The sequence below is a fragment of the Tildeniella sp. genome, from assembly GCF_059505325.1.
Genome location: NZ_JCACKI010000076.1, coordinates 1 through 111,417 on the forward strand (window position 1 = coordinate 1; position 111,417 = coordinate 111,417).

Consider the following 111,417-nt stretch of genomic DNA (forward strand, 5'->3'; position numbering starts at 1 on the left):
GGTAGGAGAACTGCAAAGACTCTACTTCTCCATCATTACATCTTGAGCACTACCCCAAAGGCAAAGGGTAGGTAGGGCGGATAGGTGACATCCACTAAGCCCTCCGACTGTGCGCCCTGATCCTGAGCCACACTTAACCAGGCTTCATTCAAACGCTTATGTTCCAGTGCTCCAGCAACGAATTCAAATTTAGAGAGGGCGTTAGCCATTGCGGCTAACCAATCGGATGCCACTTCATCATCCGCCTCACAGAAAACAAACGCATCTCCTGTAGCTGCGTTAAGACCGACGTTATAGGAATGGGATACTCCCAACCGTGGACCAGGCGGGGTGTAGGCATCCACAATCTGTAAGTTTGGTAGACGATCGCGGTACTGCTCGACAATTTCGACTGAGTTGTCAGTGGAGCCGTTGTTGACCACCACCACTTCCCACAAGCCAGACCATTGCTGGTTGACTAGCGCCTCAAGCTGAACAGCAATGGTTTGTGCTCCGTTGAAGCAAGGAAGAATCACACTTATTTTCATGCAAAAGCCTCTGAAAGTTAGGTGGAGTTGACACTAAACCGCGATCGTCACCGACTGAGTTAAACCGGGACTGGCTCAAAGAGTGACCACGCAGCATCTTTTTCGGAAATGACGGTTACAGGCATGGGCCATTCAATGCTAAAGACTGGATCGTTATAGCGCAGCCCTCGCTCATAACCAGGCGTGTAGAACTCACCCACTTGATAGACCACCTCAGCGTCATCCGTCAGCGCTTGATAGCCGTGGGCAAACAGTTCTGGCACATAGAGCGCCCGTCGATTCTCTGCCGTCAATTCCACGCCAATGTGTTGCATGTAGGTAGGCGACTCAGGACGCATATCAATGATGACATCATAAATCGCGCCCTTGGTGCAGCGTACCAGCTTGGTTTCGCACGCAGGTGCCACCTGGTAGTGCATCCCTCTCAACGTACCTGCCTTGTAGTTAAAGGACAGATTGCACTGAGCAACGGTTGGCTTCAGCCCATGCTCTTCAAATTCTTTGGCGCAAAAGGTGCGGGCAAAACCACCACGATCGTCGTTACGCAACTCCAGGTCAATGATAAATGCGCCTTTTAGCTTCGTTTCGGTGAATTTCATTACTTGCTCCAAAAGAAATCTTTGTCAATTTGCTGGGTGCGAATCAGATACTCAAGCTGCTTCAGACGCGTAAAGCCACGTGACTCAAAGATCTCTTTTGTCATGTCAATGCGGTTAAACAGGTCGAAAAGCTGTTGTGCGCCACGTTGGGCATTCCAGTCACACTTAAAGCCAGGTAGTTGAGTATTGATTTTCTCAAACGAGACCCGGTAGCTGCGGTTATCCGAGCCACTGTCACCAAAGCTGAGCTGGCAGCCCTTAAACACGTCGGCGATGACTTCAGCAATTTCTTTGACTCGGTAGTTGTTTGCGGTATCGCCCACGTTAAAGACCTGATTGTGCACGATGTCGCGGGGTGCTTCTAAGGCACAGGCGATCGACTTCGCAATGTCCAGAGCATGAACCAGCGGTCTCCAGGGTGTACCGTCGCTGATCATTTTAATCTCTTTCGTTGTCCAGGCAAGTCCTGACAGATTGTTCAACACAATGTCAAAGCGCATTCGGGGAGAGGCACCAAACGCAGTGGCGTTTCGCATGAATGTGGGCGAAAAATTATCATCTGCAAGGGGTCTCACGTCCCGCTCTACCAGGGTTTTACATTCAGCATACGCAGTCTGAGGATTGACAGGCGTTTCCTCAGTGGTCAGACCGTCGCCACTGGCAACCCCATACACGCTGCATGAGGACATATAGACAAAGCGGCGAACACCAGCGGCTTTTGCCAGTTCAGCTAACCGCACCGAACCTTTGTGGTTGATGTCGTAGGTAATCGTGGGCGACAGTTGACCCGTGGGGTCGTTGGACAATTCTGCCATGTGGACGATCGCCTCAATACCCGCCAGATCTTCAACCGTAATATGGCGAATATCTTTGTTGAGGGTTTTAGCCGTCAAGTCTGTGCCGTTGTAAAGCCAGCCAACTTTGTAGTAGCCAGTATCAACCGCCGTAATTTCATGCCCACGCTCCATGAGGAGGGGAGCCAGTAATGAACCAAGATACCCTTCTGTTCCAGTCACCAGTACTTTCATTGCGTCTTCCTAGTAATCGTGCTAATCAGTAATCGTGCTAAGCGTTAACGGTTGTGCGTAAGTGCTGTGGGGCAGGGATTTGGGCAACGACAGCTTTACCAATTTCAATGGATGAAGTTGCTGCCGGAGAGGGGGCATTGCAAACGTGAACGGAATTCTGACCTTTGATAATCAGAAAATCGTCTACCAGCTTGCCATCGTTCATGAGTGCTTGTGCCCGTACACCTGCATGGGTGGGAACGACATCCGCAGCCTGCACTTCTGGAATCAGGCGTTGCAGGCTATGAACAAACGCGGCTTTGCTAAACGAGCGGATGATCTCTTTAATCCCTTCGTCAGCGTGCTTGGCAGCCAATTTCCAGAAAGCGGGATAGGTCATGACCTCAGCAAAGTCACGCAGGTCAAAGTCGGTCTTTTTGTAGCCTTCGCGCTTGAGGCTGAGCACTGCATTCGGTCCTGCATGAACAGTGCCGTCGATCATGCGGGTAAAGTGGACACCCAAAAACGGGAAGTCAGGGTTCGGGACAGGATAAATGAGACCTTTGACCAGGTAGCGCTTTTCAGGGGTTAGCTCGTAGTATTCCCCACGAAACGGCACAATCTTTGCTTCAGGATCAACGTTGCCGAGTTTAGCAATGCGATCGCTGTGTAAGCCAGCACAGTTAATGACAAACCGCGTCTCAAACGAACCTTGGTTAGTTTCAAGCACCTGACCTGTAGGTGTTTCAACAATTTTGAGTACTTTGGTGTTGAGGCGTAAATCACCACCACCCTGTTGAACCAGTTCAGCGTACTTTTGGCAGACCTTTTTGTAATCAGCGATGCCAGTGGAAAAAACCTGTACTCCAGCAATACAGTTGACATGTGGCTCGATCTCCTGGACTTCTTCTGCGGTGAGTCGAGCAACTTTAATATCGTTCTGTAAGCCACGCTGATAGAGATTCTCCAGCAGTGGGAGTTCTTTTTCTTCAGTGGCAACAATGACCTTGCCGCAGACTTCATGGGGGATGTCATGCTCTTGGCAAAAGGCAACCATCGACTGGGCACCCGCGCGACAAAAGGTTGCCTTAAAGCTGCCCGGTTTGTAGTAAAGCCCGGAGTGGATCACGCCACTGTTGTTACCAGTTTGGTGAAATGCCCAGCGGCTTTCCTTCTCAAGCACCAGTATTTTTGCGTCTGGATAGCGTTGGCTCAGAGCTACGCCTGTAGAAAGACCGACGATGCCACCACCGACGATCGCAAAATCGTACATAAATTTTTGCCCTTAATTGAGTGAGAACTGCGAAGCTAACGAGTGGTTTGAGGGGCAAGCTAGTTGGGTTACCAGACCTTCCAGGGGGCTTTTCCTTTGTGCCACAAGTCTTCCAGGTAATTCTTGTCTTTGAGCGTATCCATTGGTTGCCAGAACCCATCATGCTTGAAGGCGGACAGTTTGCCATCGTGAGCCAGCTTTTTCAGCGGTTCGTGCTCCCACATCACCGTATCGTCGGCAATGTAGTCGATGACTTCCGGCTCTAGGACAAAGTAACCACCGTTAATCCAGGCACCATCACCTTCAGGCTTTTCATGGAACTGCGTAATTTTAGTCTGCTCTTTGGTGAGAGAGATTGCGCCAAAGCGTCCAGGAGGCAGCACAGCGGTCAGCGTTGCCGATACGCCTTCAGCTTTGTGAAAGTTGATTAGCTCAGTGACGTTAATGTTGCTGACCCCGTCACCGTAGGTAAAGCAAAAGGTTTCATTGCCGATATGCTCCCGCACACGCTTGAGCCTGCCGCCAGTCATGGTGTTTTCACCTGTGTCAACCAGCGTGACGCGCCAGGGTTCCGCCTTACCAGCGTGAATATTCATCTGGTTGAAGCGCATATCAAAAGTGACATCTGACATGCGTAGGAAGTAGTTAGCAAAAAACTCTTTGATGACATACCCTTTGTAGCCACAGCAGATGATAAAGTCATTGACTCCGTGGGCTGCGTAGGTTTTCATGATGTGCCAGAGAATCGGTTGACCACCCACTTCCACCATTGGTTTTGGCTTAATTGCCGTTTCTTCACTCAGTCGTGTACCTAATCCGCCAGCCAATATCACTGCCTTCATGCAACACCTCTTATAATCTGCGGCAAACAAAGTTACGCTCACTATGCTAAGCGCCACACTTACGTATGTCAGTAAAGGGATGGTGAGTCGGCTAGTTGGTTTGTGAAAAAACAAAGAAGATCTTTTGTATTGTGCTGAATGCTGAGATGGGCGCGATCGTGTTGCACCTGAATGCACTAGACTTCTGTTGTGATTCAACACACTAAAATGCCATTTGAAGCCGTGATCACAACACTTACACAACGCTTAACAGCGACTTCGGAGACGGCAGTTAGTTTAACGCTAGAGTTGACAGCAGACGAACGGACGCGATCGCGTCACCGCTTTGATAGCACCGAAGGACAGCCTGTGTATCTCCAGTTACCTAGAGGGACAATGTTGCGCGATGGTGATCTGTTGCAGTCCGATGATGGCTTTGTGGTGCGGGTGCTTGCTAAGCCAGAGCCTGTGTTAACCGTCCGGGCTGAGGCTGAACGGCATCTACTGCAAGCGGCTTATCATTTGGGCAACCGCCATGTCCCATTAGAGATTCAGCCAGCTTATTTAAGATTGTCTCCCGATCCCGTTCTGCGCGACATGCTGGAGCAGCGGGGCTTACAGGTCGTTGAAGAAGTGCAGCCGTTTCAGCCTGAAACAGGAGCCTATGGGCACAGTCATGAAGGAATGAGGGCTAAAGGCTAAAGGATGAAGGATGAAGTTGAGCCTTTTGCCTTATTGCGCTTACTGCAGTTAGCGAGTCCTGCACTGCCTGTAGGAGCATATAGCTACTCTGAGGGCATTGAGGCGCTGGTGGAGGCGGGTAAGCTGGACGATCGCACTGCTCTCGAAACGTGGATGGTACAAGAGCTACGGTTTGGTGCGATTCGCGTTGAAGCAGCAGTGATGGTCAGAGCTTACCGAGCGTGTCAAGCAGATGACTGGGAGCGCGTAAGCGACTGGAACCATTGGCTATCAGCGGCGCGAGAAACAGAGGAATTGCGGCTACAAAGCTTGCAGATGGGGCGATCGCTCTTACGGCTATGGCACGATCTGCACTTGCTCAAGCAGCCGTATATGATTTTGCAGAAGGAGGGCTGTCATTTTGCGATCGCCTTTGCCCTTGCGGCGGCTCACTGGCAAATTGATTTACGTTCAGCCATGTTGGGCTATTTGCATAGTTGGGCAACCAACTTGAGCAACGCGGGTGTCAAGCTAATTCCGCTAGGACAAACGGCAGGGCAACAACTGCTGCTGTATCTTCAACCAGTCATCCAGCTTGCCGTTGAGGAGATTCTGACGCTGCCAGACGAAGACCTGAGTAGCTGCGGTTGGGGATTGGCTCTTGCGAGTATGCAGCACGAAACCCAGTACAGTCGGCTCTTTCGCAGCTAATGAAGCCTTGAAGCAATCCTTCTCGGTTAACGTTTAAGCATAGGGGGGATCAAGTAACGAGCACAGCATCACGCCCTTGCTTCACCTCTGACTAAGCTGACGATCGCTGTGATGAGTGCAACTGGCTCTATGGGCTTGGCAAGGTGCTGCTGAAAGCCTGCTGCGAGTGAGCGCTGATAATCGATTTCCCCTGCGTAGGCAGTCAGGGCGATCGCGGGAATGTGTCCTCCTTGCTCCAGGGGTAAGGCTCTCACCTGCTGCATCAACATGTAGCCATCAACCGCTGGCATCCCAATATCGCTTAACAACACATCTGGCTTCGTTTGAGCTATGGCAGTTAACGCTGCTGCTGCTGAGGTAACGGCTGTTACGGTGGCTCCGTACTGCTCTAACAGAAAAGTAGTAAAGGCGCGTGCGTCGGCATCGTCATCAACAACTAAGACCTTAATCCCATCTAAATTCAGGCGTAGCTCAGAGGATTGGCTCACCTGATTAACCGTTAGCTGCGTTGGCATGAGCGGCAGTATGACAGTGAACGTTGCGCCCTGACCTAATCCAGGACTTTCTGCCCGAATTGTGCCGCCGTGCAATTCAACCAATTGACGCACGATCGCCAGCCCTAGCCCTAGTCCACCCACCGATCGGGTCGTCGCACCTTCTGCCTGACGAAAGTAGTCAAACACGTAGGGCAAAAAGTCTGGCGCAATGCCTTTGCCTGTGTCAGCGACGGTGATTTGAGCTTGAGCGTTTAGCTGCTCCAGACGAATATCGACCCGCCCCTCGGTCGGCGTAAATTTAACGGCGTTAGAAAGGAGGTTCCATATCACCTGCTGCAAGCGATTTGCATCACCCGCAACGTACCTTACATTTGGCTCAAGCCGCGTCTGGATCTGAATGGCTTTAGCGTCTGCTGCTAAACGGACTGTTTCGATCGCAGCTTGAATAGTCGTAGTCAAAACGACTGGGGCGACATTCAGGCTCAGTTTGCCCTGCAAAATTCGAGAGACATCTAGTAAGTCTTCAATTAATTCAGCTTGTAATCTGGCGTTCCGTTCGATGGTTTTCAGCGCCTCTGCCGTTTGCGCCTCATCCAGCCTGCTGGTCTGAAGTAATCTTGACCAACCCAGGATGGGGTTCAGAGGCGATCGCAGTTCGTGTGAAAGCACTGCCAAAAACTCGTCTTTGATACGGTTTGCGTTTTCAGCGGCTTCACGGGCAGTTTGCTCCTGCTCTAAAAGACGATCGCGTTGCTGTTCCAGGAGTTTTTGACCGTCAATATCCGTCGCGGTGCCAAACCACTTCAGCACCTGTCCCCGCTCGTCTTTCAGAGGCACAGCCTGATGCAGATGCCAGCGGTAAACACCATCTCTCCGTCGCATACGTCCTTCGGCGCGGTAATAAGTGCTGCCCGCTTGCGCTGCCAACCAGCGATCGCCGAGAATGGGCACGTCGTCAGGGTGGACAATGGTTTGCCAGCCTTCCGCTTGTGCCTGGGTGTAGGTTAGCCCTGTAAAGTCTAGCCATCGTTGATTGACATCGAGTAGAGCGCCCTCACTGCTAGCCGTCCAAACCAATTGTGGGATCAATTCTGCTAACGAGCGATAGCGCTCTTCGCTTTGGCGCAAGGCAGCTTCTACTCGTTTTTGACGACTGATATCGAGGTTGATGCCTGCCCAGGCGGTGATCTTCCCATCTTCATCCCTGACGGGCATTCCCCGTGCCAAAATCGGATGCCAATTACCATCCACTCCTCGGAAGCGGTGTTCGATGTCCCAGATGCCTTCTGTGCGAACGCATTCGTTCCAGGCAGCGATCGTTCGCTCTGCATCATCGGGATGCAACACGTCGCTCCAGCCAAACTCAGAACATTGCGCCTGAGTCAAGCCCACAAGCTGTAGAAACGAATCACTGGCATAGACATTGCGCCCGTTGGGGTCACAAACCCAAATGCCGTAATCTAGCGTTTCTCCGATCGCTCGATACAAATTTTCACTTTCACGCAGCTTCGCTTCTGCCCGTTCGCGTTCTGTAATATCTCGGATCAGCCAACGCAAGCTGGAAACGTTACCTGTAGAGTCATAGACACGACCAACCGTCAGTTCAGCCGGGAAGGTACGCTGCTGCCAAGTTTGTAGCTGCATGACCCATACCTGTGCTCGTTGCCTTGAAAGCGGCTCTGCTAGTTGGTTCAGGCGATCGCGAAACACTTCGAGATCCTGGTTGGCGACGAAGTTGAACAGTGGTTGACCCAGTAACCCAGCTAAGCCAGACGAGAGATGAGCGGTCATTGCCTGATTGGCTTCTTGAATTATTCCCGCTGTATCGGTTACCAGATAACCGTCTGGCGCGAAATCAAACAAATCTTGATACCGTTGCTGCGCTGTCCTGAGCTGTTCATTTTGCCGCAACAAGTCTTCTTCAGCGATTTTCAGTTCTTCCACAGTCGTTTCTAGCTCTTCATTGGCAACAGCCAAATCAGTACTGTGTTGCTCCAAGCGAGCGTTGACCTCCAGCAATGCCGCTTCAATTTGTTTGCGATCGCTGATGTCAAGGACGAAGCTGATCACCGTCGTCTCATCCATTAAAGCAGAACCAATCAAAGCCGAAATGTAGGTACTATCTTTGCGGCTGTATGCCGTTTCAAAGGGCGTGCTGACTCCCGCTGTTCTCAGTGCATGCAGCGATCGCTCCTGCGCCTCCAGATAAGCAGGTGGAGTGAGCGCTGGCAAGTCAACTCGACCAGAGCGAAGTTCTTCCCGCGTGTAACCAAGCATCGACAAAAAGACATCATTGGCTTCCACGAGCGCACCGTTTAAATCAGTCGTAATGATGCCGATCAAATCGGCTTCTGACAGATGGCTAAAGCGCCTTTCGCTCAGACGCAGCAGCTTCAAATTGTAATCAGCTTTGCGTTTAGCAGCCTGCAACTGTGAACAAAGCACGGTAATGAGAAACGCCACGAACAAGAACGTGAGTAGCTGTATCAGTTGCTTGGTGCTAACGATCTTGAAGGAATACAGCGGTTCGACGAGAAAGAAAAGACTGTAGAGCGTTGAGAGGGCGATCGCTAACAAGCCTGGTCTGAAGCCTCCAAACCAGGCACTCACGGCGATCGCTGCAAAAAAGAATGGGTAGATGAGCGGATTGAGCAGTGGGTACAATAATTGCGTCAAAAGCAGGGCAATGGTCGCGGCTAGAGCCGCAACAACATAGGGAAGCAAGCGAAAGCGCATAACGAACGGTCTTAAGGAAGCGTCTACTCTCATTGCACGCAATAGCATACCGCTTCATCAAAAGACATTACTGGCTTCGCAATCTTGCTCAACGGGCATCTCCAGAGTTTGATACCAAATCAAAGTGCAAGGGCTACCGATCCTTTGCCCTCATCCCCAGCCCTTCTCCCGCAGGAGAAGGGAGCTAAAGGCAAAGTTCCTCGCCCTTTGGGAGAGGGATTGAGGGTGAGGGCGGCTTGCTTGATCTGTAACGTCTATTTTTGGCTTTGGTATGAATAAACAGAATTTACCAGTCCGCTACGCAAAAACGCAAATCAAGCGCGTCTTTGCTAATGCTTTTCTATCTAAAGGTAGAGAAGGTTGAGGCAGTAGATTGAACTTAAGACATTGATAAATCTAAAATGACTGCATACTACGCGATGCGCGACTTTCCTGAAATGCTTGCTGCGACTGCCCAACCTTAAAAGTCCGAAAGCCCTTCTCCCCAAGGAGAAGGGTGGGGATGAGGGCAAATTTAGTTGTACATCGCGTTACATTGCCTTAAGAACATTTGAAAGCGCTTCATGTCCTTTTGGGATGCAGTCATCGATCGCCATCGCCCTTCGTCCTCTCGTCACTTAATCCCACTCTTCTAACTGCTGTGCCTCTGCTGCGACCAGCGTTTGCTTGAGCGCTTGCCAATTCATCTGCTGTGCGGCAACATCTTGTTGCAACACGCCCTGTTCGAGATGCAGTACGCGATCGCACCATTGCTCTGCTAACTCTAGTTGATGATTAGCCATGATCACAGTCATGCCGTGCACTTGAGCCAGTTCGCTGAGCACGTTTAACAACCAATCACCGCGACCCAAATCCAGTGACGCAGTGGGTTCATCCAAAAGTAACACCTTGGGTTCTGTGACAAGAGCACGGGCGATCGCTACCAGTTGTCGCTGCCCAACCGAAAGCTGTAGCTCAGTGCGGTGCAGCCAATCTGCTGGCATATGGAGGCGATCGCGCCATTTCTGAATGCGCTCTTGAATCGTTTGTTTCTCTAACTGCCGTAGCGTTAAGGGATAGGCAAGCGCTTGCTGTACCGTCATACCCAGGAGCTTTGACTCTTGCAGCACCAACACGACCTGCTGCCGTAGTTGCACTGCGGGTATCTCATGCAGCGCCCGCTGCTCCAAATAAATCACGCCGTCAGTCGGTTCACTCAGTCGATTTAACAGCCGCAGTAAGGACGTTTTGCCAGCACCAGACGCGCCAACCAGAGCAATGCGATCGCCCCGAAACACCTCAAAAGAGACCTCCCTCAACAGGTAGTGAACGTTTGCAGCCAAGTGTTTATCAGCACGAACTGTACCAGGGGTCACTATTTTGGGCGCAAGACTAACTCGCTCAGCACGAATTTGGGCAGATTTAGGCGGTTGCAAAGTCAGGTTTCTACTCTCGAAGCACTGTGTCAAGTGTAAAGGGTTAAATGTAGTCAGGCGGTTTACATCGCACGAATCAGCCTTATATCGGTTGGTGCAACGCTGCCCCAATCGTCCATGCATCGATCGCTAACAGCAGTAATGTACATCCCAGCAAAATAAAGTACATCCACGGTTGCGAGAGTGGACGCACGTCAGCCATATCAATATCTGTCTCTGTCTGCACACGGTTGACCATGCAGTTAAAGCCAGCAACCCGCATCGGCAATAGGTATGCCTGTCCCGATCGGCTAAGGAAGTAATAAACAAGACCTCCCTGTCCGGTAGAACGTGGCTTTAATGCCGTCACCTCTGACCATGCCAGCGACCACCCTCGACGAAAAAAGTGCGGCACCCAACCCGCGTACCTCACATGAATACCGTCCTTATCTAGCACTACCCGTTCGGTCAGCGCGGCATATAGCAGTACCCCACCCAACCCAATGCCCGTCCATAGTAAGGATGATGGAATGACGGATGCTGTCATAGCGGCTAGAAAAGGCAGCGGTAGCGTCAACGACAGATATAACAGTAGAAGCGTCAGCCGAATGAGCGGTGAAAGCTTGAAGACAGAAGTCGCAGACAATGCGGCAGGAGCGATCTGCAACGACCGATCACCCGGTTGCAAAGAAGCATCTGCTGCAACAATCAGAGACGGCTGATCACGTTCCATGAGATACCTCGACGTTTTCTTCAATTTACAGCTTTTTCCATTTAAGTATCAACTTAAGCGCGGATACACGTAGATCTCCACATAGAATGTGTCTACGTATAAGCACAATAACAAAACTGCTTGGATCAATCGTTCTATCTGTATTTATAACCCTTAGTCAATCAATACTGAGCTGCGTTAGCGCGATCGTCTCTCAGTATACTGAGCGTCAAAAACTACCGTTTTGACAAAAAGAGCATCAATGCGTTGGTAGAAATCTGCACTCTGAAACGTATCTTTTTAGCTTTTTCTATCAGTATATTCTCTAATGGTTTTCCAAACATAGGGGACTAATTCTTAGTTTAAAGACTGAAGATCACGGAAAAATTACCGCTTTGTAGTGAAGCAGCAGCAACTGTACAGGTTGTTATTACAAAGGCAATGTCACGCCTCCTACTTAAAATCATGCCTTTACATCAATGGGCTTGAAAGCTTTAGACAATGCTAATACGATTCAGCCAATGTAGCCTTTTCATCTTCAGAAACCCTGCTACCTTTACGGAAACCTTCATTGCATGTCAGCAAACCGTCTTCAAAAAGCATTAAGCCATTGTCACAAGACTCAATGCTTTTGACAAAGCTTCAAGTTTGCTAACCTTAGATCAATGCTACTGGCTTAGATAGACTGCATTTAAAGAAGTAGAAAACCGCAGTTGTGAAGAATTGATGAAGTTGGTTTAAAGATAAAGCTAATTTTTAAAATCAAGCAATTTTAAGTTCAGCTATTTAGCGGATTTGAGTCAATTTATGGGAATGTTAGGTTTGCAATGTAGTGTAAGGCTTCTACCCAACCTGGTCTGTCAAACTGCTCAAAACGTTCGGCAAAAATTAGTTGGTGTAACCTGGATTTTCTTCGCTGTGCTAAAAAGCCACTTCAAAAATGAACCATGATTTAGAACGTCAGCAGCCCACAGTTCCTGAGGTGGGGGTTTATGAGTGTGAAATTCATCTCAAGTTTAGGCTAATCGAAGAAAAGGGAGCGCTGAATGATCGTGAGCATCTTCTGGAGCTTTTGCTTGATGCCTTTACCTGTGGCACAGATGAGTATTTAGAGCCGCTTCAGATTAATGTCGAGGCGGCGGAGATTCCAGAAACTCAAGCGTCACCGCAAATGCGACGACGACTCATTCGCTTGCGGAACTCTAAAGACCTTGCTTAGACCACGCTTTTACGGGATGTTGAATTTTACGGCATGTTAAAAAGGCGATCGCAGAACGAAGCAACTCTACCCGGAGCTTTCAAGAATAGTGCTTCAGGTTGACAGATGCTGCCGCATTCGTTACCCTTATATAGGTCTGGTTGATACGCCCCCATCGTCTAGAGGCCTAGGACACCTCCCTTTCACGGAGGCGACGGGGATTCGAATTCCCCTGGGGGTATCCAGGAAGCTTACAGAGAGCGGGTTTAACAATCCTCTCTCTGTAGTTTTAAGGGGGTTTCGGACGATCGGCTTTCTGCAACAGTGCCTCATACGCCCGTTGTTGAACCGATTCCTCAATCCAGCGATGGTAAATGCGGTCATGCACATCGCGGCTATGTCCCATTTGCTTCGCAGCCAAGCTAGGGTCCAGCCCGTATTTAAGTGTGCGAATTGCCCAGCGATGGCGCATATCGTACAGGCGAAAGGGCAGTTTTACATCCCTAAAGTAGTGACTCGCTGATTCACCCACCTTAATGTTTCGTCGGGTCAGGTCAATCGGTGGCAGCTCCACTGAGAAAAGGCTGAACCGTTCGACCCATTCAGGATGGAATGCCCACACTAAGCGGCTACCCGTTTTGGTGTTGGGTTGCACGAACACAATCGGGTTGCGTTCACGAAAGCGGTCAAAGTCCAGTCTGAAGGCTTCATGCGGTCTTAAGCCGTAGGTAGCGATGACACCCAACGCCAACCGGGGTTAGTGAGCCTGTCATAGGACTGACAGATCAGCTCGTCACTGGGAATGTTACGCGGGTTGACCATCGCGGGCGAGTACTTGCCAGCGTAGGGAGCTGGGTCGTACTTCACGCCGGCGAACCGTGCAATCGCCCCGCAAACCATCGCTGCTCTCTTTCTCGTTTTGCTGTTCACTGGCGTGCTAGTCACCACCTCATGCAGCAGGTTAGCTGTCAGGGTAGCGCCTGGAGGCAAACGATTCAAGATTTTCTGATAGTCCGTCAACCATGACGTTTCTGACCGCCCACGCTGGAGAAAGTCATCCCGAAAGCGGTTAATCCAAAACTGGCAGCTATGAGCCATTCACTCTCCACAACGGTAGCTCTAACTGAATGCGTGTCGGGTCTTTCCGATGCCCTGCTAACTTGCGGTGTAGAAACCGATCGAGGGCTTGCATGTACTCCGTCTCTAACTGCCCTTCCAGCGCTGAGAGTTGTTCCAGCGTCAGGCGCATAGCGAACCTGCCCCCACTGCTGTAGAAGGGGCGATTTTGACCATTTGCCGTCCGGTTCGAGGAAACTCAACGCCGATCGCCACACCTGGATACGAGCGATCGGGTCTGAGTAGTCAGCGTGGCTATCCACTGTCCACCCCTTCCCCGTCATTGAGGGCACTGCGATCGCTGAAACCTTCTCTAGGCGTACTGTTACACCCTGTTCCCTCGAAAAGTAGGGCTAAAAACTGCCTGTAACCCTCGCTGTTACTGGTGTTACGTCCACTTGGTGCTAATAAGCTTGGAGCGCCCTCCGGTTCAGTCGCGCCCCCAGCGCTGGACTGACCGGGAAGCTTAAAAAAGTCAGGGGGGTCCGGGGGGGTATCCACAGGCAGTCGGGGTGCCACAGGTCACGGTGATGGTAGAGCGTGGAGCCGCTGAACTGGTAGCGGGTGACGAGGGCACAAAAGCGATCGCGCGCCGTGGCGGGTAGTGCTTCCCGGTTGAGCAGGTCAGCAATGGCATCACGTAAGCGTGATCGCGCCTGCAACTGCTGAAACAGATTCCAAGTGTTCCCACACTCCGGACCAACTTCACTTTCTGTCGTGTCTACTGATTCCGGTTTGGGTACGCCACAGTGCCAATAGCGGGAATTCTCGACGCAACGCGCCCAATCTTCAGCTCGCCGCCAAATTTCATGCTGATGACGGCACCAATCGCGGTAGCCCGGCAGCTGCATAGCAGTGGCAACAATGTCAGCAATGAGGCGATCGCCCTCCAACGGAGCCATTTTCTTGAGGATGTGACCGAACACATAGGAGCGCAGCGCAATGCGTCCAAGAATCAAGTTTGTTTGTCCATGACCACTCCAACCCAAATCAATGCAGCAGTTCAAATCATTGAGGAACTTGCTGGCACGATGTGACAGACGCTCATGCTTGCGCCGGGTGCGTCGAATGGCTCGTTTGAGCACGGCAGTTTGTACGTCATTTTTTAACGTACAGAACTGCCAGCGCTGGCAGAACAGGTCATCATTCGCGTTGGTCAAGTTGTAGTCAGCAGTCAGAAGATAGGAACCCGCTTGGAGCGGTAGACGGTGCCCGTTGTAGAGTGTGGTTGTCTCAGGGTCCCAGCTACGAGGATTGGGGTAGAGTTCCAGTATTCCTGGTTCGATCTTGAAACCAGCGCTTTCTAAAACGCTGCTAATGGCTGCTGCCAGCTCCCAACTTTTCTGCGGCTGCTCGAACGGTAAGTAGAGATGAACGCCAGCACTGTAGGAACTGGTGACAGCGAGATGAGCGACGATGCCCAGTGGTTCGAGCGCTGCCATAATGCGGTCGATGGCAAAGCGATCGCGTTGCGGATGGTAGATGCTGCCTGCATCGATGTCGAGCATGGCATAGCGAGTCAGCTTCCCAAAGCGCACACCATAAACATAGGCACCCTGCCGAATGAGTCGATCGCTCAAAGGATGCCTGTTCTCAGTGCGCCATTCGGGGGTGGCGCGTGGGATGGGGTGTTCAGCGTAGAGAAAATTGAAGCGGTGCGGAAACAGTGACAGAAGGGCTTCTGTACGGTCTGGAACGTAGCGAAATGAGGGCGAGTTTGGTAGAGTAGGCATAGTTTGTAAGGCAAAACAAAGGGCTAGAGGGGGGCATTCCTCTAGCCCTACTCATCAAATGCCTTTGGACTGCTGCAACGCTTTGAACATCGTTCGCAGTCGATTGAGCCGTTGTTGTACGATTCCCAAATCGTGCTCACTGACCAAGCTGGGGGCAACCTGATGCAGCCGTTGGTAGAACTGCAACTGGTCAACCGTGACGGCGATCACTTCATAGGTGAGGTTGGCAAGCGCCTAGTCTGTACGATCGCTCATCCCACCGACTCCAACCGCTTGAAGGTGCGATCGAGATAAATCCGGGCGGCGCTGGTGGAGCTGTCGCCGACTTGCATCAGGAACATGGCAAGGGCACAGGTCACAAAGTCGTCCTGGCTCCACGCGGGGTTAGCGGTCAGAAAGTCTAAAACGCGGTTGTACAGATCTTCAGGGATGTCGGTTTGGAGGCTGACATCGATGTCTGTGGGCATGGGGTAGAATCCTGGTAGTACAAAGATTTTTGTCAATCCAATATCGAGTGGGCATCCTTAGTGGCTAGGGGTGCCTGTTTTTTGTGGCTGATGGGTGAGCGTGGCGGCGATCGCTTCCATCAGCAAGTCTTTCTGGTGTCGATCCAAGGGGTCAATCAGGCTGATAGCTGCGTCTAACTGGTCGCTGATTGGGGCTGACTCTTCAAATTCAGCGAGAAACTGCTGAAAGACTTGGCTTCTCTGTGCCACCGTGTCGAGTGCGAGATAGGCGATAAGTAGGCGTCGATCGTTCGCCTCTAGGTTTTGCAGATGGCTACCATACTCGGCAGCCAGACGGTTAACTGCGTCGTTCTGAACCCAATAAGTGATTGGTTTCATGCGTCGTCGTCCTCGTCATCAAGGTCTTCATCTTCTGCAAGCACATCTAGCAAGTCCTCTTGAGCCTCTGGGGAGAGTTGCTGAAACAGGTCTGTAATCTGTTCGATGATGTCGAGTTGGCGCTGCTCTTCTACTTGTTCGGGGTTGTCTTGCGTTTGCAGGTTTTCTAAGTCCGTCAAAATTGCCTCCTGAAAGGTTGAGTGGGTTAGCGGTTGGGTCGATCGCCACTTGGGATGGATGATTAGTGAACAGCACGGGCGGCAGCGAACCAATCCCGTGCTGTTGTAGTCAACTGAACAAGAGTTCAGCTAAGATGAGTAAAGATCGTCACAATTCCGAGTCTCAGTTCATGACCTTCCTGCAAGAAAGAAACGTAACCCCAGAACAGGTTATCGACGTTTTAGGAGTCACTCCTAGAGCTTTTTTCTACTGGACTTCAGGACAGCGAGAACCACGATTTACGATTCAGCAAATTCAGGATCTCTGCAATTTGCTCGGTTGTTCTGTTCATGATTTGCCGTTAAATTTTGGACGCATCCAAACAAAAAACGCTGAAACCTAGTAGCAATAGGTTTCAGCGCTCATCAAAAGGAGGTGAATTGTCGTGTAACTAAGCCCCGTGCCCATCACTGCGATGCTGCCGAAACTCTTCGATCAAACGCTCAAAGGTTTGTTGGTGGATGGTGGCAATTTGCTGCAAGCCATCAATGCTCTCGATTAATCGATTCACGTTCTGGTTGGTCAGGTTCACATTTTGACCAACAAGCCCAATCGTTTGACTCGTTCCACCAACCGCCTGGGCTAGAACCCCAACCGTTTGAGCAAGAGTTTCAACGCTTCTTCTTGTATCTGCTAAGCCCAGTCTGAGAGTTTCAACAGAATTGTTCAACACTTCTACTGACGTTCTCAAAGTGGCATTGACTTCGACTTGAGAATCCATCTGCTGTCCAGTGCGTTCGAGGGCAGCTTCAATCCGGTCTAACCGTTCGCTCATACGTTTTCCCCTAACAGGAGGTGATTCAAACCTAACATTCAAAAGCGATGCGCCTTGAGGTAGTGGTGACACACAACCCCAAGACGACTTCCCCCAGTCCGAGTACACCGAACTAGGAGCAATCCAATCATGTCAAATTTCAAGCATCCGGCGATCGTTTCGCTGGCAGCAATTACCGGGGCACAACTGAGTGCGATCGTGCTCAGTCCCCAACCCGGTCAGACCTCAAACGTTTGTCTCCAATGGGCACAGGTGGCGATCGGTAGCGTTTACAATCAGCCTCGACCTTCCGATCAACCCCATGTCCCGGCGGGGCTGACGGTGGGCGAATACAACCAATACCGGAAATCTTCAAAACCGATGATTTCGCGTTCCCCCCACCCAATCCGAGCCATCACAGGCTGCTGTTGCTCCAACAGTTGTGGCTCCTCAGCCTATTGCTCGAACTCAAGCTCTATCGCTATCGCCTAGAGTTGTGGCACCATCGGCTCCCGTAAGCATCCCTCCGAGCGAGACAGCGGCGATCGATGCCGAAATCGATGCTGAAATCGATGCTGAACGGGGGCAAACCTTAGAGTAATATCAGGCATCGATCACAGACGGCAGCCCCACACCACAGACCCGCACCAGTTACGGATGCGAAAAAGGTCGAGATGGTAAGACCTACTGTGGGAAGGGTTAAGCAATGAAGCGACTTTTCATTGTCTTGGGACTGCTCAGCCTCACCCTGACGGCGTGTGGCGATGGTTCCGGCGAGGGGCAAATGTGGAGTGAGATTACTAGGAATGTCGGTGGAGCCGCAGGGGCAAGTAAGGCAGCTTCACAAGCACCTGCTACCGGAGCCGCTAAAATGCTAGAAGATCCAGATGCAGAGACGGTAAACGACTCTGAAGAGGTATGGGCTACCACCCAAGAGGAGGCGGAGAGGCGTTGCGCTGAAATCGCTGCACAACGCACTAACCAAGGGGGCACCCTGGTTACAGTCCAAGGTGTTTCGCGTGTCAGCAGCAAAAGGTTTTTCTGTCAATTTAGAGCTGAAACAGGAGGGCGCAATTGAGCGAAATTAAGCAAATGGAACTGGTTCCCAGAAAAGGCGAAATCAGGCTATTCATAGCTCTACATGAAGTCGATAACATGAGCGTTATGGAGATTCTCAACCTGGCTCAAGGGCTTGGTTTTAATCCTGAACTACAGTGCCGCACGTGGGAACAGGATGGCAAGACAAAGTACGGTGTGTATGCGATGTTGCACCAAGAACAGCGCGAGTACGATTCCCAGCTTGAAACCGACTATGAGACCGATAAAGCTTTTGAGCTTTTGTGGAATGCTCTAGAGCCAAACGCTCACCTCAAGGTGCATTTCTCTTACAACCTCAAATACGGTAGACAGATCGAAGCTGAGGCGATCGCTGCCTAACATCATCTGACGATTCTTATTCTCCAGTCATAAAAAGAAGCCAGAGTAGCGCAATGTTACTCTGGCTTTATTGATCTAATGCCTTCACTATGACTCAATCTAACGACACACCTAACCGTCTTGACCGCATCGAAGCCATCCTAGAACAGCTTGTTGAACGCACCAATGAGAACACCCAGCAACTGACTATCACCATGCAATCGGTCGATCGTCTGGCAAACATCCAAATTGAAGCTTTTCAAGCGATCGGCACGCTGCAACAGTTGATCGCAGATACACAACAGTCCATGTCAGAGATGCAATCAGAAGTCAGAGGGTTACAAACCGAGAACCGCCGCATCCTCGACATTTTGCAGCATCGCAATGGTGGCAACTAGTACTTAATGACGCTTCTCTTCCTCAATCGCCTCTGCCACGTCTCCCACCTGGTTGCTGATATCCAGGGACTTTTGCTTGTCCTTACCCTTCAAAAACAGGGAGGAGAGCATCCCACCCAACCGTGCAAAAAAACTAATCTTAGACGCGCTCATAAACGTAGTGTGATAGTACTTGCTCAGTGTCCCCAAACGCTCCCTACTCCTCACGCTTCAAGTACCGCATCACGGCAGTTTCACTCTGCCCTGCTGACACTAAGAGCAATTGCATCATTTGCATGAGCGTTCGTAGATCAGCCTCAATGTCTGAGGCTCGTTTCTCTTGAAAGTCATGGAGGATCGTCAGATTAGCGTTCAGAGCATCGTATTTTCTCAGCAAATGATTAAAATCTTGCTTAGCGGCATACTCCTTCGTTTTGCCTGCTGCATAGACATCTAGCTCCTTCTGGCGTTCTGCCTTCTGCCGTTCGATTTCTGCCTGTGCTCGTTCGAGTGCCTGCCGTTGGCGATCGGCAAGTTCATCCTGTCGCTTCAAAAAGTAAGTGCGAACCGTCCAATAGGCACCGAAAGCCCCGGTTGCCAAGCCGCCCACTGTCGTGAGAAAAGCGGTGTCTACCATCAGTCGCCGCCTGCCTCACTCAAAGTACCATCGTCCGCAAACACAAGCTCGACATGACTTTGCAGCACATAACTACGCCACCGTGCCACCGCCGCAGCGGGTGGAGGAGCCAGCGCGACGATCTGATTCCAAAGCGGTGCTACTAACGCGACGGCAGGCAATGGCATTGAGATTGCCTGCTGCATCGTCGTACCAAGCCAATTCCCACCACCGCCAAAAGTAGGACTCATCACCGTGATCAACATCGTGCGGTAATCAGGGTCCAGCAGCATTGCCGTGCGAAACTCACCCCATCGTGGCGCGGGTGCTAGGACGGCAGGAGTGTTGGCAAGCTCCCAAAGACGCGCGTAAGCGTCCACCTGTGAGAGGTAGCGATCGCCCTCTGCCCAGGGCAGATCCCCCGCCCATTGCTCTAGACCGTCAGAGAGAGTGTGCTTTTGTGCCTGTACATATTCGCGTCCAGTCGCGGGCGCTGGTAGCGTGTATGTCGGTTCTTGCGTCAGCCAGAAGTCGAGCGGCAACTGTAAGTCGAGCAGATAGATAAAGCCATCCGGGTGATGTCTGAACATGATCAGTAAGTGCCTGCTGCGATTAAAACATGCTCAAACGTCGTCGGTTGCACCACGTTAAAACCGTTCCCAGTGCCTGTGTTAAAAATGGGCAAGGCATTTGCTAATGAGCCAGATTGCCCAGCATAACCAGTCGCGCCACCAGTAAAGGAAACAAGCAACCGATCGTTATGAGAATGTGTAGGCATCTCAGCGATGGTCTGTACGTGCAACTCCTCACCCTTTTGCTCGTGCTGTGTCCGAGCCGTCAAACTGGAACCCGTCCCCGCACCCGCAAAGACACGTCCTCTCTCATCTGGCAGCGTGATACGTTTGTTTGCCGCATAATCAGCCGCCGCACTAACGCCCCTGGTACTGGCTCCTCCCACGCTGGTGAGTACTGGGCACCGTGTTTGGGTGTACTGGCTCCACAGATGGGTGAAGAGCGGCTCTGTCCAGCTAAACGCGATCGCCGCGCCACTGTTGGCGTTACCAACGGTACGAAAAGCATCCAACGTGAGATACAGCCATTTGCCATTGTATTTATTGAGATAGCCCTGTGCCGCGCCGTTTGTACCCGTGTAAAGCAGCACAATACCCACCGCTTCAGGTGGAACGGCATTTGCCAGCGGCATCAGGTAAACTCCCTGACCAGAGCGTTACCATTCGCGGCACTCCAAATGCCTGAGAGGGACCCTGTAAAGCCAAACGGCACTTCATAGTAACCACCCGGATCGAGCTTAGCGGCATAGTCTGCGACAGTGGCAGCCGCATCCAAATCAAGGTAAAGCGTTGCGGTGGAAGCATTTCAAATCGTGGCACCTTTGCGATCCGCGTTCGCCGCCAGAATGGCAACAGACGCGATCAATGCTGCCACTATGGTTGAAGCGACGGTAGAGGAGCTACTTGGCTGAAAAGATGGGTTTGAGCAGGAGTGTTGAATCTAGACATAAAACTTCGCATTTTATTAGACAAGCGTCTCTGGCAGCAGATCAAAACTTCAGTGAAAGATCGAGCACCGACGGCTCAATTCCAGTTGCAAATAACGCAATTTATCCAATAATTGATGCCCATAAAAAGCTGGTGTTTCTATTAACTCTAGAATTAAATAGGCAATCAAAACCATGTAGATTTGGATCGTCACGCCATTAATGTTCTTGGTGGTCAAACGATCCAGTTTAAGATACATCTTCAGAAATTTCCAAAGCACCTCGATTTGCCAGCGCTGGCGATCAGTTTCACTCACTGCTTCATTCGTCATACTATTGACGTTGGTGGCAAGACAACATTCAGTCTGACTTTCTAAGTCACAAAACCAGATAACATGATACCGTTGAAGTACATCCCACTTTTGCGATGAGTATAAGTGCTTAGGGCTGTGTTTCAAAGGAAGCGATAAACTTTGAACATTCCTGCTTTGCCCAATAGAGCAGTGTTGGTTGTTGGTGAGTGCCAACGTGTCCTATGAGTGAGCGACAGAAGACATCGCAGTCTTGACTGGGGTGAAGGTAACTCACAGCACTCAACAACGATTAGTCCATCGTCAAACCTTCTCATTACCACCCGTGGAAGGAACGGTTGAGGAGATGAGTGTAGACGGCGGCAAAGTGCGATAGAAGCGTGCTGATGGCGGGGCGCTGTGGAGGCGGCAATCGCCCTGTTTGAGGATTGGTATCACGCGCGGGTTGCGACGTTCATCGGCTACCTCAACAAGCATTGAGCATGAATTGTTAACGACGGCTATTATCAAGCCGAAGGCATCGCCATTGGTTCTGGTGCGCTTGAATCGACGGTCAAACAAGTTGGGCAGCGCATCAAAATATCGGGAGCACAGTGGGAAGAGGACAACGTACCACAGGTGCTGAAACAGCGCTGCGCCTATCTAAATGGACAATTCTCAAAATGAGTTTGACAAAACTGGGATGCACTCAGAAAGAACAATCCGCCGATCGCTCTTTAATTATTGGTAACGATGCGATCAAACTCTGTCTCTATGAAGACCCTGAAAAGGCTAAACCTGGTGGCATTGCCCATTTTGGTTTGCATGTGCAAAACTTCTCAGAGATTGTTGAGAAATGCGAATCTTTAGGTGTGCCGATGCCGTACGGTATTGTCAATTGGGAAAAATCGCGCTCCATCTACATTGTCGATCCCAATGGCTACGAAATTGAACTCAGCGAAGTCAAAGGTGGCGGCTTGTAGTCCTAAACTTATTGTCGTTCCTCCTCTCTCCCCTTTTTTTCATGCCCAAAACATTGCCTATTGCCGCTTTTCTCACTGCACCCGGAGCGCTTCTGGATGTACGAAGTCCGACTGAGCATGAGCAGGGACGCATCCCCGGAGCCGTGAGTTTTCCCCTGTTTAGCAATGAAGAACGGGCGCAGGTTGGCACGTGTTACAAACAGCAGGGGCGGGATGACGCGGTGGAGTTGGGGCTGTCGATCGCCGGACCCAAATTAGCGTCCTTCGTCGCGCAAGCTAAAGTGCTGGCAACCGATCGTACGGTACGAGTGCACTGCTGGCGTGGGGGAATGCGTAGCGGCAGCATGGCTTGGCTGCTCGAAACGGCAGGCTTTCAGGTAGCGTTACTCGATCAGGGTTACAAAGGATTTCGCCATTGGGTTCATGCAGCGTTGATGGAACCGAAGCCGATCGTGACGTTGGGCGGCATGACGGGCACTGGCAAAACCCTGATTCTGCAAGCACTTAGGGAGCAAGGAGAACAAATTCTGGATCTGGAGCAACTGGCGAGTCACCGAGGCAGCAGCTATGGCAATCTTGGCTTGCCGCCACAGCCCAGCACAGAACAGTTTGAAAACCTGATTGCGATGGAGTGGCAGACGTTGCATGTCGATCGCCCCATTTGGGTTGAAGCCGAAAGTCGCATGATTGGTTCCTGTCGCGTACCCGATACGCTGTTTCAACAGATGGTTGCAGCTCCAGTCTTGCAGGTGGAGCGATCGCGGCAAGAACGCATCAACTTACTGCTGGACGGCTATGGTGCAGTTGAACCTGAAGCACTTATTGCTGCTACGATTCGTTTAAAGAAGCGGCTTGGGGGCGAACGTACTCAGCAAACAATCGACTTTATTCGCGAAGGCAATTTAGCTGCGGCGATCGACATGGTATTGGATTATTACGATAAAACCTATCTGTACGATCTCAAACGACGACAGGTTTGTGTTGAATCGATCGACGCTAGGGGATTGAAAGAGGCTGAAATGGTCAAAACGTTAGTGCAGCGATCGCGCCAACTGAGCGACGCGCAGAAAATGATCGACAGACCTCAAAACACCATTAATGCTGCCTAGACGGATTTTTTACGAGCAGATAAAGACTTAACGTTAACCGTTAAAAACGACTGCCAGCAAAAGTTTTTCATGTTTGTGCACGCGCTGGTTAGTTGGCAGCATAAAATTACTGTTGTGTGGGAATCTGGATAATAAACTCTGTTCCTTGATCCGGTGTCGAAAGACAGACGAGTTTGCCCTGATGTTTTTCGGTAATGATTTGATGGCTAATGGACATTCCCATGCCAGTCCCTTTGCCAACAGGCTTTGTCGTAAAGAAGGGATCAAAAATGCGCTGTTGAAGCTCTTTGGGAATGCCAGAACCATTATCCGCGATCGCAATTTGTACCCATTGGTTGTCAATTGCCGCCGTCCGAATTGTAATTTGACTTGGATGGTCCTGGTTTTCTTGATACGTTCGTTTAGCACTCAGTTCTTCCAACGCATCAATGGCATTGACCAAAATATTCATAAACACCTGGTTCAGTGATCCGGCATAGCACTTTACAGATGGTAATTGACCATACTCTTGTATGACCTGAATTGCCGGATGTTCGGGTGTACTTTTGAGGCGATGTTGCAAAATTAACAGCGTACTATTGATACCTTCGTGGATGTCTACTGCTTTGCAGTCCGCTTCATCAAGGCGGGAGAAATTGCGGAGCGATCGCACAATTTCGCAGATCCGCTGGGTGCCGATCTTCATCGAAGTAAGGGTTTTCGGTAAATCTTCTTGAATAAACTCTAAGTCGAGATTTGCAGCAGCCTTTTGAAGTTCGGGTGCAGCATTGGCACTGTGCTGTTGATACAACTGCACGAAGGATAAAATATCGTCGGTATACCCCTGCACGTGAGCGAGATTGCCATGAATAAAATTAACGGGATTGTTAATTTCATGGGCAACGCCAGCCACCAGTTGCCCTAGCACTGCCATCTTCTCGGATTGCACTAAATGTACCTGCGACTGCTGCACTTGTTGTAGAGCCTTTTGGAGGTCGGCGGTGCGTTGCTCGACTTGTTGCTCTAGCGTTTGACGCAGGTGTTGCAATTTCAATTGAGTCGTCACACGGGCAAGCAACTCTGCTTCTTGAAAGGGTTTGGTGACGTAATCTACCGCGCCCAAATTAAAGCCTCTAACCTTGTCGGTTGTGTCAGACAAAGCCGTCATAAAAATCACTGGAATGTCATCGGTGACGGAAGTGGTCTTGAGGCGGCGGCAGGTTTCAAAGCCATCAATACCGGGCATCATCACATCTAGCAAAATTAAATCTGGCTGGCTTATGCTTGCCTGTTTGATCGCACGCTCTCCATCAGTGGCGATCGCCACCTCAAACCCAGCGTCACCCAAGACTTCTGCCACCACCTCCAAATTGGCGAGCGTATCATCAACCACTAAAATTAACGGCGTATCCTTCATGCTCAACCTCTTCTCAACTCCGGGTACTTTCATCGAGTAGTTGCTGAAGCAACACCTCCAATTTGGCGACCTGAAAGCTCTTGCTCAGTTCAAGCAGTTGCTCTGTCAGGGGCGCATACTGAGGGTTTTGGTGTGCTAAGCCTTTCGCAATCTCAGTTAGTTTTTTCAAGCGCCCCTGCTGGGCTAACTGAAGCAACTGTTCCAAATCTGCGGATGGCGGTATCACTAGCTGTATGGATGGAGTGAGGTTGCTGTGTGATGCAGGGATTGACGATCGCACCTGTTCCTTCCCCGAAACCGTAGATTGATAAATCCAGGTCAGTTGCAGATAGTTGCGGAGTAGCTGAAACAACTCGTCTACCTGTACCGGTTTGGTCAGAACATCATCGCCGCCAGCATCCAGGCTCTGCTGCTGATCTATGCTGGATACGGAAGCAGAGGAGACAATCACGGGCAGCGTCTTGAGCAGCTCAGTCTGGCGAATCTGTTGAAGCAACTGGTAGCCATCCATCACTGGCATCAGAATATCGGTGATGATGAGATTTGGCTTGCTGTGGATGGCTTTTGTCAACCCATCCTGACCATCCTCTGCTTCGACCACAGTAAAGCCAAGGGGTTCCAGCAAGTTGACAATGACGGAGCGGTTTTCCCATTTGTCGTCGACGATCAAAATGGTTTGCCGTTCCCCTTGATAGCCCACCAATTGTTCTCCGGTCGCATTGGTCGTGGTCTGTTGCCATTCTGTGGCGATCGGCAGTGCCACATCAAAGAAAAAGGTACTGCCCGCGCCAAACTGACTTTGCACCTGAATGTGACTGCCCATCAGTTGGACGATCGTCTGACTGATGGCTAGTCCTAACCCAGTACCTTCGGCATTCCGTTTTTGATCGCTGACCTGCTCAAACGGCTGAAAGATTTTTTCTAACGCCTCTGGACTCATACCAATGCCCGTATCGTCGATTTGGAACCGCAGGCAGGTAGTTTGAGACGAATCGGTTGCACATTGAGCCTTCTCTTCCTGCTTCAGTCCCGATGCCTCATCTTCAATGGGACTGACTTTGAAGAGAACCTTGCCCTGGTCGGTAAACTTGACCGCATTTCCCAACAGATTGATCAATACCTGCCGCAACCGTTTCTCATCGACCTCAACGCCTTCTGGCAGCTTGGCATCTGGCAAATACACAAACTCAATACCTTTTTGCTCTGCGCGAATGCTTAAAATCTCGGCAATGCCCTGTAACAAACCGGGTAAGTTAACCGTCTGAGAGTCTAATTCCAAACGACGAGCTTCAATTTTGGAAATATCTAAAATGTCATTAATCAGAGTTAACAGGTGGGAACCGCATTGGTAGATAATTTCAACGCCCTTACGCTCTTTGTCTCCCCAGTGTTGGGAACGATTGAGGATCTGGGCGTAACCCAAAATACCGTTGAGGGGGGTGCGGAGTTCGTGGCTCATGTTTGCCAGAAATTCACTCTTGGCGCGACTAGCAACCTCAGCCGTTTCTTTCGATTGCTTCAATGCTGCTGTGCGTTCCTCGACTTTGAATTCTAGTTCTTCATTGGCTAGCTCTAGCCGTGCTTTTACCTGTTCGCGCTCAATAATGACGGCTGATAGAATCAGTGTTGTCACCGTGATCGTGCCAATAAACGCTTGCAATAGCAGCAGGGATTCGTTGAGGGTACTGCGATTGAATGAACTTGTCCCTCGAATGGCACCCGCGATCGCCAACGCCGAAACTAACACGATCGCAATGGCTGTGAACCGTTGCTCAGCACGAAAGGCTGACCATACAAGCAACGGGATCAGCAAGTATTCAACCGGGTAGCCAAAGCCAAAAGCGACTGTTCCCACACTTATCAGAGCGCCAGCCCAGAGCATCACTTCCAGGATGAACTGAAGCGATCGCGGAGATGAGGGTTGCGCTTCTGTGGAGGTTGATTGATTGGCGGTGTGGTTGCGTTTGCTAAACCAATGCTCAATCCAAAACAGCAACAGCGGTAGAATAACCAGAACGCCAATGGTATCTCCTAACCAGAACGTTACCCAGCTAATGAGGTAGTTTTTCCCAGCAATAAAGCCGCAAAAGTACATGGTGGTCGCCCCAAAGGTCGGACTCACCATACAGCTCAACAGTTCAATACCAGTAAATTTAGTAACATTCGGTGCGTTGTTAAAGACCTGGTAAGAACCGATGAAGCGCTTGATCAAAAACGCGCCTGCGAGTGCCTGTAGCACTGAGCCTGTAGCAATGCCAATGCCCGATGCGATCGACATGGATAGAATGCCCGTATTTGCCCACAGGGGCCACGTTGCAGCCACTACGGCTCCTAACCAGATGCCTACCCAACCTCGATAGCCCACAAGCAAAATGACGGCAAGTGCAATGCCAGACGGGGGGTAAACGGGGGTGATAAATCCGGGTGGAATGGCAAGATATTGCCCAAGTTTTGCCGTGACATAGTAAATGATCGCGATCGAAAAGATAAGCAGAACTTTGTTGGGTCGATTAGCAAAGGCTTGTGGATCCATTACAGTGAGCCAAATCTAAAGTGCTTTGGACGAATAAGAACGACTCAAGGTTGATTCACTCTCAGTGTTCCCAATCGATCAAGCATGAGAACGTTGCTCTGTGTAATCCAAGCAGCAGCCCTCCACGTGACGTTTGGATACTGCAACACGACATACAGCCTTTCTGTAACGGTTGCTTCCTGACTCGTATGACGCAAAGAGCCATTGCGGTTTACGATGTCATGAGTGTGTTAAGGCGTTGATCAGTGAACATGAAGCGTAATTGGACGATCGCTTTCGCTATGTTGTTGCTATCGGGTTTGAGCGTTGCCTGTTCGCCACAGCCTCCAGCGGCTAATGCGCCTGAAGCCGCAAAGAATGCCGCAACGAAAGCCGTGTTTACGATCGGAGCCATTCCCGATCAAGACCCGGAGCAACTGCAACGTCTCTATGCCAAGCTATCAACCTACTTACAGCAGGAATTAAACGTGCCTGTGACCTATAAACCTGTCACCGACTACACAGCAGCGGTCACTGCCTTTAAGATTGGCGATTTGCAAATGGTTTGGTTCGGTGGTTTAACGGGTGTGCAGGCGCGGTTGCAGGTTCCCGGTGCCGAGGCGATCGCGCAACGAGAGATTGATGCCAGGTTTCACAGCATTTTTATTGCCAATAAGAACAGCGGGCTGACTCCCATCACGAATCAGAAAGGCTTAACGGCGCTGAAGGGCAAAACTTTTACCTTTGGTAGCGAGTCTTCGACTTCGGGACGGCTGATGCCTCAGTACTTTTTGCAGCAGGCGAATGTCAAGCTGACAGACTTTAAGGGAGAGGTAGGTTTCTCCAAAAACCACGATGCCACGCTCAAGCTGGTGCAGGCTGGCACGTACAATGCAGGCGTGCTGAACGAGAAAATCTGGCTCAGTCGCTTGCAAGAAGGCAAGGTGGATACCAACAAGGTGGAAGTAATCTGGCGCACCCCGTCTTACTATGATTACCACTGGGTGATTAATCCTGCGGTGAAACAGCAGTTTGGGGGAGATTTTGAAGAGAAAGTGCGATCGGCATTGCTCAAGCTCAATCCCGCTGTGCCAGAACAGAAGGAAATCCTAGACTTATTCAATGCCACAAAATTCGTGCCGACTCAAAATTCTAACTACGCCCAAATTGAGCAAGTGGGACGGGAAATTGGCAAGATTAAGTAGGCAAGATGAAGTGAATGACGACGATCGCGCCTCTGTTTGAGCTGAAGCACGTTTCCCAGCGGTTTGGAGATTGTGAAGCACTCACGGACGTTAGCCTGCAACTGTATCCCGGTGAACGCATTGCGCTGGTTGGCTCTAGTGGAGCCGGGAAAAGTACTCTTCTGCGGCTGCTCAACGGTACGCTTTCTCCCACGATCGGGGAAGTTTGGGCATTGGGCTGCAACCTTAATCAACTCTCACCACGACGCTTACGACAGGTGCAGCGACAGATTGGCACGATCTATCAACAGTTTCACCTGATCGACACCTTGCGGGTAGTTCACAATGTCAATGCTGGACATTTGGGACGCTGGTCTTTGCCCAAAGCGTTACTGTCCTTGCTGCTGCCACTGGAGGTCGAAACGGCAGTCAAGGCGTTGGCGCAGGTGGGCATTCCTGACAAACTGTATGCCCGCACCGATCGCCTCTCTGGTGGCGAACAGCAGCGTGTGGCGATCGCGCGGGTGCTGGTACAAAACCCGCTGGCAATTCTGGCAGATGAACCGATCGCAAGCCTTGACCCGGAACGCAGTCGAGAAGTGATGGCATTGCTGCGATCGCTGGGCGAGCAGGCAGGACAAACCTTAGTTGTGAGTTTGCACGATGTTGCAATGGCGCGTCACTATTGTCAGCGGTTGATCGGGTTACGGCAGGGACGAGTGGTCTTTGACGCAGCGACTGAGGCTGTAACCGCCGATATGTTCAATGCTCTGTATCAGCTTGAGCCGCAATGAGGACAATCGTACCGCGTCAACCGGGTTTCACTGCACCGCTTGGGTGGGGACTGCTGGGACTGGGGGCGATCGTCCTTTCCCTCCTGGCAGCAGGACTCTTTCAACGAGAGTTGCTGAATGTGGCTGGCTTTCCTCAGCTCTGGCAATTTCTCCAGGCAGCGATACATCCCGATCTCAGTCAAGCTTTGCTCCAGGTAACACTCAGCGCTACGGTGACAACGTTTGCGTATGCCGTTTGTGGCACGTTGTTTAGCCTGATTCTGGGCGCGATCGGTGGCATTCTGCTTTCACAAGTCTGGTGGGAGTCTGTGTTCTCACGTCGCCAGCCGCAAGCCTCTTCCTGGTGGTATGGCATCCGCCTTCTTTTAGCAGTGCCCCGCGCGATTCACGAACTGATCTGGGGTTTGTTCTTCATCAACCTTTGGGGTTTAGATCCGTTGACCGCGATTCTGGCGATCGCCATCCCTTTTGGAGCCATCACTGCCAAAGTGTTTGCTGAAATTCTGGATGAAACGCCGCGCCAGCCCTTACAAGTCTTGTTGAATAGCGGTGTGTCTGCACCGATCGCGTTTTGCTATGGCTTACTGCCGCTGGCAGGGCTTAACTTGGTGTCTTACGCCTTTTATCGCTTTGAGTGTTCCATTCGATCGGCGGCGGTGCTGGGCATCGTTGGTGCAGGCGGGTTGGGCTACGAAATTCTGCTGAGTTTGCAATCGCTCCAGTACGAGCAGCTCTGGACATTTTTCTATGCGCTTTTTCTGTTGAATGGGCTGGTGGACTTTGGCAGTGCACGAGTACGTCGCTTTTTGAACTGTGCGAATCGGTTAGATCTGCACTTGCCATCGTCCCGACGATCGACGCAGCCTCCCATGCAACGCTCCTCGCGTAACACTAGACTACAGGGAAGCACGATTGGGCTAACCATTCTAGGATTGATGCTCTTCTCGTTCTGGTCGATCCATCCCGATTACAGCAAGCTCTGGGCAACTCGAACCCGTCAACTGTTAGGAGCATTGGCGCGATCGTCCATGCCGCCGGATTGGAGCCTGCTGCCTCAACTTTTACCGCTCTCAATGGAAACGGTGGCGATGTCCATTTTGGCGATCGCGCTGGCGGGCTTGGGCGGTATGCTGCTGGCGTTTCTAGCGGCATCAAACGTCTTGCTGCCCGGTGGCGTGCTGAATCCGGGTCGTCAAGCAAACCGCTGGGTCGCTGCGGGGCTGTTTTTGCTGACACGAGCCGCCTTGCTGCTAGCGCGAGCGATTCCAGCACCCATCTGGGCATTGGTAGCGCTGTTTGTTCTCTTTCCTGGCATTCTACCGGGTGCGGTCGCCCTTGGTATCCACAACTTAGGCATTCTCGGTCGGCTGAAGGCGGAGACGATCGAAAACCTGGATACCCGTCCCTTAGAAGCCCTTAAGGCACAGGGTGCGCCCGGTTCGCTCGTCTTTTTGTATGGTGTGCTGCCGCTCAGCCTGCCTCGGTTTCTGGCGTATGACCTGTATCGTTGGGAAGTCTGTATGCGCGAAACGGTGATTGTGGGTTTAGTAGGTGCTGGTGGCTTAGGACGCTTGCTGACGGAGCAACTGAGTAGCTTTGATTATCGGGGCACGATCGTGACACTCGGTAGCTTTCTTCTGCTGACGTTTCTAGTGGATGCCATCAGTGCTCAGGTACGACGATCGCTGCGGTAATACCATTTCACTAAACTGCGGCTGGCGATCAGCGGTTAGCGGTCAGCGGTCAGCGGTCAGCAATAAGAACGAATCTGTAGGGCGATTTTGTAGCATTGGTATAAGTTCGTTTGCTTCAGTAGCGACCGTCATCAGAGTCTGGATTGCCTTGAGCATGGCTCCTAGAGGCATCGCTTGCGCGTGTAGGGGCGCTTCTTGAGTGGCGCTACCTATGGTGAGAGCGTTCGTTGAGGTGACTGATTCATTGGGCTACATTGAGTTTGCGGAGTGGTAGAACGACTGCAAAGGCTCTGCAAATTCACAACTCTGCCATCCTGGGTTCGGATGTAGCAGGGCAGCTCGTCGAAGGGGAGCACCGTTTGACTAAGCACAACGCCTGGGGTGATGAACTCAAGCAAGCCTAGCGCTGCTGTCCAACCGAGGCAGATGAGCGATCGAGCCGCATAGTTCGGTTTCAGTTTCATCGGTTTACAAAGCGGTGGACTGGAATAGGCGCTTCTCTTTTTATACAGCTCACGTTGCCGCGATCGCAATCATGCACAACACAGTCGCCGAGAGCATTAAACACCAGTGCTATTTTTACGACCAACTGAATGCAGCAGGGCGAAATTGTAGCGTTGCATCATTCGCTTTTGTGTAATTGCAAGGTTGGGTTTCTTAGCGTTAAGCGAATCTAAGAGGTGGGCGATCGCACTAACTGAGAGGTAGGTGGAAAAGCGGCAAAACTCAGAGCGTGTGACAGATAGGTAAGTCATACAAACCAGGCAAGTAAGAGAGGCAGCAATGTCCTAGTATTTCCACAGAGCGCCCCATGACTCGAATGAAGCTATTTTTTACTTTATGAATTGATCAGTTGATCGATAAAGCATTAGTTATGTCCACAGTTCACCTGCGTGTATTGATTGCTGTTGCGGTCAGCTTCATCACTCTTTTGGTTGTCGTTGCTGTGCAAGCCAAACCTGTCTCGCAACCTGACCTAACGCTGTATGGTAGCGATGCTAAGCACTTGAATGCGTTTGGCTATGCTCTGGCGATTGAACAGGAAACGCTTGCGGTCGCATCTGGAGTTGGTATTTTTGTCTTTGAGCACTCTGGCTCCACTTGGGTTGAGCGGGCAAAACTGCTGCCGAATGACATTGAAGAAGCGGGTGCTAACTTTGGTCGCAGCGTTGCGGTAAGCGGCGACATCATTGCTGTAACGGCTCCCACCGCAGAGACCAACACTGACCTCCCATATACTAATAGGTCAGGAGCCGTCTACATCTTCACGCGGGAGGGGTCAAGCTGGAAACAGCAAGCCAAGCTTTTTCCACCCAAACCAAAATCAGGCTTCCACTTTGGCTATGACGTGGCACTTGATCAGAATACAGTTGTTGTGGGGGATGACAGAGGCGTGTATGTGTTTGAGCGTGACCCCATAACAACAACCTGGTCATATACAGCGAATCTCGTTATCCCCCCAAACCCGGAGCTTAAGTTTACCGATCCAGCCACTCGTTTGGGTTCAGTCGTGGCAGTCAGTGGTAACACCATTCTAGTGGGTGGCACTAAAACCCAGTCAGCGGGAGCTGTTGGCGCACTTTTTGAGCGCCAGTCCCAAACAGGCACCTGGACTTACGAACGGGAGTTAGTATTCCCGGTGCCGCCGAAGATCATTGGTGGTACTGCGTCTGTTGGTTTGGACGGGAATACTTTGCTCCTCGGTGTGACGTTAGAAGCGTCTTTCCCCTTTATCGGCTCTGCTTACATTGCCAAACGCCCGACTGCCAGTGGTGATTGGCAACAAACGGCTAAACTAGCACCCCGCTATATGCATCGTCCGGGCGGGCTGTTCGGTTTAATCGCTGACTACGGCTTTGGTGCCAGGGTCGCTCTGAAGGGGGATTACGCAGTGGTCGCTGCCGTTGGTGCCCAGAACAACGCCCTTATCCAAAATAGTCAAGGGGAAGTGTTTCTCTTTCATCGTCAACCACGGGCAGAGTCTTGGACGCAACTTGCCAAGCTAGTACCACGAGTGGATAGAAAGGAATTCCTGCCCATAGTCAGCCTCTCAAGTCGTTACGTTGTCGTTGGTGACCCAAGGGCACTGAATGATCGGGGAGAACGAACGGGTGCTGTCCACATTTTTGCGCTACCAACGGCAGCACCCTAAAGATCTGCTTCCGTCTGTTGCGCCCAGTCGGCTACGGCTAGACATAAGCAAAGTAATCCGCATTCAAGTCGAGATTGGTAACGCCCTCAACCACCCCGATCAGTTCTTTGCCGAATCCGGCTGTCAGTAGACCGCTATTGATGGCTTGAACCAAATTGGAACTGTCGTTCGACAGTAGACGAAAGACACCCTGGTTAAACTGTTACATTTGGGCAGCAGATGGTCTTCCTCCAGGACGTTGAGGAACTACTTTGCTCACGGCTGCTACTGTGCCAGCTAGTTATGCAAAGCGCTGTATCGGCTTTAAAGGCACCGCTGCCTGTTAAAGCTTGTGCTCATGCAGGATTTCTCTATCAACTCTAGATGCGCTGCTGACCACCGATCGCGCTGACCGCTAACTGCTGACCGCTGACCGCTATTCTTAACCATTGCTTCACAAACTCGGTGTGTACTGATAATTTTGCGTTCCTGAGCAGTCTTCAGCTTTAAGCCTGTTAGCTTCTGTGTTGTACTGGAAGTCAGCAGAGGTCTCACAGTCGCTTTATTTGGCTGAGATGAACGCAAGACAAGTTTTTGGGCACTCTACGCTTAGTTCCTTGGCTGCGCTTGGAGTCACACTGATTCCGCCGGATGGAACGATCGCACGATGAATAAGGTTCTGCAATGACAAATGGTGTTGAGAGGGAGGGTGCGTGACTAGCTCACAAAACATTGGAGTCGTGGTCATTGGACGCAATGAGGGCGATCGCCTGCTTCGCAGTTTAGATTCTGTTGTGGATGCCTCTCGCCCGGTTGTCTATGTGGACTCTGGCTCAACGGATGGAAGCTGTGAAGCAGCCCACGATCGTAGCGTTACCGTGGTCAATTTGGACTTGTCGATTCCGTTTACAGCGGCGCGTGCCCGGAATGCTGGCTTCGATCGCCTCCGCGAACAGTTTCCTGATGTCGAATCTGTCCAATTCATTGATGGCGATTGCGAAGTAGTGGCTGGTTGGCTCGAAGCAGCGGCGATCGCTCTGGACGAGAATCCTACAGTCGTTGCTGTATGCGGCTGGCGACGAGAACGGTATCCCGATCGCAGCCCGTATAACCGCATTTGTGATGTCGAGTGGCGCATGGGTGCAGTCGGTGAAACGATGCATTTTGGTGGCGATGTGATGCTTCGTGCCAGTGCGTTTGCAGCAGTTGGTGGTTATGACAGCAGCGTGATTGCGGCTGAAGATGATGAACTTAGTGTGCGCTTGCGGCAGGCAAAGGGTTCCATTCTCCGTATTGACCACAACAGTACGCTGCATGATGCCAATATTCATCGCTTGTCGCAGTGGTGGCAACGGGCGAAACGTTGCGGCTATGCCTATGCTCAGGTTCATAGCCTGCATGGTGCGCCACCCGAACGCAAGTTTGTCAAGGAGATTCGACGCACCTGGCTGTGGGGCGTGATTGTACCACTAGGCGCGATCGTCCTTGCTCCCTTCACCGTTGGACTCTCGCTTCTCGCCTTCGGACGCTACCCGCTGACGGCACTGCGAACCATTCTAGGGACACGCAAACGAGGCTTTTCCTGGGGTGAGAGCATTCCCTGGGGCGTATCCTGTGGGATATCGGTGTTTCCAGAAGCGTTGGGAGTCATCAAGTTTACGAGCGATCGGCTGCTCCACAGACAGCACAAAATTATTGAATACAAGGGCGCTCAAACGTCCGCGACTGAAACCATTCAAGTAACAGGGAGATAGCCAATGACAGCCACTAACGGACAAACCAAACCCGTCGCCGTCGCGCTACTTGGGGCAGGCTACATTTCTGACTATCACTTTGCAGCACTACGTCAGTTGCCAAACGTGGAAGTGCGGGCTATCTGTGACCTGAATACGCGACTGGCAGAGCAATTCGCCCAGTCCAAAGGGATTTCGACGGTCTATTCTGACCTGGGTAAAATGCTGTCTCAAGAGCGTCTAGATGTCGTACACATTCTCACGCCACCCCATGTTCACTTTGCCACAGGATGCCAGGTGGTGGAAGCGGGGGTGGATGCCTTTATCGAAAAGCCACTGTGTCACCGGGTCAGCGACTGTCAGGAACTCCGACGACGCGCTGAGACGATCGGGCAAACAGTTGGTGTAAGCCACAATTTTCTTTACTTCCCGGTGTATGAAAAGCTGGTCGCGGATTTACGCAGTGGACGGTTGGGACGCGTTGATCAAATTGATATTGTCTGGAACAAGGAACTCGGACAGCTATCCGGCGGACCCTACGGCGCGTGGATGCTCCAGACCCCAAAAAATATTTTGTTTGAGGTCGCACCCCATTCCTTTACCCATTTGGTTCATCTGATTGGGCAACCGGATTCGCTGTCTGTGGATGTGAACGATCGCATTGACCTGCCTCGCGGACTCGAATTCTACCGTCGCTGGGAAATTCGCGGTTGGAAGGGCAACACCAGTATTCGGCTGCGCTTTTCGTTCATCGACGGCTACCCAGAACACTACATCCACGTGCGCGGCACCAATGCGGTTGCCCATGTAGATTTTGAGAACAATACGTATACCTGTCAGGAGCATACGCCCTATCTGCTGGATGTCGATCGCTTCGCCACGGTTGCCACAGTCGCTCGTGATTCCGTTGTACAAGCGACTGGCACCTTGGCGAACTTTGTCCTCTCTAAAGCTGGACTGTCCAAAGTCTCTGCGCCGTTCTCCTACAGCATTGCGCGGACGGTTGAAAGCTTCTACACCACACGCGGCAGCAAGCTGGATGAACGAATTGATGCTTCATTAGGAGAAGGCGCTATTTCGCTGGCTGAGTGGATTGCCCGCGAAACGCATTTACCAGAACCAAAAACAGATACGTTTGTGCTCAACCAGACGGCTGAAATAGAGGTACCCAAGCCCAATGTGCTGGTGATTGGCGGCACGGGCTTCATCGGTCAGGCATTGGTGAAACGCTTGCGGCAAGATGGGCATGGCGTTCGCATTCTCGCCCGCGACCCTAATAACTGCTCACCCGCACTCCGCAACCTCGGTGTTGAACTGACGAAAGGCGATTTTGCCGATGCGAACGCAGTGAGTACCGCGCTGGAGGGCATTGAATATGTCTATCACCTAGCACGTGGTAACGGCAAGACCTGGGCAGATTACCTCAAAACTGACGTGGAACCGACTCGTAAGGTAGCGGAACTATGTTTGGAACATGGCGTGAAGCGACTGTTTTACGCCTCGTCGATCGCCATCTATTACGCAGGTAGCGGTGCCGGGACGATTACCGAAGCCACGAAACCTCATGAGGGGATGCTACGAGTCGCACCTTACCCGCGATCGAAGGTCGAGAACGAACGGAACTTGCTCCAGCTTCAGCACGAAAAAGGCTTGCCTGTCGTGATCTTCCGCCCCGGTGTGGTGCTGGGTCGCGGTGGCAATCCCTATCACTGGGGCATTGCCGCATGGCCCTACAATTCGGTGTGTCGTCTATGGGGCGATGGCAACAGCAAAATGCCGATCGTGCTGGTGGATGATGTCGCGGATGCAATGGCACGGGCGATCGCGGTTCCCGGCATTGAAGGCGAATCCTTTAATTTGACCAGTGAACCCCAAGTCACCGCCAACGACTATCTTGACGAATTTGAGCAACAGGCAGGCTTGAAACTCCGACGCATTCCCACCGCTAGCTGGCGCAACTACTCGGAAGCTCTGGTGAAATGGGCAGTGAAAAGCCTCGGACGTGATCCCAATGCCGCCTTCCCCAGCTACGCCGATTGGGAAGGTCGCAGTTTCGCCGCCGTCTTCGATTCCTCCAAAGCAGAACATCAGCTTGGTTGGTCTCCCGTTAAAGACCGTGCCACCCTCGTCAAAGAAGGCATCCACGCTCCAGCAGATGAATTCTTTGCATAGCTAATCCATATGCAAGCTAAGCTAACGTGAGTTCTGGATAAGAAAAAGCGGTGCAGGTACGCTGAAATTACTAAATCAATCAGCTTTCCCCGCTGTATGTTCAGCTTAGAAGAACTTTTCTGCATCATCGATGACTTTTGTCAGACTTTTGAGCCGCAGTGGCGACAGCGATTGCTGGCTGCGGGCTTACACAGGCGTGAGCGTTCACGGCAACTGAGCCTCAGCGAAAGCCTGACCCTGATGCTCGCGCTTAATCCTCTGAGAGGCTGTTTGAAAAGTGTCTGGCGGTTAAAACCGCGACTACATTAACAAAGTCCGCCTGCGCGGACTACCTCAGCACGAGGGTTTTGGAACCTGCGTAGGCAGGTTTTGTGCGTGTAGCCGCGACTTCAGTCGCCAGAGCTACACGCATCTGGACTTTTAAAACATCCTCTGAGTGTCATTGTAGTAGTAGCAGAGAATACGACTGGTAGAGTCAGCAGTCGAGCGATCGAGAATTTGAGTCATCGTGATGCATTTTGTAGAGTGTTAAGACCATTGGAGCTTTGAGGCAATCGTACCCAGTAGTACAAGCAAACCGAGCGATCGCCGAAAATAATTAACGCCTTGAAAAAGTTCCTGCCATGCCCAAGTGAACAGGGAGCCAAACGCCACTGCCTCTAGACCTGTATGAATGTTGTCGCTTGTCATGAGCAGTGCGATCAAAGTTGCTCCAAACCAAGCCAGAAGCGGTAAGTTGGGCTTCTGAGCAATCACAATCTTGCCATCGCTATCTCGAAAAATGCGGTTAAACAGAGTATCTTCCGTAGCTTTAGGTGGATGCACTTCAGGTGTATTCATTCAACTCCTTTTACTTAAAAGAAAGAAAGCATAACGTTAAATATCAGTATGCTCCTTCACCATTAAAAATCGTGTTTGAGTTCGTGTTTTACTTACGTATAACTTAGACAAATACAACTAAACCATCCAAAAGTCATACTTGACACTTTAAACCTGGTTGACTGACAAAACTCTTGAAACCCTTATCCTGCCGTAGGTTGGGTTAGCGTTAGCGTAACCCAACGAAACCGTTACTGGTGTTGGGTTACGCTCCGCTCAACACCAACCTACATCAGAACTTTTGTCAGTCAATCAGCACTTTAAACTTTACCTAATAAGACTGCGAAATATTTTTGATGCGTTCTACTAAGCAGAAAGCATCAGACATTGGTCGTCATGTAAAAGTAATGATGCTACCTTGACTCCATCTTGCTCTTCAAGCATACGCAATGCCTAACTGCCCAATCTGCGCCTCGGTGCCAGTGGTCAAGAACGGGAGCAGGCACGCCGGCAAGCAACGCTTCAAGGTCGGGATTGTGGTCGGCAATTGGTTGAAGACCCTGCCAATCAGCTGATTCCTCAAACTACGCGGGACTGGCTTGACAAATTGCTGCTGGAACGTTTGGCGTTAGCGGCAATGGTGCGGGTGACAGGTGTGTCTGCACGCTGTACGTCAATCAGCAAGATGATCAAACACCCAAGCAGACCACAGTGATCCCAAAAAACGGTCGGTTCACGCTGCAACTCAATGAGATGTGGTCTTTTGTAGGCTCCAAGCGCTGCCAGCAGTGGCTTTGGCTGGCGCTGGATGTGGACAGGCGACGGCTGGTGGGGGCGTACATTGGCGACAGAACCCGACAAGCAGCGAAACGATCATAGGCAAGCGTCTACTTTTATAGCTTCAATTTATACCTCAAAACTCCGTATAAACCTTTAGTCTGCTAGTGCCATTAAGTCACCCGTATTTCGCGCTTGAATATTTAATGCGGAATTGTTTGACGAGGGAGTGTTTCTAGTAGTACACGCAATTGGTCAGCACTCTTAACAGAGCAGTTACATTTCACTCAGTTCAAATGCTGCTCTTAAGTCGTGAGAGGTTCCTACGCTGTAGCTCAAAATGATCCTAACGCGGCTAGACCTCTTTAATTTTGCTCGTATCAGATTGCGTGTAGAGGCGGATTCCCGTTCGCTTTATCGGTTAAAACAAATCCTGAAGAGGCACTACCAATGCTAATTATGCCGATCGCCGTTTTCTCTGCGCTGTTGCTGCTGCTTTTTGCAGAACTCAAACCGAAACCAGGCAAGTCTCCTGAGAAGGAATTGGGGGAGGCACTCACTAAATACCTTTCCGCAGGGGTCAAAGTCCGCCTTGAGAAGGATAAGGATTAGCTTGGTCTGGGCAGGTCGTTCTACTACTTAAACGCTGAGAACACTGTTGCGACTGAATGACACGCCTTCAAACGATGGATGCGTCAAGCCTAAATAGTCATTGGCAGAAGCGGACAACGAGCCATACGCCTATCGCAGTGCGATAGGCGTATAGCATGGCTTTGCAAGTACACTAGAGAATCGCTTCTAGCGGCACGTCCAGCACTGGAAACTGCGCCCAGCTAGCCGCATCAAAGTGCCACCATTCTGTTTGCAGCGGTATGAACCCGTGTTTTACCATCGCTTCTTGAAGCCGCTGGCGATTTTGCTTTGCCTGAACGCTGGCACCGTCGTAGGTAGTTGCTGCCCGTTCAGTGAAGTCGTCAAAGTCGGTTGGCATTTTCAACTCTCTGCCAGCACGATCGACCAGCGTTAGATCCACCGCAGACCCACGATTGTGCCGTGAACCATACGTTGGATTGGCGACATAGCGATCGTCTGGTACCAACTTCCACATTTGTTTTTGGACAGACAGCGGTCGGTAGCAGTCATAGACTTTTAGCCCCAACCCGATTGCTTCCAGGTCTGCTTGCACCTGAGAAAGTTGTTTCGCTGCGACCGCCCTTAGCAAACAGCGCGATTCTTTGTAGAGAACTCGATGCATAAAGTTATTCGCTGTCGCGTAGCGCAGATCCAGGTGAATAGCGGCATTGATAGAGCGAATGTCTACTAATTGAGCATTAGCAGCTTGATAACCAGGAGTGATCTGGTTTGGCTGAGCCGCCGCGATCGACTCTATCGGTTGCGGCACTGGAAGGCGCTGCGTCGTTGGGTTAGCAGTGCTTTTTGTGTAACCCTGACACGCCACCGATAACGTTAACAGCGCGATCGCCACAAACCTGAGCCAATGCTGAACGCTGCTGGAGACTTTCACCGGACTAACTTCCTATGTACAAGCGATAGCATCAGTTTTCCCGTTATGACTGATTTGCTGACATTTTTTTTGCAGCCCTTCTAGAATAGAGGTCTTAGTGAGTAAACCTGCTCCACGATCGCAGCCGAGGCTAACAATGCTTGCAACTCCCCTTCTTCGCTCTAGAGAACTGCCAACACTGGAATACACCTCCACGCGCGATCGCTTTGATGCGTCGTGGGAATCACCCCTTTCCACATTGCTAGGACTGGGACGAGCAGCAGGCGCAGATTTTGTCGAATTCTTTTTAGAGCGAGTTAACTATATTAGCTGCCTTGCTGAAGACGATGCCATCACCAGCATTTCACCACGGCTTTCCACTGGGGCAGGCATTCGCGTCTTTCGCGGTCAAACCGACTGCTACGTCAGCACTAACGACCTGACCTTTTCTGGCTTGAAAGCTGCCCTCGAAAAAGGATTGTCGATTCTAGGCTTGCAATTGCCGTCCCCGGGAGCGTACATCCCCGAAATCAACCTGGAACCGCTGCGTGACTATGCTGTGTTGCGTGGTAAAGAATCCTGGCTGGCAGAATCTAGCTCCATGCGCGAAATGGGCGAAGTGCTGCTGGATGCCAACGCTCGTTTACAAGAAAAAGCGACGCATGTTCAATCTCGTCGCGCTGTCTACTTCCGCGATTGGCAAGAAGTATTGGTTGCCTCCAGTGACGGTACGTTTGCGAGAGACATTCGTCTGACCCAATCCGTGGGCTACAACTTGCTGTGTGCCGATGGTGCAAATCGATCGTCCATTGGCGAACGTGCAGGCAACACCAGCGACCCCAACTTCCTTCGCACCTGGGATTACACTGCCACTGCCGAAAGCGTCGCCGAATCTGCTGGCAGAATGCTCTACGCCGATTACGTAGAATCGGGCACGTACCCGATCGTCATGGCAAACAAATTCGGCGGCGTGATCTTCCACGAAGCGTGTGGACACCTACTTGAAACCACGCAAATCGAGAAGCGTACTACGCCGTTCATGGACAAGAAAGGCGAAAAGATTGCTCACGAAAACCTGACTGCCTGGGATGAAGGGCTTTCAACCGATGCGTTTGGCACGATCGACATGGACGATGAAGGGATGCCAGCGCAACGCACCTTGTTGATCGAAAAAGGCGTGTTGAAAAACTTTATCGCCGATCGGGCAGGTTCCATTCGCACCGGACACCCCCGCACAGGCAGCGGTCGCCGCCAAAGCTATACCTACGCTGCTGCCTCCCGGATGCGGAATACCTACATAGCCCCCGGAGACTTCACCAACGAAGACCTGTTTGCCTCCATTGAAAAAGGCATCTACTGCAAAAAAATGGGCGGCGGCAGCGTCGGTGCTACGGGACAATTCAACTTCTCTGTGGACGAGGCATACCTGATCGAAAACGGCAAAATCACCAAGCCCCTCAAAGGCGCAACCCTCATCGGCGAGGCAAAGGAAATCATGAACAAGATTTCCATGTGCTCCAACGATCTCGACCTCGCAGCAGGCTTTTGCGGCTCCGTTAGCGGCAGCATCTACGTCACTGTCGGACAACCTCACATTAAAGTCGATTCGATTACAGTCGGCGGACGATAGGGAAAAGCTTGAAGGCTAACAAGTGAAGAGTTAAAAGTTCTGAGATAGAGATTGCTTCCTTGTTATGACGAGTAAGAGGTGAGTTGTCCAAATTTAGGGAGTTTGGTGTCCAAAATTAAGTCAGAGTCACAACTTGAGGTAACGTTCAGCCATTTGTACGCTGCTCGATTAGTTAAACCAGGCTGCAAACCCAAAGAACTGACCACGAAAAACCCGATCGAGTTGTGCCCATACCTGTTGATTGGTCAACTTACCCACTTCTAAATACGGCGCTGCTGCTGTTCCTTGTAGCCATAGCACTACATCGGTTGTGCGCGGTTCCAAAAAGGCTTTGCGGAGATTTACCCCCCTGACTTCGCGCGATCGCCAGAATGGCAGCAACGTCTTGCCTGACAGCAACCCATCAGCTTCATCCAAAAACGCCAACCAGCCGTCAATCATCGCTTGAGTGACTCGCACCCCAGGCAACACACCCGTTTGCTTAGGGCTGGGGAGCCATTCGCGATCGTTGTCGGTCTCAGCAGCAATCAACTTCCAGGATTGGCGACTGAGTGAGGTGGTAGTTTGCAAGTGCTGTAACGCTCTTGCCATCCGCTGCGGTTCGGCGATCGGGAAGCGTAGTAGATGGACAAACGTGACAATATCCACAAAATCAATGCCGCCAAAGCTAAATTGACTTGGCTCTGGGCGACCATCCACTAGAAACTTGTAAGGGGTCTCTGGTTTCGTAAAGACTACGTGCGCCAGAGCGTTGAAAAACTCCTGCCCATCGTGTGCCAGGGCAAATTCGCCGATCGCCCCTAGTAGATTGGTGTAACCCTGTAACCAGATCGCATCAGCGGCATCAAAGGCGATCGTGAAGCTCTTAGCCTGTTGTTCTGTAATGGGTAGCCGATTAATGGCAGCAAAAATGCGCCAGAGCGATTCTGTGGGTTCAATCTTGCCATTGCCATTTAAATCGAGCCGAATCAGACCGAGCCGCAACGGTAGTTTGACCCGCGCATCTTTAATTGGTGCCAGCGTTGTACGCACTGTTGCGAGATCATCCAGAAACGTTTGGAGAATTTGGCGCGTATCGTCATAGCGAATCACTTGCGGATTCGGATTTTCGGGAATCGGCAGACGTAAAAACGGCAAAATACTGGTGAGTGAATTGTGACGCAAACCGTAACGATAAAGCGGCTGGGTCAAACGCTCCACACCGCTGACTAACTGCGTCACACCTAAACTGAACCGCGCCTGATCGTCCTCTGGTTTCTCCTTTAACCGTGCCAGCATTGCCGCTTCACCGTCGGCAAACTTGCCTGCCATCAGAAATGGCTCGATCGCAGAAGGTGTTTCAACCGACCTCACATGCGGCACCCCTACTCCCCACACAAGCAAGACTAAACAAAAGACAGCGCACAAAAAAATACGGACAGGTGTTTTCAGCATAGCGATCAGTTGTCACACAGTCGGTCAGTTACACAACAGTTCTACACCGACACTACCGAGAATCACCGCTTTAAAGAGTGAAGAATGACAACGCGATCAATGGTGATCGCGTCGTTGTTTTCGCAGTTTTGCACATTCGTCGAAACCCTAATCAATGGAGGCAACGGTTACAGTAGAGCAAACGCGATCGCTAATCATCCTACAGGAATTAAATTCAGGGTGCCTTAGTACCAACGTAACGCATCAATCGCTTGAGCTAAAAAGGAGAACCTTGTGCCTGACAGAATCAGTATTGTGATTGAAAAGAATGAGCAGGGCTATGCTGCTTACAGTCCTGAAATTGCCGATTCTCAGGTTCAAGGCAGTTCGTTTGAAGACGTAACAGCGCAGATTCAGGTAAGAGCTAAAGATTATCTCGAGCACCTTCCTGCTGATGAATCGCCTCAAACAAATGACAGACCTATCTGGGAAACTTTTGAGGACTTTGCCAATAGCATTCCAGAAGAGGTTCTCGCTAAATTGCCGACAGATGGAGCGGAGCAACACGATCACTACATCTATGGCACACCGAAGCGATCGGTATGAAATTGTTATTTGCAGACACTTTCTACTGGGCAGCGTTGCTCAACGTTCGAGATGCATGGCATAGACAAGCCGTTGTATACAGCCAACCGCTGAAGCAAGTACAGATTGTTACTACAGATGAAGTATTGCTTGAATTTCTCAACTTCTTCTCATCTTATGGCGACTATATGCGATCTGGTGCCGCGCAAAGAGTGCAGGATGTTCTGCAAAACAACAGTGTCCGAGTCGTTGATCAAACCCATCAGTCTTTTCTGGATGGGTTAGCGCTTTACGCCCAACGGTTAGACAAAGGTTACAGCGTAACTGATTGCATCTCAATGAACACCATGCGGCAGCTTGGAATTGTCGAGATTCTGACGCACGATCGCCACTTTACGCAGGAAAGCTTCACGATTCTCTTTAGTGAGGAAGCTTAATCGTCAACTCAGGCAGTACTACCGAAGCCAGCGCGATCGCTCATACTAGAGAAGAACGCATAACGTTTTGAGAGAAGTTTGAGGGAATTGCTGTGCAAACCATCAATGAATTAGCGACACAGGCAAAAGAAGCTGCCGATCGCCTGGGAATCCACAAATTCGATATTTACGGTTCCACGGTGGATGAGAGCAGCGCCAAAGTCGATCAGGGCAAGCCGGATCAGGTGAAAGCCTCCAACCGTTCCAGCGTCACCGTGCGCGTGTGGAATGACGATCAGACAATGGGTATTACCTCAACGACAGATGTTGATCCCACAGGATTGGCGCTTGCGTTGAAGACCGCTTATGAAGCCAGCTTTTTTGGTGTCAAAGAAAACGTTCCCGACTTTAGCCCTGAAGCAAGGGCACCGCTGGCGCGTGAGTTCGCCGAAAAAGCACCCCAGGCTCCGATTTCAGACTTGCTGTCAAAGCTGCTGACGGCAGAAAAAGCAGTGACCGAGGCACATCCCGCGATCGCCTCCGTCCCCTACAATGGACTTGCTCAGCGCGACATCGATCACTTCTATCTCAACAGCGACGGTGCCCTGCGAACAGAAGCGTATTCCACCACATCGCTGTATCTCTATACCAAAACTGAAGAAGAGGGTAAAAAGCCTCGTAGTGCAGGCGCCTTTCGCATCAGTCGTGACTTGGAAACGTTGGATGTGGATGGTTGCCTCAAGGAAGCGGTTGAAAAAACCGTTAGCCACCTGGATTACAAAAAGATTCCCACGGGCAAATATCGGGTCGTTTTCTCACCAGAAGCATTTCTGAGCCTGTTGGGTGCCTTTTCAAATCTATTCAACGCCCAAAGTATTCTTGACAATCAAAGCCTCTCAAAGCCTGAGTCGTTAGGTACGTCGATCGCATCCCCCTTGCTCTCTGTATCGGATGATGCTCTGCATAAAGACAATGTGGCGATCGCCACCTTTGACGGTGAAGGCACACCCACTCGTCGCATTTCCCTGATTACTGACGGTGTGTTGTCCAACTTTCTCCACAGTGCTGGCACGGCTAAACGGTTTAATACCCAGCCTACAGGACATGCCAACATGGGCGCGAAGGTGACCGTTAGTCCGCACTTCTACCATGTCTCCACCACTGCGTCGGCTCAGCAGGAATATAGTCTAGACACGGCTGAAAATGTCATCCTCATTGACGATCTACACGCCCTTCATGCTGGGGTCAAAGCGCTCCAGGGTTCCTTCTCGCTGCCATTTGATGGCTGGTTGGTGAATCAAGGCGAGCGCACCAGCATTGAGTCTGCCACTGTTGCTGGTGATTTTCTAGAGCTACTCAAAACCATTCTTTATGTAGAACCAGAAGGACATCTCACCCCCGGTGGTGTTTGCCCTTATATCTGGGTTGAGGAACTGTCAATCACAGGTGAGTAAGTTAGCTCGTGGCTAAGCAGTCAGCGGTCAGCGGTTAGCAGTCAGTGAACCCTTACTGTTGGCAATGTCTTGAGCTTGTGAGCAACCAGTTCTAACCCAGAAATTGACAGATCGAGGCGTTCCCATTGGTAGTGGGTTGCCTGAATCTGGCTAAAGGCGGCTTTGGTTAGTAGCACCTCGCCACGACGAGCGAGATCTTCACCCAGTTTGCACGCCAGATTCATTTCACTGCCGTACAGATCGTTCTCGCCGACCAGCAGCGTTTTGCCGTAGCCGATACCAATGCCTGCATAAAGATCCTGCTCGTCGGGTTGTCCGGTGTTCACGGCAGCAAAGCCTTTGAGAATGTCAACAGCACTGTCGATCGCCCCCTGCACATCTGGAAAAACGGCGAACAAATTGTCTGCCTCTTGTTTCACCACGCGCCCGTGATGTTGAACCAGGGGCGTGGCGATCGCAGTCATACGGTGCACCATTGCCAGAAAATGGATGATGCCATAGCGAATGGTTAGCCTGGAGAAACCGGACATATCCAACACAAGGATGGCGCAGTCTTGTTCAAAGGTTTCGCAGATTTGGGCATCGATCGCGGTCGATCGCTCTGGATATTCGTTGCGCTCTTGCAGCAGTCGGTTGAGTTCGGCGCGAGTGTTCTGGGGGGAAAGCATGGGAAGAAAGTATAAAGGATGAAGGCTAAAAGCTAAGAGGATGTTTTAAAAGTCCTTCTGTTAGTAGCAAAAAGCTAGATCCCCCTCAATCCCGCTTCAAAAGGGGGACGACCAAAGCCTTTCCCCCCCTTTTGAAGGGGGGCTAGGGGGGATCGCTGAGTACTTAACGTTACAGACCATACCTTTTTAAACACCCTCTAAGAGTGTTCTTTATCCTTTAGACTTCCCTTCTTATCCTTCATCCTTTAGCCTTTCCTTCCTTTCCTTCCCTTTCTACAGCTTGAACGATTCGCCATACGATTCGCCAAAGCAAACTTGTTCAGTACTGAATCGACCGCCAAAGGGCTTAAACGGCTCGGCGGCGTAGCCCAGACAGAGTATGCAGCAGACATCAACCGTATCGGGAATGTTGAAGGCAGTTTTGACTTGCGTACTCACAAAGCCTTCCATCGGGCAACTATCGACTCCAAAACTCTTTGCCACAATCATCAGGTGGGCAACAGCAAGCATGGTATGGCGATTTGTCCAGGTTTCGATCGATTCAAAGCTGGGATGGTTTTCAAAGAAGGGCGGAATCTGCGATCGCATGTATCCTGCAAATTGCTCCGTCATCGCCTGATGTGCTTCACCTAGCTCGATCACAGCTTCGATATTCTCCGCGCTGCTGGCAGTGCGATCGCCACAACAAAGCAGCACCACAGGCGCTTGAGCGATTTGAGCTTGATTGAAGGCACAGCTTTTAAGCGTGTCTTTGCTTTGCTGCTGCCGTAGAATAACAAATCGCCACGGTTGCAAGTTATAGCCAGAGGGCGATCGCAGCCCCAAATGCAAAATTTCTTCGAGAATAACGTCTGGAATGGGATCAGGAAGAAAGGCACGGGCAGCACGACGCTGGTCGATCGAATCCTTCAAACCCGTCGTAGGCTGTAAATCAATGGTCATGTCAATCCTTTTACAACACAGCTTGTTAATCAGACCTGAACTCTAGACGTTAGACGATTTGGAGCCGTTCGGTTCAAGTTTTGTGCCTTAACGTCTTACAAAAGCGTCTCAAGCCAACCCGCTTAACGTCAACGTTCCAAGGGCTGACCATATCTTTGGTCAACATCATGCTCAATGCGCTGTCGAAACCAAATCTGCACTATGTTTCTATACCTCTCCAAACTACTGCCGCTTTTTCTTTACCCGCTGGGACTGACCTGTGTGCTGCTCTTTGCCTCTCTGGTGCTGCTCTGGCGACGATCGCGCTGGACTGCGCTGCCGATCGTGCTGTCGTTGGTGCTGCTGCTGGTGGGTGGCAATGGCTGGATGGGCGAATGGCTCGTGCGATCGCTGGAATTTCAGAACCTCCCCTTAACTGCATTGCCAAAAGCAGACGCGATCGTGGTTTTGGGCGGTTGCACTAAGCCAGCCTCACCCCCGCGCCCGTGGGTAGAAGTCAGCGAAGAGGGCGATCGTGTCCTGTATGCAGCCAAACTGTATCGAGACGGCAGAGCGCCGCGTGTCATTCTCAGCGGTGGTCGCATTGACTGGAAAGGGGGCGGTACACCCGAAGCAGACGACATGGCACAACTGATCGAAACAATGGGTGTGCCAAAAGCCGCGATTCTACAAGATCCGACTTCGCTCAATACCTACGAAAACGCCGTCAACGTTAAGCAGATTATGGCGACACAGAGCATTCGTCGTATTTTGCTGGTGACATCGGCAATGCACATGCCGCGATCGCTGGCGATTTTCAAGCATCTGGGGATCGATGCGATCGCCGCCCCCACCGACTTCAACACAACAGAACGCGACTGGCAGGAAATCCAGGGCAGCACTCAAGCGATCGTGCTGAACCTTTTGCCTGAAGCTGACCGCTTTAACCGCACAACCAGAGCCTTGAAAGAATATCTGGGGCTGGTGGTTTATCGCTTGAAAGGATGGCTATAAACTCAAGCGTTACTATTAGCGATCGTCACACACGTTTCAAATATTTACTCTTTCTAGAAGCAGTTTGTGCTAGTTCAGAAAAACTTGAGCATTCATTTCTAAACGGTGGGATCATTGTGTCATAGGTTATACAGCGGTTGGGAATGCTAGAGAAACGCAAAGCATTGATCAAGTTTGCTGAAACGACTCGCCCGATCGCTGTAGCCACAAACAGCCCTTCTGACCACACTGTTTGTTTTTGGCGATCGCGGCGATCGCCATGTTACTGAGAGGAAAAATAGTTATGCTACCCGGTTCACTTTTAGCCGATGCCAGTCAACGCTTAGAACGCGCCTTAAAATTTACGTCTATTTCAGAAGATGCCGTTGAAACGCTGAAATTTCCCCAAACCAGCCTGACCGTCTCGATCCCCGTGCGGATGGATGATGGGTCGCTCAAAATTTTTCAGGGTTATCGGGTGCGCTACGACGACACCAGAGGTCCAGGCAAGGGTGGTGTGCGCTACCATCCCCATGTATCGCTGGATGAAGTGCAATCCCTTGCCTTCTGGATGACCTTTAAGTGTGCCGCGTTGAGACTGCCGTTTGGGGGCGCAAAGGGTGGCATCACCGTCAATCCCAAAGAGCTGTCCAGAATGGAACTGGAGCGCTTGAGTCGGGGCTATATCGATGCGATCGCCGACTTCATTGGTCCCAACGTGGACATCCTCGCACCCGACGTTTACACCAACGCCATGATCATGGGCTGGATGATGGATCAATACAGCATCATTAAGCGTCAGATTTGCCCCGCTGTGGTAACAGGCAAACCCGTCAGCATGGGTGGCAGCTTGGGGCGAGAAACTGCGACAGCGATGGGTGCTTTTTTTGTGATTGAATCCACCTTGCCGAAGTTCGATCGCCATCCCAGTAGCACAACCGTTGCCGTGCAAGGCTTTGGCAACGCCGGGGCAATCCTGGCAGAACTTCTCTACAAGGCGGGTTATAAAGTCGTTGCTGTCAGCGATTCTCAGGGTGGCATTTACAGCAAAAACGGGCTAGACATTCCCAGCCTTCGCCAGTTCAAAGATGCCAGTCGGGGGGTGAAAGCGCTCTACTGTGACAGTACCGTGTGTCACACCGCTGCCGAAGATGTCCTCACCAATGCCGAACTGTTAGCGCTGGACGTGGATATTCTGGTGCCTGCCGCCCTCGAAAATCAAATCACGGAAGCAAATGCCGACACCATCCAGGCAAAGCTCATCTACGAAGTTGCTAATGGACCCATCACCTCTGCCGCCGATCGCATCCTCAACGACAAAGGCATCTACGTCTTTCCAGATATTCTCGTCAACGCCGGAGGTGTCACCGTCAGCTACTTTGAGTGGGTGCAAAACCGCAGCGGCTTGTACTGGACGCTAGAAGAAATTAACCAGCGCTTGAAGCTTCGCATCGTCGAAGAATCCGAGTCCATCTGGCTCATTGCTCGTGATTTAGCGATCGACCTGCGAACTGCTGCTTACGTCCATGCTCTCACGCGTCTTGGTGAAGCCATCAGCGCTAAAGGCACGCGGGATTACTATCTGAATGGTCATTAGTAGAAGCAAGGGGAGGGGAGGAGGCAAAAGGAGCGGAGGGAGCAAGCTAAAGGCTAAAAGTAGGTTAGCGATCAAAATTAACTCAAAACTTCCTTCCTTACCCCCTGCCTCCCCTGCCCCCTGCCTCCCCTGCCCCCTGCCTCCCCTGCCTCCTCTGCCCCCCTCACTCCGCACTCCTCTCCCCTCACCTCCAAGCTGTCCATCTTCACCCTAAGCGTAGTATTTTGGAGAAATACGTTTTTCAGAGCGGTACTATGCAACGCCTCCTCAACCAATGCCATTGGAAGCACATCGGTCAACGCTTACTGCTTTTTGTAGCGGTCTTTGTCCTGGCGATACAGCTTTTTGCCACACCTGCCCATGCTACAGGTGTGAGCGAAGTACCCAAACCCAAAGCCGGAACCTGGATCGTTGACCAATCTGAGGTTCTCAGTCGCTCCAATGAAGGCAAGATTGCGACCGTTCTAGGAAATCTGGCAAAGCAAACGGGTAACGAGGTGCGCTTTGTCACGATTCATCGGTTGGATTATGGCGAAACGATCGAAACCTTTACCGACAAGCTGTTTGACCAGTGGTTTCCAACAGCAGAAGCAGGCGCGAACCAAACGCTGCTGGTGTTAGATAACCTCACCAATAACGTAGCGTTGCGTGCGGGTGAAACCGTCAAAACCAAAGTAACGGATGACATTGCCGAAAGTGTCACTCAAGAAACAGTGCTCATTCCACTAAAGGAAGGAAACAAGTACAATCAGGCGCTTTGGGGTGCCAGCGATCGCCTCGCCGCTGTGCTGTCCGATCGCCCAGATCCAGGTCCGCCTTCACTCACCGATAACGTTCAGGTTGAAGGCACTTTTGCCACACCAGAGCAAACGAAAGAAAGTAACGCTACCGTCTGGGTTATCGGCTTTCTCGTCGTGGCTACTGTCGTGCCGATGGCGACTTATTACTTCTACCTCTTCCTTCAATCACGAGAAGGGTAATTTCCGAGTTTTAAGTTCTGAATGAAAGTCCACCATTTGAAGCTCAAAGCTTTAAATGGTGGAGATAGACTGCTCCGCTACTACAGCGCTACGGCAAAATCTGTATACTGCCTCATCTTTGGCTCGTGGAATGCCAGCACGATGTCCTCTTTAGGGACACCTGCACGAACCAGATCAGTTGCGATACCGTCTTCAGTCCAATCCTCTTCGATCCAAAACTTATTATCACGAATCCGAACATAAACAGTCACGCCAGTAACGCGATCGCCATTTTGCCAACCAAGATTCATCCAAAGATAGTGAGCTTTTGCCTCATCCACAATCAAAAATGTCTCAATTCCTGTGGTGGAATGGCGGTTACTCAGTTCTACATACTCAGTCAAAAGACGCTTAATTAACTGAGGATACTCGGTTAATTTATCCATTGCGTAACCTCCTCTGCCTCTATGTCTACAACAATGATTGGAAGTTGATGTTTATTGAGAATGAGTTGAGTGACATCCTGAGTAAAGAAGATGTTGTAGACAATTTCGCTGATAGCGATATATAACTTGCGGTCTGGTGCTGTTTCCTCTAGAAGATAGTAGTAAATGTCATACTGACCCAGAGCCTCTTTCAAATCTTGCATCTTTGATGCACCTATAAAGCTTTTTATTTCTACAACCAGCTTTTGCCCATCTCGTTCAGCCGCGATCGGGCGTTCAGCACCAAGATCAGCATATAGCATTGTTCTTCGATACTGAATGATGTAAGGGTCATCTGTAATTGACCAGCCATCTTTAATCAGGGCATTTTTAACCGAGTTATGAATAAAGTCTAACTTGGGCATACGCCAGGTAGCAGTCCGCCTCTCATCGGTCAAAGTATACCTCTAAACTATCAGCATAGGTTGGGCTTCATACCTCAACCCAACTTCGCTTTACTGCATACATCTGTTAAGCGTTCTATTGCCATAGATAGAATCCCCTTTAGTGTCCTACCCGTATTGCAAATCGCTTTAAGTCCTCTCGTAAAGAAGCTGCGGACTCCTTTAATTTTTCTGCATCGATCTCAACTTCCACCCAGAGATCATCCATTCTAGCCGCATCGTATGCAGCCCAACCAGGTCTAGACTCCAGTTCAAAATATACTCTAAGTCTCTTCGGTTCTTCTTCGATTAGCTCGAATCTAAGATTAGGTTCCGTGAAGCTCTCTTCCGCATTTACACGTTCACCGTCTGCTATAGATTCAAGCCACTCTATAAGACGTTCTAATTCCCAAGTCAGCAAAGAAGGATCTGTAGCAACCCAAGAAACCTCTGGGAGTTTTACTCGAATCCTTACGTTTAGCCAGTCTGAATCGTACCGCTCGTTTTCAAGATGTGGAAACTGGTAGCCCACAACCTTCATCTCAAACTCTGTATTATCACTTCCCCTCAGTAGCATAGCTTTCTATGAAAAGAATGCCTAACAACGAACAACTAGTAAATTCTTAGTCCTGCACGTACTCTTGCCCACTCAGCAGCGCTGCTTCTGCTCGTTGAAACTCTCGTCCTAGATAAGAAGCGTGATCGAGCATTGTGATTGGGCAGGGTTTTGTCTGCTCAAAAAGCTGTATGCAGATTTCTTTTGCCGTTCTGCCGCTGTAGAGATGGGTGGGCAGTCGTTCGATTTTGCCGCGTGTGGGGATGGGTTTGCCTGTAGCTGGATCGCAGGCGAGACCCCGATCGTCAATAAAGTTTGTAAAGTGCTTGGCACAGATTAAGCCCTGTTCACGATCGAGGTAGATGATAACGTAGCCACCAGGATCAAGGTCAATGTAGCGCTTAGAGAGCGTTTGATCAATTGCAGTGGCATCTGCAACTGCCTGATTCGTAATCTGCATAACGTTACAACGTGCGATCGTTCCAAATGTGATCTAGATAACCTCTTACTATCTTAAAGGGTCTTGAAGCACTGACCAAGCCCACAAGCAGAAGCCACGCTCAGTCAGATTTCATCCCTGCTTTATCCTCTTTTCACCGTTACAGTACAAAAGTTTTGGCAACAAGAGCCATCTTAGAAAGGGCAAGACGGCAGCGGTTCTGCCAAATTATGAGTAGACATTTTACCTGGTAAGGGGGCTTAAGCCACTTGCGACCGCCCACAAGCTATGTCAACTTGCTATATCACTTCATCCCTTCGAGACCCTTGAAGGAACCTTATGTGTATGCTCGACTCCTTCATTCCATTGGCACTTGCAGTTGCGCCTAACCCTCTAGGCTTGCCGTCTAACCTTAAATTGACGACGATCCCCATTGATGCGTATACCTGTTTTGAGCTTTGGCTACCCGTTGCACACGGCACACTTTCACCCGAAGAGGCGATGCTTTTACGAGGCGATCGTACCCGCCTTGAGGATATTTGTGCCAAGCTAACCGAGTTCATGGGCGCGACACTCACTCGCAGCAATGCGCCCACGCATGATGAGCCATTGTTACAAGCGCCCACTTACTACTGGCAAGAAATTCGTAGTGTACTTTATGACGCAGGAAGAGCTTTTGACGCGATCGCTGTTACGTATTTGCCACAGGTCATTTACTCCAGTCTTAGTCAGGATAGCGGTCTGCCTGCTTGGACGTTACAACAGGCAGGGTGGAGCGTTTCTTTTCTCGCCCTGCATCCGATCGCAACAGGTTTCCGTGCCGAAGCGTTGCCTTTCACTGTGACGATCGCCTTCGGACAATCGATCACCAGATCGCTTCAAACCATTCCTATTGTCGCAAGCCAAACCTGCCTGCATGGTCGCTAAGCCCATCATCATCGATTGCGATCCAGGAGCAGACGATGCGATCGCGCTGTTTCTGGCGCTGGCGTTTCCAGAGCAGCTCCACGTCTTGGGCGTGACGACAGTGGCTGGCAACGTACCGCTGAGCTTGACGCAGAAGAATGCACGTTGCCTTTGTGAACTTGCTGGCAGAGACGATGTTCCAGTCTATGCAGGATGTCCTCGTCCGTTGCTACGCCCTCTGACGACGGCTGAAGATGTACATGGCAGAACAGGGCTAGACGGCATCAGCCTGCCAGAACCACAGATGCCGCTGCAAACGCAACATGCGGTTGACTTTTTGATCGAGACGCTCTTGCAAGCGACTGAAGCCATTACGCTTGCTACGCTGGGTCCACTGACCAATATTGCCGTTGCAATCATCAAGCAGCCTGCCATCTGCCAGCACATTCAGGAGATTGTCATGATGGGCGGGGCAGTGACGCAAGGCAATATCACGCCGTCAGCCGAATTTAACCTTTATGTTGATCCGCACGCCGCGCACGTGGTTGCTACTGCTGGAGTGCCGCTGACGATGATGAGTTTGGATCTTACGCATCAGGCGATCGCCACACCAGAGCGGCTCAATGCCATTCATGCGATCAACTCGCCCATCAGCGACGCGATCCTTGGCTTACTCAACCATTACGGCGCTTATGACATGCAGCGTTATGGTTTCGCTGGTTCACCGCTCCATGATCCCTGTGTAATTGCTTATCTTTTGCAGCCTGACTTATTTACCAGTCGCCGCGCCTATGTGGCGATCGAAACCAGCAGCGAACTAACAATGGGTCGTACTGTCGTCGATTGGTGGTATGTGACCAACCAGCAACCGAATACCAACGTAGTTGAAACGATCGAGGCTGAGGCGTTTTATCAACTGCTGACGCAGGCGATCGCCAATCTCAGTCGCTAGCATTACTGCTTAACACTGCCCCATGATGCCTGTAAGCCTTGCCAACTGAGCTAACGATCGACTGTCTAGCCAACCTTACGCAAAAAAATGGGCAGTCATCTCCATAGAAATACAGACATTTAGAGAAGCGGCAGAAAAAGTTTCCGCAATCCTCACAAGGGGATTCGCTGTGGATTTTGGCATGGTTAGAGGTGGCATACCAGTCAGTGCATGAGCACCTGCGATAAGTGTTGCCCACCCCTGTTACCCGGAATCCCTATGTTTTTTTCACCATCCGCAAAGCTTAACTTTCCCGTCTGGCAGTTTCTCAGCCAGCCAATTTTCGACCCCAACTTTCATGTCGTTCTGAATCCAAGCCGCTTTTGGCGCTTTCATCAGGTCTCACTCCTAGAGCGTTGTCTATCTAAAGAATGCGCTTCTAACGATAGTCGCTGCGATTGAGATGATAACAATTTGCTTGAAGCTGCTGACGGCAGGGCGATCGCTCTGCCGTTTTGTTTTGTTTCGCAACGTATCCGTCCGGAGAATCCATGAAGTCCTCGAATGAAGTTATGAAGATAGTTGGATAACTAAGTGTAAATACAGTTGTGCGCTGGTCTGATCGCCTCCGTATCAACCACGTTGCCTTTGAGTGAGCGCTATCTGTGCTGGACGTTTTAGATAGGGGAAGCGATTCATGTTGGCACACGAGTCTACTTACTGCGTGACTGTTCCTGGAGGCACTGCTGAAGTTTCTCTGAACGGACTACGGGCGATTTTAGGACAGGTAGAGGCTGAGCTTCATCAAAGCGAAATTTATGGTCAGATGCTTTCTAGCCTGAAAGCATTGCCGGATGATTTGAATCGACAAGTGCAGTGCATGGTGAGGGCAGTGGGCAGAGAAGCCGTTCGGCTAGCGCTACGCAAAGTGGTGCGAAAGAAGCCATCAGCGATCGAGCAACCAGCCACACAGAGCGTTGCACAGTCTGCCTTACCCACACTGGCACCCAAGACACTACAACTGTCGGCACAACCACCAGCGAAGCTAACGACAGAGAAGGTGATCCCGTGCGATCGCAGCCTTCCTGAGACTGTAGCCGCCCTTCCTGTAGAGTCCCAAGCACCTCCCTCAGCACGTGAGCGCACTACCCTTTATCCGCCAACACCACCGTATATCGCCAAGCGACTCGCTGACCCGCAAAGGAAATTAACCAAGCGGGAACTGGCACTTCGGGCAGTGCTTGAAGCACGGGAGACTTGCTTACAAACGTTGGGGCAGACCATTCGCCAGGTACGGCAAGAAAAGTCCTGGTCACCGTATCATTTGCATATCAAGACCCAGATTCCACTGCATCAGTTAGAAGCACTGGAATCTGGTCGCATCGATCGACTACCAGAAGATATCTATTTGCGAGGCTTTATTCGGCAAGCGGGTAACGCGTTGGGGCTGGATGGCAATCAAATGGCTGCTTCGTTGCCTGCGATCGATGCAGCTACCGCTGTCTTACCGTCCTGGCAACAGCCAAAAACACACTCTAGATTACGCTTAAATTCGATGCACGTTTACCTGGGCTACGCAGCGTTAATGGCTGGTAGTATTGCCTGGGTTTCTCACCAATCTGCCCCTCATCAAGCAGGATCAACACCCGTGCCTGCACCAGCTACAGTAGCACCGCTACCCAAACCAGTTCCCAATCAGCCAACTAAACATAACGCGAGCCAAAAAGATGCGGCGGCGCTAAACGTGAAGCAAGGTACGGCTACTCCAGGTGCGATTTCGCCACCAGAGAACAGTCCTTTTTGATGGAATGGATGTAACCCGGATTTAGATCCCCGACTTTTACAAAAAGTCGGGGATCTACTAAACAAACGCTATTGATTGAACATCCTTTGCTTCTACCTCCCAGCGTGCGCCTGGTAGGATGGACGAGACGTTGTTTAACTCAGGATGAAGCGTGGTCGTTAAACCAGAGTGGTTGCGGGTCAAAGCACCGCAGTGGGAACGAGTCGGAACTATTAAGGACATTTTGCGGGACTTGGAGCTGAATACCGTTTGTGAAGAGGCATCTTGTCCCAATATTGGCGAGTGCTTCAATAACGGTACCGCTACTTTTTTGATCATGGGACCTGCCTGCACACGTGCCTGTCCCTACTGCGATATTGACTTTGAGAAAAAACCGCAGCCGCTCGATTCAGCCGAACCAGAGCGACTAGCAGAAGCGGTTCGCCGGATGCGGCTGAACCACGTGGTTGTGACTTCGGTCAACCGAGACGACTTACCGGATGGAGGTGCGGCTCAGTTCGATCGCTGTATCCATGCCATTCGCACTGCTTCGCCGGAAACGACGATCGAAGTGTTGATTCCTGACCTTTGCGGCAATTGGGATGCTCTGGCAACCATTCTGCGAGCCAAGCCAGACGTGCTAAACCACAATACCGAAACGATTCCCCGCCTCTATCGCCGTGTACGTCCACAAGGGAGCTATGCGCGATCGCTGGAATTACTACAGCGCACTCGTGACCTGGCTCCCTGGGTTTATACCAAAACAGGGGTGATGGTGGGTTTGGGTGAAACTGATGATGAGATCAAACAGGTGATGCACGATCTGCGATCGGTGGATTGCGATATTCTCACGATCGGGCAATATCTCCAGCCAAGCCAAAAACATCTGGGTGTTGTAGAATTTGTGCGTCCGGAGCAGTTTGATGCCTGGAGAGCCTACGGTGAATCGCTAGGCTTCTTACAGGTCGTCGCATCACCGTTGACGCGCAGTTCCTATCATGCCGAACAGGTGAGAGCTTTGATGGAACGGCATCCACGGGTAAACGGTTTGAATAATGAGTTGTAGGAGATAGGAGGCAGGCTTCGACGTGAGCGCTCAGCCGAACGAAGGCAGAAGGCAGGAGGCAGGAGGCAGGAGGCAGAAGGCAGAAGTGAAGAAGGTTTCAAAGATGGCGTTCGGACTGAGATGATGTACTTCATCTAGCTGCAACCACGTGGACAAGTGACTAAGATGCCTCTAGCTCACTCCTCACTCCTTACTCCTCTCTCCTCACCCCTCACCCTTGCCATTCTCGGTGCTGGAGCCTGGGGCAGAACGTTAGCTACACTGGCGAAGGCAAGAGGACACACTGTTAAGATTTGGTCGCGGCAAAGCCAGGAGCGTTTGCAAACCGTGATTGAGTCTGCCGATATTGTCATTTCGGCGGTTTCGATGAAAGGCGTGAGTGCGGTTGTTGAGCGGATCCAACCTGACGCGATCGCGCCTCATACCGTTTTCGTCACGGCAACTAAAGGGCTGACAGCAGACATCAGCGTTGAAACCGTCCCCCTCTTGCCCTCGCAAATTTGGCAGGCTGCTTTGCCAACTCATCCTGTTGTTGTCCTATCGGGACCAAACCTTTCCAAAGAAATTCAACAAGGATTGCCTGCTGCAACGGTTGTTGCCAGTCGTGACCTGACAGCAGCAGAAACTGTACAAACTGCGCTGTCTTCTAATGCATTTCGGGTCTACACTAACGCCGATGTGCTGGGCGTTGAACTGGGAGGGGCGCTGAAGAATGTGATTGCGATCGCGGTTGGAGCCTGTGATGGTTTACAACTGGGCACAAATGCCAAAGCGGCTTTAGTCACTCGCGGACTCGCCGAAATCATTCGCGTGGGCACTTACTGGGGCGCGAAACCGGAGACCTTCTATGGGTTATCTGGTCTCGGTGATTTGCTGGCGACCTGCAACAGTGCTCTGAGCCGCAACTATCAAGTTGGTTACGGGCTTGCTCAGGGTAAGTCGCTGAGCACTGTTCTCGACCAACTTCAGGGCACAGCAGAAGGGGTGAATACAACCCAGGTCTTGATCAAACTGGCAAACCAGCGGCAGATTGCTGTCCCTATTTCGCATCAGGTCGATCGCCTTCTCAACGGTGACATCACTCCCCAGGCAGCCGTAGAAGCGCTGATGCTACGAGACTACAAGCCAGAAACTCACTGAGTTATACCAATTTAAGGAGCGAACATGGCAGATGGAAACGGGGTGCAGGGGTAGAACCCCTTCCGCGTGAGCGCTGTTCGGCTGAGCGCTCACGTCGAAGCCCAGGTCGAAAGCTGGCTGAGGGCAACGCCTCCACACCCCATATGCAACCCTTATTTTTTAAACTGGTAAGTAGCTGGGTGAAATTAAACGTAGGGTGTGTTAGGCATAGCCGTAACGCATCAAAACCTTTAGCAGCATGGGTGACGCTTCGCTTTTCTTGAATGCCGAAGGCGATACCCGTCCGACGCAGATTTTATATTTAATTGAACCTTCCTACTTAGATCAATCGTTTTGCTGTAGAGAACGCTTTGAGCCAACGCATGATTCGTGGCACGATGCGTAAAGCGGTTTGTCTAAAGCACTGCTCTGGGTCTCAATCTTCGAGAGGATGCTTTCACACGGACTAATGGCTAGAATACGTTAAGTAATATGTTCATACTGAACTTTCTCGTTTATCCAAGGCGTAATGCCATATGCCCCGCCCAAAGTTTGATCGTGATGGCGATCGCGCTTCTGCTGACGACGCTATTGAAACGTGATAGCAGACACTCGGACTGATCCACGTTGCTCTAACAACACGATTTTTATCGATCATCTTGTAGTTGACCAACGAACCGAAAGCAGCATCGTGCGCCTCAGGACAAAAGCATTTCACATTCTAGGATTTAGTCATCGCTATGCCCATTAAAGAACAATCGACTCCTCCTCGCCCTCGCTTGATCAGCAACATTTTCCTGGCGCTCATTGGGTTATCCCTGATTGCAAACTTCGTACTGCCAATCTTTCTTGGACCTCAAATTCCAGGCGTACCCTACAGCCTCTTTATTCATCAGGTGCAGGAAGGGGAAGTTGAGCGGGCACAGGTGGGACAAAACCAGATTCAATTTCAACTAAAAACTGGAGACGGTCAGCCTGGGCAAGTGTTTACAACCACGCCGATCTTCGATTTGAATTTGCCTACCCTACTGGAACAAAAGGGCGTTGAATTTGCTGCTGCGCCGCCACCTAAGAATGGTTGGATTGGTAGTCTTCTCAGTTGGGTTATTCCACCCCTGATTTTTGTTGCCATCTGGCAGTTCTTCATTCGACGAGGCGGGGGTGCTGGTGGACCGCAGGGCGTACTTTCGATCGGCAAGAGCAAAGCCAAAGTCTATGTCGAAGGAGAACCGGGGAAAGTCACTTTTGCCGATGTGGCTGGAGTCGAAGAAGCGAAAGCTGAATTGGTAGAGATTGTCGATTTCCTTAAAACACCAGGACGCTACACCCAGATTGGGGCACGCATTCCTAAAGGGGTGCTGCTCGTCGGTCCTCCAGGAACGGGTAAAACGTTGCTAGCAAAAGCTGTTGCTGGTGAAGCAGGCGTACCGTTCTTCAGCATCTCTGGCTCTGAGTTTGTGGAGTTGTTTGTTGGGGTCGGTTCTTCACGAGTGCGCGATTTGTTTGAGCAGGCGAAGAAGCAAGCTCCTTGCATCATTTTCATTGATGAATTGGATGCGATCGGCAAGTCACGCAATAGCGGCGGCTTCTATGGTGGCAATGATGAGCGAGAACAAACGCTGAACCAGTTGCTTGCCGAAATGGATGGTTTTGCGGTAGGTGAAGCAACCGTCATCGTACTTGCAGCGACCAACCGTCCTGAAGTGTTAGACCCTGCGCTGTTGCGTCCTGGTCGCTTTGACCGTCAAGTGCTGGTCGATCGCCCAGATCTATCCGGTCGTGAACTCATTCTCAAAATTCATGCTCAGAAAGTGAAGCTGGGTGAGGATGTGGATCTGAAAGCGATCGCCACTCGCACTCCTGGTTTTGCAGGCGCAGATCTGGCAAACCTGGTGAATGAAGCGGCGCTACTGGCTGCCCGCAATCAACGCCAAACAGTGGCGCAGGAAGACTTTGCTGAAGCGATCGAACGAGTGGTCGCAGGACTGGAGAAGAAGAGCCGTGTGCTCAATGAAAAAGAGAAGAAGATTGTGGCATACCATGAGGTCGGTCACGCTCTAGTGGGTTCTCTTACCACCGGGAGCGGCAAAGTCGAGAAAATCTCGATCGTGCCGCGCGGTATGGCAGCACTGGGCTACACGTTGCAACTCCCAACTGAAGATCGGTTTTTGATGGACGAAGCAGAATTGCGAGGGCAAATTGCGACGCTGCTGGGTGGACGCTCTGCTGAGGAAGTGGTGTTTGGCAGCATCACCACTGGCGCATCCAACGATTTGCAGCGGGCAACCGACCTTGCAGAGCGGATGGTAACGACTTACGGCATGAGCAAAGTCCTTGGACCACTCGCGTACCAACAGGGGCAGCAAGCGCAGTTTTTAGGCGATGGTGCGCCTAATCCCCGTCGGGTGATGAGCGAAGAAACGGCACAGTCGATCGATCGAGAGGTGAAAGACATTGTGGAAACCGCCCATCAGCATGCACTCCATATCATCAAGCTCAACCAGGACTTGTTGGAAACGATCGCCACCCAACTGCTAGAGACCGAAGTCATTGAAGGCGAGAAGTTGCATCAGTTGCTGGATCAGGTGCAGACGGCGGGTTAAAGCGGTCAGCTATCAGCTATCAGCGGTCAGCTATCAGCGGTCAGCGGTCAGCTTGGAGCTAATGGCTGACTCAATAGTCTGCGGCTATCCTCTAGACGTCTTCAGCGTCTAGAAAAGCATCAGAGAGAGACTGAAAGTGCGTTAGGTTAACGATGAAAACCGCTATCGCTCCTACTGATGCTTTCCTTGCCTGTAGCGACTTCGATCGCAATCATCGACGTGTGGACAAAAACTAGCGGCACCTGGATCAATGTTGCCACGATTTTGCTAGGCACCTTGTTAGGGTTGCTACTGCGAAAAAGCCTGCCGTCTGCGATGCAGCAGGTGATTACACAAGGAGTCGGGTTAGTAACACTCTTCCTCGGTGTGACGATGGCTAGTAGCCTGCTCAAGGCACAGGCAGGGCGAATCGATGGCATCATCCTGGCGCTTCTGGCGATCGTCTTTGGCGGGTTGCTGGGAGAAAGCCTGCAACTAGAGAAACGCCTGTATACATTGGGCGAGTGGCTCAAAGCACGCTTTAAAGGAGAGGGCAGTTTTACAGAAGGCTTCGTCGCTGCCAGTTTGCTGTTCTGCATTGGACCAATGGCAATTATTGGCAGCCTCAACAATGGCATTGCCGGAGACAACACGGTTTTGACGATCAAAGCCACGATGGATGGACTCGCCGCGATCGCCCTCACCAGCAGCTACGGCATCGGGGTCGGCTTCTCCAGTCTGATGATTCTGCTTTATCAAGGCGGACTATCACTGCTGGCTGGGCTACTGCCTCAAGTGCTGGCAGACCCCAACACCGATCCTCACGTTCTCATCACCTCCGGCGTGGGTGGTCTGATGATTTTAGGCATCGGCTTAAATTTACTCGATATTGCTAAGGTCAAAGTCGCATCCTTTTTACCTGCGTTACTTATTGCACCTTTGCTCTATAGCATTGCCAAATGGTTCACCTAAGAAGCTGTTTGAAAAGCTTGAAGCAAATAGAAAATCGCGTTCACCACCTCCCGCAGATCCAACGTGCACGATCGCCCACCCGTTTTAGCCGCAGGCAGATAGAGTACAAGACATGCCCACTGGTCATCACTCCGGTCTGTGTCGTATGCTAGTCGTGTCATTGGGTCTCTCAGGTAGCCCCCTCTACTCTACATGACTGACTTCTCAAACACCCTCTAACGTCAAACTGTAAACTCTTGGCAGTTAAACCAGGAGAAACAGATATGTTTAGAATCGGCGAATTTTCTAAAATCGCCCAAGTTTCGGGTCGTCTGCTGCGTTACTACGATGAGATCGGACTCCTTAGTCCTGAGTTTACTGACCAGCAAACGGGCTACCGCTTTTACAGTGCGCAACAACTACCCCAGCTCAATCGTATTTTGGTGCTGAAAGAACTCGGTTTATCGCTGGAACAGATCGCTCAACTGCCCGATCGAGACACCTCCACAGATGTAATCCGAAGCATGTTGAGCATTCGTAAAGCTCAGATTGAGCAATCGGTTCAGGAAGAACTGGCGCGGCTGCGTCTAATAGAAACGAGACTACAGCAGATCGAAGTGCATGGACAGATCCAGGAACCCAACGTTATCCTGAAATCCGTTCCAGCCCAGCAATTTCTGGCACTTCGCGAAGTTCTGCCCGACATTGATGCGGTAAAACGCCTTGTGCAGAAAATCAATGGCTTTTTACCGTCTAAGGTAGGACAAAGTAGCCTTGGTCATATGGCTGTTGTCATGCATTCCCCGGTGTACGATCCCGAAGCGCTCGACCTGGAAATCGGCTACCTAATCACGGGAAAAGCCCTAGAGTCAGTCAGGCTGTCTGAGGAACGGGTGCTAACCCTACGCGAATTGTCTGAGATTGAGACCATGGCAACGCTTGTTCATGTAGGGCGAGTGGCTGACACCCATCAGACATATGGTGCGCTTGGTGCCTGGATTGAACAGCATGATTGGCAGATCGTTGGGACAGGGCGAGAAATTTTATTGCAACTGCCAGAACCCGAAAAAACGGAAGAAGCCGTGTTTGAAATTCAATTTCCCATCAGTAAAATCAGTAGCAAATTGGGGGCTTGACTTTGACGTAACGGCAACCCCTAACCTGTGCATATCCTCAGATTGAGGCAGAAATCAAGTATATGCAACGGAATTAAAGCCACAGAGAATCAATATGAAAAACCCAACGATCTTTGTTACAGGTGCAACGGGTAAAACTGGTGGTGCTGTCGCAACACAACTGTTAGCCAAAGGCTATGCTGTTCGGGCACTTGTGCGATCGCAAGATAAAAGGAGCCAACAACTCGAGCGTCTTGGTGCAGAAATTGCAGTTGCCGATCTCTTCGATCCCGAGCAACTTACCCAGGCTCTGCGCGGTACACAACGGGCTTACTATCTGCCTATCTACCATCCTTATATGATTCAGAGCGCGGTCGCCTTTGCCGTTGCAGCGCAGGAGGCAAAATTGGAGGCGATCGTGCAAATGAGTCAGTGGACTTCCAGCCCCTCGCATCCTTCGTTGCTCACCCGTCAGACATGGCTAGTAGACCAGCTTTTTGCGAACATTCCCGGCGTGGCACACACAATTGTTAATCCAGGGATGTTTGCCGATAATTATCTGCGCGTTGTGGACTTCGCAGTGATGCTCGGCTTCTTTCCCATTTTGATGGGCAAAAGTCGGAGTGCCCCCGTTTCCAATGAAGATATTGCTCGGGTTGCTGTGGCGGTACTTCTCGACCCCGAACGCCATGGTGGCAAACGTTATCGCCCCAGCGGATCTCAGCTTCTATCGGGATATGACATGGCAGCGATCGTGCAGAAGGTTCTCGGTAAGAAGATCTTGCCGATTGAGATGCCGATGTGGTTGTTTTGCAAGGTTGCTCAACAGCAGGGTGAAGATCCCTTCTTAATCAGTTCATTGCGTTACTACGTTAAGGATCACAAAATGGGAACATTCTCATGGAATGGGGGCACTAGTGATGCGATTCTGGAACTGACGGGGTCACCCGCCGAAGCTTTTGAAACGACGGTACGGCGCTACCTTGCCATGCCCTTTGCCAGACCAACCTTGAGCAATCGTTTGCGTGCCTTGGTCAATTTCCTGATGATACCTTTCTACCCTGGCTACGATTTGGAACGCTACGATCGCCGTATGCGTTTTCCCGTGCTGACTCACCCTAAATTCTGCCTAGATAGCGATCGCTGGCGTACAGAACATAGCCCCCAAGTTGCAGTTCTCAGCGATGGCAAAGTCTAAGAATGGACAAACACTCAAGGCATAACAACCGCGCTGCACCGGAATGACTCAACATGGTCGGCTGAGTTGCAAAGGTTATCTGCGGCGGGTGATTGGGAGCGTTCGGCTGCTGCGCGCGGCTTGGCGGCGATTTGGAGTGGGTGTATAGTTGTAATACCTGCATTCTTGAATCGACGATGCCGCCCTCGCCCTCATGACTCCCGACGTAGCCTGGACAAAGGCGTTCAAAGGTGGTTTTGTCCGTGGTACTGAGGAAGTCCGCGCTTATTGGACAGAGCAGTGGAGCGAGATCAATCCACACGTCGAGCCGATCGCCTTTTACCCAGAGGACGCTGGGCAGGTCTTAGTCGAGGTGCATCAGGTCGTGCGCGATCTGACCGGAGCCGTGCTTGCCGATGAACACGTTGGTCACCGTTTCACCATTGAGCATGGCTTGATTCAAGCCATGGAGGTCTGTCCACTGCCATCGTCTGGACTCGGTGCCTAACCATGCGCTGTGGTCACAACTATCACAGCCACTGGTGATTTTGCTTTTGTTTCAACGGATGTGCCTTTAGAAGCCATCTTCTGTTTAAACAAGCATCGCCACCCCATTATTAGATAAGCCGCCGAACAAAGCGCTGCACCTGACCGCCTACGTTCCAGTCGCTGCGGTTGTTTCTCTCTTCGCTCCTTTCACCCCGTCGCCGCTGATCTGAGCCGTTGGGCAGCTTCATATCTTAGTGAAGATGCAACCGCAAACTTATCTGTTAGTGTTCAGCAAGGATGTGAGCCATCTTATTAACTAACGCGATGTGCGACTTTCCTAAAATACCTGCCAAAACTGCCCTCACCCTAGCCCTCTCCCGATGGGAGAGGGAACCGGAACGGTCTGGAAGCCCTTCTCCCCAGGGAGAAGGGTGGGGATGAGGGCGAATTAGTTGCACATCTTATTAACTAGGGCTAATCCATAGTCGTGGTTATCTCGGTTAGCCAGTGCTGCGATTGTCGTGCTAAAGCCCGCCGACTTCGGAAAATGAAATGTAGCTGAGTATCCTGATCCTTCCCCTGTATGCCCTTCAACTTCCCATAGGGAGACTCTACATCTACAAATAGTCCCAACCCATAGCCTAGATTTTCAAACAACGGATACTTTCCCAGGTTGTGAATGGGGTGAGACAACAAAGTGAGCGATCGCTTCTGTCACATTGGTCAGTTATTCTTAATCAACTGAAACGGAAAGATTAACAGGAGATGTAAATTAAACAAACGCTTATGCTGAATCAATATCGGCATAAACAGATCTTATCTCCAAAACTTGTGATTCTCTTTCCCCTCAAGCTGAATCAATTGCGGCTGTTATTGAATCAATTGCGGCTACTGCTGAATCAATTTCCCCTCAAGCTGAATCAATTTCCCCTCAAGCTGAATCAATTGCGGCTTTTGCTGAATCAATTGCGGGTGGTTCTTGTAGAAGTTCGATCGCTAACGAGATTGGTGTGGATGCGGTGTTTTCCAATCATTGCTATGAAGTTCAGTGCTTTGTGAATTTTTTAGCTGAACCGTTTTCTAGCAGGGCATGTGTGAAGCATTTGTAGGGAAAACTACACTTGGCATGTAGGGTTAACCTGACTGCGTTTTGAGCGCGATCGCGGCACCATATAAATGTTCAAACTTACGTTCTTGATCCAAAAGGAGATAGGCATATGTTGGTTCGTTACTGGCAACCCTGGCGTGAAATTGAGTCTCTGCGTCGTCAGATGGACAATGTGTTTGATGAACTGACGCAAAATACAAATAGCGAAGCTTCCTGGACTCCCGCTGTGGAGTTGAAGGACAATGGCAACGCACTACTGCTGCGGGCACAGCTACCTGGCGTGGATGCCAAGGATCTAGATATTCAGGTCACGAAAGAAGCTGTTTCCCTTTCTGGTGAGCATCATCACGAGCAAAAAGCTGAGAAGGATGGCTTCTTCCGCTCCGAGTTCCGCTATGGCAAGTTTCAGCGTGTCATCCCCTTGCCTGTTGCGGTACAAAACGATCGCGTTGAAGCTGCTTATAAAGATGGTATCTTGAGCCTGACGCTGCCAAAAGTGGAAGAAGTTCGCAACAAAGCCGTCAAAATCAACCTTGCTGGAACAGAGCAGCCAGCGGCAACGCTTGAAGCAAGCAATCGCACCTAAGAAGAACTCAACGAGCGGTCAGATGATCGCTTAAGCAGGGTGAGCAATTGCTTGCCCTGTTTTTTTTGCAATCTCTAGAAGGTCATGCTGGAAAGCCTTTGATAAGAGTAATGTAATTTGTGTCACGCATCGGTGTGGTTTCAATCACACGATCGCCTAGCAAAGATCACCAGTAGGCGAGGCTTGTCATCACCTGGCTAGCTCGTGAAAAGCCCGATATTATTCATATCGCAAGCCCCCTAAAACTATGCCAGCTCAATCCTCCCTACTGCCATCGACCCCTTCAACGACTGCTCACACAGCCTCCTCGCGTTGGTTAGAAACATTACTAACTGGTGTGGCGCTGACGTGCACACTCAGTCTGGCAGTGCAAGGACTCGCTCACAGCAGCGAAGTAACTGTTGCCCAGAAACCCATTGCGCAGAAAACCTTACGTGCAAGCAGTGCGATGCCAGATGGGAACTATCTTTACGGTCAGGCTCCCAAAGCGGGACAGCTAGGAGCGACCTACCTGGTCTTTGAGGTGAATAAAGGCAACGTTAAAGGCGCGTTCTACATGCCTCAATCGTCTTTTGACTGCGTACATGGCAGCGTTCAGACTCAGCGGTTAGCACTCACTGTGGTCAACAGCTATGAACAGGCGACTTACCCCTATGCTGTAGCACTGCAAACAGGAGGCACATCGGCATCCTCAACACGCCCTGATGTTACACCGATCGCCTTAGAAGGGTTTCACCCCATTAAGCAACTGAGCGCGAACGATCGACGCATTTTATCAACGTGTAAAGCCAGCGCTCGTGGTATCTGAGTTTGTTTAACAGTGTGCATCTTTAGGCTACCGTTGCACGTCCAGCGGGATTAGCATCCAGACTGCGCCAAAGGTACCACGAGGCGATTGTGCGGTAGGGTTGCCATGCCTGTCCCAGACGCTCGACGGTTTTTTTGTCTGGCAGTTCTGCCAAACCATAAGCGCGACGGATGCCAGCCCGAATGCCCAGATCGTCTACCGGGAGAACATCCCATCGGTGCAGACGAAAGATGAGCAGCATTTGCACTGTCCAACGTCCCACGCCTTTGATGGGAAGCAGTGTTTGCACGATCGCTTCATCATCCATCGCTTCCAATTCAGCGATCGTGGGCAGTCCGTCCAGCGTTTTTTGCGCCAAATCTTTCAAATACACAATCTTGGGGCGAGAGATGCCTGCACTCCGCAGGTCGTCATCGGGCGTGTTAAGCAAATCAGCAGCACTGGGAAACGCATGTGGATACAGCGCCAGAAAGCGACGATGAATGGCGGCAGCAGCCTTACCCGAAAGCTGTTGATAAAGAATTGATTCGCACAGGCAAAACAGTAAATCGCCCTGCCGTTGTCCCTGGCTCAGCGTACAGTCACCCACCTGTTCGATCAACGTTGCCAGGATGGGATCGGCTTGCTTTAAGGTTGCGATCGCGCTGTTGAGCATATGGTTAACACGTTGACAGGTTAAAAATGGGTAGCGCTGTACTAGCTTTTAGCGATCAGCGGTCAGCTTTCAGCGATCAGCTTTCAGCGGTCAAGCCCACAACTGAACGCCTGCCTTCTGCCTCTTCGCGGAGGTGAGGTGTGAGGTGTGAGGTGTATTAGCTCTGCCTTCTGCCTCCTGCCTTCTGCCTTCTGCCTTCTGCCTCCTGCTTCCTCTAACCGCCAACATGAATAACAGGACGGCGCTCAGGGTCTTTTTCGGCTCGACGCAGCACTTCACGCGTGACCACCGCAATATCTCCTTCGCCAAACAGAATGAAGCGCATCAAATATTGAAGTGGATTGCCCTCCACCCAGCCGAAGTACGCGTGGGGCAGCTTACCCGTTTGATCTCGAAGATGTAAAAGGATCGCCGCGATCGCGTTTGGCACCGCCGCACTTTCAGCCCGCAAGATGCGATATTGTCCCACCTGTACGCCTTTGATCCGAATGCTATCGGCAAATTCAGAAGCATCGGATATTTGCACTTCTAAAAACAGCACTGCATCTTTGGGCGGAATGTGGTTGTCTTCGCGGACTTCTTTCTCCTTCAAAAAGTACTCCTGCTCATCGCCTATATTTAAGCGATTGGCAATCAGCCGCAGTTGAGTTTGGTTTGCTTCTGCAATGAATTGACAGGCAGTGTCATCCATTTCAATTTGATCGGTTCGCAGCTCTGTCGATCGCCAAACCCGTGAAACCAACGATGTGATAATGATAGTGCCAATAAAAAAGCCAGCGATTCTGATGCCTTCGGGTCGTTCAATAATGTTGACAACGGTGGTGTATAAGAACACTAGCGTAATCGCGCCAAACACCAGAACTCCTTGCTTTGAGCCACAACGACGGGCAGCTAACATCACCGCAAACGCAGCCGAACTCATCAACACCAACACACCTGTGGCATACGCTCCTCCCTGCGCTTCAACGTTGGCTTTGAAGAGGATTGTCACTGTAAAGGCGATCGTGGTGTAGACCAAAACCAGTGGTCGAGTCGCTCGTGCCCAGTTGGGTGCCATGCCATAACGTGGCAGATAGCGCGGCACAATGTTCAACAGTCCTGCCATCGCGGATGCCCCAGCAAACCAAAGAATGGAAATGGTACTGATGTCGTACAGCGTCCCAAAGCCGTCGCCCAGATAGCTGTGTGCCAGATACGCGAGGGCACGACCGTTTGCTTTGCCTCCCGACTGAAACTCTCCACTGGGAATGAGTAGCGTAGTGACCAAACTGCTCGTGAGCAGAAAGAAGCTCATGATCAGCGCGGCGGTCGTGAGGAGCTTGTGGGTTTGCTGAATGCGCCCTTGAGGGTTTGCTTCCGTATCACCGCTCTTACCGCGTACCAGCGGCATAACGGCAACGCCTGTCTCAAAGCCAGATAGCCCCAGCGCCAGTTTGGGAAAGAGCAACGCGCTGACACCCAGCATCATGAGCGGATTACCATGACTGGTGAAGAGAGCTGTACGCCAGTCACTAACGAACGTTGGTTGATTGAGAATCTGATTGAAACTAACCCCGATCGTGACTAAGTTCAGCAGCAAATAGATGCCAACCAGAAAGACGGCTATACCGATCGCCTCTCGAAAGCCTCTCAAAAACACAGCGCTCAGTAGGGCGATTAAAATAAGCGTCACGCTGATTGCTTGATCATGTAAAAAATCTGGTACCAAAGGGTTTTCGACCAGGTGAGCTGTCGCATCAGCCGCCGAGAGCGTGATTGTGATAATAAAGTCAGTGGCGACAAACCCTAGCAGACAAAGGACAAAAAGCTTGCCCTGCCACCACGGCAGCAGATGCTCAAGCATGGAAATCGACCCCTCTCCGTGCGGACTCATCGCAGCTACGCGACGGTAGATGGGCAAGGCTCCAAACAAGGTTAATAAGACCAAAATCAGGGTTGCCAGTGGCGAAAGAGCGCCTGCTGCTAGAGCTGCAATGCCAGGTTGATAGCCCAAGGTGGAGAAATAATCGACTCCTGTGAGGCACATCACCTGCCACCAAACGTGCTGACGATGCCCTCCGTCCTTGCGATGCGCCCCTCCCTTCGCGGGTTTGTCGTCTTCAAGCAGCCAACGGATCAATCGCTGACGATGCTGTGTGGTTGGATCAGTGCGTTTAGCCATGCAACCTTAACTCCTCCTTTACCCTAAAAGGCTCGACTACCTTAGCGATCGCCAAGGGGTGATGCCTCAATCTAAGCATGTAAGCTTTACAACTATGATCCACCCAGACAGCGCAAGTCGAGCAAAAATGGCACAAACAGTCACTCTGCTCCTATAAAGGTATAGGAGCAGAGTGACTGTAACAGACTGCTTCAAGAACTCAACACAGCAACAGGACAATTTGCCTGGTTCAGAATGGCATTGACACCATGACCAAAAAAAATGCGTCCGGTCATCATGCGAATATTACTGCCCAGGACGATCAAGCCTACCTGTTCTGCATGAGCAAATTTAAGAATTTCGCGCTCTGGGCTGCTCCCCTTGAGCAGGCGAAACTGAACGTTTGCCCCTAAGCTCCGGGCAATGTCTGCCTGATGTTTCACAATCTGGAGCGCAATGTCTTTCACCGGGTCTAAGGTTTGCTGATTGTAGATGTATTCTACCTGTGGCAGGTTAATGACATGTACTAGCGTCAAGACCGCGTTCATTTGAGCAGCAAGCACACTGGCAACTTCCACCGCTTTGTTGCTGTATTCTGAGCCGATCGTGGGCACCAGAATATGGCGAATGTCTGGGGGATTCGTGGCGCAGGTCTCGCCCTGTTGGAGCGGTAGATGAGATTTCACGACCAGGGTCGCACACGGCGCTTCTTGAACGATGCGATCGACCAACAGGTTAAACAGACTGTCGCTACGCCTACTTTCGCTGGCTCCCAGCACAATTAAGTCATAGCCTTTGCGGGCTTCTTGCAAAATCACGTCTGCTTTGTTGCGTCCAGCTTCTACTTTGGTTTGTAGGGTACTGGTTGCAGGTAGCTGCATCGCTTCTGTAATCGCCACCAGAGCCGCATCAGCAGCCGTATCTTTGACGGCGATCGTTGTGGCAACTGCCTGACGTGGTGGCTTCTTGTCACTCAAGGCGTACAGGGCTGTAATTTCTACTGCGTTTTGGTGAGCCAGACTGCTAATCAGTTGGGCTGCCAATTGGGCGTTTGGACCGCCACTGGTAGGAATCAAAATGCGGTTAACGTTCTTGATAAAGCTGCGACTGTCTTGTTCTTCTTGCTGTAGGCGATCGGCTTCCTCTTCACCAATCTCTACCTTTGAGAGCGTCCAGCGCAGTAAGGGCGGTGCCATCAAGGATGTGACGATCGCCACCATGACGATGATGGAATACATTTGCTGATTGAGTACACCTAGCGACAGACCGATCGTGGCGACAATGATTTCCATCGCGCCTCGGGCATTCATACCAGCACCAAGCGCCAAACTTTCCCAATGAGATAAGCCGCCGACTTTAGCGCCCAAATAGGCTCCAACAAATTTACCGACGCAGGCGACTGCCAGCACCAGCAAGCCAATTACCAACGTCTGTGGCACCAAAAGTTGCAGCAAATTAACCTTTAACCCCGCTGCCGCAAAGAAAATTGGAGCCAGGAAGCCAGCAGTAATCATCTCTAGCGTGTGACCCGCTTCACGGCTAAAGCGTCGGGATTGCCCTGCGAGAATGCCAAACACGAACGCTCCTAATGCCGCTTCAATGCCTAAAGCATGAGTCAGAGCCGCCGCAGAAAGGGCAAGCACTAAGACGATCGACAAACTAGCAGTGGCTCCACCAATATGGTTGTCTACCCAGCGCAAAATCTGATCAACAACGGTACGCCCGATCGTAAAGGCGATCGTGAGAAACAGCACCGCACCGATCACCGACTTGAACACCGTGCTGAGATCAAAATGACCACTGCTGGCTAAACCCGCCACTACAGACAACAAAATCCAGCCGATCGTGTCATCCGTCATCCCGGCTGCCAGCGTAATCTGACCAATATCCCGACGAATCAAATTCAAATCCATCAGCACTTTGGCAATCACTGGCACTGCCGAAATACTCATCGCCGTAGCAATGAACAGGCTAAAAATCAAGCGCTCATTGGGTTGTGCTAAAAAACTGTCTGGCAGCAACTCGCCCAACACAAAGCCAGTGCTAAACGGCACAATAATGCCGCCCAGTGAAATTAGCAGCGCCGTTTTACCTTTCCGCAGAATAAGATTGAGGTCTGTTTCCAGCCCGGTAACAATGAGCAAAAACAGCACACCGAGCCAGGAAACCACAGCGAGTAAATCTGACTGCGCCTGACTGTTGGGGAAAATCGCCGCTTGCACTGCTGGCAATGTCCAACCCAGCAGTGAGGGTCCTAGCAAAACGCCAGCTAACAACTCACCGACTACAGGCGGTAAGTCAACCCGACGCATCAGTTCGCCTAAGCCCCGCGAGACTAGCAGAAGGACAGCTAGTTGCAGGAGTACTAACAGCAACTCATGGTGACCTAACGGCTTGATCACACCATCCGTAGCAAGTTGGCTGGCAAAGAGAGTCTCAAGCTTTAAGGTCAAAAAAATCATACAGTCTGTACTCACACGATCGGATCAACAGCAAATCGGATCAACAGCAGAAAGGCAAGAGCGTCCGTGGACAACCCCTTCTGCGTCCCAGCAAACTCAGTGCTTTGCTTTAACTGTTATTCCTGAATCGTATGGTGGTTGGCAACTACCTTTAGATACCCTTCCTGACGAGCCAGACTGTAAGCGTTGCCAGGAAGGGGTGGCAATTGTAACGTTCTAAGCGATCGCCCTACTCCTCAGACAGCAGCGCGTAAATGTCCCGCTTCGTGCGATCGAGTAATTCACGAACCCGATTCATGCGATCGGTATTACCACTACGAGCCACTTGCATGACAGCACCTGCTAGCTCAGTCGCCGACTGTCGCAACTGGTTAAACTCTTGCGGCTTGCTGGCAGCAGCACTTCTAAACGTATCCCAGGGAGAGTCGGACGGTGCCTGCTGAGTCCGTTCTGCCAGGAATTGCCTACCTTCATCGGTAATAGTGTAAACCCGTTTGCCTTCAGTGGTTTCGCTGGTAACGTAGCCGCCGTCTTCGAGCAATTGCAGTGTGGGATAAACCGAACCGGGGCTGAGGCGACGGAAGCCACCATAGCGCGCTTCCATTTGTTTGATCAGGTCATAACCGTGACTGGGATGTTCGGCTAGAAGTTCTAGCAGCAAAAACTTAATGTCTCCTCGGCGCGTCCGGGGTTCATCACCGCCAAAACCGAACAGATCTTCCATAAAGCGTTTGCCGCGATCGTGCCTGCCATGCTGAAAGCGGTGCTGAACGATCGGTTCTTCCAGATCGACGATCGCCCATGCGGGGGCGTGAAAGTGAGAGCGAAAATGTCTAAACATGAGTCAAAAACTAAACAACTTCTTCGAGTATACGATATATCAAAAAGTATCACGATATATCGTCAGAATAGTCACCAAGATGCCCCGCTAACTCGCTCAAACCAATCTACAGAAGCCGTCCACATATTACTCAGAACAGTCAACTGCTAGTAAGCCCGCAAGATGCTGTAATTGTTGATCGGCTGTAACCAGCGTTGCTTCTGCTTGCATGGCAGTAGCGACGATCACGGCATCGGGCAGCTTCACACGATACTGCTGCCGCACCGCAACAATTTGTTCAATCAAGCGAGTTTGATCTGAGGAAAGCCCGACAACTTCAACCCGTTGTAGAAATTGGCTGAAGGCTTGACGTTCGCTTTCGGATAGTTCAGTGAACGCTAAGAATTCTAATTGGCTGATGATGGAAATACCAATCCACGCAGCCGTCTGTAACCGTTGTATTAAACGCTGATTACCTTGCAGAAGTGCAATGATCGCATTCGTATCCAGTAAATAGCGTTCACCACTCATCGCGTAAGTTTCGCTGCGCCACTACTGGATCGCCCTGCCAGCGGAGTGTGCCAGCCAGATCTGAAAAGTCGTAAGTTGCAGCGGAGTCTTGCTCTGTACGAATCGGATGGATGGTAATTTCAACTTCAACATCGCCTGATGCAAATGAAGTGGGAACATCCAGTCGAAGATGTCCATCCGTATCGATTTTTCCAGTTAAGGTGATGATTTGCATGGGAAGGCGTAGCCAACGCAACCATTTCTCGTTGCGTCAATTATACGCCTGAGTCTCTCATCCCTGCTGTTGAGTGTTTTGTGATGGGCATACTTTAGCCATGCCAGCGTTGAACAAGATCTAAAACCAATGAAACTCAAGTTTTTGCTGACGACAGAGGAAGGAACAAATCTAAGCTTTTATGAATCGATCACACTTTCTCGTGCTACTACTAATAGTTTTTCTGGCAGGATGCCCTGCGCCTCCAATGTGCTCTAAGGTAATTGACACTCGCGCTAGCTATCTCCTAGTTAGTTTAGCAAGCGGTAATAATTGTAATTATCCTGCTGCAATTTACTCAATTGAGTTCTTAGACCCCAAAAAACGTAAGGTTATTTGGAGTATTTCAGCTCCTTATGGGTCGAGCGATGAAGAGTTAGAGCTTTCCACAGTTACTTATGGAATTATTCCAAAAGGTTTCTCTGGTACTACGCCAACAAAACTACGCCCTGGTCAAACCATTGAAATTCTGATACATGGGGTCTCAACTTTTGGACAGAACTCATTAACGCTCACACTAACTGAGTAGTAAGATCGCTCACTTCACAAGTTAAATTAAAGCATCGAACTCAACGTTTCAACTGCTAGCGAATGCTTATAATTTGACGTGCGATCGCCATCACCGTCATACCTTTATTTGCGCTTTTCTGGCTTTTTTCTCTTTTGTTTGGTGCGTTGAGCAATGGCTTTTGCTTCTTGATCGGCTTCGATCTCACCCCGTAAGCGATCGCCTCTTCACAGGCTATATTCAAAGTCGATAGGGGCATTACCACAGAAAATTTTGTAAGGTGGAGTCTTTAACCAGTAGCTAGAACAGGTCTTACTGCGGTGCATTCGTAGAGTCACCTATTTGTAACGGTTAGAACCAGCGACACATGCTTCAGAAAAACGATGATCGAACCTTACTGGCTGTTTGCCTGTCTGCTGTGCTCAGCATCGCGGTTTGTGGTATGCCACCGCTGGCGATCGCTCAGGAATATCAACCGCCCCAACGTGACGTTCTCGGACGGCGGGAAGGTGCAGGGGCACGAGGCACTTGCCTGCGTGGACCCAAACTGCTGATGCCCTTAACCCCAACCGATAGGTTTAGTGCAACTGTGTCGAATAGCCCCACGTTTTTTTGGTATGTGCCTAAAGCAACCGCCCAAACAGCCGAATTTGCTCTACTAGATGAAAACGATCGCACCCTTTACAGAACCACGCTTAATTTGCCAGAGACCGCAGGCGTACTCGCCTTCAACGTACCAAAAAGTGTGGCAACGTCTGTTTTAACAGTGGGGAAAGACTACTACTGGCAGTTTTCCATTCTGTGCGATCCCAATCAGCCATCGATCAACCCTTTTGTAGAAGGTGTTGTGCAGAGAGTCAAACCTGCCACTGCTTTAACGAATCAACTGAAAAAAGCGAGTACACGTGATCGCCCGACCATTTATGCCAACAATGGCATCTGGCAGGACGCGATCGCCACCCTTGCCCAAGAACGCTGCACCAAGCCCCAAGACCAGAACCTGCTTACAAGTTGGACACGACTATTGCAATCGGTGCAACTCGAAGACTTTGCTCAGGAGCCGTTCACTTCGCCCTGTCCGGCAAAACCAGCCAAAAAATGATCCTGGTGTCGTCGCGCACGTCAGGGTAGTGTTTTTACAGGCGCTGTCATACGTTCAGCCCATATTTTTGAGTGCTTCTTTTTCTCGCATGGAGACGTGCGCGAACCGTCGATACAGCCAGTGGCATTGCAGCACAATCAAACTCCCTAACGCCAGTAGTAAGAGGCACACGATCGGCACATACGATCGTATGTGCCACCAACTCCACTTCAGCATGGAAGTACTTGTCAGCATGATGCCTGCAAAGCCGTGAGTGTCACGTCTCTTTGCACGATCGAGCCGAAGCTCAAGGGGTATCGCTCTATAAGGTTCTCCGATCGTCATGCTTCTGATTCTCACTATCGACTACAGTTCAACTGCATTCCATAATACTATAGTAAATCTATCGATTTACCGTATTTAATGCAGACTGCTCAGTAGATGGAAGGTAAGCCTGTGTGATGCGGTTTATCGCCTACTGGTTGTCAAGCGAATCTAACAAGCGAAATGATCAATGGGCGATCGCTTCCCGCTTTTTTGTGGGCACACTTTGATCAAGTTGGATAACGGTCACTTCCCCACTGGGCGAAACGAGGCAAATCGCACTTTTCCCTAGCGTTTGAGCGTCACGTTGCGGCAATCTCAGCATTGGTTTGAGCCTTTCAGCAGTAAATATCAGCATCTTTAGTCTCTTGTATCGTCCATGGGCACTACAACCGTGGAGTTACGGTGAGCGAAATGAAGCTACTGTTAACCCTCAGCGGGTCTAGAAACCAGGTTTCTTAGCGACTGTATGGCGTTGCTTGAGGGCATTTAAAAACCCGGTTTCTCTGAACCGAGATCCCCATCGACAATCTTTTAGGCTTTTTAGGGTAGCGGCTGATCAACTTTCGTCAGTCTGCTTTAGGATTAGCTGTGTATTGTGTTGGTTAGCAACCTCTCTCAAATGACACCTTCTCCTGATCCTCAATCAGACCGTAAGCGGCTCAGTGCCGATGAGCTGATCGCTGTGTTTGTGGCGCTCACTAGCATCGGGGCGATCTTCTTCTGGTCGATTACACACAAAGACGACGGCATGGGTGTGCCTTTCCTTCAGTCCCCTACAGCCTCGGTTCCGCCACCAGCACCATCGGTATCGCCCTCTGTGCCAGTCGCAGCGGTGCCATCGATCGCGACATCAGCCAGAACGGTGCCATCGCCTGTACCCAGTGAAGCACCTGCAAGCCCAACTCCAGCACTGCCATTAGCGCCATTGGTGGTAGCGGTTCCGAACGCGGCAGTTGTTCCTTCACCAAAGGCATCCCCTGCCACACCAGCAAAGCAGTTTGCTGACGTACCAAGCGGCTATTGGGCAAGTGTGCCGATCGCGGCATTAAGCGCTCAAGGTATCCTAAATGGGTTTCCTGACGGTACATTCCAGCCGAACAAGCCCATTACACGAGCAGAATTTGCAGGGATCATTCGACGTGCGTTTAATCAGCCAGCCAGTCGTGCAGCGCTTAAGTTTAACGATTTGCAGCCCAACAATGGGGCGATCGAAGCGATTAACGAAGCAACACAGACTCGCTTCATGAGTGGCTTTCCGGACGGTAGCTTCCAGCCCAACCGCCAAATTCCCAGGCTGCAAGTGCTGCTGGCATTAGCTACAGGTTTGAATCTGCAAGCCAAGTCGCCAGCAAATCAAGTGTTAAATCGCTATGAAGATGCAGCACAGATTCCTAAGTATGCCACTGACAAAATTGCAGCAGCGACAGAAGCGGGGTTGGTGCTGAATGATGCCAGTCCTCAACGACTTAATCCCAACGAAGTCACGACCAGAGCTGAAGTAGCCTCATTGGTGTACAAGGCGTTGCAGCGATAAGCATCAAAGAAGCGATGCGTCTGTGCCTCAGTGTTACTGCTTGATCGAATGAAGGAGGGCAAATTAATGCCCAAGTTGGCGATGAGCGATCGACACAAGTTTTTTCGCCCTACTTTACGAAAACTTCATACTAAGCTGATTGTACGTAGAAATACGGCTTTTTTGTAACTGCCAACACAGTGCTGTTAGGCACGGCTCCAGAAAATGGGTGTGCCGTTAGTACCCATACGTAAGCTTCATGAAGATGCGTCTGCACGTTCCCATTTTTCTTAGTCTTTTTACGCTCGTTGGTTTTGCTGCTAAAGCTGACGCTGCGCTGCTGATTGGCAATAGCGACAGCAACACTATTATTGTTTTTGATGAAAGCACAGGCACTTTTCAAGGTGACTTTATCACTCCTGGACTCGGTGGCTTGCGATCGCCCGATGACCTGACGATTGGACCAGATGGCAGTCTCTATGTCAGCAGTGGCGGCAATAGTGGCGGCAATTTATTCGCTCCTGCCTATCCTCAAGATTCTGCGGTGTTGCGCTACAGTCTCACAGGCGAGTTTCTCGGCGTAGCAGCCTCTGGTGGTGGCTTGGCTCGTCCCTACGGTAATGCGTTTGCACCCGATGGCAGTCTCTTTGTCAGCAGTTTTCGTACCAATCAGATTTTGCGGTACGACGGTACGACCGGTGCCTTTCTGGGTGTTTTTGCTTCCGACAACAACGGTGGGCTGGGGACGCTTAACGGGTTGAATGGTCCCAATGGGCTGCTGTTTGCACCGGATGGCAGTCTCTACGTCACGACCGAAGGCACCGTCAATACTGCAACGGGCGATCTGGGTTTTCTCTATGCCAGTCAGGTCTTACGCTATAGCCCAGAGCAGGTGGCAGGTTTAGCTTCCACCGAGACTCCCAGTGTGTTTGCTGATCAACCAGCGCTGCTACCAGAAAGCCCAGGCTTCATCAGTCTCCTGGGACTGGCACTTGCACCGACGGAAGACAGTCTTTATGTGAGTGATTTTGCGGGCGGCATCCGTCAATATGATCTGGCGGGCAATCTTCTCAGTGTGTTGTCTACCAACTACACAGGCACGCTTCCTGGCACTCCTGGTAGTAATTTCATTGGCAGCCTGACCTTTGGAACAGGCGCTAACAGCAATGATTTGTATGCGATCGGCTTTGATACAGCCAATCAAAACATTGGCTCGGTTTTGGCATACAGCGGCGCAGAGGGTAGCGCGGATACCTTCTCTGGCAGTCTGTTTACAAGCAGCAGCCTGGAGCGACCGATCGGTGTGGTAGCAGCGGCAGGTGTGCCAGAACCAGCAACGGTAGCAGGGTTAATGCTTGGTTTAGGTGGGTTAGGTCTTGCCCGCTTGCGCCAGCGGCGGTTACCAGATTAAGAGTCTGTGGAAGTGAGTCGCGGTTGCCTTGCTCCCTGGCAATGCTCCAGAGATGGCAGATAGAGCCGCTATGGGTTGGTTGCTGGTGCTAACAAGAGCCGCAAGCGATCGCTCAACTTAATTGCCCTCGCCTACTCAGTAAGCAGTGGAATGGTAGAAGTAGCATAGACTGGCGACAGATAAGCGGCTCTGACGCGTTGTCTATGCTTACTTGCTGATACCTGTCAATTGCTCAACCAACGCCAGCACTTTGGTTCGACTGAGCTTCGCTTCACCTTGTGCCAGCGCATCTAAGGTTGCGTGGGCAAACCCCAGAGGGAGGCGGCAAAAATCGAGCGCTGGACCGGGTGGCAAGGCGGCAGTATACGCATCTGCCAGTGCCAGGTTTCGACGCGCATAAGCGTACATTTCGTCCTGATGCCAACCGTCAGGAAAGAAGCCCACACCGCGCACTAAATCATCTGATTGATTACGCAGAATGTTGACTGCCTGCAAGCCTCTCCCAAAGCCGACCGCATGACTACGATTGGTTTTTGTGCCGTCGTACCATGCCCACAGATCAGATAGAAGTAACCCGACAGCACCTGCGGCACAAAATGTGTAGCGATCGAGGTCTGCCTGAGTCTTAATCGTCCAGTTATGTTCTGCCCAATATGCCATGCGGTCTGCCATTGCAGCGGTCGCATCCCAGACTCGGGGCGCGATCGCGATCGGTGCAAACGCAGCCCATTCGCCGATACGTGTAGTGACTTCTGGCAACAGCGTTGTATGGGTGATGAGGAGCGTTTCCAGGCTGGTCTCGTCAATGATACCGTCTGCCGCCTGAAACGAAAGGCTAATTGCTTGTAGAAGCTGAGCCTTGAGGGGGTTATCGAGGTCGGGGTGATCTTCAATCTCATCGATCGCTCGCATACAGAGATACGCCGAAGCCACCGCCTCTTGTAGCCCCACAGGGAGTCGGCTAATCGGGATATAAAATGTTCGGCTAGTTTCTGCCAAAACCTCTAAAGCTGTCTTACGTAACTCCATTCATTTGCTCCTTTTAACCACCACACCGAGTTCGCTCTAAATATATAGCAAAAAACTTAATTTTTACTAAGAAGGAAGCTGAGTGACGCTTAAGGTTTCAGAACATTGTGCTGTTCAACCTCGGTAGTGCCTTCACGATGCAACAAACCAAAGAGGCTCAATTCGTACTGCTACAGCACGTTGCCGTGCCCATCAAGGTATGCCTGAATGCGTAACTAAGTTCCGTCTGTCTCACTTTGATCAACGGTCAAAAACGCCTGGACATTTGCTGGTAACGGGTTACTCCGGCAACGTTTGACGATGACCAGGACTGATCTTTGCCAACAATTCGGTTTAACGTTTATGACCACGGTTGACAAAAAAGCTTGCCTAACGTAGCGGGTGAATGAAAAGACAATTGCATTGAATCAACAATCAATCGACTATGAGGGTGCATTAAGAAGCACGTCAACATGCCTGAAAACTGGCTGATTCACTAATAGCTTGCATTCTCATCTCATCTTGACAAAACAGAATTTTTTACGCTCAAATACTTTAAGAAATGTTAACTCCGTCACTGTAGAAACGCTGGACGATCGCGCTATTCACCGACACCTTCCTTGCTGTAAGGGATACCAAGAGCTGCTGGTGGCGTTGATTTGCCTGCTAAGCCGACCATTGCCAATAGCGCGATCGCATACGGCAACATGACTAAAAACTGATAAGGGATATTGAGATTAAACGCCTGAATTCGCAGTTGTAGCGCCTCAGTCGCGCCAAACAGCACACAGGCAAGGACTGTATACACCGGATGCCAGCGCCCAAAAATCAACGCCGCCAGCGCAATAAAGCCCTTACCCGCGCTAATATCCTCTGTAAAAAACTTCACATGCACCAGCACTAAATAGGCACCTCCTAATGCCGCTAAACAGCCACTCAACATCACACTGATATAGCGCACTAGAGGCACACGAATGCCTGCTGTATCGGCGGCACGAGGGTACTCTCCAACCGCGCGCAGAGTCAAGCCAAGACTGGTGTGGAAGAGAAGATAGGTGCTTAGCGGCAATAAGAGCAGCAGCAGGTAAACCAGAGGATCTTGGTTGAAGAGAAGCGGACCCAGGATAGGAATTTGACTCAGTCCAGGAAGGGCGATCGCAGGCAAGCCCGGCAATTTTTGAGTCGTGCTGCTGTTAAACACGATCCGCGACATAAAGGCTGTTAGACCCGCTGCCGATAGGTTGATTGCTAACCCCGATACCAATTGATTGACTTTTAGAGTGACACACAGGTATGCATGGAGCAGACCCACCAGCCCGCCACTGATCACCGCTGCTGCAATTCCTAACCAGACATTCTGATTGCTATAGAACGTTGCGGCTGCACCCACAAAAGCTCCCGTCAGCAGCATTCCTTCGAGCGCAATGTTGAGCACGCCGGATCGCTCAGACCACAGCCCGCCCAATGCCGCAAACGCCAAGGGCATCGATAAACGCAGGCTTGCAGAGAGGTAATCTGAGAGGAAGGCGAGATCGTTCATGGAAGGGGGAAAAAGGATAAAAGATGAAGGATGAAGGCTAAAAAAGTTGATCTACACCTGCGCGACCTTGAAAACCAGCGTTAGGCTTTTGTGGTGGTGGCGATCGGGGTACTAAGCTGCGGACGAGCAGCTACTTTTCGCTCCAGGACAAGGCTAATGGCAATAAAGAGAACAGTGAGTCCCTGAATGGCGTAGACAACCGTAACGGGCACGCCAGCGCTACGCTGCATCACGTTCGCGCCTCCACGCAAGGCACCAAAGAAGAGAGAGGTAAGGAGTACGCCTGCTAAGTTACCTCGACTGAGAAAGGCGATCGCGATCGCATCAAAGCCATAACCGGGCGAAAAGTTCTCAAACAGGCGATACTTTAAGCCCATCACTTCGCCAGAGCCTGCTAACCCTGCTAGACCACCGGACAACGCCATCACCAGCATGATGGTGCGCTCAACGGAAATCCCAGCATAACGAGCCGCGATCGGATTTTGTCCGACCGCTTCAATCTGATAGCCGAGGGGCGATCGAGCAAAAACGACCCATAGAACGATCGTGACTAGCACTCCCAGCAAAATCCCTGCGTGAGTCTGCGTTTGCGGCAGAATCATGGGCAACTGGGCAGACGGATCAATCAGGGCACTATAAGGGGTCGGCGCATCGGGGTCTTTCATCGGACTGCTGACCAGATAGCTCACCAGGTTTTGGGCAATGTAGTTGAGCAGCAGCGTTGTGATGACTTCATTTACGCCTCGCATTGCCTTCAAATAGCCGGGGATCAAGCCCCATAAGCCTCCCAGGAGAAAGCCACCCAGTAGCGCAAGGGGGACGTGAATGATAGGGGGCAAGCCATGCACGTAAAGCCCAACCAGCGCACTGCCCAGTCCACCCATGTAGATTTGCCCTTCACCACCAATATTGAACTGTCCGGCTTTGAGGGCAACCAGAACACCCAGGCTGGTGAGCAACAGCGGTGCCGTTTTAGTCAGGGTATTGCTAAAGCCGTAGTAGTTAGCGAGTGATTCAGTAAACAGAACCGAGTAGGCTTTGAGAGGGCTGACTCCCGCGATCGCAATCAGTCCTGCACCTACCACTAACGCAGCCGCGATCGCCAAAAACGGAGACAAAACGGGCAAAAGCCAACGAGCGCGATCGTTCACAAGCAAGTAGGCAATCCAAGAAGGAACAATGACAAGCATCCTACCCTATGTTGCCTTCTGAGCACTGTTTTCTACGATAGTGAATTCTGATGTGTGGCGAAGTAATCGAAAAACCCTTCCCGTTTATTGCCGATGGTATTTTTGATCTAGTGAAGCAAGCGGCTCCAAATCGGGTGCCTCACCGTGCGATCGTGCCAGCCGCAAAAAATTCGTTCCAAAAATGCCGCCTTGGTGGAATATTGAAGCAGGAAAGAGTTTACAAGCTTGCCTTGGCTGCTCACTCTTAGACTTGGAAGCTAACAGTGACGCAATTGCATAGTGCGTTCCCTTTCAATCCAGGTTGGGCGGATCAGATAACCCCATCAAAGGAACTAACGTTGATCAGGACTGCCATCCTCTCGGTTGCATTATGCCTCGCCACTGGCTGCACTACCACTACAACGACACCATCAGCAAGAAACTCAGCGCCAGCAGCGAACCCCCAATCATCCAGGCAGACTACGGCACTCCCGCCTAAGTCCCAACGGTTTGCTTCCGATCGCCAAAACCAGTTAGACGATCAGGGCTACCGCGATGGCTATGAGGATGGTATGGGTGGGTTTCCCTCTAATCCTGCGATCGGCATTGCGAATCAGAATTTGACCGATCCGGCTGAGCAGAAAATTTATACAGATGCTTACAACCGGGGCTACACTCAAGGCAAACAGCCCTCGCCCTCACCGTCGCCAACTGACTCGATTTCGCCTGACCGTAGAGCCGAACTGCAACGGCTTGGGTACCAGAATGGGCTTACCGATGCTCAATCAGGATTTGCAGCCAATCCTGGCAGTGGCGTTGCTGCCTTAGGGCTAACGAATGCCACGGAGATACAGATTTATACCAACGCTTATAATGCTGGCTATCAACGACAACCGTCACCCTCGCCGTCGCCAACGACTTCTCCTGGAAGACTCACTCAGTTGAGGCAGCAAGGCTATCAGGACGGCTATACGGACGCTCGCTCAAACTTTCCTCAGGATGCTGGCAGGGGTATTAGCCTTCTGGGCTTGGTCAGCGCCACAGAACAGCAGGCTTACACTAATGGCTATAACAGTGGCTATCGAGCGTATACCCCTGTTGTTCAGCCTCCCCTTCCCGATGTGCTGTGGTGATCTAGCTGTCGCCAAGACGCTTAGGATATTGGGATCAAAAGGGATGTGTGGGCGTTGCCCTCAGCCAGCTTTCGACCTGAGCTTCGACGTGAGCTTCGAAGCGAGCGCTCAGCCGAACAGCGTTCAAGCCGAAGGGGGTTCTACCCCTACACCCCGTCCTAATACCAATTCTATAAAATCGCCCTACAGATTCGTTTTTGCTGCTGACCGCTGACCGCTGACTGCTGACTGCTGACCGTTGTCGCAGCGGCAAATGCACCATTCCCGATGCGTTTGCCTGGGCATACAGCAACTTTACTCGTTCAGCATGACGGAGTTCCATTGCCTTAAAAATGGCAGCTTTGTCAGGGAAAAACTGATAGAGAGAGCTGATCGCCGTGCCTGCTTTGGCAGCGATCAGGTGGGTCGTTGCTGCTTCGTAGCCCACTTCATCAAAGACTGCTGCGTTTGTCAGGGAAAAACTGATAGAGAGAGCTGATCGCCGTGCCTGCTTTGGCAGCGATCAGGTGGGTCGTTGCTGCTTCGTAGCCCACTTCATCAAAGACTGCTGCGGCCGCATCCAAAATTTTTCGACCCGTTCTTTACCGCGCTGTTGTTTCGGCTGTCGCCGCAGATTCGCTGATTGGACACTTAACGAACGTGAAAGTTCTGTCATCTTTTGAAAACACGACAAATTTCTCGCAATTTTATCGCAAACGGAGAATAACCCACGAAAGGCTGTTTGCCTCGAAGACGAGAATACAACGACATTTCTACTCGTAGAGCCAAACCCTCAGTAGCGACAGTAACTGTTCCATATCGACTGGTTTGGTGATGTAGTCAGATGCCCCGGCTTCGATGCATTTTTCGCGATCGCCCTTCATGGCTTTGGCTGTGAGCGCAATCATGGGCAAGGTGCGAAACGTTTCTAACTGGCGAATCGCACGCATTGTTTCGTAGCCGTCCATCTCTGGCATCATGACATCCATGAGCACAAGGTTGATGTCAGGATCATTGTGCAGCAGGGTGATACCATCCCGTCCATTTTCGGCATAGACCACGTGCATCTGATACCGTTCCAACATGCTGGTGAGTGCAAAGATATTGCGCACGTCGTCATCCACAATCAGCACTTTCTTACCGACAAGAACGGGATCGGTTTGCTGGAGTTGCTCCAGCATCAAACGCTGGGAATCGGGTAGGTTTTCCTGTACTCGATGCAAGAACAACGCCGTTTCTTCTAGCAACCGTTCGGGCGATCGCACATCTTTGACAATGATCGTGTCGGAGATCCGCCGCAGTTCCGTTTCTTCTTGAGCGGTTAGTTCTTTGCCTGTGTAGATGACGATGGGTAGGCGCTGAAGGTCGGGTATTTGTTTGATCTGTTCAATCAGTTCAAAGCCAGTGACATCAGGTAACCCCAGATCCAAAACTAGACAGTCGAAATGCCCTGTCTGGAGTGCTTCTAAGGCTTCTGCACCCGTGCCCACCGCTGTACTTCTCACGTCACTGTTGCCAATGAGTTCAACGATGCTATGGCGTTGAGTTTCATCATCTTCGACGATGAGTAGATATTTAATGGGACGTTCCACAAACGCTTTGATATCGTTCAGCGCTTTTGAGAGGGTTTCGCTGCTGGCAGGTTTTTGCACAAAGGCGATCGCCCCTAGCTGTAGGCTACGCTTCTGCCCCTCTTCAACCGACATTATATGCACCGGAATGTGCCGCGTCGCCGGATTATGCTTGAGCCGATCAAGGACAGCCCAGCCCGTCATCACGGGCAACCGCACATCGAGCATGATGGCGGTTGGTTTCAACTCTTGTGCCATTGCCAGCCCCACATCACTCCGCACGGCAACTAGCCCCTTGAAGCCGTGTTGACGTGCCATATCCAGAAGGATCTGAGCAAACGCAAGGTCATCTTCGATGATGAGGAGAACGCAATCACCGGGTTGAATGGTATCGCGATCGTCGTCGATCGCGGGTTCAGCCAGAAGCGACGTGAGGATCGGTTCTTCTAGCGCTACCGTAGACGATTGACCGCTTGCAGATAGTGCTGTCGGATGCCATGCCGCAGGTTTCACTAAGCTACCAGGCTGTATTCTAAACCCGGCTAGCTGAGCCTGGGACGGATCAAACGGTTGGGTGCGATCGTCGGCGACGACATAGGATTGCGGCAAATACAGCGTAAACGTGCTGCCCTGACCTGCTTCACTCTCTAGCCGAATCTCGCCACCCAGCAGTTGAGCAATCTCGCGGCTAATCGACAAACCTAAGCCAGTACCGCCATACTTGCGAGACGTGGTGCCATCAGCCTGCTGGAATGCCTCAAAAATGACCCGCTGCTTCGCCGATGGTATCCCAACACCCGTATCGTGAACAGCAAACGCAATCACGGTATCTGCCTGATTCAGACGTTGTTGGTCGGGACTCCAACCGTTCGTAGCAACGCTGACCTGTAGACTAACCTCTCCTTGCTCAGTAAATTTAAACGCATTTGCCAGGAGGTTCTTCAATACCTGCTGAAGGCGCTTGGAATCGGTAGACATTGCGCGGGGCAAACGCTCATCAAGCTGAATTTGGAAGTCTAAGCGTTTGCTTTGGGCGACTTGACGAAAGGTGCGCTCCACATGATTGCGAATGTCAGTGAAGAGCGTCTGGTCAATCTCTACTGACATCGTACCCGACTCGATCTTTGCCAGATCGAGAATGTCGTTAATCAGGGTGAGCAGATCGCCACCAGAGGCATGAATGGTGCGAGCGTACTCGACTTGTTTAGCGGTCAAATTGCCATCATTGTTATCGCCCAGTAGCTGCGCCAGGATCAACAGACTGTTAAGCGGTGTGCGTAGTTCGTGAGACATATTCGCCAGAAACTCAGACTTGTACTTGGAGGTCATTGCCAACTGCTCGGCTTTTTCTTCCAATGACTGTCGTGCCTGTTCGATCTCGCGGTTTTTGCGCTCTACTTCTTGATTCTGCATTGCCAGCAGTTCGGCTTTTTCTTCTAGCTCTTCGTTGGTTTGCTGAAGTTCATCTTGCTGGTTTTTGAGGAGTTCTTCGGAGGCAGTCAGGGATTGCGCCTGTTGCTCCAGCCGCTGGTTAGTGCCGGTAAGCTCCCTCTGTTGCGTTTGCAGTTCTTCTGCCAGCGATTGCGATTGCTTCAGCAGTTCTTCGGTGCGCATACTGGCGGCGATCGTGTTGAGGACGATCGCGATACTTTCCGTCAGTTGGTCAAAGAACGTCAGGTGAATTTCACTGAAGCGGCGGAAGGATGCCAGTTCAACCACGGCTGTCACCTGTCCTTCAAACAGCACAGGCAAGACGACTGCATTGAGTGGGGTTGATTCGCCCAAGCCGGAACTGATTTTGATGTAATCGCTCGGCACTTCGGTAATGAGAATCCGTTCTTTTTCCAACGCGCACTGTCCTACCAGACCTTCGCCCAGGTGAAACTGATTTGCCAGATGTTTGCGCTCTCGATACGCATACGTGCTGAGCAGCTTCAGGTACGGAGGATGCAGGTCGCTGCTTTCCATCATGTAGAAGACCCCGTGCTGGGCTGATACCAGCGGGGCAAGTTCTGACAGGATCAGCTTGGAAACAGCCTCCAGATCGCGCTGTCCTTGTAGCATCCGCGTGAACTTCGCCAGGTTGGTTTTCAGCCAGTCTTGCTCGGTGTTTTTCTGGGTCGTTTCTCGCAGGTTGGCAATCATCTGGTTGATGTTGTCTTTCAGGATTGCCACTTCGCCTTCTGCGGCTACGGAGATCGATCGGGTCAGGTCGCCCTTTGTCACTGCCGTTGCCACCTCAGCGATTTCGCGTACCTGGGTCGTGAGATTCGCTGCCAGTTCGTTTACGTTGTCCGTCAGGTCACGCCATGTTCCTGATGCCCCGGGGACTTTTGCCTGTCCACCCAGCTTCCCTTCAATCCCCACCTCACGGGCTACCGTTGTCACCTGATCAGCAAAGGTTGCCAGCGTATCAATCATCTCGTTGATAGTGTCTGCCAGGGTTTCAATTTCCCCCTTCGCTTCGAGCATGAGCTTGCGTTTCAGATCCCCATTTGCCACGGCTGTCACCACCTTGGCGATGCCTCGTACCTGCGCGGTCAGGTTGCCTGCCATGAAGTTCACCGAGTCGGTCAGGTCTTTCCAGGTGCCTGCAACGCCGCGCACTTCTGCCTGACCTCCCAGAATGCCCTCAGTGCCTACTTCTCGCGCCACCCGTGTGACCTCAGAGGCGAAGGAGTTGAGCTGATCCACCATCACGTTAATGGTGTCTTTCAGGTCGAGAATTTCGCCCTTCACATCTACCGTGATTTTTTTGGAGAGATCGCCGTTTGCCACCGCTTTCGTCACTTCGGCAATGTTCCGCACCTGGGCTGTGAGGTTCCCCGCCATCGAGTTTACGTTGTCGGTGAGGTCTTTCCAGGTGCCAGCCACTCCGCGCACATATGCCTGCACACCGAGTTTTCCTTCAGAACCCACTTCCCGCGCTACCCGTGTCACCTCAGATGCAAAGGAACTGAGCTGATCCACCATCGTATTGATGGTATTTTTTAGCTCTAGAATTTCACCTTTCACATCCACCGTGATTTTCTTCGACAGGTCGCCGTTTGCCACAGCGGTCGTCACTTCGGCAATGTTTCTTACTTGTGCCGTCAAGCTACCCGCCATGAAGTTCACGGAATCCGTCAGATCTTTCCAGGTGCCTGCTACACCTTTCACTTCTGCCTGTACACCCAGCTTTCCTTCGGTGCCCACTTCTCGCGCCACTCGTGTCACTTCAGAGGCAAAGGAGTTGAGCTGATCCACCATCGTATTGACGGTGTTTTTGAGTTCCAGAATTTCGCCCTTCACATCCACGGTGATTTTCTTCGACAGGTCGCCGTTCGCCACAGCCGTTGTGACTGCCGCAATGTTGCGTACCTGTGCCGTGAGGGAGCCTGCCATGAAGTTCACGCTATCGGTGAGATCTTTCCAGGTGCCTGCTACACCACGCACGTCTGCCTGTACCCCCAGTCGCCCTTCGGAGCCTACTTCCCGCGCTACCCTGGTGACTTCAGAGGCAAAGGAACTGAGTTGATCCACCATCACATTGATGGTGTCTTTGAGTTCCAGAATTTCGCCCTTGACCTGCACGGTGATTTTTTTGGAGAGGTCGCCGTTTGCCACAGCGGTCGTCACTTCGGCAATGTTGCGTACCTGCGCCGTGAGGTTGCCTGCCATCGAGTTCACGGAGTCCGTTAAGTCTTTCCAGGTGCCTGCAACGCCCCGGACTTCTGCCTGTACGCCCAGTTTCCCTTCCGTTCCGACTTCTCGCGCCACCCGCGTCACCTCAGAGGCAAAGGAACTGAGTTGATCGACCATCACGTTAATGGTGTCTTTGAGTTCCAGAATTTCGCCTTTCACCTGCACGGTGATTTTTTTGGAGAGGTCGCCATTTGCCACCGCAGTCGTCACTTCGGCAATGTTGCGTACCTGTGCCGTGAGGTTGCCTGCCATCGAGTTCACGGAGTCGGTGAGGTCTTTCCAGGTGCCTGCAACGCCTTTCACGTCTGCTTGCACACCCAGTTTCCCTTCGGAACCCACTTCTCGCGCCACCCGCGTCACCTCAGAGGCAAAGGAGTTAAGTTGATCCACCATCACGTTAATGGTGTCTTTTAGCTCCAGGATTTCGCCTTTTACGTCCACCGTGATTTTTTTGGAGAGGTCGCCATTTGCCACAGCGGTCGTCACTTCGGCAATGTTCCGCACCTGAGCGGTTAAGCTGCCTGCCATAAAGTTCACGGAATCCGTGAGGTCTTTCCAGGTGCCTGCTACGCCTTTTACATCTGCCTGTCCGCCGAGTTTCCCTTCGGAACCCACTTCACGCGCTACCCGTGTCACCTCGGAGGCGAAGGAGTTGAGCTGATCCACCATGATGTTGATGGTGTTTTTGAGTTCGAGAATTTCGCCTTTGACATCCACCGTGATTTTTTTGGACAGGTCGCCGTTGGCGATCGCCGTTGCCACCTCTGCAATATTCCGCACCTGCCCGGTGAGGTTGCCTGCCATCGAGTTCACGTTATCGGTGAGGTCCTTCCAGGTGCCCGCTACGCCTTTCACTTCTGCCTGTACACCCAGCTTCCCTTCGGAACCCACTTCTCGCGCCACCCTGGTGACTTCTGACGCAAAGGAATTGAGTTGATCCACCATCGTATTGATCGTGTTCTTTAGCTCCAGAATCTCGCCTTTCACATCCACTGTGATTTTTTTGGAGAGGTCGCCATTTGCCACAGCGGTTGTCACTTCGGCAATGTTCCGTACCTGTGCCGTTAAGCTACCCGCCATGAAGTTCACGGAGTCCGTTAAATCTTTCCAGGTGCCTGCCACGCCTCGGACTTGCGCCTGCCCGCCCAGTTTGCCATCGGCACCCACTTCGCGCGCCACCCGCGTTACCTCAGAGGCAAAGGAGTTGAGCTGATCCACCATGATGTTGACGGTGTTTTTTAGCTCTAGAATTTCGCCCTTGACATCCACCGTAATTTTTTTGGACAGGTCGCCATTTGCCACAGCCGTCGTCACTTCGGCAATGTTTCGTACCTGCGCCGTGAGGTTGCCTGCCATCAGGTTCACGCTGTCGGTCAAATCTTTCCAGGTGCCTGCAACGCCTTTCACTTCTGCCTGTACGCCCAGTTTTCCTTCCGTACCCACCTCCCGCGCTACCCGCGTGACTTCTGACGCAAAGGAGTTGAGCTGATCCACCATGACGTTGATGGTGTCTTTCAGCTCCAGGATTTCGCCCTTTACGTCTACGGTGATTTTTTTGGAGAGGTCGCCGTTTGCCACAGCCGTTGTCACTTCGGCAATGTTCCGCACCTGTGCCGTCAGGTTCCCAGCCATTGAGTTCACCGAGTCGGTCAGATCTTTCCAGGTGCCCGCAACGCCTTTGACTTCTGCCTGCACGCCGAGCTTGCCTTCGGTTCCCACTTCCCGCGCCACCCGCGTCACCTCTGAGGCGAAGGAGTTGAGCTGATCCACCATCGTGTTGACAATGCGCGCGGTTTGAAGGAACTCCCCTTGCAAGGGTCTGCCCTCAATTTCGGTGGCGATCGTCTGCGAGAGATCCCCATTTGCCACCGCTCGAATCACCCGTGCCGTTTCTGCTGTAGGCTGCACCAGATCGGTAATCAGCGTGTTGACGGAATCCACACTCGCCTTCCAGGAACCTTTGGCACTGCCGAGCGAGGCACGTTCATTGATTTTGCCCTCTTTGCCAACCACCGTGCCAATATGCTCTAGCTCACTGGTGAGCCGCTCGTTCATGTCAATAATGTCGTTGAGCGTATCAGCGATTTTGCCTGCGATGCCCGTCTGGTCGATCGACATCCGCACCGAGAAGTTACCCTTCTTCACCTCTGCCAAAATTCTCAGAAGCTGTTTTGGGTCGAGAGTATCGGTGTCAGTGGCGGCTTGTGCAGTTGGCATGACGTGATCCTTTTAGCAGAAGAGAGGGCGATCGAAACGTGTATTAATGCATTTTCGCCGATCGCTAGAACAGCGATCAACCTAAGTACAACTTTAGAAGTATAATCAGCACCTATTATGGATAAACAAGACACCCTAGCGGGTCTGTCTTAGGATAGATGACGTGCAGACATTTCCTGGCATCTCAATAATCTTGTGCGTTCTGCTTGTGCATTTAAAGTCTCTCAGTCCGAAGGCAACCGATGCTGATCAGGGGTAGTCACGTACAGCGATCTAAATTACCATTGGGTTTCCACCAAGCTGTCAGAAAAATTTGACACGTAGCATGGATGACGTAAAGGCAAATCTAAATGAATTAATTGGGGTCGTTGTTCAGGCTGTCGTTAGTGCCTATCAAACCCAAGAACTTGAAAATGCCCTGATGATTCGTGATGAATTGCAGCGACTGCCTGATGCTATGACTACAGAAGTGATCAATGGAGTCATTCTCAGTTTGGTGGAGACCAATCCCGATCTGTGTCGCTGGTTCATTCTTGACGTTTTTCTCTGCGAAGCAGACCCGGAGGGAAAGGCTGATGTTGCAGAACGCATTAATCTCCTTATGGCTGATCTGAACGCACAGTAGGGTGTTTAGGGTTTGAGCCAAGATACGTGCGATAAAAATCGCATTGCCTTAGAATGCAGGCTGGATCGGCTCTCTAACTTTTTACCTTTGATTGCGATCGCTGAAAGCTGTGAAATGTGTCGCGTGAAGGGTGAAGCGATCAATCGCAGCGACCGTCATCACCGAATCTGTAAAGATGCTACTCCACTGACTAAAGGGTTGGTTTGCCGTCATCAACAAGCTGATGGCAGCGGGCACGAGGAGTCTCTCAAGCTGATGAGTGCACAAATCCTACCAACCCTCGCTAAAAAAAAGGCACCTGCCAGGAGTGTCGTTTTGGGCTTGACCTTCATCGTTCAGGGAGTTGGTTGATAGGATAACGCGATGTGCGACTTTCCTGAAAAGCCTGCCAAAACTGCCCTCACCCTAGCCCTCTCCCGATGGGAGAGGGAACCGGAACGGTCTGGAAGCCCTTCTCCCTGGGGAGAAGGGTGGGGATGAGGGCGAATTAGTTGCACATCGCGTAGGATAGGAGCTCGAAGTAATTTTGGCAGACGAGTCTTTCAACGTGATCGTACCGAGGATGAGTGTCGTTTACTTCGCTAACCAGTAACAGCCAGTTGACGATTGTTGGACAGGTTTGCTAAATGACAAGACTGGTCTGTTGACGCTTGCTAGCACTAAGCAGTGATGCCTTGACCACCGATCGCTCCATCGCTCACAGTGTGCCCAAATAAACAACGCTCCATAAGGTGCGATAGAGTTTGTCACTCAAAGGCAGTTTTTCCCACTCTTGCCTACAGCGCTTCACATACCCTTTCATCACGAGGTTTCGGTGTCTATCACTCCATTGCCGTCTGAAGATAACATGACTGCACCAGCGGCAAATCGTTGGCAGCAGGGACAGATCATTGACGTGACCATTACAGACCTGAGCGATAGCGGCGACGGCGTTGGTCGATCGCACGACCGCGTAGTGTTCGTGCCTGATACCGTAACGGGCGATCGTGTTCAGATCCGCCTGCTGCGCGTCAAACCTCAGTATGCTCATGGCAAACTACTAGAGCTGTTGGAACCATCGCCACACCGCATTCGTGCCCGTTGCATTGTGGCAGATAAGTGCGGTGGCTGTCAGTGGCAGCACGTGGACTACACTTACCAGCTTGAAGCTAAGCACAATCAAGTGATACAGGCATTGAGACGCATTGGTGGGTTTAGTGAGCCGCCCGTTAATCCCATTCTGGCAGCGGCAGCCGATCTGGGCTATCGCAACAAGGCGACGTATCCACTGGCGCGATCGCAGACGGGACAAATCCAAGCAGGCTATTACCAGAAGGGCAGTCATCAGATTGTCAACTTGAACCAGTGCCCTGTTCAAGATGAGCGGTTGAATCCCTTGCTGTCAGAGGTGAAGCAAGATTTGTACGATCGTGGCTGGGGCATTTACGACGAGAAGCTGCATCGCGGCAAAGTGCGCCACCTGGCGCTCCGCATTGGTCGTCGTACGGGCGAAATGCTGCTAACGCTGGTGGTGAAGGATACAAATTTGCCTGGGCTGGAAGAGCAGGCAGAGGCATGGCTGGCTCGCTATCCCGATCTTGTGGGCGTATCGCTGAATGTGAACCCCGATCGCACCAATGCCATCTTTGGGCGCGAAACCGTCTGTGTCGCCGGACAGCCCTACCTGCATGAAACCTTTGCAGGCTTAACCTTCCAACTGCGACCCGATACATTCTTCCAAATTCATACGGAACAGGCAGAAACGCTCTTGCAGGTCATCACAGAGGAACTGCATTTGCAAGGCACTGAGGTCTTGCTGGATGCCTACTGTGGTATTGGAACGTTTACACTGCCCCTGGCACAGCACGTGAGGCAGGCGATCGGGCTAGAACTACAACCCGAAGCCGTTGAGCAAGCCAGACTCAGCGCTAGTCTGAACCAATTGGAGAACGTCACGTTTACGGAAGGAGCCGTCGAAGCGCTGCTGCCTCAGTTGGAGGTGAAGCCGGACATCGTGCTGCTCGATCCACCGAGACGAGGCTGTGATGCGTCCGTCATCGAAGCACTGGTTCAACTGGCACCCGATCGCATCGTCTACGTTAGCTGCAATCCTGCAACGCTCGCTCGTGATCTAAAACTGCTATGCCAGAACGAGCACTATCGCCTGACGCGCGTCCAACCTGCCGACTTCTTTCCTCAAACGCCCCATGTCGAATGTGCCGCCTTTTTGGTACGGTAAGGGCGGTGGTGAGTGACAATCGAGGGAATGATGAAAGTTAGCGAACTGCTAGAAAAACTCAGTGCCATCAACGGTCAGCCGTTGCGGTCAGAAGTGATTGAAGACGCTGATCTTACAGGTGCAGCAGCCGTAGATGCCGCGATCGCGGGCAATATCAGCTACATTGAAGGCGCGAAATTTGCCGCTCAGGTAAAAAATACTGCTGCCACTGCGTTAATTCTGCCAAAAGATGCGGCACTTCAGGCAGAAGCGAGCGATCGCGGCATTACCTGGATTGAAGCACCCGAACCCCGCCTGATGTTTGCTCAGGCGATCGCTCTGTTCTACCAGCCGTTTCGCCTCGCGCCGTCCATTCATCCCAGTGCTGTCATTGATCCCTCCGTGCAACTGGGTGAGGAAGTGGCGATCGGCGCTCATGTCGTCATTCAGTCTGGTGTTAGCGTTGGCGATCGCGTGTGCATCCACCCCAACGTGGTGGTTTATCCAGAATCGCAGCTTGGCGATCGCACCGTGCTCCATGCTAACTGCGTCATTCACGAACGCACTCAGATTGGCGCAGACTGTGTGATTCACGCTGGGGCTGTGATTGGTTCCGAGGGGTTTGGCTTCGTTCCAACCCGCGAAGGCTGGTACAAGATGGAGCAATCGGGCTATGTGATCTTAGAAGATGGCGTAGAGGTCGGCTGCAACTCGACGGTCGATCGTCCCGCAGTCGGCAATACGCGTATTGGGCGCAACACCAAGCTGGATAACCTGGTACACATTGGTCACGGGTGCCAGATTGGACAGGGATGCGCGATTGCGGCTCAAGTTGGGCTGGCAGGTGGCGTAGAAGTGGGCGATCGAGCGATTCTAGCGGGACAGGTTGGCGCGGCGAATAATGCGAAAATTGGCGCAGGCGCGATCGCGACCTCCAAAACAGGGGTTCATGGCACGGTTGAAGCAGGTCAGATTGTCTCCGGCTACCCTGCGGTTGACCACAAAATTTACCTTAAGTCGTCTGCTGTCTATAGCCGTTTGCCAGAAATGTACCAGACCCTAAAACGGCTGCAACGACATCTAGAAGGCAGCGATCGATCGAAGAGGGGCAATCCTTCATAGTATTAAGGAGCCAGGAGAACATATCCTCCCTACTCCTTAACACTAATTAGTTGCACTTCAGTTTCAGTTGTACTGTGGTAGCAGTGATGCTTAAGCAGCCTTGTCTAATGCCCGCTTTGTAGCATTAGCACTATCGTCCACCGTGTCCTTAGCAGCATCCGCAGCGTTATCAAACGCATCTCCAGCGTTGCGCTTGACGTTTTTCGCACCACGATCGCCGAAGGTTTGTAGGTTGTCTTTAACATCATTAGCTTGCCGACGAGCATCATCGCCGAAGCGCTGGGCTTGCTTACCAGGGTTAGCCGTACGCACGTTATCGACTAAGTCATCGGGGCTATTAACACCTTTCTGGTTAAGACGACTCTGTACCTTATCTTTAAGCGCTTTTGCTTTTGTTGCCGATTCGGTGCTTAAGCGGCTAGAAGCGTCGTCACTAAAGTTATTCATGCCGCCTTTGTAAGGCTGCGACTGCCCGGGTGTGTTTGGACCAGGGTTACCAGGAACTCGGTCAGCAACCGTATCAGCGCGGCTGCAAGCGGTGCTAAATAGGACTAGAACGCCAGCAAATAGAACTACAAGAGTCTGGCTAAGCCGTAGTGACTTGAGTGTATCAATAAACATCTTCATTGTCGTACTCCAGTAAGTAATGTGAATTGTGACCGCCCATCACCCTCTTAATTTTTCTCAGTACTAAATTGGTGAAATGTGCGCGATCGCAAGAGTGATGTATAAGCACAACAATGACTTTATAGACTACACCTCTAAAATTCCTCTAGCAAAAGTTCTATTCTTTAACCCTGCGTTTATGCCAAGAGAAAGAGCTTTCGTAAAGGGACTCACAGCTACTTCCCTGAAGATAGCGCAGCAGCATAGTAAGCCCTCTATGATGAAAATAGGTAACTCTTCTCAACAGGCTTCGCGGTTTCAACATGGCGTTTTCTTCCATCACTCGTGCGCTGGGGCGATCGCCCCTCACTACAGAACTCTTAGCGAAACTCCAACAGCATCAACACCTGAGGTTGAACGGCTTGGCGCGGTTACCCAAAGGATTAGTCAGTTCGGCTCTGGCGCAAGCACAATCTCGTAACCTGCTGGTCGTCACTGCCACGCTCGAAGAAGCCGGACGCTGGACTGCCCAACTCGACGCAATGGGCTGGCAAACGGTTCACTTCTACCCCACGTCAGAATCATCGCCCTATGAACCGTTTGATCCGGAGTCGGAGATGGTCTGGGGGCAGTTGCAGGTGTTGGCGGAGTTGGTAAGGGGAGAGAGGAGAGGGGAGAGGAGTCAGGAGGAGACGGGAGCAGGGAAAGCAGGGGAAGCAGAGGGAGCAAGGGAAGCAAGGGAAGCAGAGGGAGCAAGGGAAGCAGAGGGAGCAAGGGAAGCAGAGGGAGCAAGGGAAGCAGGAGGGAATCACTTGAACCTTAAAACTCTTGCCCCACACCCTACACCCCACACCCCACACCCGCTTGCGATCGTCACTACTGAACGCGCTCTCCAACCTCACCTCCCGCCTGTTACAGCGCTCAAGCCTTACTGTCTGACGCTGAAACGGGGCACAGAATTAGATCTAGAAACGCTGGGGCATGAACTGGCGCGGTTGGGGTACGATCGCGTCCCGTTAGTTGAAACAGAGGGGCAATGGAGTCGTCGGGGAGACATTATTGATGTGTTTCCGGTTGCGTCTGAACTGCCGATGCGGTTGGAGTTGTTTGGGGATGAATTGGATCAGATTCGGGAGTTTGACCCCGCCACGCAGCGATCGCTCGATCGCGTCGAGCAAATCGTTCTCACGCCCACAAACTTTGCGCCGATCATTCAAGCCGCACTCACGGGCAGCAAAGCCGATGCGGTGAAGGCGTTTCTCTCTGAAGAAGATCAGGAGAAATTTGACCAGGGGTTAGTGCTTGAAGGCTCCCGTCGCTTCCTGGGCATTGCCTTTGATAAACCTGCTTCGCTGCTAGATTATTTGCCCGAAACCACCCTCATTGTGATCGACGAACCAGACCAATCGGAGGCACACGGCGATCGATGGTTTGAACATGCGGAGGAGCAGTATGGGGAATTGGGGAGTGGGGAGTGGGGAGTGGGGAGTGGGGAGTTGCCGCGCATCCATCGATCGTTTGCAGAGTCGCTGACAGAAGTTGAACTATTCGATCGCCTCTATTTGTCGGAATTGGCAGAGGAGCCGAAGGTTCGGACGGCGCAGGATAAAGGTGCGGCTCCGATGAATTTGGCGAGTCGATCGGTGCCTGCAATTCCGCATCAGTTTGGCAGGCTGGCAGAAACGTTACGGGATGAGCGCGATCGGGGCTTTTCGATCTGGCTGGTGTCGGCGCAACCGTCGCGATCGGTGTCGCTGCTGCAAGAGCATGATTGTCCGGCACAGTTTATTCCCAATCCACGTGATTTTTTAGCGATCGATAAGCTTCAGGTGCAGCACGTCCCGGTTGCGGTGAAATACTCTGGCTTGGCGGAATTGGAAGGCTTCATTCTGCCGACGTTCCGCTTGGTCGTGGTGACCGATCGGGAGTTTTTTGGTCAGCATTCTCTCGCCACACCCAGCTATGTCCGCAAACGTCGTCGCGCGGCATCCAAGCAGGTTGACCCAAATAAACTGCGTCCCGGCGATTATGTAGTGCATAAAAATCATGGCGTGGGTCGCTTCCTCAAACTGGAAAGCCTGACCTTGAACCACGAAACCCGCGAGTATCTGGTGTTGCAGTACGCCGATGGCTTGCTGCGGGTGGCAGCAGATCAGCTGAGTTCGCTTTCACGCTTCCGAGGAGCAGGCGAAACGACACCCGAACTCAACAAAATGTCCAGCAAGGCGTGGGAGCGCACCAAAAGCAAGGTTCGCAAGGCAATCAAGAAAGTGGCGGTGGATCTGCTCCAGCTTTATGCACAACGGGCACAGCAAGTCGGGTTCACGTATCCGGTAGATATGCCTTGGCAGGAGGAAATGGAAGAGTCCTTTCCCTATCAGCCCACGCCCGACCAACTGAAGGCAACCCAGGACGTGAAGCAAGATATGCAGAGCGATCGCCCCATGGATCGGCTCGTCTGTGGTGATGTGGGCTTCGGCAAAACTGAGGTTGCGATCCGCGCCATCTTCAAAGCGGTGACAGCGGGCAAACAGGTGGCAATGCTTGCCCCGACGACCATCCTCACGCAGCAGCACTATCACACGCTGAAAGAACGCTTTGCGCCCTATCCCATCCAAATCGGCTTGCTGAACCGCTTTCGTTCCCCGCAAGAACGTAAGGACATCATGCAGCGACTGAAAACGGGTGAACTAGACATCGTCGTTGGTACGCATCAGTTACTTAGTAAAGAAGTACAGCCGCGCGATCTGGGTTTGCTAGTGGTGGATGAAGAACAGCGGTTTGGCGTGAATCAGAAAGAGAAAATTAAATCCCTTAGAACGCAGGTGGATGTGTTGACGTTGAGCGCTACACCGATTCCGCGGACGCTGTACATGGCGCTTTCGGGTGTGCGCGAGATGAGTCTCATTACGACCCCACCCCCCTCCCGTCGTCCCATCAAAACGCATCTGTCGCCCTACGATCCAGAGGTTGTGAGGACTGCAATGCGGCAAGAACTCGATCGCGGTGGGCAGATCTTTTACGTCGTCCCCCGTGTCGAAGGCATTGACGAAATCGCGGTGCGCCTGCGGGAAATGATCCCCAGCATTCGGATTGCGATCGCCCACGGACAGATGCCCGAAGCCGAACTGGAAACTACCATGCTCACCTTCAGCGAAGGCGAAGCCGATGTTCTCCTCTGCACCACCATCATTGAATCGGGGCTGGACATTCCGCGCGTCAACACCATCTTGATTGAAGACGCGCAGCGGTTTGGGCTATCGCAGTTGTACCAGTTGCGGGGACGCGTCGGTCGAGCAGGCATTCAGGCGCACGCATGGCTGTTTTACCCCAAACAAAGCCAGCTTACCGACGTAGCACGCCAACGGCTACGAGCCATTCAAGAATTCGCGCAGCTTGGTTCTGGTTATCAACTTGCCGTGCGCGATATGGAGATTCGCGGAGTCGGTAATTTGCTCGGTGCCGAACAATCTGGACAACTGGACGCGATCGGCTTTGACCTCTACATCGAAATGTTGGAAGAAGCGATTGGTGAAATTCGCGGTCAAGAAATTCCCATCGTTGATGACACGCAGATTGACCTTAATCTAACCGCGTTCATTCCGGCTGACTACATTCCTGATCTGGATCAAAAAATGAGCGCTTATCGCGCCGTTGCCTCTGCCAGTGGCAAGCAAGAACTGACGCAAATTGCAGCAGATTGGAGCGATCGCTACGGTGCGATTCCCGCTGCTGCCCTCCAACTCATCCGCATTGTGGAACTAAAGCAGGTTGCTAAAAAGCTTGGCTTCTCTCGCATCAAGCCCGATGGCACACAGCATGTTGTGCTCGAAACGCCGATGGCAGAACCCGCCTGGAATCTCCTCAAGGCAAACTTACCCGATCATCTACACTCGCGCTTTGTGTATACTCCAGGAAAAATCACTATACGGGGCTTGGGGGCGTTGAAGGCTGAACAACAGCTTGATAGTTTACTCAACTGGCTCGGTCGAATGCAGGGTGCGTTGCCAGAACCCGCGATCGCCTGACACACGCCTGACTTTGCGGTAACTGATACCAGCGAAACTAAAACGGACACTGTTGATGCGAAGGCAGCGCTCACAAAAGGGCGTTGCTGAATGCAAGTATGATTTCCCTCATCCCCAGCCCTTCTCCCCAAGGAGAAGGGAGCCAGAATCTAGTCCCCTCTCCCAACGGGAGAGGGTGAGGGTGAGGGCGGTTTTGACCATTCATACCTCTATTCAGCAGCGCTCACAAAAGAGGATGACTACTGAAGCGCAACCTTTGAATACAGGTTACTATTAGCACAAGTATGTTGACAGCATTACTGAGTGATCCTGATCGTTGACAGCATTGTTCGTACGATGTATCTTCAGCAGTCTGTAGCAATCGCTAGTCGGATTAATCTGTTTCCTGAAAATCAATCACGCAAGCCAATCGATCTCTTTACCTGAGCTGCTCTTTGAGTGCTGGTGACTCAGACTGTGTGCGATCTTAAGGTTCTTGAGGGACGGTAGATTGGCTAGCTGCAAAGTAACAAGGCGCTATGCAAGCAACAATCGCTCCTGTATCTCACCTAAACTCCAATACTCGCATTCTGTTGGTTGAAGATAATGACATCAGTCGCCAACTAATGAGCGATTATTTGAGGCATTGCGGTTACTCAGTTCATACTCTTTCCAGCGGTTCCATGTTCGCTCAAGAAATGGCGCAGTTTCGCCCTCATTTGGTTTTGCTTGATCTAAAGCTGCCAGATATTGATGGCTTTACTTTACTAGAGCAGGCGCAACAAACCCTGGAGTGGTCGCAAACGCCAATTGTCGTGATTTCAGCGTTTGCTTTCCAAGCCGATCGAGTGCGTGCCTTGAGTTTGGGTGCCCGCCAATATTTAGTCAAACCAGTGATGCTACCTCAGATTCAGCAAGCCATTAGCGATGAATTGAGAGCGCTGACAGTGCAGTAAGCAACGATTCTCCTCCGTAGCTTGTTTAATGTCTCTAAAAGCGCGATCGATATGCGACAGCGCACCTTTCTCGCTCAGGCTCACTTAGGAATAAGAATTCAATCACACCGAATTTTGTAGGATGTGTATAGCCTACTCTTCGAGAAGCAAGCTACGGCATGGCTTCGCTAAAGGCGCTAGCCGTAACGCATCAAAGCCCGGAAGCGATCCGTTACGCTACGCTGACGGCATCCTACGCAGAATTACAGGTCATTTAATCCACGATCTTTAGACTAACTACTTGGACTGAGGCGATCGTTTCTATATCCACGGAGCGATTGCGCCAAGCTGGGCGCTCCAACCCTGTCTAAGAGGATGTTTTAAAAGTCCAGATGCGTGTAGCTCTGGCGACTGAAGTCGCGGCTACACGCACAAAACCTGCCTACGCAGGTTATAAAACCCTTACTCTGCGGTAGTCCGCGCAGGCGAACTTTGTTTACGTAGTCGCGGTTTTACCGCCAGACACTTTTCAAACAACCTCTAAGGTTAAGAAAGCAGCCATTCACAGGACAATGCAGCGCTATTGGCTTCTCTGCTGAATAACGAAGGTCTCGATGTGCTGACTAAGTACCTGCACTGTTCTGCCCGTTTGCGAGATTTGGGTTGTCAACTCTGCGATCAGCAACGTCGCTGCTTGAAGTTGATTGAGGGTTTGTTCCAGTTCCTCACGGGTTTGAGATTCAAACTCTTCGAGCGTCATATGACAAGATTCAGTGTGTGAATGTTTAATTGAATACACGCTGATCTTAGCGATTACGGAGACAAGCGTCTCTAGCTATGTTTGAAGTCTCGATAGATTCGTTTAAAATTGAGGTGAAGCCTAACAATGAAGTCTCGCCTGTGACATCTACAAAAGTTCTGACACTGGTCAACGATCCAGACCGTCTGGAAAGTCGCCTCAAGGAGATACCAGCGGAACCGGGTGTGTATTACATGCGGGATGCGAATGACCAGATTCTCTACATTGGCAAGTCTAAAAAGCTGCGATCGCGCGTCCGCTCTTACTTCCGCGATAACCAGGGGTTGAGTCCCCGCATTGCGTTGATGGTGAAGCAGGTTGCAGAAATTGAATTTATCGTCACCGATACCGAAGCCGAAGCGCTGGCGCTAGAGGCAAATCTCGTGAAGCAGCATCAGCCCCACTTCAACGTGCTGCTGAAGGATGATAAAAAGTATCCTTATCTCTGCATTACCTGGTCAGAAGCGTACCCTCGTATCTTCATCACCCGTAAACGGCGATCGGCTAAGGAGAAAGACCGCTATTACGGTCCTTATGTCGATACTGGACTGCTGCGCCAAACGCTGCATTTAGTGAAGCGGATTTTTCCCCTCCGCCAACGTCCTCAACCGCTATTCAAGGATCGTCCCTGCCTGAATTACGATATTGGTCGTTGTCCTGGCGTTTGTCAGGCGTTGATTTCCCCAGAGGACTATCACAAGATTGTGCAGAAAGTGGCGATGATCTTTCAGGGACGATCGCGTGAGCTATCCGATATTCTGACGGCTCAAATGGAAAAGGCGGCGGAGTCGTTGAACTTTGAGCAGGCAGCAAAAATTCGTGACCAGATTGCGGGCTTGAAGCTACTGGGTGCCGACCAGAAGGTATCGATGGCGGATGATACCGTTTCGCGGGATGCGATCGCCCTTGCGGCTGATGACCAGTACGCCTGTGTGCAGCTTTTCCAGATTCGTGCGGGGCGCTTGGTCGGACGCTTAGGTTTTGTTGCGGATGCTCAGTCGGGCACTCCAGGAGAAATTTTGCAGCGCGTGCTGGAAGAGCATTACCAAACCGTCGATGCGGTAGAAATTCCCGCTGAGATTATGGTGCAGCATGAATTACCCGAAGGCGATATGCTGGCAGAGTTTTTGACTGAAGCGAAGGGGCGTAAGGTGACGATCGTCACCCCTCAACGTCAAACCAAAGCTGAGATGATCGAGATGGTAGAGCGCAACGCGGAGTACGAGTTAGCAAGGACGCAACGGTTTGCCGATCGCAACGCGCAGGCAATGCTCGACCTTGCTGAGATTCTGGATCTCCCCGAACTGCCGCGTCGCATCGAGGGCTACGACATTTCGCACATTCAGGGTTCCGATGCCGTTGCATCACAGGTGGTTTTCATCGACGGGCTACCCGCCAAACAACACTATCGCCATTACAAAATCAAAAACCCGACGGTCACTTCTGGTCACTCTGACGATTTCGCCAGCATGGCAGAGGTCATCCGTCGTCGTTTTCGGAAGTATGCCGCGCTGAAAGAAAAGGGTGAATTGGTGAAAGCGGAAGTTGATTCCGTCCTGAGTCGCCATGTGTCCGCAACGGCTGATTTTCCTGACCTGGTGATGATTGATGGCGGCAAGGGACAGCTTTCAGCAGTGGTAGCAGTCTTACGCGAAATGAATCTGCTAGAAGATGTCAAAGTTGTCAGCCTTGCCAAGCAGCGAGAAGAGATCTTTTTGCCGGGAGAATCCTTACCGCTGAAGACGGAGCCAGAACAACCCGGAGTGCAGGTGTTGCGTCGTTTACGAGATGAGGCACACCGTTTTGCCGTGAGTTTCCATCGTCAGCAGCGCAGCGATCGCATGAGACGATCGCGCCTCGACGAAATCCCCGGTTTAGGACACCATCGCCAGAAGCAACTGCTTGCCACCTTTCGGTCGATCGACTACCTGCGTGAAGCGTCCCCGACTCAAATTGCTACAGTTCCAGGTATTGGTCCGCGTCTAGCACAGCAAATTTACGACTATTTTCACCCAGCGCAAGAAACCACTGAACCAGAATCCGCAACGATGAATTGATTAGCTATCAGCCATCAGCTATCAGCTACAGCACTTTCCGCAACGATATAGGACAGTTTTTGTAGAAACAAAATGAGGATGTGCCATGACAACCTGCTCTGCAGACTTTAGAGAACGAGTTGTGCGCGCCTATGAAAAAGGAGATGGCTCGATTGAACCAGCGGCTGTTAGGGCAATTTTAAGATTGTCAAGCGCCTTTCTGGTTTGTCCTTCGATCGAGTTCTCTGTAGTCTCATATTGATGATTCCAATCAACCTGACCAGAGACGAAAACTAGCCCCGATGCCGTCTCGATAGTCGCCTGAGACATGCCAAAGGCAGCACCATCGTACAGTTCCTCTGGGTTGATTAGTTTTTTGTTCATGTTGTCCTCCTGGTTAGTTTGAGTAAAATTAGCAGGACTGACGCAGGAACATCGCAGTACCCCCTCTGCGTCAGTCCTGACTATGCTCCGACCTGCAAAACGATCTTGCCGCGTGTGCGTCCGCTTTGGGAAAGTTGATGTGCTTTTTTTACTTCTGCGATCGGCAGCACCGTTTCGATGTGGATTTTCAATTTACCTTCGTCAATCAGATTGTTAATTTCGACTAATTGCTGCGCGTTCGACTTACAAAAGACAAAGGCAGCTTCTACGCCGAATGCCTGTGCTTTTTCTGCGGATGGAGGCTGCGCCGATGTCACCAGAAAGCCGCCCTTTTTCAGCGTTTGGAAGGCTCGCTCCTGGGTGTCGCTGCCGATCGTATCAAAAACGACATCCACGTCTTTAACAACGTCTTCAAACGGTTGCTGTGTGTAATCAATAAACTCATCTGCGCCCAAATTGCGGACGTACTGTTCGTTTTTGCCCGAAGCTGTGCCGATCACGATCGCGCCTTTTGCTTTAGCTAACTGAACCGCCATCGAGCCGACTCCGCCCGATGCTCCGGTGATCAAGATTCTTTGTCCGCTGCTCAGATGCGCCAAATCGAACATCGCTTGCCACGCAGTCAATGCGGCAATTGGAATCGCTGCCGCCTCTTCAAAACTGAGGCTTGCTGGCTTGAGCGCGATCGCGTCTGCTTTGGCGATCGCATATTCGGCGTAACCATCGGAGAGGTTGGAAACGGTCATCCCATAAACCGCATCGCCCTGCTTAAAATTTTCAACGCGATCGCCCACTGCTTCGACGGTTCCAGCGATGTCGCCGCCCAGAATCAGCGGCAGTTTAAAGCCGAACTGTTCGCCCATGCCATCGCGGATCTTCCAGTCCGCCGGATTGACCGCCGCCGCGTGAACTTTCACCAAAACTTCGTCCGCTTGAGGCTCTGGACGATCGACATCAGTGTAATGTAAAACGCTCTCATCACCGTATTCGTTAATCACTACTGCTTTCATTTTCTCTCCCACGTTCTATTCAATCGGTATGACAAAATTATTCCATCCTGCATCAAAACCTGCGGCACACAGCCAAACTGCGCGCCGCCGCCCAACGTTTCCAATCACTGGACACAGATCCCCTTTGCATTTCACCGATCGCTTGACATTGTTCCGGTGCATTGGGATGGTTAGCTAGAATGCCTCACCGACTTGTCTCGCTGAGTTTCCACGGTTGCTGCCTCCACCCTATTTTTCGTTTTGCTAAGGAAGTATCTATTTGAGGCATATGAACCTCAACAAGCTTTATGGTTTCTCGAACCAACACTTCAAGCTGATTGACGGCAACAGGAGCTTCATGATGAAATAAACCTTCGAGACGCTCAGCAAGATTTTCAGGCGCAACCTCCATCTGTTCGATAAATCTGCTCATTCGCTTGAATTGAAATGTTGAATAATACAAGCGGTTCAATCCCGACAACACACCCAGGATATTTTGAGCTGACTCAACAAGAATTTGCTGATACCAAAGCGTTGTATCCCGTCTAGCTAGCTTTTCCTGCATTCCCCAAATTGCGAAGAAGTTGAGGTAATGTTCAACCATTTTTTGCGCGAGTCCATCCGGATAATTTGCAATTTTAACTTTCCACTGCTGGATTAGCGGTTCGCCGTATAAGGGAATTCCGATCAGGGTTCCTGTCATCGCTTTCATCATCGGAGAAAGATCAAACTCTTCCAAGATGGTCGAAATCTCCTTTTCCCAGTTAGCGATCGTCTCGTGACCAACCTGAAATTCAACCCCATTCACAAGGTAACTTTCACCAAACGAACCCGCTTGTAAATTGCCTAAACTCCAAAGAGGCTCTGAACCCTGATTTTGCTGACGCGCCAGACGCAACTCTTCTTCAGACGGTAACTCATCATAATAAAAAATCATCTCGCAATCAGAATATTCATCGCACAGCCCTTCTGCAACTGAACCCGTAACCATTGCGGCTTTCGTTTTCGGATTGGCAATGTAAACTTCGGCATTGCGTTTTGCTAATTCCAACAAAGATTGATTTCGGTCAGTCATAGATTGTTGCAACTTGGATAAAAGTATACATCCCTGATTCAGCAGCGGATTTTTCCAGCTAACGACTATTTGGGTTGACATTTTCCCTCTGAAATCCCAAATTAGCAGAGTTAGGCAGACTATTGTCAGCCTCAGATCTCAAAATCGATCGCTAAAGGGATTGCAGCTTTCGTCCCTTCTACTACTCACAGCCATTTCAATCCCCCATATCTGATGGCACTTAACCGCTCTGTCCGATCGGTCGAACGATGATCTCATTGACATCCACATCGGCGGGCTGCTCGATCGCAAAGGCGATCGCACGGGCAATAGCATCTGCTGGGATGACGGATTGGCGAAACTCCTCCGTCCACTGTGCTGCTTGAGGATCAGTAATGGTGCTAGCGAGTTCGGATTCGGTCGTTCCGGGCGAGATGATGGTCACACGAATATCCGTTGATTCCTGCCGCAGTCCCTCAGAGATCGCCCAAACTGCATACTTGGTGGCACAATACACCGCAGCAGTGGGATAAACGGCGTGTCCCCCGATCGACGATAGATTAACAAACTGCCCGGATTGCTGCTGCTTGAAGGTGGGCAGCGCGGCGGCAATGCCGTGAAGTACGCCGCGAATATTCACATCAATCATCCGGTTCCATTCGTCAATCTTCAATGCCTCCAGTTTGGAGAGCGGCATCAAGCCAGCGTTGTTCACCACTACATCAAGGCGACCAAACTTATCTTTGGCAAAATCGACGAAGGCTTGCATCTCATCAAGGCTGGTTACGTCCAGGGCGCGATAGGCAGCGGAACCTCCTTTGTCGCGGATTTCGGAGGCGATCGCGTCCAGGCGATCGGTGCGCCGCGCTCCCAACACCACCTTCAAACCATTGTGAGCCAGTAGCCGGGCGGTTGCTTCACCAATGCCGCTACTGGCACCTGTAATCAGCACGACTTTTTGTATGTTTTCGTTAGTAGTCATGATGTATCTCCAAGTTGTTTTACGGCTGTGGGTCTAGAGAGCGGTGCTGGGATTCTGCGATCTGCGCTTCTCTGCGAGACGCGCCGCGAAGACTTCTCGCAGTACTTGTGCCGCATCAATGGAGCGTAGAAACCCAGTCGTAACGATCGCTGTCTCAGCGTAGAACAGCTTTTGCATCTATCAGCCGAGCGCTAACCATCTGGTCAAAAAGGCTTACTTAGAGTCTTCGTAGATAATCGCTCCCGCACTGCGGAGTTCATCCAGGAACCATTTGGCATCCGAGAGTAGCTCGGGTAGGTAAAGCCCTGGGCGGGCAGGAGAACGATCGTTCAGTCCCAATACCGACGCGAGAGAAAGAACGACGCTCAGACCCGTGAGTGAGGCGGTGCCCTGCTTGAACTCCAGCATCGATCGCGAATGCTTCGTTTGACCATCGGCATCGCCCTCGATCTCAACGACGATCTCGGTTGCTGCCTCACCACCCCGGCGGCGGCTGGACGATTCCCCATTCACCAGGTCGAAGCGGATATTTGGTGCCCCAGTGGCGGCATGGAGACTCACGGTATCAAACGTGGAAAATGCGGTGGCATCGAGCGATCGACCATCGACTGATTCGACCTTGCCCTTTGCGGCATTGCCAGACAGCCATACACGTCGCCCACCCTCAAATGCTAGTGCGGCGGGAGCCATCTCGTGTACCCGCTCCATGTCTTCGATCGCCGATGGACCAACTGGATCTTGCTCGTCAACGATTGCGCCGAGCCGGATGGACTGGACGATCTCGAAGCCTTTGGCACTGTTGAGTGCCAGAAACACCGCCGCACCGACCATCCAGTGACTGGCGAGCACGACGGGTGCTGCGGTCGCACGATGCGCGAACAGCGCCAATTCGGGACCGATTTCGGTGATGGTAGCGTTAATGTTCAGGTAAGGAACGCCCAAGTCCTGCGCGTAGCTCAGACCTTTGAGTCCGGCTTCGGGAGCCAACATGACCACAGCCGCAACGGCGACATCGTCACCGAGTCCCAAGCGGGGCTGATCGATATCGATGGCAACGGCTTCGGCAGCGCCCACTGCTTGAGCGACTTCGGTGGCTGCTTGCAGGTTCCGTCCTCCAATCAGCACTGGAACGTCGGGGTGCCTCTCGCGGAACCACTTGACGGCAGTGCGCCCCACGAAGCCTGATCCTCCGGCAAAAAGTACCTGTCCTAAAGCCACCTTATTTTCAAAGATCATGAATTTTTACCTCTTGTGATAAAAACCAGTTGCATTTGCTTGAGTGTAATAGACTTAAAATCCCTGATCCACCGCCCGTGGTTAGAATTGTGTTTCCTGTAATTTGCATGGTAATCCTCTAAATTTTTCCTGTTATTGGAATTAGTTTGAATTAGAGGGATTGACCCCCAGAAACTTCAATTCTCTGTCCATTCACCCAGCGATTGTCGTCTGACAGCAGGGATGCGATCGCCCCGCCAATATCATCCGGCACACCGACACGACCTAAAGCAATTTGTGACGCGATGAATTTATTGATTTCTGGATTGTCCCGTACTGCACCACCACCAAAATCGGTTTCGATCGCGCCGGGAGCCACCACGTTCACGGTGATCTGTCTCGATCCCAGTTCTTTTGCCAGGTAGCGAGTTAACACCTCGATCGCCCCTTTCGTGCTGGCATAGGCAGCATATCCCGGTAGGGTAAAACGAGCCAGTCCCGATGAAAGATTCACAATCCGTCCCCCATCTTTGATCACTGGTAGAAGTTTTTGTGTGAGAAAGAAGACACCTTTCACCTGAGTATTCATCAATTGATCGAAATCGTCCTCGGTTGTCTCTGCAAAAGGTTTATTCATTCCAATGCCCGCATTATTCACCAGAAAATCAAACTGCTCAGTCTGCCATGTTGTTTGGAGTGCCTGCTTGAGGTTTGTGGCAAAACTATCAAAGGTTTTCGTGTTGGAAGTATCCAGTTGTAGGGCGACAGCTTTACTGCCCATTTCGGCGATCGCGGCAACCACACTGTTCGCTTCCGCCTCACTGCTGTGATAAGTGACAACCACACCTACCCCTTTTTTCGCCAGCGCCAACGCGGTATTTTTGCCCAATCCTCGGCTCGATCCGGTCACCAATGCAATTTTGGTCATTGCCTTATCCTTCTGCTGTGTGATTTGAATACATTCATCGTATGTTTGTAGATCGGGACTCTCAATACACAAACCTTGCAGATGATTGCCTAATCCTCTCAAGTAGAACGTTGGCGAGGAAGAAATATTGCCTATAATGAGCGGATGAGAATGGTTAAAGCAGTCAGGAATGCAGCATGGTAATTGAGACATTGAGCCACCAGACCGCGATCGCCAAATGTGAAGAATTGGCGGCACTCGTTGCTCAACACACTGACGGTCAGGAAGACGGTGTTCACGCGACTGCGATCGACTCCTTATGCTTTACGCGCGCCTGTAATCCTGCCGCAGCCATGCCGGGTGTGAGCGAACCGCTGCTCGCCCTGGTGGTGCAGGGCAGAAAAGAACTGTTGCTGAATGAGGAAATCTATCGGTACGGCATGGCTCAATATCTCGTAGTCTCGGTAGATTTGCCGCTCAGTGCGTACGTGGTCGAAGCGTCTCCCGTTCAGCCCTATCTCGGCTTGAAACTGGATCTAGACCCTGTGCAACTCTGTGACATCATTGCTCAAACCAACCCAGGCATTGATCAGAAAGAATCGGTGAGAGGCTGGTTTGTCAGCAATGCCGAGCCATCGTTGCTTGATTGCGCGATTCGGCTGACAAAGCTTTTAGAGACACCGCAGGATATTCCGTTTCTCGCCCCGATGATTCTTCGCGAACTCTATTACCGTCTGCTGATGGGTGATCAAGGCGAAGCAGTGCGCCAGCTCGCCACATCGGGCAGCAATATGCAGCGCATTGCTGAGGTGATCAAACGGATTAAAGCTGATTTCACAGCACCGTTGCGAGTTGAGGAACTGGCTGAACAAGCGAATATGTCGGCTTCCTCATTCCATCGCCATTTCAAGGCAGTCACCTCCATGAGTCCGCTGCAATATCAAAAGCAACTCAGACTATTAGAAGCGCGTCAGCGAATGCTGGCTGAGGATATGGATGCGACGCATACTGCCTATCAGGTGGGGTATGAGAGCGCCTCACAGTTCAGCCGCGAATATGCGCGGATGTTTGGTGCGCCTCCGATGAAAGATATTGAACGGTTACGAACCGCTTGAGCAGTGTGATAATTCTCAAATTGTTAGATCCGGAGTTCAAGCTTTCATTGAGCCGCCATCACCCCACTTTAGAGCTTGCAAGTGCTTGAAAGTACTGCTGGAGCGATCGCGGTTCTCGTCCAAGAATAGTTCGCAGCGCGATCGCGTTGCCGCCCGGAAACCCATACTGATCGTAGTCTTCGTACATCACCCGCAGGTTCTCGCGCAGTCCGCGCTGACGATCGCTACCTTCCGCGCGGTTGACCATGCCCGGAGCGCATAGCTCATCGTTTGACTAGCCATCGGATTGGCTTGAGGCGGGTTTCGCCCAACCTTGTTCGCGCAAATAGGCTTCAAAGTCGATCGGTGCTGGAAAATCGCGTTTCAACTGTGCCAAATCTGCTGCGTAGCCGACATGCTCAAACCAGCGATACATGATCGTTACTTCTTCTCCCGCTTGCTGCTCAAACGCTTCAAACGGAATTTGTTGGTAGGTGACGGGTTTGCCCAAAACGTGGCTGAAGGCGGCAGCAATTTCTGGCATGGTCATCTCCACGCTGGCGAGTTCAATTTCACGGTGCATAAAGTCGGCGGGACGCTCGAATACCTCAGCAACCATTGCCCCATAGTCCTCTTCAGACAGTTGCTGCAATTTCGTCTCAGGACTGAGCGGCTGGGGCAGCGTTCCCTGTTCAATCATCGATCGCATCCCGTTGTAGTTGTAAAAGAAGAACACCGGACGCAGAATCGTGTAGGGAAACTCAATCGATCTAACATATTCTTCAACTTGAAACTTGCTGTTGAAATGTGGAATACCCGTGTTGCGCTCGGCACTACCCACCGAACTGTAAACAAAGTGCTGGATGCCTGCCGCCTTGGCTGCGTCTGCAACTGCCTTACCATCACGGATTTCGGCATCCAAGCCGCCTTCTTTGAGAAAAGTCTGTAGCGAAAAGACACCATAAGCACCTTGCAGAGCACGATCGAGGGAAGCACGATCGTTGAAATCTCCTTTCATGAGTTCTGCACCTGCTTGTTGCAGCGCCTGGGCAGCAGGCTTATGTTCATCGCGCACCAGAGCGCGAACCTTGAATCTTCCACGTTGTAAAAGATGGCGCGCCACTGCACCGCCCTGATTGCCCGTGGCTCCAGTGACTAAGATGATTTGTTCTGTGTTGCTTGGTTGCGTCATGATTATTTCCTTCATTCTGTTGGTGCTGAAATTTCACACAATGTGCAACTTTTCCGATCTCCCTCACCCTAAATCCCTCTCCCAGAGCGGGAGAGGGACTTTGATCCAGTCTTGCTCCCCTTCTCCTTTTTTGGGAGAAGGGACTGGGGGATGAGGGCTGATTTTAGTTGCACATCAGGTGAAACTTCATCTTTCAACCGTAGCTTGTGCAGAAAGAAAGAAAAAGCAGTTAAACTTCAAAACACTTGTGCAGAAACTTCAAAGATGTCGCGTGCATGGATAAGCTGAAAAGTCTGATGATTTTTATGCGCTCCGCCCAACAT

At 51.3% G+C, this 111,417-nt stretch carries 117 protein-coding genes, 1 tRNA gene and 5 pseudogenes (1 of these 123 only partly in view); 58 read left to right on the plus strand and 65 right to left on the minus strand.

Annotation, left to right across the window (positions count from 1 at the left end; all coding sequences use genetic code 11):
- Positions 1 to 35: 35 nt before the first annotated feature.
- The 5 genes from AC5JO6_RS27930 to rfbF all read right to left on the minus strand — a co-directional run bounded on the left by AC5JO6_RS27930 (position 36) and on the right by rfbF (position 4,248).
- Positions 36 to 527, minus strand: a complete 492-nt coding sequence (locus AC5JO6_RS27930) for a glycosyltransferase family 2 protein (RefSeq protein ID WP_496084323.1) — start codon at positions 525 to 527, stop codon at positions 36 to 38.
- A gap of 59 nt (positions 528 to 586) precedes the next feature.
- Positions 587 to 1,126, minus strand: coding sequence for a dTDP-4-dehydrorhamnose 3,5-epimerase (gene rfbC / locus AC5JO6_RS27935; protein ID WP_496084324.1), 540 nt, complete (start codon positions 1,124 to 1,126; stop codon positions 587 to 589).
- Positions 1,126 to 2,154: an NAD-dependent epimerase/dehydratase family protein gene (locus AC5JO6_RS27940; RefSeq protein WP_496084325.1), complete on the minus strand. Its 1,029-nt coding sequence runs from the start codon at positions 2,152 to 2,154 to the stop codon at positions 1,126 to 1,128. The genes rfbC and AC5JO6_RS27940 overlap by 1 nt, the downstream gene beginning before the upstream one ends.
- Positions 2,155 to 2,191: 37 nt before the next feature.
- Positions 2,192 to 3,406, minus strand: coding sequence for an L-2-hydroxyglutarate oxidase (gene lhgO / locus AC5JO6_RS27945; protein WP_496084326.1), 1,215 nt, complete (start codon positions 3,404 to 3,406; stop codon positions 2,192 to 2,194).
- A gap of 68 nt (positions 3,407 to 3,474) precedes the next feature.
- Positions 3,475 to 4,248 (minus strand): glucose-1-phosphate cytidylyltransferase, encoded by a 774-nt coding sequence (rfbF, locus tag AC5JO6_RS27950; RefSeq protein WP_496084327.1) that lies wholly within the window; start codon positions 4,246 to 4,248, stop codon positions 3,475 to 3,477.
- A gap of 207 nt (positions 4,249 to 4,455) precedes the next feature.
- Between rfbF and ureE the strand changes: the two genes are divergently transcribed.
- Positions 4,456 to 4,929, plus strand: coding sequence for an urease accessory protein UreE (gene ureE, locus AC5JO6_RS27955; RefSeq protein ID WP_496084328.1), 474 nt, complete (start codon positions 4,456 to 4,458; stop codon positions 4,927 to 4,929).
- A gap of 3 nt (positions 4,930 to 4,932) precedes the next feature.
- Positions 4,933 to 5,619 carry an urease accessory protein UreF gene (locus tag AC5JO6_RS27960; RefSeq protein WP_496084329.1) on the plus strand — a complete coding sequence of 229 codons (687 nt, stop codon included), beginning with the start codon at positions 4,933 to 4,935 and terminating at the stop codon, positions 5,617 to 5,619.
- A gap of 68 nt (positions 5,620 to 5,687) precedes the next feature.
- On the opposite strand, the gene AC5JO6_RS27965 is transcribed toward AC5JO6_RS27960, so the two are convergent.
- The 3 genes from AC5JO6_RS27965 to AC5JO6_RS27975 all read right to left on the minus strand — a co-directional run bounded on the left by AC5JO6_RS27965 (position 5,688) and on the right by AC5JO6_RS27975 (position 10,979).
- Positions 5,688 to 8,852: a PAS domain S-box protein gene (locus tag AC5JO6_RS27965; RefSeq protein WP_496084330.1), complete on the minus strand. Its 3,165-nt coding sequence runs from the start codon at positions 8,850 to 8,852 to the stop codon at positions 5,688 to 5,690.
- A gap of 617 nt (positions 8,853 to 9,469) precedes the next feature.
- The gene (locus AC5JO6_RS27970; RefSeq protein ID WP_496084331.1) at positions 9,470 to 10,267 is read right to left on the minus strand and encodes an ABC transporter ATP-binding protein; all 798 of its coding nucleotides are present in this window, start codon (positions 10,265 to 10,267) and stop codon (positions 9,470 to 9,472) included.
- Between the two features lie 82 nt (positions 10,268 to 10,349).
- The gene (locus AC5JO6_RS27975) at positions 10,350 to 10,979 is read right to left on the minus strand and encodes a hypothetical protein (protein WP_496084332.1); all 630 of its coding nucleotides are present in this window, start codon (positions 10,977 to 10,979) and stop codon (positions 10,350 to 10,352) included.
- A gap of 919 nt (positions 10,980 to 11,898) precedes the next feature.
- Here AC5JO6_RS27975 and AC5JO6_RS27980 point away from each other — a divergent pair.
- Positions 11,899 to 12,177: an Npun_R1517 family heterocyst differentiation transcriptional regulator gene (locus tag AC5JO6_RS27980; protein ID WP_496084333.1), complete on the plus strand. Its 279-nt coding sequence runs from the start codon at positions 11,899 to 11,901 to the stop codon at positions 12,175 to 12,177.
- Between the two features lie 147 nt (positions 12,178 to 12,324).
- Positions 12,325 to 12,397: transfer RNA gene (locus AC5JO6_RS27985), tRNA-Glu, on the plus strand.
- 48 nt (positions 12,398 to 12,445) lie between these two features.
- Here AC5JO6_RS27985 and AC5JO6_RS27990 read toward each other — a convergent pair.
- From AC5JO6_RS27990 to AC5JO6_RS28000, 3 genes are read right to left on the minus strand one after another with little or no spacing between them, the layout of a single operon-like run.
- The gene (locus tag AC5JO6_RS27990; protein ID WP_496084334.1) at positions 12,446 to 12,901 is read right to left on the minus strand and encodes a site-specific integrase; all 456 of its coding nucleotides are present in this window, start codon (positions 12,899 to 12,901) and stop codon (positions 12,446 to 12,448) included.
- Complete coding sequence (locus AC5JO6_RS27995; protein ID WP_496084335.1) at positions 12,874 to 13,254, minus strand: hypothetical protein; 381 nt, start codon at positions 13,252 to 13,254, stop codon at positions 12,874 to 12,876. Before AC5JO6_RS27995 ends, AC5JO6_RS27990 begins: the two co-directional genes overlap by 28 nt.
- Complete coding sequence (locus AC5JO6_RS28000) at positions 13,244 to 13,405, minus strand: hypothetical protein (protein ID WP_496084336.1); 162 nt, start codon at positions 13,403 to 13,405, stop codon at positions 13,244 to 13,246. Before AC5JO6_RS28000 ends, AC5JO6_RS27995 begins: the two co-directional genes overlap by 11 nt.
- On the opposite strand from AC5JO6_RS28000, the gene AC5JO6_RS28005 reads away from it, so the two are divergent.
- Complete coding sequence (locus tag AC5JO6_RS28005) at positions 13,385 to 13,642, plus strand: hypothetical protein (protein ID WP_496084337.1); 258 nt, start codon at positions 13,385 to 13,387, stop codon at positions 13,640 to 13,642. The two genes, AC5JO6_RS28000 and AC5JO6_RS28005, sit on opposite strands and share 21 nt — an antisense overlap.
- A 34-nt stretch (positions 13,643 to 13,676) precedes the next feature.
- Here AC5JO6_RS28005 and AC5JO6_RS28010 read toward each other — a convergent pair whose 3' ends face one another.
- Genes AC5JO6_RS28010 through AC5JO6_RS28030 form a run of 5 tightly spaced genes read right to left on the minus strand, consistent with a single transcriptional unit; the run spans position 13,677 to position 16,122 of the window.
- A complete protein-coding gene (locus tag AC5JO6_RS28010; RefSeq protein WP_496084338.1) occupies positions 13,677 to 15,005 on the minus strand; it encodes a hypothetical protein in 1,329 nt (442 codons plus the stop codon).
- Positions 15,006 to 15,059: 54 nt separating this feature from the next.
- Complete coding sequence (locus AC5JO6_RS28015) at positions 15,060 to 15,215, minus strand: hypothetical protein (RefSeq protein WP_496084339.1); 156 nt, start codon at positions 15,213 to 15,215, stop codon at positions 15,060 to 15,062.
- 41 nt (positions 15,216 to 15,256) lie between these two features.
- Positions 15,257 to 15,472, minus strand: coding sequence for a DUF2811 domain-containing protein (locus AC5JO6_RS28020; RefSeq protein WP_496084340.1), 216 nt, complete (start codon positions 15,470 to 15,472; stop codon positions 15,257 to 15,259).
- A gap of 57 nt (positions 15,473 to 15,529) precedes the next feature.
- The gene (locus tag AC5JO6_RS28025; protein ID WP_496084341.1) at positions 15,530 to 15,850 is read right to left on the minus strand and encodes a hypothetical protein; all 321 of its coding nucleotides are present in this window, start codon (positions 15,848 to 15,850) and stop codon (positions 15,530 to 15,532) included.
- A complete protein-coding gene (locus tag AC5JO6_RS28030) occupies positions 15,847 to 16,122 on the minus strand; it encodes a hypothetical protein (protein ID WP_496084342.1) in 276 nt (91 codons plus the stop codon). The genes AC5JO6_RS28025 and AC5JO6_RS28030 overlap by 4 nt, the downstream gene beginning before the upstream one ends.
- Positions 16,123 to 16,163: 41 nt before the next feature.
- Between AC5JO6_RS28030 and AC5JO6_RS28035 the strand changes: the two genes are divergently transcribed.
- On the plus strand, positions 16,164 to 16,412 hold the full coding sequence (locus AC5JO6_RS28035) for a helix-turn-helix domain-containing protein (protein ID WP_496084343.1): 249 nt from the start codon (positions 16,164 to 16,166) through the stop codon (positions 16,410 to 16,412).
- Positions 16,413 to 16,460: 48 nt separating this feature from the next.
- Here AC5JO6_RS28035 and AC5JO6_RS28040 read toward each other — a convergent pair whose 3' ends face one another.
- Positions 16,461 to 16,844: a hypothetical protein gene (locus AC5JO6_RS28040; protein ID WP_496084344.1), complete on the minus strand. Its 384-nt coding sequence runs from the start codon at positions 16,842 to 16,844 to the stop codon at positions 16,461 to 16,463.
- Between the two features lie 129 nt (positions 16,845 to 16,973).
- Between AC5JO6_RS28040 and AC5JO6_RS28045 the strand changes: the two genes are divergently transcribed.
- The 4 genes from AC5JO6_RS28045 (at position 16,974) to AC5JO6_RS28060 (ending at position 18,637) form a co-directional block, all read left to right on the plus strand.
- A complete protein-coding gene (locus tag AC5JO6_RS28045) occupies positions 16,974 to 17,315 on the plus strand; it encodes a hypothetical protein (protein ID WP_496084345.1) in 342 nt (113 codons plus the stop codon).
- A 214-nt stretch (positions 17,316 to 17,529) separates the two neighbouring features.
- Entirely contained in the window at positions 17,530 to 17,901 is a 372-nt protein-coding gene (locus AC5JO6_RS28050) for a hypothetical protein (protein WP_496084346.1), read from the plus strand.
- 77 nt (positions 17,902 to 17,978) lie between these two features.
- A complete protein-coding gene (locus tag AC5JO6_RS28055; RefSeq protein WP_496084347.1) occupies positions 17,979 to 18,260 on the plus strand; it encodes a hypothetical protein in 282 nt (93 codons plus the stop codon).
- Between the two features lie 89 nt (positions 18,261 to 18,349).
- Positions 18,350 to 18,637, plus strand: coding sequence for a hypothetical protein (locus tag AC5JO6_RS28060; protein ID WP_496084348.1), 288 nt, complete (start codon positions 18,350 to 18,352; stop codon positions 18,635 to 18,637).
- A 3-nt stretch (positions 18,638 to 18,640) separates the two neighbouring features.
- On the opposite strand, the gene AC5JO6_RS28065 is transcribed toward AC5JO6_RS28060, so the two are convergent.
- The 7 genes from AC5JO6_RS28065 to AC5JO6_RS28095 all read right to left on the minus strand — a co-directional run bounded on the left by AC5JO6_RS28065 (position 18,641) and on the right by AC5JO6_RS28095 (position 21,518).
- Positions 18,641 to 18,790: a hypothetical protein gene (locus AC5JO6_RS28065; protein WP_496084349.1), complete on the minus strand. Its 150-nt coding sequence runs from the start codon at positions 18,788 to 18,790 to the stop codon at positions 18,641 to 18,643.
- A 43-nt stretch (positions 18,791 to 18,833) separates the two neighbouring features.
- Entirely contained in the window at positions 18,834 to 19,253 is a 420-nt protein-coding gene (locus AC5JO6_RS28070; protein WP_496084350.1) for a hypothetical protein, read from the minus strand.
- A complete protein-coding gene (locus AC5JO6_RS28075; RefSeq protein WP_496084351.1) occupies positions 19,253 to 19,822 on the minus strand; it encodes a hypothetical protein in 570 nt (189 codons plus the stop codon). Before AC5JO6_RS28075 ends, AC5JO6_RS28070 begins: the two co-directional genes overlap by 1 nt.
- A gap of 2 nt (positions 19,823 to 19,824) precedes the next feature.
- A complete protein-coding gene (locus AC5JO6_RS28080) occupies positions 19,825 to 20,436 on the minus strand; it encodes a hypothetical protein (protein WP_496084352.1) in 612 nt (203 codons plus the stop codon).
- Positions 20,436 to 20,579 (minus strand): hypothetical protein, encoded by a 144-nt coding sequence (locus tag AC5JO6_RS28085; protein ID WP_496084353.1) that lies wholly within the window; start codon positions 20,577 to 20,579, stop codon positions 20,436 to 20,438. The genes AC5JO6_RS28080 and AC5JO6_RS28085 overlap by 1 nt, the downstream gene beginning before the upstream one ends.
- Before the next feature lie 222 nt (positions 20,580 to 20,801).
- Positions 20,802 to 21,257: a transposase gene (locus tag AC5JO6_RS28090; RefSeq protein ID WP_496084354.1), complete on the minus strand. Its 456-nt coding sequence runs from the start codon at positions 21,255 to 21,257 to the stop codon at positions 20,802 to 20,804.
- An 87-nt stretch (positions 21,258 to 21,344) separates the two neighbouring features.
- Complete coding sequence (locus tag AC5JO6_RS28095; protein ID WP_496084355.1) at positions 21,345 to 21,518, minus strand: hypothetical protein; 174 nt, start codon at positions 21,516 to 21,518, stop codon at positions 21,345 to 21,347.
- 9 nt (positions 21,519 to 21,527) lie between these two features.
- Between AC5JO6_RS28095 and AC5JO6_RS28100 the strand changes: the two are divergent.
- The 3 genes and pseudogenes from AC5JO6_RS28100 to mnmH form a co-directional block, all read left to right on the plus strand.
- Positions 21,528 to 21,707 (plus strand): annotated as a pseudogene (locus tag AC5JO6_RS28100) (ISKra4 family transposase); the annotation flags it as partial.
- The gene (locus AC5JO6_RS28105; protein WP_496084356.1) at positions 21,704 to 22,003 is read left to right on the plus strand and encodes a VOC family protein; all 300 of its coding nucleotides are present in this window, start codon (positions 21,704 to 21,706) and stop codon (positions 22,001 to 22,003) included. The pseudogene AC5JO6_RS28100 and the gene AC5JO6_RS28105, both read left to right, overlap by 4 nt.
- Before the next feature lie 41 nt (positions 22,004 to 22,044).
- Positions 22,045 to 23,112, plus strand: a complete 1,068-nt coding sequence (gene mnmH, locus AC5JO6_RS28110) for a tRNA 2-selenouridine(34) synthase MnmH (protein WP_496084357.1) — start codon at positions 22,045 to 22,047, stop codon at positions 23,110 to 23,112.
- Between the two features lie 106 nt (positions 23,113 to 23,218).
- Here mnmH and AC5JO6_RS28115 read toward each other — a convergent pair whose 3' ends face one another.
- Together AC5JO6_RS28115 and AC5JO6_RS28120 are read right to left on the minus strand one after the other, a co-directional pair.
- Complete coding sequence (locus AC5JO6_RS28115) at positions 23,219 to 24,508, minus strand: hybrid sensor histidine kinase/response regulator (RefSeq protein WP_496084358.1); 1,290 nt, start codon at positions 24,506 to 24,508, stop codon at positions 23,219 to 23,221.
- A 13-nt stretch (positions 24,509 to 24,521) separates the two neighbouring features.
- Entirely contained in the window at positions 24,522 to 27,041 is a 2,520-nt protein-coding gene (locus AC5JO6_RS28120) for an MASE1 domain-containing protein (RefSeq protein ID WP_496084359.1), read from the minus strand.
- A gap of 251 nt (positions 27,042 to 27,292) precedes the next feature.
- On the opposite strand from AC5JO6_RS28120, the gene AC5JO6_RS28125 reads away from it, so the two are divergent.
- The 3 genes from AC5JO6_RS28125 to AC5JO6_RS28135 are packed head-to-tail and all read left to right on the plus strand — an operon-like array spanning position 27,293 to position 30,692.
- Entirely contained in the window at positions 27,293 to 28,225 is a 933-nt protein-coding gene (locus AC5JO6_RS28125; protein ID WP_496084360.1) for a putative selenate ABC transporter substrate-binding protein, read from the plus strand.
- Positions 28,226 to 28,239: 14 nt separating this feature from the next.
- Positions 28,240 to 28,998 (plus strand): phosphonate ABC transporter ATP-binding protein, encoded by a 759-nt coding sequence (locus tag AC5JO6_RS28130; RefSeq protein WP_496084361.1) that lies wholly within the window; start codon positions 28,240 to 28,242, stop codon positions 28,996 to 28,998.
- The gene (locus AC5JO6_RS28135) at positions 28,995 to 30,692 is read left to right on the plus strand and encodes a PhnE/PtxC family ABC transporter permease (protein ID WP_496084362.1); all 1,698 of its coding nucleotides are present in this window, start codon (positions 28,995 to 28,997) and stop codon (positions 30,690 to 30,692) included. Before AC5JO6_RS28130 ends, AC5JO6_RS28135 begins: the two co-directional genes overlap by 4 nt.
- 209 nt (positions 30,693 to 30,901) lie before the next feature.
- On the opposite strand, the gene AC5JO6_RS28140 is transcribed toward AC5JO6_RS28135, so the two are convergent.
- Together AC5JO6_RS28140 and AC5JO6_RS28145 are read right to left on the minus strand one after the other, a co-directional pair.
- Complete coding sequence (locus AC5JO6_RS28140) at positions 30,902 to 31,156, minus strand: hypothetical protein (protein WP_496084363.1); 255 nt, start codon at positions 31,154 to 31,156, stop codon at positions 30,902 to 30,904.
- A 96-nt stretch (positions 31,157 to 31,252) separates the two neighbouring features.
- Entirely contained in the window at positions 31,253 to 31,447 is a 195-nt protein-coding gene (locus AC5JO6_RS28145; protein WP_496084364.1) for a hypothetical protein, read from the minus strand.
- Positions 31,448 to 31,566: 119 nt separating this feature from the next.
- On the opposite strand from AC5JO6_RS28145, the gene AC5JO6_RS28150 reads away from it, so the two are divergent.
- The 4 genes and pseudogenes from AC5JO6_RS28150 to AC5JO6_RS28165 form a co-directional block, all read left to right on the plus strand.
- Positions 31,567 to 32,844: an FG-GAP repeat protein gene (locus AC5JO6_RS28150; RefSeq protein ID WP_496084365.1), complete on the plus strand. Its 1,278-nt coding sequence runs from the start codon at positions 31,567 to 31,569 to the stop codon at positions 32,842 to 32,844.
- Between the two features lie 692 nt (positions 32,845 to 33,536).
- Positions 33,537 to 34,577, plus strand: a complete 1,041-nt coding sequence (locus AC5JO6_RS28155; protein ID WP_496084366.1) for a glycosyltransferase family 2 protein — start codon at positions 33,537 to 33,539, stop codon at positions 34,575 to 34,577.
- Positions 34,578 to 34,580: 3 nt separating this feature from the next.
- Positions 34,581 to 36,728, plus strand: a complete 2,148-nt coding sequence (locus tag AC5JO6_RS28160) for an NAD-dependent epimerase/dehydratase family protein (RefSeq protein ID WP_496084367.1) — start codon at positions 34,581 to 34,583, stop codon at positions 36,726 to 36,728.
- 96 nt (positions 36,729 to 36,824) lie between these two features.
- Positions 36,825 to 36,983 (plus strand): annotated as a pseudogene (locus AC5JO6_RS28165) (IS982 family transposase); the annotation flags it as partial.
- A 273-nt stretch (positions 36,984 to 37,256) separates the two neighbouring features.
- On the opposite strand, the gene AC5JO6_RS28170 reads toward AC5JO6_RS28165, so the two are convergent.
- Positions 37,257 to 37,568 (minus strand): hypothetical protein, encoded by a 312-nt coding sequence (locus tag AC5JO6_RS28170; protein WP_496084368.1) that lies wholly within the window; start codon positions 37,566 to 37,568, stop codon positions 37,257 to 37,259.
- Positions 37,569 to 37,996: 428 nt separating this feature from the next.
- Between AC5JO6_RS28170 and AC5JO6_RS28175 the strand changes: the two genes are divergently transcribed.
- From AC5JO6_RS28175 to AC5JO6_RS28185, 3 genes are all read left to right on the plus strand, one after another.
- A complete protein-coding gene (locus tag AC5JO6_RS28175; RefSeq protein ID WP_496084369.1) occupies positions 37,997 to 38,122 on the plus strand; it encodes a transposase-like zinc-binding domain-containing protein in 126 nt (41 codons plus the stop codon).
- A 178-nt stretch (positions 38,123 to 38,300) separates the two neighbouring features.
- Entirely contained in the window at positions 38,301 to 38,426 is a 126-nt protein-coding gene (locus AC5JO6_RS28180) for an IS1 family transposase (protein ID WP_496084370.1), read from the plus strand.
- 348 nt (positions 38,427 to 38,774) lie between these two features.
- Positions 38,775 to 38,936 (plus strand): hypothetical protein, encoded by a 162-nt coding sequence (locus AC5JO6_RS28185; RefSeq protein WP_496084371.1) that lies wholly within the window; start codon positions 38,775 to 38,777, stop codon positions 38,934 to 38,936.
- 172 nt (positions 38,937 to 39,108) lie between these two features.
- On the opposite strand, the gene AC5JO6_RS28190 is transcribed toward AC5JO6_RS28185, so the two are convergent.
- Positions 39,109 to 39,849 carry a M15 family metallopeptidase gene (locus AC5JO6_RS28190; protein WP_496084372.1) on the minus strand — a complete coding sequence of 247 codons (741 nt, stop codon included), beginning with the start codon at positions 39,847 to 39,849 and terminating at the stop codon, positions 39,109 to 39,111.
- A gap of 136 nt (positions 39,850 to 39,985) precedes the next feature.
- Between AC5JO6_RS28190 and AC5JO6_RS28195 the strand changes: the two genes are divergently transcribed.
- Positions 39,986 to 41,458 (plus strand): TldD/PmbA family protein, encoded by a 1,473-nt coding sequence (locus AC5JO6_RS28195; protein WP_496084373.1) that lies wholly within the window; start codon positions 39,986 to 39,988, stop codon positions 41,456 to 41,458.
- 168 nt (positions 41,459 to 41,626) lie between these two features.
- Here the strand turns inward: AC5JO6_RS28195 and AC5JO6_RS28200 are convergent, their stop codons facing one another.
- Positions 41,627 to 42,892 (minus strand): hypothetical protein, encoded by a 1,266-nt coding sequence (locus tag AC5JO6_RS28200; protein WP_496084374.1) that lies wholly within the window; start codon positions 42,890 to 42,892, stop codon positions 41,627 to 41,629.
- A gap of 273 nt (positions 42,893 to 43,165) precedes the next feature.
- On the opposite strand from AC5JO6_RS28200, the gene AC5JO6_RS28205 reads away from it, so the two are divergent.
- From AC5JO6_RS28205 to AC5JO6_RS28215, 3 genes are all read left to right on the plus strand, one after another.
- The gene (locus AC5JO6_RS28205; RefSeq protein ID WP_496084375.1) at positions 43,166 to 43,477 is read left to right on the plus strand and encodes a hypothetical protein; all 312 of its coding nucleotides are present in this window, start codon (positions 43,166 to 43,168) and stop codon (positions 43,475 to 43,477) included.
- Positions 43,474 to 43,893, plus strand: coding sequence for a type II toxin-antitoxin system VapC family toxin (locus tag AC5JO6_RS28210; RefSeq protein ID WP_496084376.1), 420 nt, complete (start codon positions 43,474 to 43,476; stop codon positions 43,891 to 43,893). Before AC5JO6_RS28205 ends, AC5JO6_RS28210 begins: the two co-directional genes overlap by 4 nt.
- A 92-nt stretch (positions 43,894 to 43,985) precedes the next feature.
- A complete protein-coding gene (locus tag AC5JO6_RS28215) occupies positions 43,986 to 45,326 on the plus strand; it encodes a TldD/PmbA family protein (RefSeq protein WP_496084377.1) in 1,341 nt (446 codons plus the stop codon).
- 41 nt (positions 45,327 to 45,367) lie between these two features.
- Here the strand turns inward: AC5JO6_RS28215 and AC5JO6_RS28220 are convergent, their stop codons facing one another.
- Together AC5JO6_RS28220 and AC5JO6_RS28225 are read right to left on the minus strand one after the other, a co-directional pair.
- Positions 45,368 to 45,994 (minus strand): adenylate/guanylate cyclase domain-containing protein, encoded by a 627-nt coding sequence (locus AC5JO6_RS28220; RefSeq protein ID WP_496084378.1) that lies wholly within the window; start codon positions 45,992 to 45,994, stop codon positions 45,368 to 45,370.
- Between the two features lie 273 nt (positions 45,995 to 46,267).
- Entirely contained in the window at positions 46,268 to 46,936 is a 669-nt protein-coding gene (locus AC5JO6_RS28225; protein WP_496084379.1) for a nitroreductase family protein, read from the minus strand.
- 201 nt (positions 46,937 to 47,137) lie between these two features.
- Between AC5JO6_RS28225 and AC5JO6_RS28230 the strand changes: the two genes are divergently transcribed.
- The 4 genes from AC5JO6_RS28230 to psb32 all read left to right on the plus strand — a co-directional run bounded on the left by AC5JO6_RS28230 (position 47,138) and on the right by psb32 (position 50,485).
- The gene (locus AC5JO6_RS28230; RefSeq protein ID WP_496084380.1) at positions 47,138 to 47,929 is read left to right on the plus strand and encodes a YdcF family protein; all 792 of its coding nucleotides are present in this window, start codon (positions 47,138 to 47,140) and stop codon (positions 47,927 to 47,929) included.
- Positions 47,930 to 48,072: 143 nt separating this feature from the next.
- Entirely contained in the window at positions 48,073 to 48,198 is a 126-nt protein-coding gene (locus AC5JO6_RS28235) for a hypothetical protein (protein ID WP_496084381.1), read from the plus strand.
- Between the two features lie 14 nt (positions 48,199 to 48,212).
- The gene (locus AC5JO6_RS28240; protein WP_496084382.1) at positions 48,213 to 49,505 is read left to right on the plus strand and encodes a Glu/Leu/Phe/Val family dehydrogenase; all 1,293 of its coding nucleotides are present in this window, start codon (positions 48,213 to 48,215) and stop codon (positions 49,503 to 49,505) included.
- A gap of 254 nt (positions 49,506 to 49,759) precedes the next feature.
- Entirely contained in the window at positions 49,760 to 50,485 is a 726-nt protein-coding gene (gene psb32, locus AC5JO6_RS28245) for a photosystem II repair protein Psb32 (protein WP_496084383.1), read from the plus strand.
- Between the two features lie 80 nt (positions 50,486 to 50,565).
- On the opposite strand, the gene AC5JO6_RS28250 is transcribed toward psb32, so the two are convergent.
- The 4 genes from AC5JO6_RS28250 to AC5JO6_RS28265 all read right to left on the minus strand — a co-directional run bounded on the left by AC5JO6_RS28250 (position 50,566) and on the right by AC5JO6_RS28265 (position 52,348).
- Positions 50,566 to 50,910 (minus strand): XisI protein, encoded by a 345-nt coding sequence (locus AC5JO6_RS28250; protein WP_496084384.1) that lies wholly within the window; start codon positions 50,908 to 50,910, stop codon positions 50,566 to 50,568.
- A complete protein-coding gene (locus AC5JO6_RS28255) occupies positions 50,898 to 51,314 on the minus strand; it encodes a XisH family protein (protein WP_496084385.1) in 417 nt (138 codons plus the stop codon). Before AC5JO6_RS28255 ends, AC5JO6_RS28250 begins: the two co-directional genes overlap by 13 nt.
- 139 nt (positions 51,315 to 51,453) lie before the next feature.
- On the minus strand, positions 51,454 to 51,909 hold the full coding sequence (locus tag AC5JO6_RS28260) for a WapI family immunity protein (RefSeq protein ID WP_496084386.1): 456 nt from the start codon (positions 51,907 to 51,909) through the stop codon (positions 51,454 to 51,456).
- 46 nt (positions 51,910 to 51,955) lie between these two features.
- A complete protein-coding gene (locus AC5JO6_RS28265) occupies positions 51,956 to 52,348 on the minus strand; it encodes a DUF4346 domain-containing protein (protein WP_496084387.1) in 393 nt (130 codons plus the stop codon).
- Positions 52,349 to 52,672: 324 nt separating this feature from the next.
- On the opposite strand from AC5JO6_RS28265, the gene AC5JO6_RS28270 reads away from it, so the two are divergent.
- The 8 genes from AC5JO6_RS28270 (at position 52,673) to AC5JO6_RS28305 (ending at position 61,686) form a co-directional block, all read left to right on the plus strand.
- Positions 52,673 to 53,254, plus strand: a complete 582-nt coding sequence (locus tag AC5JO6_RS28270) for a hypothetical protein (protein ID WP_496084388.1) — start codon at positions 52,673 to 52,675, stop codon at positions 53,252 to 53,254.
- Positions 53,220 to 54,185, plus strand: coding sequence for a nucleoside hydrolase (locus AC5JO6_RS28275; protein ID WP_496084389.1), 966 nt, complete (start codon positions 53,220 to 53,222; stop codon positions 54,183 to 54,185). Before AC5JO6_RS28270 ends, AC5JO6_RS28275 begins: the two co-directional genes overlap by 35 nt.
- A gap of 676 nt (positions 54,186 to 54,861) precedes the next feature.
- Positions 54,862 to 55,968: a helix-turn-helix domain-containing protein gene (locus tag AC5JO6_RS28280; RefSeq protein ID WP_496084390.1), complete on the plus strand. Its 1,107-nt coding sequence runs from the start codon at positions 54,862 to 54,864 to the stop codon at positions 55,966 to 55,968.
- 151 nt (positions 55,969 to 56,119) lie between these two features.
- Positions 56,120 to 57,013 (plus strand): lipoyl synthase, encoded by an 894-nt coding sequence (gene lipA, locus AC5JO6_RS28285; RefSeq protein ID WP_496084391.1) that lies wholly within the window; start codon positions 56,120 to 56,122, stop codon positions 57,011 to 57,013.
- Between the two features lie 165 nt (positions 57,014 to 57,178).
- Entirely contained in the window at positions 57,179 to 58,153 is a 975-nt protein-coding gene (locus tag AC5JO6_RS28290) for an NAD(P)H-dependent glycerol-3-phosphate dehydrogenase (RefSeq protein WP_496084392.1), read from the plus strand.
- Positions 58,154 to 58,391: 238 nt separating this feature from the next.
- Positions 58,392 to 58,538, plus strand: a complete 147-nt coding sequence (locus AC5JO6_RS28295; protein WP_496084393.1) for a hypothetical protein — start codon at positions 58,392 to 58,394, stop codon at positions 58,536 to 58,538.
- A 334-nt stretch (positions 58,539 to 58,872) separates the two neighbouring features.
- Positions 58,873 to 60,735, plus strand: coding sequence for an ATP-dependent zinc metalloprotease FtsH (gene ftsH / locus AC5JO6_RS28300; protein WP_496084394.1), 1,863 nt, complete (start codon positions 58,873 to 58,875; stop codon positions 60,733 to 60,735).
- 177 nt (positions 60,736 to 60,912) lie between these two features.
- On the plus strand, positions 60,913 to 61,686 hold the full coding sequence (locus tag AC5JO6_RS28305) for a DUF554 domain-containing protein (RefSeq protein ID WP_496084395.1): 774 nt from the start codon (positions 60,913 to 60,915) through the stop codon (positions 61,684 to 61,686).
- On the opposite strand, the gene AC5JO6_RS28310 is transcribed toward AC5JO6_RS28305, so the two are convergent.
- A complete protein-coding gene (locus tag AC5JO6_RS28310) occupies positions 61,683 to 61,847 on the minus strand; it encodes a transposase (RefSeq protein ID WP_496084396.1) in 165 nt (54 codons plus the stop codon). The genes AC5JO6_RS28305 and AC5JO6_RS28310 overlap by 4 nt on opposite strands.
- Positions 61,848 to 61,949: 102 nt before the next feature.
- Between AC5JO6_RS28310 and AC5JO6_RS28315 the strand changes: the two genes are divergently transcribed.
- The 6 genes and pseudogenes from AC5JO6_RS28315 to AC5JO6_RS28340 all read left to right on the plus strand — a co-directional run bounded on the left by AC5JO6_RS28315 (position 61,950) and on the right by AC5JO6_RS28340 (position 66,948).
- Positions 61,950 to 62,801, plus strand: coding sequence for a MerR family transcriptional regulator (locus AC5JO6_RS28315; RefSeq protein ID WP_496084397.1), 852 nt, complete (start codon positions 61,950 to 61,952; stop codon positions 62,799 to 62,801).
- A 94-nt stretch (positions 62,802 to 62,895) separates the two neighbouring features.
- Positions 62,896 to 63,978: an NmrA family NAD(P)-binding protein gene (locus tag AC5JO6_RS28320; RefSeq protein WP_496084398.1), complete on the plus strand. Its 1,083-nt coding sequence runs from the start codon at positions 62,896 to 62,898 to the stop codon at positions 63,976 to 63,978.
- Between the two features lie 175 nt (positions 63,979 to 64,153).
- A pseudogene (locus AC5JO6_RS28325) lies at positions 64,154 to 64,465 on the plus strand (nuclear transport factor 2 family protein); the annotation flags it as partial.
- Positions 64,466 to 65,277: 812 nt separating this feature from the next.
- Complete coding sequence (locus AC5JO6_RS28330; RefSeq protein ID WP_496084399.1) at positions 65,278 to 65,505, plus strand: hypothetical protein; 228 nt, start codon at positions 65,278 to 65,280, stop codon at positions 65,503 to 65,505.
- Between the two features lie 158 nt (positions 65,506 to 65,663).
- Positions 65,664 to 66,140 (plus strand): Hsp20/alpha crystallin family protein, encoded by a 477-nt coding sequence (locus AC5JO6_RS28335; RefSeq protein ID WP_496084400.1) that lies wholly within the window; start codon positions 65,664 to 65,666, stop codon positions 66,138 to 66,140.
- Between the two features lie 247 nt (positions 66,141 to 66,387).
- Entirely contained in the window at positions 66,388 to 66,948 is a 561-nt protein-coding gene (locus AC5JO6_RS28340) for a hypothetical protein (RefSeq protein WP_496084401.1), read from the plus strand.
- A 22-nt stretch (positions 66,949 to 66,970) separates the two neighbouring features.
- Here the strand turns inward: AC5JO6_RS28340 and AC5JO6_RS28345 are convergent, their stop codons facing one another.
- The 7 genes from AC5JO6_RS28345 to AC5JO6_RS28375 all read right to left on the minus strand — a co-directional run bounded on the left by AC5JO6_RS28345 (position 66,971) and on the right by AC5JO6_RS28375 (position 74,576).
- Positions 66,971 to 67,603 carry a DNA-3-methyladenine glycosylase family protein gene (locus AC5JO6_RS28345; protein ID WP_496084402.1) on the minus strand — a complete coding sequence of 211 codons (633 nt, stop codon included), beginning with the start codon at positions 67,601 to 67,603 and terminating at the stop codon, positions 66,971 to 66,973.
- A gap of 214 nt (positions 67,604 to 67,817) precedes the next feature.
- Positions 67,818 to 69,764 carry an APC family permease gene (locus AC5JO6_RS28350; protein ID WP_496084403.1) on the minus strand — a complete coding sequence of 649 codons (1,947 nt, stop codon included), beginning with the start codon at positions 69,762 to 69,764 and terminating at the stop codon, positions 67,818 to 67,820.
- Between the two features lie 191 nt (positions 69,765 to 69,955).
- Positions 69,956 to 72,205, minus strand: coding sequence for a cation:proton antiporter domain-containing protein (locus AC5JO6_RS28355; RefSeq protein ID WP_496084404.1), 2,250 nt, complete (start codon positions 72,203 to 72,205; stop codon positions 69,956 to 69,958).
- Between the two features lie 229 nt (positions 72,206 to 72,434).
- Positions 72,435 to 73,046, minus strand: coding sequence for a PadR family transcriptional regulator (locus AC5JO6_RS28360; protein WP_496084405.1), 612 nt, complete (start codon positions 73,044 to 73,046; stop codon positions 72,435 to 72,437).
- 126 nt (positions 73,047 to 73,172) lie between these two features.
- Positions 73,173 to 73,556 (minus strand): type II toxin-antitoxin system VapC family toxin, encoded by a 384-nt coding sequence (locus AC5JO6_RS28365; RefSeq protein ID WP_496084406.1) that lies wholly within the window; start codon positions 73,554 to 73,556, stop codon positions 73,173 to 73,175.
- A complete protein-coding gene (locus AC5JO6_RS28370; RefSeq protein WP_496084407.1) occupies positions 73,546 to 73,770 on the minus strand; it encodes a hypothetical protein in 225 nt (74 codons plus the stop codon). Before AC5JO6_RS28370 ends, AC5JO6_RS28365 begins: the two co-directional genes overlap by 11 nt.
- Before the next feature lie 623 nt (positions 73,771 to 74,393).
- The gene (locus AC5JO6_RS28375; RefSeq protein ID WP_496084408.1) at positions 74,394 to 74,576 is read right to left on the minus strand and encodes a hypothetical protein; all 183 of its coding nucleotides are present in this window, start codon (positions 74,574 to 74,576) and stop codon (positions 74,394 to 74,396) included.
- A gap of 108 nt (positions 74,577 to 74,684) precedes the next feature.
- On the opposite strand from AC5JO6_RS28375, the gene AC5JO6_RS28380 reads away from it, so the two are divergent.
- Positions 74,685 to 75,419, plus strand: coding sequence for a DUF928 domain-containing protein (locus tag AC5JO6_RS28380; protein ID WP_496084409.1), 735 nt, complete (start codon positions 74,685 to 74,687; stop codon positions 75,417 to 75,419).
- 54 nt (positions 75,420 to 75,473) lie between these two features.
- On the opposite strand, the gene AC5JO6_RS28385 is transcribed toward AC5JO6_RS28380, so the two are convergent.
- Both AC5JO6_RS28385 and AC5JO6_RS28390 read right to left on the minus strand, forming a co-directional pair.
- Complete coding sequence (locus tag AC5JO6_RS28385) at positions 75,474 to 75,743, minus strand: hypothetical protein (protein WP_496084410.1); 270 nt, start codon at positions 75,741 to 75,743, stop codon at positions 75,474 to 75,476.
- A 166-nt stretch (positions 75,744 to 75,909) separates the two neighbouring features.
- Positions 75,910 to 76,047, minus strand: a complete 138-nt coding sequence (locus AC5JO6_RS28390) for a hypothetical protein (RefSeq protein WP_496084411.1) — start codon at positions 76,045 to 76,047, stop codon at positions 75,910 to 75,912.
- Positions 76,048 to 76,344: 297 nt separating this feature from the next.
- Here AC5JO6_RS28390 and AC5JO6_RS28395 point away from each other — a divergent pair, with 297 nt between their 5' ends.
- Together AC5JO6_RS28395 and AC5JO6_RS28400 are read left to right on the plus strand one after the other, a co-directional pair.
- Positions 76,345 to 77,259 carry an S-layer homology domain-containing protein gene (locus tag AC5JO6_RS28395; protein WP_496084412.1) on the plus strand — a complete coding sequence of 305 codons (915 nt, stop codon included), beginning with the start codon at positions 76,345 to 76,347 and terminating at the stop codon, positions 77,257 to 77,259.
- A 238-nt stretch (positions 77,260 to 77,497) separates the two neighbouring features.
- A complete protein-coding gene (locus AC5JO6_RS28400; RefSeq protein ID WP_496084413.1) occupies positions 77,498 to 78,649 on the plus strand; it encodes a PEP-CTERM sorting domain-containing protein in 1,152 nt (383 codons plus the stop codon).
- Between the two features lie 207 nt (positions 78,650 to 78,856).
- On the opposite strand, the gene AC5JO6_RS28405 is transcribed toward AC5JO6_RS28400, so the two are convergent.
- From AC5JO6_RS28405 to AC5JO6_RS28415, 3 genes are all read right to left on the minus strand, one after another.
- Positions 78,857 to 79,678, minus strand: a complete 822-nt coding sequence (locus tag AC5JO6_RS28405) for a squalene/phytoene synthase family protein (RefSeq protein ID WP_496084414.1) — start codon at positions 79,676 to 79,678, stop codon at positions 78,857 to 78,859.
- A gap of 580 nt (positions 79,679 to 80,258) precedes the next feature.
- The gene (locus AC5JO6_RS28410; RefSeq protein WP_496084415.1) at positions 80,259 to 81,197 is read right to left on the minus strand and encodes an ABC transporter permease; all 939 of its coding nucleotides are present in this window, start codon (positions 81,195 to 81,197) and stop codon (positions 80,259 to 80,261) included.
- An 80-nt stretch (positions 81,198 to 81,277) separates the two neighbouring features.
- Positions 81,278 to 82,387, minus strand: coding sequence for an ABC transporter permease (locus tag AC5JO6_RS28415; RefSeq protein ID WP_496084416.1), 1,110 nt, complete (start codon positions 82,385 to 82,387; stop codon positions 81,278 to 81,280).
- A 50-nt stretch (positions 82,388 to 82,437) separates the two neighbouring features.
- On the opposite strand from AC5JO6_RS28415, the gene AC5JO6_RS28420 reads away from it, so the two are divergent.
- Together AC5JO6_RS28420 and AC5JO6_RS28425 are read left to right on the plus strand one after the other, a co-directional pair.
- Positions 82,438 to 82,635 (plus strand): hypothetical protein, encoded by a 198-nt coding sequence (locus tag AC5JO6_RS28420; RefSeq protein WP_496084417.1) that lies wholly within the window; start codon positions 82,438 to 82,440, stop codon positions 82,633 to 82,635.
- Positions 82,636 to 82,725: 90 nt separating this feature from the next.
- On the plus strand, positions 82,726 to 83,499 hold the full coding sequence (locus tag AC5JO6_RS28425; RefSeq protein ID WP_496084418.1) for a hypothetical protein: 774 nt from the start codon (positions 82,726 to 82,728) through the stop codon (positions 83,497 to 83,499).
- A gap of 34 nt (positions 83,500 to 83,533) precedes the next feature.
- On the opposite strand, the gene AC5JO6_RS28430 is transcribed toward AC5JO6_RS28425, so the two are convergent.
- The 3 genes and pseudogenes from AC5JO6_RS28430 to AC5JO6_RS28440 form a co-directional block, all read right to left on the minus strand.
- Positions 83,534 to 83,926: a helix-turn-helix domain-containing protein gene (locus AC5JO6_RS28430; protein WP_496084419.1), complete on the minus strand. Its 393-nt coding sequence runs from the start codon at positions 83,924 to 83,926 to the stop codon at positions 83,534 to 83,536.
- 19 nt (positions 83,927 to 83,945) lie between these two features.
- A pseudogene (locus AC5JO6_RS28435) lies at positions 83,946 to 84,154 on the minus strand (TetR/AcrR family transcriptional regulator); the annotation flags it as partial.
- 97 nt (positions 84,155 to 84,251) lie between these two features.
- The gene (locus AC5JO6_RS28440) at positions 84,252 to 90,950 is read right to left on the minus strand and encodes a HAMP domain-containing protein (RefSeq protein ID WP_496084420.1); all 6,699 of its coding nucleotides are present in this window, start codon (positions 90,948 to 90,950) and stop codon (positions 84,252 to 84,254) included.
- Positions 90,951 to 91,275: 325 nt separating this feature from the next.
- Between AC5JO6_RS28440 and AC5JO6_RS28445 the strand changes: the two genes are divergently transcribed.
- On the plus strand, positions 91,276 to 91,575 hold the full coding sequence (locus tag AC5JO6_RS28445; protein WP_496084421.1) for a hypothetical protein: 300 nt from the start codon (positions 91,276 to 91,278) through the stop codon (positions 91,573 to 91,575).
- Positions 91,576 to 91,686: 111 nt separating this feature from the next.
- Here AC5JO6_RS28445 and AC5JO6_RS28450 read toward each other — a convergent pair.
- Positions 91,687 to 91,797: pseudogene (locus AC5JO6_RS28450) on the minus strand (ATP-binding protein); the annotation flags it as partial.
- A 625-nt stretch (positions 91,798 to 92,422) separates the two neighbouring features.
- Here AC5JO6_RS28450 and rlmD point away from each other — a divergent pair.
- Positions 92,423 to 93,793 (plus strand): 23S rRNA (uracil(1939)-C(5))-methyltransferase RlmD, encoded by a 1,371-nt coding sequence (rlmD, locus tag AC5JO6_RS28455; protein ID WP_496084498.1) that lies wholly within the window; start codon positions 92,423 to 92,425, stop codon positions 93,791 to 93,793.
- A gap of 30 nt (positions 93,794 to 93,823) precedes the next feature.
- Positions 93,824 to 94,894 (plus strand): UDP-3-O-(3-hydroxymyristoyl)glucosamine N-acyltransferase, encoded by a 1,071-nt coding sequence (gene lpxD / locus AC5JO6_RS28460; RefSeq protein ID WP_496084499.1) that lies wholly within the window; start codon positions 93,824 to 93,826, stop codon positions 94,892 to 94,894.
- Positions 94,895 to 94,984: 90 nt separating this feature from the next.
- Here lpxD and AC5JO6_RS28465 read toward each other — a convergent pair whose 3' ends face one another.
- Positions 94,985 to 95,521 carry a DUF6658 family protein gene (locus AC5JO6_RS28465; RefSeq protein WP_496084422.1) on the minus strand — a complete coding sequence of 179 codons (537 nt, stop codon included), beginning with the start codon at positions 95,519 to 95,521 and terminating at the stop codon, positions 94,985 to 94,987.
- A 302-nt stretch (positions 95,522 to 95,823) separates the two neighbouring features.
- On the opposite strand from AC5JO6_RS28465, the gene mfd reads away from it, so the two are divergent.
- Positions 95,824 to 99,528: a transcription-repair coupling factor gene (gene mfd, locus AC5JO6_RS28470; protein ID WP_496084423.1), complete on the plus strand. Its 3,705-nt coding sequence runs from the start codon at positions 95,824 to 95,826 to the stop codon at positions 99,526 to 99,528.
- Positions 99,529 to 100,046: 518 nt separating this feature from the next.
- Positions 100,047 to 100,463: a response regulator gene (locus AC5JO6_RS28475; protein WP_496084424.1), complete on the plus strand. Its 417-nt coding sequence runs from the start codon at positions 100,047 to 100,049 to the stop codon at positions 100,461 to 100,463.
- 559 nt (positions 100,464 to 101,022) lie between these two features.
- Here AC5JO6_RS28475 and AC5JO6_RS28480 read toward each other — a convergent pair.
- Positions 101,023 to 101,202 carry a hypothetical protein gene (locus AC5JO6_RS28480; RefSeq protein WP_496084425.1) on the minus strand — a complete coding sequence of 60 codons (180 nt, stop codon included), beginning with the start codon at positions 101,200 to 101,202 and terminating at the stop codon, positions 101,023 to 101,025.
- A gap of 140 nt (positions 101,203 to 101,342) precedes the next feature.
- Between AC5JO6_RS28480 and uvrC the strand changes: the two genes are divergently transcribed.
- Positions 101,343 to 103,298 (plus strand): excinuclease ABC subunit UvrC, encoded by a 1,956-nt coding sequence (gene uvrC / locus AC5JO6_RS28485; RefSeq protein WP_496084426.1) that lies wholly within the window; start codon positions 101,343 to 101,345, stop codon positions 103,296 to 103,298.
- 129 nt (positions 103,299 to 103,427) lie between these two features.
- Here uvrC and AC5JO6_RS28490 read toward each other — a convergent pair whose 3' ends face one another.
- The 7 genes from AC5JO6_RS28490 to AC5JO6_RS28520 form a co-directional block, all read right to left on the minus strand.
- Positions 103,428 to 103,661 carry a RidA family protein gene (locus AC5JO6_RS28490; RefSeq protein WP_496084427.1) on the minus strand — a complete coding sequence of 78 codons (234 nt, stop codon included), beginning with the start codon at positions 103,659 to 103,661 and terminating at the stop codon, positions 103,428 to 103,430.
- Positions 103,662 to 103,741: 80 nt separating this feature from the next.
- Entirely contained in the window at positions 103,742 to 104,671 is a 930-nt protein-coding gene (locus tag AC5JO6_RS28495; RefSeq protein WP_496084428.1) for an NADP-dependent oxidoreductase, read from the minus strand.
- A gap of 184 nt (positions 104,672 to 104,855) precedes the next feature.
- The gene (locus AC5JO6_RS28500; RefSeq protein WP_496084429.1) at positions 104,856 to 105,725 is read right to left on the minus strand and encodes a hypothetical protein; all 870 of its coding nucleotides are present in this window, start codon (positions 105,723 to 105,725) and stop codon (positions 104,856 to 104,858) included.
- A gap of 220 nt (positions 105,726 to 105,945) precedes the next feature.
- On the minus strand, positions 105,946 to 106,686 hold the full coding sequence (locus tag AC5JO6_RS28505; RefSeq protein ID WP_496084430.1) for an SDR family oxidoreductase: 741 nt from the start codon (positions 106,684 to 106,686) through the stop codon (positions 105,946 to 105,948).
- 33 nt (positions 106,687 to 106,719) lie between these two features.
- Positions 106,720 to 106,863 carry a hypothetical protein gene (locus AC5JO6_RS28510; RefSeq protein ID WP_496084431.1) on the minus strand — a complete coding sequence of 48 codons (144 nt, stop codon included), beginning with the start codon at positions 106,861 to 106,863 and terminating at the stop codon, positions 106,720 to 106,722.
- Positions 106,864 to 106,899: 36 nt separating this feature from the next.
- The gene (locus tag AC5JO6_RS28515; protein ID WP_496084432.1) at positions 106,900 to 107,922 is read right to left on the minus strand and encodes a hypothetical protein; all 1,023 of its coding nucleotides are present in this window, start codon (positions 107,920 to 107,922) and stop codon (positions 106,900 to 106,902) included.
- A 151-nt stretch (positions 107,923 to 108,073) separates the two neighbouring features.
- Positions 108,074 to 108,829 (minus strand): SDR family NAD(P)-dependent oxidoreductase, encoded by a 756-nt coding sequence (locus tag AC5JO6_RS28520; protein WP_496084500.1) that lies wholly within the window; start codon positions 108,827 to 108,829, stop codon positions 108,074 to 108,076.
- A 176-nt stretch (positions 108,830 to 109,005) separates the two neighbouring features.
- On the opposite strand from AC5JO6_RS28520, the gene AC5JO6_RS28525 reads away from it, so the two are divergent.
- Positions 109,006 to 109,923, plus strand: coding sequence for an AraC family transcriptional regulator (locus tag AC5JO6_RS28525; protein ID WP_496084433.1), 918 nt, complete (start codon positions 109,006 to 109,008; stop codon positions 109,921 to 109,923).
- Positions 109,924 to 109,981: 58 nt separating this feature from the next.
- Here the strand turns inward: AC5JO6_RS28525 and AC5JO6_RS28530 are convergent, their stop codons facing one another.
- Both AC5JO6_RS28530 and AC5JO6_RS28535 read right to left on the minus strand, forming a co-directional pair.
- A complete protein-coding gene (locus AC5JO6_RS28530; protein WP_496084434.1) occupies positions 109,982 to 110,170 on the minus strand; it encodes a hypothetical protein in 189 nt (62 codons plus the stop codon).
- A 27-nt stretch (positions 110,171 to 110,197) separates the two neighbouring features.
- The gene (locus tag AC5JO6_RS28535; RefSeq protein ID WP_496084435.1) at positions 110,198 to 111,094 is read right to left on the minus strand and encodes an NmrA/HSCARG family protein; all 897 of its coding nucleotides are present in this window, start codon (positions 111,092 to 111,094) and stop codon (positions 110,198 to 110,200) included.
- A 275-nt stretch (positions 111,095 to 111,369) separates the two neighbouring features.
- Between AC5JO6_RS28535 and AC5JO6_RS28540 the strand changes: the two genes are divergently transcribed.
- Positions 111,370 to 111,417 carry the start of a LysR family transcriptional regulator gene (locus tag AC5JO6_RS28540; protein ID WP_496084436.1) on the plus strand. Its footprint extends 870 nt past the window's final position, so only the first 48 of its 918 coding nucleotides appear in the window; the start codon lies at positions 111,370 to 111,372; its stop codon lies beyond the right edge, outside the window.

Coding starts and splice junctions, on each gene's coding strand:
- AC5JO6_RS27930 (WP_496084323.1), bottom strand. CDS start 527: ATGAAAATAAGTGTGATTCTTCCTTGCTTCAACGGAGCACAAACCATT.
- rfbC (WP_496084324.1), bottom strand. CDS start 1,126: ATGAAATTCACCGAAACGAAGCTAAAAGGCGCATTTATCATTGACCTG.
- AC5JO6_RS27940 (WP_496084325.1), bottom strand. CDS start 2,154: ATGAAAGTACTGGTGACTGGAACAGAAGGGTATCTTGGTTCATTACTG.
- lhgO (WP_496084326.1), bottom strand. CDS start 3,406: ATGTACGATTTTGCGATCGTCGGTGGTGGCATCGTCGGTCTTTCTACA.
- rfbF (WP_496084327.1), bottom strand. CDS start 4,248: ATGAAGGCAGTGATATTGGCTGGCGGATTAGGTACACGACTGAGTGAA.
- ureE (WP_496084328.1), top strand. CDS start 4,456: ATGCCATTTGAAGCCGTGATCACAACACTTACACAACGCTTAACAGCG.
- AC5JO6_RS27960 (WP_496084329.1), top strand. CDS start 4,933: ATGAAGGATGAAGTTGAGCCTTTTGCCTTATTGCGCTTACTGCAGTTA.
- AC5JO6_RS27965 (WP_496084330.1), bottom strand. CDS start 8,852: ATGCGCTTTCGCTTGCTTCCCTATGTTGTTGCGGCTCTAGCCGCGACC.
- AC5JO6_RS27975 (WP_496084332.1), bottom strand. CDS start 10,979: ATGGAACGTGATCAGCCGTCTCTGATTGTTGCAGCAGATGCTTCTTTG.
- AC5JO6_RS27980 (WP_496084333.1), top strand. CDS start 11,899: ATGAACCATGATTTAGAACGTCAGCAGCCCACAGTTCCTGAGGTGGGG.
- AC5JO6_RS27995 (WP_496084335.1), bottom strand. CDS start 13,254: ATGGCTCATAGCTGCCAGTTTTGGATTAACCGCTTTCGGGATGACTTT.
- AC5JO6_RS28000 (WP_496084336.1), bottom strand. CDS start 13,405: ATGCGCCTGACGCTGGAACAACTCTCAGCGCTGGAAGGGCAGTTAGAG.
- AC5JO6_RS28010 (WP_496084338.1), bottom strand. CDS start 15,005: ATGCCTACTCTACCAAACTCGCCCTCATTTCGCTACGTTCCAGACCGT.
- AC5JO6_RS28020 (WP_496084340.1), bottom strand. CDS start 15,472: ATGCCCACAGACATCGATGTCAGCCTCCAAACCGACATCCCTGAAGAT.
- AC5JO6_RS28025 (WP_496084341.1), bottom strand. CDS start 15,850: ATGAAACCAATCACTTATTGGGTTCAGAACGACGCAGTTAACCGTCTG.
- AC5JO6_RS28035 (WP_496084343.1), top strand. CDS start 16,164: ATGAGTAAAGATCGTCACAATTCCGAGTCTCAGTTCATGACCTTCCTG.
- AC5JO6_RS28040 (WP_496084344.1), bottom strand. CDS start 16,844: ATGAGCGAACGGTTAGACCGGATTGAAGCTGCCCTCGAACGCACTGGA.
- AC5JO6_RS28045 (WP_496084345.1), top strand. CDS start 16,974: ATGTCAAATTTCAAGCATCCGGCGATCGTTTCGCTGGCAGCAATTACC.
- AC5JO6_RS28050 (WP_496084346.1), top strand. CDS start 17,530: ATGAAGCGACTTTTCATTGTCTTGGGACTGCTCAGCCTCACCCTGACG.
- AC5JO6_RS28055 (WP_496084347.1), top strand. CDS start 17,979: ATGAGCGTTATGGAGATTCTCAACCTGGCTCAAGGGCTTGGTTTTAAT.
- AC5JO6_RS28060 (WP_496084348.1), top strand. CDS start 18,350: ATGACTCAATCTAACGACACACCTAACCGTCTTGACCGCATCGAAGCC.
- AC5JO6_RS28065 (WP_496084349.1), bottom strand. CDS start 18,790: ATGAGCGCGTCTAAGATTAGTTTTTTTGCACGGTTGGGTGGGATGCTC.
- AC5JO6_RS28070 (WP_496084350.1), bottom strand. CDS start 19,253: ATGGTAGACACCGCTTTTCTCACGACAGTGGGCGGCTTGGCAACCGGG.
- AC5JO6_RS28075 (WP_496084351.1), bottom strand. CDS start 19,822: ATGTTCAGACATCACCCGGATGGCTTTATCTATCTGCTCGACTTACAG.
- AC5JO6_RS28080 (WP_496084352.1), bottom strand. CDS start 20,436: ATGCCGCTGGCAAATGCCGTTCCACCTGAAGCGGTGGGTATTGTGCTG.
- AC5JO6_RS28095 (WP_496084355.1), bottom strand. CDS start 21,518: ATGCTTGTTGAGGTAGCCGATGAACGTCGCAACCCGCGCGTGATACCA.
- AC5JO6_RS28105 (WP_496084356.1), top strand. CDS start 21,704: ATGAGTTTGACAAAACTGGGATGCACTCAGAAAGAACAATCCGCCGAT.
- mnmH (WP_496084357.1), top strand. CDS start 22,045: ATGCCCAAAACATTGCCTATTGCCGCTTTTCTCACTGCACCCGGAGCG.
- AC5JO6_RS28115 (WP_496084358.1), bottom strand. CDS start 24,508: ATGAAGGATACGCCGTTAATTTTAGTGGTTGATGATACGCTCGCCAAT.
- AC5JO6_RS28120 (WP_496084359.1), bottom strand. CDS start 27,041: ATGGATCCACAAGCCTTTGCTAATCGACCCAACAAAGTTCTGCTTATC.
- AC5JO6_RS28125 (WP_496084360.1), top strand. CDS start 27,293: ATGAAGCGTAATTGGACGATCGCTTTCGCTATGTTGTTGCTATCGGGT.
- AC5JO6_RS28130 (WP_496084361.1), top strand. CDS start 28,240: ATGACGACGATCGCGCCTCTGTTTGAGCTGAAGCACGTTTCCCAGCGG.
- AC5JO6_RS28135 (WP_496084362.1), top strand. CDS start 28,995: ATGAGGACAATCGTACCGCGTCAACCGGGTTTCACTGCACCGCTTGGG.
- AC5JO6_RS28140 (WP_496084363.1), bottom strand. CDS start 31,156: ATGAAACTGAAACCGAACTATGCGGCTCGATCGCTCATCTGCCTCGGT.
- AC5JO6_RS28145 (WP_496084364.1), bottom strand. CDS start 31,447: ATGACTTACCTATCTGTCACACGCTCTGAGTTTTGCCGCTTTTCCACC.
- AC5JO6_RS28150 (WP_496084365.1), top strand. CDS start 31,567: ATGTCCACAGTTCACCTGCGTGTATTGATTGCTGTTGCGGTCAGCTTC.
- AC5JO6_RS28160 (WP_496084367.1), top strand. CDS start 34,581: ATGACAGCCACTAACGGACAAACCAAACCCGTCGCCGTCGCGCTACTT.
- AC5JO6_RS28170 (WP_496084368.1), bottom strand. CDS start 37,568: ATGAATACACCTGAAGTGCATCCACCTAAAGCTACGGAAGATACTCTG.
- AC5JO6_RS28175 (WP_496084369.1), top strand. CDS start 37,997: ATGCCTAACTGCCCAATCTGCGCCTCGGTGCCAGTGGTCAAGAACGGG.
- AC5JO6_RS28180 (WP_496084370.1), top strand. CDS start 38,301: ATGTGGTCTTTTGTAGGCTCCAAGCGCTGCCAGCAGTGGCTTTGGCTG.
- AC5JO6_RS28185 (WP_496084371.1), top strand. CDS start 38,775: ATGCTAATTATGCCGATCGCCGTTTTCTCTGCGCTGTTGCTGCTGCTT.
- AC5JO6_RS28195 (WP_496084373.1), top strand. CDS start 39,986: ATGCTTGCAACTCCCCTTCTTCGCTCTAGAGAACTGCCAACACTGGAA.
- AC5JO6_RS28200 (WP_496084374.1), bottom strand. CDS start 42,892: ATGCTGAAAACACCTGTCCGTATTTTTTTGTGCGCTGTCTTTTGTTTA.
- AC5JO6_RS28210 (WP_496084376.1), top strand. CDS start 43,474: ATGAAATTGTTATTTGCAGACACTTTCTACTGGGCAGCGTTGCTCAAC.
- AC5JO6_RS28220 (WP_496084378.1), bottom strand. CDS start 45,994: ATGCTTTCCCCCCAGAACACTCGCGCCGAACTCAACCGACTGCTGCAA.
- AC5JO6_RS28225 (WP_496084379.1), bottom strand. CDS start 46,936: ATGACCATTGATTTACAGCCTACGACGGGTTTGAAGGATTCGATCGAC.
- AC5JO6_RS28230 (WP_496084380.1), top strand. CDS start 47,138: ATGTTTCTATACCTCTCCAAACTACTGCCGCTTTTTCTTTACCCGCTG.
- AC5JO6_RS28235 (WP_496084381.1), top strand. CDS start 48,073: ATGCTAGAGAAACGCAAAGCATTGATCAAGTTTGCTGAAACGACTCGC.
- AC5JO6_RS28240 (WP_496084382.1), top strand. CDS start 48,213: ATGCTACCCGGTTCACTTTTAGCCGATGCCAGTCAACGCTTAGAACGC.
- psb32 (WP_496084383.1), top strand. CDS start 49,760: ATGCAACGCCTCCTCAACCAATGCCATTGGAAGCACATCGGTCAACGC.
- AC5JO6_RS28250 (WP_496084384.1), bottom strand. CDS start 50,910: ATGGATAAATTAACCGAGTATCCTCAGTTAATTAAGCGTCTTTTGACT.
- AC5JO6_RS28255 (WP_496084385.1), bottom strand. CDS start 51,314: ATGCCCAAGTTAGACTTTATTCATAACTCGGTTAAAAATGCCCTGATT.
- AC5JO6_RS28260 (WP_496084386.1), bottom strand. CDS start 51,909: ATGCTACTGAGGGGAAGTGATAATACAGAGTTTGAGATGAAGGTTGTG.
- AC5JO6_RS28265 (WP_496084387.1), bottom strand. CDS start 52,348: ATGCAGATTACGAATCAGGCAGTTGCAGATGCCACTGCAATTGATCAA.
- AC5JO6_RS28270 (WP_496084388.1), top strand. CDS start 52,673: ATGCTCGACTCCTTCATTCCATTGGCACTTGCAGTTGCGCCTAACCCT.
- AC5JO6_RS28280 (WP_496084390.1), top strand. CDS start 54,862: ATGTTGGCACACGAGTCTACTTACTGCGTGACTGTTCCTGGAGGCACT.
- AC5JO6_RS28290 (WP_496084392.1), top strand. CDS start 57,179: ATGCCTCTAGCTCACTCCTCACTCCTTACTCCTCTCTCCTCACCCCTC.
- AC5JO6_RS28295 (WP_496084393.1), top strand. CDS start 58,392: ATGGGTGACGCTTCGCTTTTCTTGAATGCCGAAGGCGATACCCGTCCG.
- ftsH (WP_496084394.1), top strand. CDS start 58,873: ATGCCCATTAAAGAACAATCGACTCCTCCTCGCCCTCGCTTGATCAGC.
- AC5JO6_RS28305 (WP_496084395.1), top strand. CDS start 60,913: ATGCTTTCCTTGCCTGTAGCGACTTCGATCGCAATCATCGACGTGTGG.
- AC5JO6_RS28310 (WP_496084396.1), bottom strand. CDS start 61,847: ATGACACGACTAGCATACGACACAGACCGGAGTGATGACCAGTGGGCA.
- AC5JO6_RS28315 (WP_496084397.1), top strand. CDS start 61,950: ATGTTTAGAATCGGCGAATTTTCTAAAATCGCCCAAGTTTCGGGTCGT.
- AC5JO6_RS28320 (WP_496084398.1), top strand. CDS start 62,896: ATGAAAAACCCAACGATCTTTGTTACAGGTGCAACGGGTAAAACTGGT.
- AC5JO6_RS28335 (WP_496084400.1), top strand. CDS start 65,664: ATGTTGGTTCGTTACTGGCAACCCTGGCGTGAAATTGAGTCTCTGCGT.
- AC5JO6_RS28340 (WP_496084401.1), top strand. CDS start 66,388: ATGCCAGCTCAATCCTCCCTACTGCCATCGACCCCTTCAACGACTGCT.
- AC5JO6_RS28345 (WP_496084402.1), bottom strand. CDS start 67,603: ATGCTCAACAGCGCGATCGCAACCTTAAAGCAAGCCGATCCCATCCTG.
- AC5JO6_RS28350 (WP_496084403.1), bottom strand. CDS start 69,764: ATGGCTAAACGCACTGATCCAACCACACAGCATCGTCAGCGATTGATC.
- AC5JO6_RS28355 (WP_496084404.1), bottom strand. CDS start 72,205: ATGATTTTTTTGACCTTAAAGCTTGAGACTCTCTTTGCCAGCCAACTT.
- AC5JO6_RS28360 (WP_496084405.1), bottom strand. CDS start 73,046: ATGTTTAGACATTTTCGCTCTCACTTTCACGCCCCCGCATGGGCGATC.
- AC5JO6_RS28365 (WP_496084406.1), bottom strand. CDS start 73,556: ATGAGTGGTGAACGCTATTTACTGGATACGAATGCGATCATTGCACTT.
- AC5JO6_RS28370 (WP_496084407.1), bottom strand. CDS start 73,770: ATGCAAATCATCACCTTAACTGGAAAAATCGATACGGATGGACATCTT.
- AC5JO6_RS28375 (WP_496084408.1), bottom strand. CDS start 74,576: ATGCCCCTATCGACTTTGAATATAGCCTGTGAAGAGGCGATCGCTTAC.
- AC5JO6_RS28380 (WP_496084409.1), top strand. CDS start 74,685: ATGCTTCAGAAAAACGATGATCGAACCTTACTGGCTGTTTGCCTGTCT.
- AC5JO6_RS28385 (WP_496084410.1), bottom strand. CDS start 75,743: ATGACGATCGGAGAACCTTATAGAGCGATACCCCTTGAGCTTCGGCTC.
- AC5JO6_RS28390 (WP_496084411.1), bottom strand. CDS start 76,047: ATGCTGAGATTGCCGCAACGTGACGCTCAAACGCTAGGGAAAAGTGCG.
- AC5JO6_RS28395 (WP_496084412.1), top strand. CDS start 76,345: ATGACACCTTCTCCTGATCCTCAATCAGACCGTAAGCGGCTCAGTGCC.
- AC5JO6_RS28400 (WP_496084413.1), top strand. CDS start 77,498: ATGAAGATGCGTCTGCACGTTCCCATTTTTCTTAGTCTTTTTACGCTC.
- AC5JO6_RS28405 (WP_496084414.1), bottom strand. CDS start 79,678: ATGGAGTTACGTAAGACAGCTTTAGAGGTTTTGGCAGAAACTAGCCGA.
- AC5JO6_RS28410 (WP_496084415.1), bottom strand. CDS start 81,197: ATGAACGATCTCGCCTTCCTCTCAGATTACCTCTCTGCAAGCCTGCGT.
- AC5JO6_RS28415 (WP_496084416.1), bottom strand. CDS start 82,387: ATGCTTGTCATTGTTCCTTCTTGGATTGCCTACTTGCTTGTGAACGAT.
- AC5JO6_RS28420 (WP_496084417.1), top strand. CDS start 82,438: ATGTGTGGCGAAGTAATCGAAAAACCCTTCCCGTTTATTGCCGATGGT.
- AC5JO6_RS28440 (WP_496084420.1), bottom strand. CDS start 90,950: ATGCCAACTGCACAAGCCGCCACTGACACCGATACTCTCGACCCAAAA.
- AC5JO6_RS28445 (WP_496084421.1), top strand. CDS start 91,276: ATGGATGACGTAAAGGCAAATCTAAATGAATTAATTGGGGTCGTTGTT.
- rlmD (WP_496084498.1), top strand. CDS start 92,423: ATGACTGCACCAGCGGCAAATCGTTGGCAGCAGGGACAGATCATTGAC.
- lpxD (WP_496084499.1), top strand. CDS start 93,824: ATGAAAGTTAGCGAACTGCTAGAAAAACTCAGTGCCATCAACGGTCAG.
- AC5JO6_RS28465 (WP_496084422.1), bottom strand. CDS start 95,521: ATGAAGATGTTTATTGATACACTCAAGTCACTACGGCTTAGCCAGACT.
- mfd (WP_496084423.1), top strand. CDS start 95,824: ATGGCGTTTTCTTCCATCACTCGTGCGCTGGGGCGATCGCCCCTCACT.
- AC5JO6_RS28475 (WP_496084424.1), top strand. CDS start 100,047: ATGCAAGCAACAATCGCTCCTGTATCTCACCTAAACTCCAATACTCGC.
- AC5JO6_RS28480 (WP_496084425.1), bottom strand. CDS start 101,202: ATGACGCTCGAAGAGTTTGAATCTCAAACCCGTGAGGAACTGGAACAA.
- AC5JO6_RS28490 (WP_496084427.1), bottom strand. CDS start 103,661: ATGAACAAAAAACTAATCAACCCAGAGGAACTGTACGATGGTGCTGCC.
- AC5JO6_RS28495 (WP_496084428.1), bottom strand. CDS start 104,671: ATGAAAGCAGTAGTGATTAACGAATACGGTGATGAGAGCGTTTTACAT.
- AC5JO6_RS28500 (WP_496084429.1), bottom strand. CDS start 105,725: ATGACTGACCGAAATCAATCTTTGTTGGAATTAGCAAAACGCAATGCC.
- AC5JO6_RS28505 (WP_496084430.1), bottom strand. CDS start 106,686: ATGACTACTAACGAAAACATACAAAAAGTCGTGCTGATTACAGGTGCC.
- AC5JO6_RS28510 (WP_496084431.1), bottom strand. CDS start 106,863: ATGCAAAAGCTGTTCTACGCTGAGACAGCGATCGTTACGACTGGGTTT.
- AC5JO6_RS28515 (WP_496084432.1), bottom strand. CDS start 107,922: ATGATCTTTGAAAATAAGGTGGCTTTAGGACAGGTACTTTTTGCCGGA.
- AC5JO6_RS28520 (WP_496084500.1), bottom strand. CDS start 108,829: ATGACCAAAATTGCATTGGTGACCGGATCGAGCCGAGGATTGGGCAAA.
- AC5JO6_RS28525 (WP_496084433.1), top strand. CDS start 109,006: ATGGTAATTGAGACATTGAGCCACCAGACCGCGATCGCCAAATGTGAA.
- AC5JO6_RS28530 (WP_496084434.1), bottom strand. CDS start 110,170: ATGGTCAACCGCGCGGAAGGTAGCGATCGTCAGCGCGGACTGCGCGAG.
- AC5JO6_RS28535 (WP_496084435.1), bottom strand. CDS start 111,094: ATGACGCAACCAAGCAACACAGAACAAATCATCTTAGTCACTGGAGCC.